General features: G+C 54.0%; 89 protein-coding genes and 4 pseudogenes. 39 read left to right on the forward strand and 54 right to left on the reverse strand.

Features of this window, described 5'->3' with window-relative positions; translation table 11 throughout:
• The 3 genes from cphA (at position 1) to ACR3E7_RS18025 (ending at position 5861) form a co-directional block, all read left to right on the forward strand.
• Positions 1-2802, forward strand: a complete 2802-nt coding sequence (gene cphA, locus ACR3E7_RS18015) for a cyanophycin synthetase (RefSeq protein ID WP_480504826.1) — start codon at positions 1-3, stop codon at positions 2800-2802.
• Positions 2803-2816: 14 nt separating this feature from the next.
• The gene (locus ACR3E7_RS18020; protein WP_480504824.1) at positions 2817-4553 is read left to right on the forward strand and encodes a Mur ligase family protein; all 1737 of its coding nucleotides are present in this window, start codon (positions 2817-2819) and stop codon (positions 4551-4553) included.
• Between the two features lie 486 nt (positions 4554-5039).
• Complete coding sequence (locus ACR3E7_RS18025; RefSeq protein WP_480504822.1) at positions 5040-5861, forward strand: ankyrin repeat domain-containing protein; 822 nt, start codon at positions 5040-5042, stop codon at positions 5859-5861.
• A gap of 471 nt (positions 5862-6332) precedes the next feature.
• On the opposite strand, the gene ACR3E7_RS18030 is transcribed toward ACR3E7_RS18025, so the two are convergent.
• Positions 6333-8792 carry a GcvT family protein gene (locus ACR3E7_RS18030; RefSeq protein WP_480504820.1) on the reverse strand — a complete coding sequence of 820 codons (2460 nt, stop codon included), beginning with the start codon at positions 8790-8792 and terminating at the stop codon, positions 6333-6335.
• A 102-nt stretch (positions 8793-8894) separates the two neighbouring features.
• Between ACR3E7_RS18030 and ACR3E7_RS18035 the strand changes: the two genes are divergently transcribed.
• Complete coding sequence (locus tag ACR3E7_RS18035; protein ID WP_480504818.1) at positions 8895-9521, forward strand: TetR/AcrR family transcriptional regulator; 627 nt, start codon at positions 8895-8897, stop codon at positions 9519-9521.
• Positions 9522-9979: 458 nt separating this feature from the next.
• On the opposite strand, the gene ACR3E7_RS18040 is transcribed toward ACR3E7_RS18035, so the two are convergent.
• The 6 genes from ACR3E7_RS18040 to ACR3E7_RS18065 all read right to left on the reverse strand — a co-directional run bounded on the left by ACR3E7_RS18040 (position 9980) and on the right by ACR3E7_RS18065 (position 16088).
• Positions 9980-11113 (reverse strand): Gfo/Idh/MocA family protein, encoded by a 1134-nt coding sequence (locus ACR3E7_RS18040; protein WP_480504816.1) that lies wholly within the window; start codon positions 11111-11113, stop codon positions 9980-9982.
• A gap of 11 nt (positions 11114-11124) precedes the next feature.
• The gene (locus ACR3E7_RS18045; RefSeq protein WP_480504814.1) at positions 11125-11865 is read right to left on the reverse strand and encodes a sugar phosphate isomerase/epimerase family protein; all 741 of its coding nucleotides are present in this window, start codon (positions 11863-11865) and stop codon (positions 11125-11127) included.
• 52 nt (positions 11866-11917) lie between these two features.
• Complete coding sequence (locus ACR3E7_RS18050; protein ID WP_170602464.1) at positions 11918-12994, reverse strand: ABC transporter ATP-binding protein; 1077 nt, start codon at positions 12992-12994, stop codon at positions 11918-11920.
• Positions 12995-13000: 6 nt separating this feature from the next.
• A complete protein-coding gene (locus tag ACR3E7_RS18055) occupies positions 13001-13906 on the reverse strand; it encodes a carbohydrate ABC transporter permease (protein WP_170602463.1) in 906 nt (301 codons plus the stop codon).
• On the reverse strand, positions 13899-14792 hold the full coding sequence (locus ACR3E7_RS18060; RefSeq protein WP_170498952.1) for a carbohydrate ABC transporter permease: 894 nt from the start codon (positions 14790-14792) through the stop codon (positions 13899-13901). The genes ACR3E7_RS18055 and ACR3E7_RS18060 overlap by 8 nt, the downstream gene beginning before the upstream one ends.
• 69 nt (positions 14793-14861) lie before the next feature.
• Positions 14862-16088 (reverse strand): ABC transporter substrate-binding protein, encoded by a 1227-nt coding sequence (locus ACR3E7_RS18065; protein WP_170602462.1) that lies wholly within the window; start codon positions 16086-16088, stop codon positions 14862-14864.
• A gap of 170 nt (positions 16089-16258) precedes the next feature.
• Between ACR3E7_RS18065 and ACR3E7_RS18070 the strand changes: the two genes are divergently transcribed.
• Positions 16259-17320 carry a LacI family transcriptional regulator gene (locus ACR3E7_RS18070; protein ID WP_170602461.1) on the forward strand — a complete coding sequence of 354 codons (1062 nt, stop codon included), beginning with the start codon at positions 16259-16261 and terminating at the stop codon, positions 17318-17320.
• Positions 17321-17689: 369 nt separating this feature from the next.
• Positions 17690-18109 carry a DUF3010 family protein gene (locus ACR3E7_RS18075; protein WP_170482268.1) on the forward strand — a complete coding sequence of 140 codons (420 nt, stop codon included), beginning with the start codon at positions 17690-17692 and terminating at the stop codon, positions 18107-18109.
• 324 nt (positions 18110-18433) lie between these two features.
• On the opposite strand, the gene ACR3E7_RS18080 is transcribed toward ACR3E7_RS18075, so the two are convergent.
• The 7 genes from ACR3E7_RS18080 to ACR3E7_RS18110 form a co-directional block, all read right to left on the reverse strand.
• On the reverse strand, positions 18434-18733 hold the full coding sequence (locus tag ACR3E7_RS18080; protein WP_171727350.1) for a hypothetical protein: 300 nt from the start codon (positions 18731-18733) through the stop codon (positions 18434-18436).
• 2 nt (positions 18734-18735) lie between these two features.
• Positions 18736-19113, reverse strand: coding sequence for a hypothetical protein (locus ACR3E7_RS18085; protein WP_171727349.1), 378 nt, complete (start codon positions 19111-19113; stop codon positions 18736-18738).
• Positions 19114-19330: 217 nt separating this feature from the next.
• Positions 19331-20422, reverse strand: a complete 1092-nt coding sequence (locus ACR3E7_RS18090) for an AAA family ATPase (RefSeq protein ID WP_171727348.1) — start codon at positions 20420-20422, stop codon at positions 19331-19333.
• The gene (locus tag ACR3E7_RS18095) at positions 20419-21381 is read right to left on the reverse strand and encodes a DNA-primase RepB domain-containing protein (RefSeq protein ID WP_171727347.1); all 963 of its coding nucleotides are present in this window, start codon (positions 21379-21381) and stop codon (positions 20419-20421) included. Before ACR3E7_RS18095 ends, ACR3E7_RS18090 begins: the two co-directional genes overlap by 4 nt.
• 152 nt (positions 21382-21533) lie before the next feature.
• Positions 21534-21821: a helix-turn-helix transcriptional regulator gene (locus ACR3E7_RS18100; protein WP_216598974.1), complete on the reverse strand. Its 288-nt coding sequence runs from the start codon at positions 21819-21821 to the stop codon at positions 21534-21536.
• Positions 21822-21939: 118 nt separating this feature from the next.
• Positions 21940-22539 (reverse strand): hypothetical protein, encoded by a 600-nt coding sequence (locus ACR3E7_RS18105; protein ID WP_171727346.1) that lies wholly within the window; start codon positions 22537-22539, stop codon positions 21940-21942.
• Positions 22467-23678: a tyrosine-type recombinase/integrase gene (locus ACR3E7_RS18110; RefSeq protein WP_171727345.1), complete on the reverse strand. Its 1212-nt coding sequence runs from the start codon at positions 23676-23678 to the stop codon at positions 22467-22469. The genes ACR3E7_RS18105 and ACR3E7_RS18110 overlap by 73 nt, the downstream gene beginning before the upstream one ends.
• 641 nt (positions 23679-24319) lie before the next feature.
• Between ACR3E7_RS18110 and ACR3E7_RS18115 the strand changes: the two genes are divergently transcribed.
• The gene (locus ACR3E7_RS18115; RefSeq protein ID WP_171727344.1) at positions 24320-26524 is read left to right on the forward strand and encodes an adenylate/guanylate cyclase domain-containing protein; all 2205 of its coding nucleotides are present in this window, start codon (positions 24320-24322) and stop codon (positions 26522-26524) included.
• Between the two features lie 19 nt (positions 26525-26543).
• Here the strand turns inward: ACR3E7_RS18115 and ACR3E7_RS18120 are convergent, their stop codons facing one another.
• From ACR3E7_RS18120 to ACR3E7_RS18140, 5 genes are all read right to left on the reverse strand, one after another.
• Positions 26544-27023, reverse strand: coding sequence for a YHS domain-containing (seleno)protein (locus ACR3E7_RS18120; RefSeq protein ID WP_171727343.1), 480 nt, complete (start codon positions 27021-27023; stop codon positions 26544-26546).
• A 17-nt stretch (positions 27024-27040) separates the two neighbouring features.
• Positions 27041-27634, reverse strand: coding sequence for an ankyrin repeat domain-containing protein (locus ACR3E7_RS18125; protein ID WP_171727342.1), 594 nt, complete (start codon positions 27632-27634; stop codon positions 27041-27043).
• Between the two features lie 575 nt (positions 27635-28209).
• Entirely contained in the window at positions 28210-28761 is a 552-nt protein-coding gene (locus ACR3E7_RS18130; RefSeq protein ID WP_480504808.1) for a tyrosine-type recombinase/integrase, read from the reverse strand.
• Positions 28762-28957: 196 nt separating this feature from the next.
• Positions 28958-29875 carry a LysR substrate-binding domain-containing protein gene (locus ACR3E7_RS18135; protein ID WP_480504932.1) on the reverse strand — a complete coding sequence of 306 codons (918 nt, stop codon included), beginning with the start codon at positions 29873-29875 and terminating at the stop codon, positions 28958-28960.
• Complete coding sequence (locus ACR3E7_RS18140; RefSeq protein WP_093962973.1) at positions 29859-30626, reverse strand: helix-turn-helix transcriptional regulator; 768 nt, start codon at positions 30624-30626, stop codon at positions 29859-29861. The genes ACR3E7_RS18135 and ACR3E7_RS18140 overlap by 17 nt, the downstream gene beginning before the upstream one ends.
• A 153-nt stretch (positions 30627-30779) precedes the next feature.
• Here ACR3E7_RS18140 and ACR3E7_RS18145 point away from each other — a divergent pair, with 153 nt between their 5' ends.
• From ACR3E7_RS18145 to ACR3E7_RS18190, 10 genes are all read left to right on the forward strand, one after another.
• Positions 30780-31880 carry an ABC transporter ATP-binding protein gene (locus ACR3E7_RS18145; RefSeq protein WP_237216008.1) on the forward strand — a complete coding sequence of 367 codons (1101 nt, stop codon included), beginning with the start codon at positions 30780-30782 and terminating at the stop codon, positions 31878-31880.
• A 34-nt stretch (positions 31881-31914) separates the two neighbouring features.
• On the forward strand, positions 31915-33078 hold the full coding sequence (locus tag ACR3E7_RS18150; protein WP_480504805.1) for an ABC transporter substrate-binding protein: 1164 nt from the start codon (positions 31915-31917) through the stop codon (positions 33076-33078).
• Between the two features lie 37 nt (positions 33079-33115).
• Positions 33116-33967 (forward strand): ABC transporter permease, encoded by an 852-nt coding sequence (locus ACR3E7_RS18155; protein ID WP_093962199.1) that lies wholly within the window; start codon positions 33116-33118, stop codon positions 33965-33967.
• A gap of 7 nt (positions 33968-33974) precedes the next feature.
• On the forward strand, positions 33975-34796 hold the full coding sequence (locus tag ACR3E7_RS18160; protein WP_170774018.1) for an ABC transporter permease: 822 nt from the start codon (positions 33975-33977) through the stop codon (positions 34794-34796).
• Between the two features lie 18 nt (positions 34797-34814).
• Positions 34815-35573, forward strand: a complete 759-nt coding sequence (locus ACR3E7_RS18165; protein ID WP_170774021.1) for an SDR family NAD(P)-dependent oxidoreductase — start codon at positions 34815-34817, stop codon at positions 35571-35573.
• Positions 35574-35918: 345 nt separating this feature from the next.
• Complete coding sequence (locus ACR3E7_RS18170; RefSeq protein ID WP_480504802.1) at positions 35919-36464, forward strand: hypothetical protein; 546 nt, start codon at positions 35919-35921, stop codon at positions 36462-36464.
• 528 nt (positions 36465-36992) lie between these two features.
• Positions 36993-38582, forward strand: a complete 1590-nt coding sequence (locus tag ACR3E7_RS18175) for an arylsulfatase (RefSeq protein WP_170787790.1) — start codon at positions 36993-36995, stop codon at positions 38580-38582.
• 176 nt (positions 38583-38758) lie between these two features.
• Complete coding sequence (locus ACR3E7_RS18180; protein WP_480504800.1) at positions 38759-38908, forward strand: hypothetical protein; 150 nt, start codon at positions 38759-38761, stop codon at positions 38906-38908.
• A 179-nt stretch (positions 38909-39087) separates the two neighbouring features.
• Positions 39088-40068, forward strand: a complete 981-nt coding sequence (locus tag ACR3E7_RS18185) for a nuclear transport factor 2 family protein (RefSeq protein ID WP_480504798.1) — start codon at positions 39088-39090, stop codon at positions 40066-40068.
• 143 nt (positions 40069-40211) lie between these two features.
• Entirely contained in the window at positions 40212-41165 is a 954-nt protein-coding gene (locus ACR3E7_RS18190) for an ornithine cyclodeaminase family protein (protein ID WP_170825526.1), read from the forward strand.
• A 255-nt stretch (positions 41166-41420) separates the two neighbouring features.
• Here the strand turns inward: ACR3E7_RS18190 and ACR3E7_RS18195 are convergent, their stop codons facing one another.
• The 7 genes from ACR3E7_RS18195 to ACR3E7_RS18225 all read right to left on the reverse strand — a co-directional run bounded on the left by ACR3E7_RS18195 (position 41421) and on the right by ACR3E7_RS18225 (position 47654).
• Positions 41421-42053: a tyrosine-type recombinase/integrase gene (locus ACR3E7_RS18195; protein ID WP_480504796.1), complete on the reverse strand. Its 633-nt coding sequence runs from the start codon at positions 42051-42053 to the stop codon at positions 41421-41423.
• 374 nt (positions 42054-42427) lie between these two features.
• Entirely contained in the window at positions 42428-43333 is a 906-nt protein-coding gene (locus ACR3E7_RS18200; RefSeq protein ID WP_237215996.1) for an HAD-IIA family hydrolase, read from the reverse strand.
• Positions 43330-44145 (reverse strand): phosphonate ABC transporter, permease protein PhnE, encoded by an 816-nt coding sequence (phnE, locus tag ACR3E7_RS18205; RefSeq protein ID WP_170327399.1) that lies wholly within the window; start codon positions 44143-44145, stop codon positions 43330-43332. Before phnE (ACR3E7_RS18205) ends, ACR3E7_RS18200 begins: the two co-directional genes overlap by 4 nt.
• Positions 44145-44960: a phosphonate ABC transporter, permease protein PhnE gene (phnE, locus tag ACR3E7_RS18210; protein ID WP_480504793.1), complete on the reverse strand. Its 816-nt coding sequence runs from the start codon at positions 44958-44960 to the stop codon at positions 44145-44147. The genes phnE (ACR3E7_RS18205) and phnE (ACR3E7_RS18210) overlap by 1 nt, the downstream gene beginning before the upstream one ends.
• Complete coding sequence (phnC, locus tag ACR3E7_RS18215) at positions 44957-45751, reverse strand: phosphonate ABC transporter ATP-binding protein (RefSeq protein ID WP_170353305.1); 795 nt, start codon at positions 45749-45751, stop codon at positions 44957-44959. Before phnC ends, phnE (ACR3E7_RS18210) begins: the two co-directional genes overlap by 4 nt.
• Positions 45752-45811: 60 nt before the next feature.
• Positions 45812-46786 (reverse strand): phosphate/phosphite/phosphonate ABC transporter substrate-binding protein, encoded by a 975-nt coding sequence (phnD, locus tag ACR3E7_RS18220; protein WP_170787718.1) that lies wholly within the window; start codon positions 46784-46786, stop codon positions 45812-45814.
• 58 nt (positions 46787-46844) lie between these two features.
• Complete coding sequence (locus tag ACR3E7_RS18225; RefSeq protein ID WP_170774135.1) at positions 46845-47654, reverse strand: DeoR/GlpR family DNA-binding transcription regulator; 810 nt, start codon at positions 47652-47654, stop codon at positions 46845-46847.
• A 244-nt stretch (positions 47655-47898) separates the two neighbouring features.
• On the opposite strand from ACR3E7_RS18225, the gene ACR3E7_RS18230 reads away from it, so the two are divergent.
• Genes ACR3E7_RS18230 through ACR3E7_RS18250 form a run of 5 tightly spaced genes read left to right on the forward strand, consistent with a single transcriptional unit; the run spans position 47899 to position 53297 of the window.
• Positions 47899-48363 carry an NUDIX hydrolase gene (locus tag ACR3E7_RS18230; RefSeq protein ID WP_480504790.1) on the forward strand — a complete coding sequence of 155 codons (465 nt, stop codon included), beginning with the start codon at positions 47899-47901 and terminating at the stop codon, positions 48361-48363.
• 57 nt (positions 48364-48420) lie between these two features.
• Positions 48421-49446: an ABC transporter substrate-binding protein gene (locus ACR3E7_RS18235; protein ID WP_170774139.1), complete on the forward strand. Its 1026-nt coding sequence runs from the start codon at positions 48421-48423 to the stop codon at positions 49444-49446.
• Positions 49447-51663, forward strand: a complete 2217-nt coding sequence (locus ACR3E7_RS18240; protein WP_480504788.1) for an ABC transporter permease — start codon at positions 49447-49449, stop codon at positions 51661-51663.
• The gene (locus tag ACR3E7_RS18245) at positions 51660-52730 is read left to right on the forward strand and encodes an ABC transporter ATP-binding protein (RefSeq protein WP_170787716.1); all 1071 of its coding nucleotides are present in this window, start codon (positions 51660-51662) and stop codon (positions 52728-52730) included. Before ACR3E7_RS18240 ends, ACR3E7_RS18245 begins: the two co-directional genes overlap by 4 nt.
• Positions 52731-53297, forward strand: a complete 567-nt coding sequence (locus ACR3E7_RS18250; RefSeq protein WP_480504786.1) for a histidine phosphatase family protein — start codon at positions 52731-52733, stop codon at positions 53295-53297. It begins immediately after the preceding gene.
• 3 nt (positions 53298-53300) lie between these two features.
• Here the strand turns inward: ACR3E7_RS18250 and ACR3E7_RS18255 are convergent, their stop codons facing one another.
• From ACR3E7_RS18255 to ACR3E7_RS18295, 9 genes are all read right to left on the reverse strand, one after another.
• Positions 53301-54092, reverse strand: a complete 792-nt coding sequence (locus ACR3E7_RS18255) for an inositol monophosphatase family protein (RefSeq protein WP_170774147.1) — start codon at positions 54090-54092, stop codon at positions 53301-53303.
• 531 nt (positions 54093-54623) lie between these two features.
• On the reverse strand, positions 54624-54995 hold the full coding sequence (locus tag ACR3E7_RS18260) for an HGGxSTG domain-containing protein (protein WP_480506666.1): 372 nt from the start codon (positions 54993-54995) through the stop codon (positions 54624-54626).
• Positions 54996-55222: 227 nt separating this feature from the next.
• Positions 55223-56383, reverse strand: coding sequence for an AAA family ATPase (locus ACR3E7_RS18265; RefSeq protein ID WP_480537281.1), 1161 nt, complete (start codon positions 56381-56383; stop codon positions 55223-55225).
• A 17-nt stretch (positions 56384-56400) separates the two neighbouring features.
• Positions 56401-56790, reverse strand: a complete 390-nt coding sequence (locus ACR3E7_RS18270) for a hypothetical protein (protein WP_480504781.1) — start codon at positions 56788-56790, stop codon at positions 56401-56403.
• Complete coding sequence (locus ACR3E7_RS18275) at positions 56787-57116, reverse strand: hypothetical protein (RefSeq protein ID WP_480504779.1); 330 nt, start codon at positions 57114-57116, stop codon at positions 56787-56789. The genes ACR3E7_RS18270 and ACR3E7_RS18275 overlap by 4 nt, the downstream gene beginning before the upstream one ends.
• Positions 57113-58087: a tyrosine-type recombinase/integrase gene (locus ACR3E7_RS18280; protein ID WP_480506670.1), complete on the reverse strand. Its 975-nt coding sequence runs from the start codon at positions 58085-58087 to the stop codon at positions 57113-57115. Before ACR3E7_RS18280 ends, ACR3E7_RS18275 begins: the two co-directional genes overlap by 4 nt.
• Before the next feature lie 117 nt (positions 58088-58204).
• Positions 58205-58399: a hypothetical protein gene (locus ACR3E7_RS18285; RefSeq protein WP_237216012.1), complete on the reverse strand. Its 195-nt coding sequence runs from the start codon at positions 58397-58399 to the stop codon at positions 58205-58207.
• A gap of 168 nt (positions 58400-58567) precedes the next feature.
• The gene (locus ACR3E7_RS18290; RefSeq protein WP_170787817.1) at positions 58568-59188 is read right to left on the reverse strand and encodes a hypothetical protein; all 621 of its coding nucleotides are present in this window, start codon (positions 59186-59188) and stop codon (positions 58568-58570) included.
• Positions 59189-59746: 558 nt separating this feature from the next.
• Entirely contained in the window at positions 59747-60316 is a 570-nt protein-coding gene (locus tag ACR3E7_RS18295; protein WP_480504777.1) for a TetR/AcrR family transcriptional regulator, read from the reverse strand.
• Positions 60317-60453: 137 nt separating this feature from the next.
• Between ACR3E7_RS18295 and gntH the strand changes: the two genes are divergently transcribed.
• Genes gntH through ACR3E7_RS18310 form a run of 3 tightly spaced genes read left to right on the forward strand, consistent with a single transcriptional unit; the run spans position 60454 to position 64731 of the window.
• A complete protein-coding gene (gntH, locus tag ACR3E7_RS18300) occupies positions 60454-61635 on the forward strand; it encodes a guanitoxin biosynthesis MBL fold metallo-hydrolase GntH (protein WP_480504775.1) in 1182 nt (393 codons plus the stop codon).
• An 8-nt stretch (positions 61636-61643) separates the two neighbouring features.
• Positions 61644-63455, forward strand: coding sequence for a hypothetical protein (locus ACR3E7_RS18305; RefSeq protein WP_480504773.1), 1812 nt, complete (start codon positions 61644-61646; stop codon positions 63453-63455).
• A gap of 52 nt (positions 63456-63507) precedes the next feature.
• Positions 63508-64731, forward strand: coding sequence for a HupE/UreJ family protein (locus ACR3E7_RS18310; protein WP_480719374.1), 1224 nt, complete (start codon positions 63508-63510; stop codon positions 64729-64731).
• A 578-nt stretch (positions 64732-65309) separates the two neighbouring features.
• Here ACR3E7_RS18310 and ACR3E7_RS18315 read toward each other — a convergent pair.
• Positions 65310-66488, reverse strand: a complete 1179-nt coding sequence (locus ACR3E7_RS18315) for a DUF6538 domain-containing protein (protein ID WP_480504769.1) — start codon at positions 66486-66488, stop codon at positions 65310-65312.
• Between the two features lie 663 nt (positions 66489-67151).
• Here ACR3E7_RS18315 and ACR3E7_RS18320 point away from each other — a divergent pair.
• A pseudogene (locus ACR3E7_RS18320) lies at positions 67152-67669 on the forward strand (substrate-binding domain-containing protein).
• A 200-nt stretch (positions 67670-67869) separates the two neighbouring features.
• Here the strand turns inward: ACR3E7_RS18320 and ACR3E7_RS18325 are convergent.
• The 8 genes from ACR3E7_RS18325 to ACR3E7_RS18360 all read right to left on the reverse strand — a co-directional run bounded on the left by ACR3E7_RS18325 (position 67870) and on the right by ACR3E7_RS18360 (position 77271).
• Positions 67870-68496 carry an MBOAT family O-acyltransferase gene (locus ACR3E7_RS18325; protein ID WP_480719431.1) on the reverse strand — a complete coding sequence of 209 codons (627 nt, stop codon included), beginning with the start codon at positions 68494-68496 and terminating at the stop codon, positions 67870-67872.
• 458 nt (positions 68497-68954) lie between these two features.
• Positions 68955-70085, reverse strand: a complete 1131-nt coding sequence (locus tag ACR3E7_RS18330; RefSeq protein WP_480504765.1) for a hypothetical protein — start codon at positions 70083-70085, stop codon at positions 68955-68957.
• Positions 70082-71596 carry an AMP-binding protein gene (locus tag ACR3E7_RS18335; protein ID WP_480504763.1) on the reverse strand — a complete coding sequence of 505 codons (1515 nt, stop codon included), beginning with the start codon at positions 71594-71596 and terminating at the stop codon, positions 70082-70084. The genes ACR3E7_RS18330 and ACR3E7_RS18335 overlap by 4 nt, the downstream gene beginning before the upstream one ends.
• On the reverse strand, positions 71596-71847 hold the full coding sequence (locus tag ACR3E7_RS18340) for an acyl carrier protein (protein WP_480504761.1): 252 nt from the start codon (positions 71845-71847) through the stop codon (positions 71596-71598). Before ACR3E7_RS18340 ends, ACR3E7_RS18335 begins: the two co-directional genes overlap by 1 nt.
• Entirely contained in the window at positions 71837-72442 is a 606-nt protein-coding gene (locus ACR3E7_RS18345; protein ID WP_480504759.1) for a hypothetical protein, read from the reverse strand. Before ACR3E7_RS18345 ends, ACR3E7_RS18340 begins: the two co-directional genes overlap by 11 nt.
• A 472-nt stretch (positions 72443-72914) precedes the next feature.
• On the reverse strand, positions 72915-73973 hold the full coding sequence (locus ACR3E7_RS18350) for a hypothetical protein (protein WP_480504757.1): 1059 nt from the start codon (positions 73971-73973) through the stop codon (positions 72915-72917).
• A 248-nt stretch (positions 73974-74221) separates the two neighbouring features.
• Positions 74222-74341: a DUF6538 domain-containing protein gene (locus ACR3E7_RS18355; protein WP_480504755.1), complete on the reverse strand. Its 120-nt coding sequence runs from the start codon at positions 74339-74341 to the stop codon at positions 74222-74224.
• 1803 nt (positions 74342-76144) lie between these two features.
• Positions 76145-77271 (reverse strand): IS3 family transposase gene (locus tag ACR3E7_RS18360; RefSeq protein WP_170790453.1). Its coding sequence is split into 2 segments (ribosomal slippage): positions 76145-77007 and positions 77007-77271, totalling 1128 coding nucleotides; the frame shifts between segments, so codons are not numbered across the junction.
• A gap of 83 nt (positions 77272-77354) precedes the next feature.
• Here ACR3E7_RS18360 and ACR3E7_RS18365 point away from each other — a divergent pair.
• The 3 genes from ACR3E7_RS18365 (at position 77355) to ACR3E7_RS18375 (ending at position 79207) form a co-directional block, all read left to right on the forward strand.
• Positions 77355-78230, forward strand: a complete 876-nt coding sequence (locus ACR3E7_RS18365) for an AAA family ATPase (RefSeq protein ID WP_480505631.1) — start codon at positions 77355-77357, stop codon at positions 78228-78230.
• A gap of 444 nt (positions 78231-78674) precedes the next feature.
• Positions 78675-79061 (forward strand): hypothetical protein, encoded by a 387-nt coding sequence (locus ACR3E7_RS18370; protein ID WP_480719433.1) that lies wholly within the window; start codon positions 78675-78677, stop codon positions 79059-79061.
• Positions 79058-79207: a hypothetical protein gene (locus ACR3E7_RS18375; protein ID WP_480719435.1), complete on the forward strand. Its 150-nt coding sequence runs from the start codon at positions 79058-79060 to the stop codon at positions 79205-79207. Before ACR3E7_RS18370 ends, ACR3E7_RS18375 begins: the two co-directional genes overlap by 4 nt.
• Before the next feature lie 55 nt (positions 79208-79262).
• Here the strand turns inward: ACR3E7_RS18375 and ACR3E7_RS18380 are convergent, their stop codons facing one another.
• From ACR3E7_RS18380 to ACR3E7_RS18395, 4 genes are all read right to left on the reverse strand, one after another.
• Positions 79263-79961: a hypothetical protein gene (locus ACR3E7_RS18380; RefSeq protein WP_480505483.1), complete on the reverse strand. Its 699-nt coding sequence runs from the start codon at positions 79959-79961 to the stop codon at positions 79263-79265.
• A gap of 551 nt (positions 79962-80512) precedes the next feature.
• Entirely contained in the window at positions 80513-82054 is a 1542-nt protein-coding gene (locus tag ACR3E7_RS18385) for a COG3904 family protein (protein ID WP_480505485.1), read from the reverse strand.
• A 999-nt stretch (positions 82055-83053) separates the two neighbouring features.
• The gene (locus ACR3E7_RS18390; RefSeq protein WP_171126927.1) at positions 83054-83503 is read right to left on the reverse strand and encodes a hypothetical protein; all 450 of its coding nucleotides are present in this window, start codon (positions 83501-83503) and stop codon (positions 83054-83056) included.
• Between the two features lie 8 nt (positions 83504-83511).
• Positions 83512-84465, reverse strand: coding sequence for a hypothetical protein (locus tag ACR3E7_RS18395; RefSeq protein WP_480719437.1), 954 nt, complete (start codon positions 84463-84465; stop codon positions 83512-83514).
• Positions 84466-84972: 507 nt separating this feature from the next.
• Here ACR3E7_RS18395 and ACR3E7_RS18400 point away from each other — a divergent pair.
• The 3 genes and pseudogenes from ACR3E7_RS18400 (at position 84973) to ACR3E7_RS18410 (ending at position 86518) form a co-directional block, all read left to right on the forward strand.
• Positions 84973-85275 carry a hypothetical protein gene (locus ACR3E7_RS18400; protein WP_170436918.1) on the forward strand — a complete coding sequence of 101 codons (303 nt, stop codon included), beginning with the start codon at positions 84973-84975 and terminating at the stop codon, positions 85273-85275.
• A 501-nt stretch (positions 85276-85776) separates the two neighbouring features.
• Positions 85777-86130, forward strand: a pseudogene (locus ACR3E7_RS18405) (class I SAM-dependent methyltransferase); the annotation flags it as partial.
• A 22-nt stretch (positions 86131-86152) separates the two neighbouring features.
• Positions 86153-86518 carry a hypothetical protein gene (locus ACR3E7_RS18410; RefSeq protein WP_480719465.1) on the forward strand — a complete coding sequence of 122 codons (366 nt, stop codon included), beginning with the start codon at positions 86153-86155 and terminating at the stop codon, positions 86516-86518.
• 243 nt (positions 86519-86761) lie between these two features.
• On the opposite strand, the pseudogene ACR3E7_RS18415 reads toward ACR3E7_RS18410, so the two are convergent.
• From ACR3E7_RS18415 to ACR3E7_RS18425, 3 genes and pseudogenes are all read right to left on the reverse strand, one after another.
• A pseudogene (locus ACR3E7_RS18415) lies at positions 86762-87097 on the reverse strand (DUF1214 domain-containing protein); the annotation flags it as partial.
• A 75-nt stretch (positions 87098-87172) separates the two neighbouring features.
• Complete coding sequence (locus tag ACR3E7_RS18420) at positions 87173-88255, reverse strand: DUF1254 domain-containing protein (protein WP_480719439.1); 1083 nt, start codon at positions 88253-88255, stop codon at positions 87173-87175.
• A gap of 34 nt (positions 88256-88289) precedes the next feature.
• Positions 88290-89801 carry a DUF1214 domain-containing protein gene (locus ACR3E7_RS18425; protein WP_480505489.1) on the reverse strand — a complete coding sequence of 504 codons (1512 nt, stop codon included), beginning with the start codon at positions 89799-89801 and terminating at the stop codon, positions 88290-88292.
• Positions 89802-89897: 96 nt separating this feature from the next.
• Here ACR3E7_RS18425 and ACR3E7_RS18430 point away from each other — a divergent pair, with 96 nt between their 5' ends.
• Positions 89898-90920, forward strand: a complete 1023-nt coding sequence (locus ACR3E7_RS18430; RefSeq protein WP_480505491.1) for a helix-turn-helix domain-containing protein — start codon at positions 89898-89900, stop codon at positions 90918-90920.
• A gap of 910 nt (positions 90921-91830) precedes the next feature.
• Positions 91831-92352: a hypothetical protein gene (locus ACR3E7_RS18435; RefSeq protein WP_170660761.1), complete on the forward strand. Its 522-nt coding sequence runs from the start codon at positions 91831-91833 to the stop codon at positions 92350-92352.
• Positions 92353-92961: 609 nt separating this feature from the next.
• Here ACR3E7_RS18435 and ACR3E7_RS18440 read toward each other — a convergent pair.
• The 3 genes from ACR3E7_RS18440 to ACR3E7_RS18450 are packed head-to-tail and all read right to left on the reverse strand — an operon-like array spanning position 92962 to position 93996.
• The gene (locus ACR3E7_RS18440) at positions 92962-93147 is read right to left on the reverse strand and encodes a helix-turn-helix domain-containing protein (protein WP_480719441.1); all 186 of its coding nucleotides are present in this window, start codon (positions 93145-93147) and stop codon (positions 92962-92964) included.
• Positions 93113-93358 carry a hypothetical protein gene (locus ACR3E7_RS18445; protein ID WP_480719442.1) on the reverse strand — a complete coding sequence of 82 codons (246 nt, stop codon included), beginning with the start codon at positions 93356-93358 and terminating at the stop codon, positions 93113-93115. The genes ACR3E7_RS18440 and ACR3E7_RS18445 overlap by 35 nt, the downstream gene beginning before the upstream one ends.
• A complete protein-coding gene (locus ACR3E7_RS18450; RefSeq protein ID WP_480719445.1) occupies positions 93355-93996 on the reverse strand; it encodes a hypothetical protein in 642 nt (213 codons plus the stop codon). Before ACR3E7_RS18450 ends, ACR3E7_RS18445 begins: the two co-directional genes overlap by 4 nt.
• A gap of 191 nt (positions 93997-94187) precedes the next feature.
• Here ACR3E7_RS18450 and ACR3E7_RS18455 point away from each other — a divergent pair, with 191 nt between their 5' ends.
• From ACR3E7_RS18455 to ACR3E7_RS18475, 5 genes and pseudogenes are all read left to right on the forward strand, one after another.
• Entirely contained in the window at positions 94188-94538 is a 351-nt protein-coding gene (locus ACR3E7_RS18455) for a hypothetical protein (RefSeq protein ID WP_480719447.1), read from the forward strand.
• Between the two features lie 23 nt (positions 94539-94561).
• Positions 94562-94696, forward strand: a pseudogene (locus ACR3E7_RS18460) (hypothetical protein); the annotation flags it as partial.
• Positions 94639-95703, forward strand: coding sequence for an amidohydrolase family protein (locus ACR3E7_RS18465; RefSeq protein WP_480719449.1), 1065 nt, complete (start codon positions 94639-94641; stop codon positions 95701-95703). The pseudogene ACR3E7_RS18460 and the gene ACR3E7_RS18465, both read left to right, overlap by 58 nt.
• A gap of 51 nt (positions 95704-95754) precedes the next feature.
• Positions 95755-96276, forward strand: a complete 522-nt coding sequence (locus tag ACR3E7_RS18470; RefSeq protein ID WP_480719451.1) for an amidohydrolase family protein — start codon at positions 95755-95757, stop codon at positions 96274-96276.
• The gene (locus tag ACR3E7_RS18475) at positions 96237-97088 is read left to right on the forward strand and encodes an amidohydrolase family protein (RefSeq protein ID WP_480719460.1); all 852 of its coding nucleotides are present in this window, start codon (positions 96237-96239) and stop codon (positions 97086-97088) included. The genes ACR3E7_RS18470 and ACR3E7_RS18475 overlap by 40 nt, the downstream gene beginning before the upstream one ends.
• The last annotated feature ends 67 nt before the right edge of the window (positions 97089-97155 follow it).

Genomic DNA, 97155 nt, shown 5'->3' on the forward strand with positions numbered 1-97155 from the left:
ATGAAAATAATCTCGACCAATATCTTTGTCGGCCCGAATGTCTGGGCAAGTTTTCCGGTCATTCGCCACGTCATTGATCTGGGCGTTCTGGAAGATTGGCCTTCGGCCAAAATTGGTTCCGAGTTTATTGATGCATTGACCCAGGCCCTTCCCGGTCTGGCGGAACATGGCTGTTCCTACCGCGAACCCGGTGGTTTCATCCGCCGATTGCGCGAAGATGAAGGCACTTGGCTTGGTCATGTTTTGGAACATTGTGCCATCGAAGTGCAGAACGTGGCCGGTTCGGATGTAACCTTTGGCCGCACGCGCGGCACAGGCGAACCCGGCCAATACAACATGGTTTACGAATACCGCCAGCGCGATGTTGGTCTGGACGCAGGCAAGCTTGCAATGCGGCTGCTGATGCATCTATTGCCGCAATCCCTCAAGGAACAGGTGGACTACGACTTCGACCCGGAATTCAACTGGGATGACGAGTTGCGTAGCTTTGTGCTGCGGGCGCAGCGCAAGGAGTTTGGTCCCTCAACCGGCTCATTGGTTAAGGCCGCGCAAGAGCGTGACATCCCTTGGATCAGGCTGAATTCTGGGTCACTGGTTCAGTTCGGGCACGGTAAATACCAGAAACGCATTCAGGCAACCATAACCTCTGAGACCAAGCATATCTCGGTCGAGATTTCCTGCGACAAGGAAGACACCCACAATCTGCTGAACGATCTGGGCCTGCCTGTGCCGCAGCAACGCATGATCTATTCCGCGCGTGAAGCCGTGCGCGCCGCCGCGCGGATCGGGCACCCGGTGGTGGTCAAACCGCTCGATGCCAATCATGGGCGTGGTGTTTCGATCAACCTGAACTCGGATGAAGAGGTCGAGGCAGGCTTTGCCGAAGCCAAGGAACATTCCCGCAGCCGCGCCATTCTGGTGGAAAGCTTCATCACCGGGTTCGATCACCGGATGCTGGTGGTGAACAACAAGCTGGTCGCTGTAGCCAAGCGCGTGCCGGGCCATGTGGTGGGCGATGGCACGCACACGATTGCCGAACTGGTCGATATCGTGAACGAGGATCCGCGCCGTGGCATCGGGCATGAAAAAGTGCTGACCATGCTGGAGATCGACAATCAGGCCAACCGCCTGATGGAAAATGCGGGCGTGACGGAAGAAACTGTGCTGCCTGACGGCGAGGTCTTCTATCTGCGATCAACCGCGAACCTGTCGACTGGCGGCACGGCCATAGATCTGACGGATGTGGTGCACCCTGACAACCGTGACATGGCCGAGCGTGCCATCATGGCCGTCGGGCTGGATGTGGGCGGCGTCGATTTCCTGATCGACGACATCACCAAATCCTACAAGGATATCGGCGGCGCGATTGTCGAGGTGAACGCCGCCCCTGGTTTCCGGATGCACGTGGCACCGTCCGAAGGTCAGCCGCGCGACGTGGCGGGCAAAGTGATCGACATGCTGTTTCCGGCCACCGAGGAAACCCGCATTCCCATCGCGGCAATCACCGGAACCAACGGCAAGACGACCACTTCAAGGATGCTGGGGCACATCATGAAAACCAGCGGCAAGACCGTTGGCATGACCTCGACCGATGGCGTTTATGTTGACGGCAAGCTGAGCGTGAAGGGCGACATGACGGGACCTAAGTCGGCACAGATCGTTCTGCGCGACCCGGCTGTCGATTTTGCGGTGATGGAAACCGCACGCGGCGGACTTGTGCGCTCGGGTCTGGGCTATCAGCGCTCGAACGTAGCGGCCTGCCTGAACGTCTCGGCAGATCATCTGGGTCTTGGCGGCATCAACACGGTTGAGGAACTGGCCGTTGTCAAACGCGTGGTGGTGGAAAGCGCCACCGACACGGCAGTTCTGAATGCCGATGACATCAACTGTTTGAAAATGGCCGACTATGCCGGTGCAGATCAGATCTTTTATGTCACCACCAATCCGGGGCACAGCCTGGTCAAGGAACATATCAAGGCAGGCGGCAAGGCAATTGTGCTTGAAAAGGGCATGAATGGTGACATGCTGACCATTTATGACAACGGTCTTCATATCCCGGTGCTGTGGTCGCATCTGATCCCGGCGGCATTGGAAGGCAAGGCCATTTTCAACGTCCAGAACGCGATGTTCGCCGCCGCGATGGCCTATAGTTTCGGAGTGGATCTGGACAATATCCGCCATGGGCTGCGCACCTTCGACACCAGCTATTTCCAGGCACCCGGGCGGATGAATGTCTATGACGAGCATCCCTTCAAGGTGATCCTCGACTATGGCCACAACCCTGCCGCGCTCAAGGCGATGGCGGCTCTGGCCGATCAGTTGGAGGTCAAGGGCCGAAGGCTGTGCGTTGTTGCGATGCCCGGCGACCGGCGCGATGAGGATATCATCGACGGGGCCGCCGCATTGGCCGGGCATTTTGATCATTTCATCTGCAAGGCAGATGACCGCCGCCGGGGCCGTGGACACGACGAAATACCGCAAATGATGCGGCAGGCCCTGATCGACAACGGCGTCGATGATGCCGCGATCACGATCATCCCGGATGAGGTCGAAGCGGTGACTGCAGCGTTGGAACGGGCCGCACCGGGCGATCTGCTGGTGATTTTCGGTGATGACACAACGCGCTGCTGGAAGCAGATCATCTATTTCAACTCCGATAGCGAAGCGCCGGTCACAGAGGCTGCGCCGGTGGCAAGCCCCATCGACACCTCGTTCGAGGACATGTTCGAAAGCGACCAGAACCTGATCCGGGATGCGCGCGGCGTGCGCCTGGCCCGCGACATCAGCGAAGACGCGGATTAAGCGGGGGTACCGGAATGGACCGGATAGAAGAGCTTGAAAACGCGCTGACAATTGAAAGCGCGTACGCCGATCATGTCCGGGTAGACGATGCCCGACGCTTGACTGGGCCGGGACTGTTGTGGAACCGCCCCGGCGCGGTGATGGATGTGTTTTTCACCGATACCGGCACCGCGCAGGTCACTGCTTTGTGGGAAAAACACGCGCGCCGCGTGCTGGACGCACTTGGCTGGCAGGATCAGGACGTAACCCACCGCAGTTTCACCGGTGGCGTCAATCTGGCGATTTCAGCACCGATGGATCAGCTCTATTCCGCTATCTTCGCGGTGCAAACCGTCTGGCATTTCTGTGCTGCCGAACTGTTGGCATCCGAGCCCGGCGATTTCGATCAGATGGTTGCGGATGTCAAAAGCGTTATGGAGAAAGAAGCCAATCCCGCGCTGATCGCCCTGATTGCGGCAGCAGAAGCGCATGGTGTGGATATCCTGTGCGATGATGACGAAGTGTCGATCGGGCACGGTACTGGCAGTCAGACCTGGCCGGTCGATGCGCTGCCTACCCCCGATGACTTGGACTGGTCGGCTCTGCACAATATCCCGGTGGCCTTCATAACCGGAACCAACGGCAAAACAACCACAACCCGTTTACTTGAGGCGATCGCGCGCGCTTCGGGCAAGGTTGCCGGGCTGACCTCGACCGAATTTGTGCGGGTGGGAGACGACATTCTCGACCGTGGCGATTATTCCGGCCCCGGCGGCGGGCGAATGCTGTTGCGTGACAAAAGGCTGGAGGTCGCCTGTCTGGAAGTCGCGCGCGGAGGAATCCTGCGCCGGGGGCTGCCGACCCGCGCGGCAACGGCAGCGGCGGTCACCAATGTGGCAAACGACCATCTGGGGCAATACGGGGTCAACACGGTGCCGGAACTGGCTCAGGCCAAATTCGCCGTGCATCGCACGCTGGCCGAGGGTGGCGTGCTGGCACTGAATGCCGATGACTTGTATGTCCGCGCAGAAGCGGAAAATACATCCGCAAATATCTGGTGGTTCTCGCTGGATGCGCAGAACAACCTTGTCCGTCAGGCGCGTGATGCGGGCAAGTGCTGCGCCTATGTGCAGGAGGGAGATATCGTCTTTTTCGACGGTGCGGTCGAACAGGTAGTCATTGCAGTTTCCGATGTTCCCCTGACCATGGGCGGCGCTGCGAAATACAATATCCTGAACGCGCTGGCGGCCCTGTGCCTTGCCTTGGCACTGGACTTGCCCGTTCAGGGGGCTCGGGATGGGTTGGCCGGGTTCAAACCCGACGCCAAGGACAACCCCGGACGCTGCAACGAGTTTAGTTACAATAATGCGCGTGTTTTTGTGGATTTTGCGCATAACCCGCATTCGATTTCGGCCGTTTGCGATGCGCTGTCAAGCCTACCGGCGAAACGGCGTTACATTATGCTCAGCCATGCTGGCGATCGGTCGGATCAGGATATTCGGGACGTTACCGCGACGGCGTTAAATTTCCAGCCCGACGTGGTCGTCGCAGCCGAACTGGAAGGGTATTTAAGAGGTCGCGGATTGGGAGAAATCCCGGACCTGATCAAAAAATCCGCCTTAGAACAGGGATATGACGCGCAACAAGTCCTGAGAGCATCTTCGCCCTCTCTAGCTGCCTCGATGATATTGGAAAAGCTGGAACCGGGTGATCTTGCCTTGCTGTTGGTCCTGTCCGAACGCGACGCCGTGCTCGCGATGCTCGACGGATAAACAGAGCCGGGTGCCGGTGTCACGCAGTTGTAGCTAGCACACGGCGATGTAAGCGCGCGCAAATGCAAACAGGCAGGGAAGTATGCACCAAAAATGTTGCACCTTCGACCTGAGACCGATCGGAGGCGGACTACGGTGCAGAACCCGCCAAGTGATCGTTGCGCAGTATCCGGTACTTTGGGCTCAGTGGAGACTTTGAGTGAATTCCACTCAACGACCGCAGTGCGGAAAATGCTGTCGTTCTGTGCGAAGCAGCAGGCCCTCGAAATTGACTCCGAGCCGACATCCACAAATTGACTCAATTGCTGCGGATGCAGCCCGCTTAGCCATCATGCGTTGCGATGGTGGTAATACTTCTTTTGCGAGCGACCACAAAGCTGACGAACTGGCGCGAACGTCGCACAGGAACCCATTTCTTCCGTAGAATTTGGTACAACGACTCAATCTGCTTATGATTGGCTTAAGCCGTTGAATTCGGAGGCGCATATGTTTCGACTAACTATAGTTACTCTGTCGCTGTTCATCTTTCCGTTTGAGAAGGCATTGGCGGAAATCATCCATCTTCACGCCAAACGTGGAAATATTGAGGGCGTTCTCGCGGAGCTAGAAAAGGGTGTGCCGCTCGAACTTCGCAGTACGAACATGACAAGTGCACCGGGCGTTACACCGCTTTTTGTTGCGGCAAAATTCGGCCATACTGAGTTGGTTGAACTTCTTCTTGAGCGAGGTGCCGATCCCACAATTTTTTTCTATCAGGGAAATGATATTTATACGGTTGGAACCGCTCTCCACCATGCGGCCGGGTATGGTCATATCGAAGTAGTAAAAGTGCTCATTGAGGCTGGGGCGGATCCAGCCAGCTATGAACCATATATCTCAACTCCTTTGCATCAGGCGCTGAGAGCGGGGCACATAGAAATCGCCGAGGTGCTCATCGAAGCGGGAGCGCCACAGCGAGTAGAGAGCCAACCGATTGCCGATAAGTTGCAAGGTGCCAATGTTTCAAATGGAGAGTTTCTAGCCAAGGGGTGCGAAGTCTGCCACGGCAAACCTTCGTCGACGGGGATAACAGGTGATAATGGGCCCAACTTTTGGGGAGTATTCGAACGACCCACTGCGTCCGATCCCGAGTTTTCTTATTCAAGTTATTTGCGCGAATTAGGTTTGGTGTGGGATGCAGATACACTGAATAGCTATCTCGCTAGCCCATATCAGTTTGTACCCGGGACGACCAAAGTGATGCTCGGAATTGAAAATGAAAAAGATCGCGTGGATATCATTGCATATCTCGCAACATTGAAAGATTGAGCTGAATTCGGATGGCGACCAGTTTGTCCCGCTTTGCTGGGAGATGACAAAGTGTAGCGAACGTCTGCATTTCACCCACTCCGAAAATTGTTTGCCATGAAGCATCGGTCACATTGGGCTCGAAGCGGACTTGCGGCACCGCAGCGGTTCGAACTGTGGACTGCTCCCGAAAGCAGGCATTGCAATCGTCGAGATGACCGGGCGTTTTCAGCGTCTTCGCCCAATGCGCTGACATTCAGATTTCGGAAGCTGTCGTTGGGACAATCCTGGCTCGCCAACCGCTCAGAGCCCAAAATGAACTTGGTTAGTGGCGAAGCGTTCAGCACTTGTGATGAAAAAAGAATCCGCAAAGCTGATGAAAGCGCTCGCCTAGGTAGTGTTTGTCTGAAAGGCTGCGGAAAACGAAAGCTAGCAAAGCACGCAAAGCGAGGCTTTGTTTGCGCGCTGCAGATCATAGGGTTAGAGAATAACTCAAGACTTGATCTTCTCCATCTTTGGATCAAACAAGGGCTTCAACGAGGCCGTTGCGGGTATGCGTTCCCCCGCCACTTCGACCTCCCACGTTCCCTCACTAATGATGGCCGTTGTGAGGGGCGCGTCCAGCTCAGCGAAGCCAATACCGACAGCCCCGCCAAGCGAGTGGCCATATCCACCAATTTGCAGATGGCCGACCTCGGTTCCGTTCAGATAGAGGCACTCGTTTCCGTAAAGCAGCGGTTCGGGATCTTTCAGCAAGAATTGCAGCATCCTTACCTTTGGCACGCCTTCGGCTTTGATCGCGGCAAGAGCATCGCGACCGATGAAGCCGCCGGGTTTGTCGAGTTTCACGGCAAAGCCAAGGCCTGCGGAGATCGGGTTGTCAGTGTTGTCCACATCGAGGCCAAAATCGCGGTAGGCTTTCTCAAGACGCAGCGAGTTCAGGGTTTGCATGCCCGCATCGCGCAGGCCGAACTCTTTGCCTGCCTCCTTTAGCAGATCATAGACCTGAACGGCGGCGTATGAGGGTACTTGCAGTTCCCAGCCAAGCTCGCCCACGAAAGTCACGCGGAAGGCTTTCACCACCCAATAGCCGACGTCAATGTCCTGACAGGTCATGAAGGGAAAGGCCTCGTTCGACATGTCGGCTGAGGTGACTTTCTCCATCAGCATCCGGGCTTTGGGCCCGTGGATGTTGATCTGGGTGATGGCAGGGGTTAGATCGGTGATGACAACGACCTCGCCCTCCTGGATGTGGCGCTTCATGCGCATCAGGGTATGACCGTGGCTGTTTTCGCCTACGACCACCATGAACTGGTCCTCAGTCAGACGGGTCACGGTCAGGTCGGCCTCAAAACCACCCTGTTCGTTGACCCAAGCCGTGTAGACAAGGCGTCCCGGTTCCACATCAATGTCATTGCACGAGAGGCGGCTCATCAAAGCAAGCGCGTCGGGGCCTTCGACGTTGAACTTGGACATGGTGGACATGTCCATGATGATGACATCCTCGCGGGCGGCGCGGTGTTCTTCAGCGTGCCAGTCAAACCAGTTCTGGCGCTGCCAGCTGTATGTCTCGATCTTTGCCTGCTCTGGCGAGGGGGCAAACCAGTCGGGCATTTCCCAGCCGTGGCCTTCGGCAAACCAGGCGCCGCTTGCTGCCAGCCGGTCATGCAGGACCGAGCGTTTTAGGTCGCGGGCGGTGTGGTAGTTTTCGTTGTGGAAATGCTGGCCGAACATTTTGCCCAAGAGTTCCGGGCCACGGTCGCGGCGAAAGGCCTTGGTCGCCTCGTGCCGGGTGAAGCGGTTGACGTTGATGCCGGTGACGTCGATCTGCGGATGGCCGCTGACGATCCATTCGGCCAGCACCTTGCCGGTGCCCGCACCGTTCAGAATGCCAAGCGAGTTCATCCCGCAGGCCACAAAGCAGTTGCGAAGCTCGGGTGTTTCTCCGACCAAGGGGGCAAGGTCTGGAGTAAAGCTTTCGGGGCCGCAGAAGAGTTTGCGCACACCGACGTTCAGCGCATCGGGAACACGGGAATAGGCCTTTTCCAGATGCGGGCCGACGCGGTCCCAGTCGGGTTCGATTTCGCCAAAGGCAAAGTTCTCGGGGATGCCGTCGAGTTTCCAGGGGGCGGCGCCCGGCTCGAACAGTCCGAGCATGAGGCCGCCGACCTCTTCGCGGTAATAGGTATAGGTCGAAGGATCTTCGAGGACGGGGAGGTCGCGGCTGAGGCCGTCAATGTTCTCGGTAATGAGATAGTAGTGTTCCGCGGCTTGAAGTGGCAGATTGATACCCGCCTTCGCGCCCAATTGGCGGGACCACATGCCGCCGCAGATCACCACGTTTTCGGCTGTGATGGTTTGGCCATCAGCGGTTTTGACGCCGGTGGCAGTGCCGTTTCTGGCCATAATTTCGGAAACAGTCACGCCCTCGAAAATCTTCGCGCCGCCCATGCGCGCGCCTTTGGCAAGCGACATGGTCACGTCGACGGGGTTGGCGCGGCCATCCTCGGGAATGTAGAAACCGGCCAACACGTCGCTGAGGTCGCCGATGGGGAAGAGGTCGGCGGTTTCCTTGGGTGAGATTTCGTAGATGTTGATCCCGTGGCGGCGCATGAAGGGCGCGAGGCGGCGCATCTCGTGCACGCGTTCCTCGTTGTTGGCGATCTGTAGGTAGCCAACTTCTCGGAAGCCGGTCGGCACGCCCGTTTCCTTTTCCAGGTTGGCGTAAAGGTCACGCCCATGCGTATAGATCTCGCATTCAGCTTCGGACGGCAAAAGCCCTGCCACGATAAGCCCTGCCGCGTGCCAAGTTGTACCACTGGTTAGCTGGTCGCGCTCAAGCACCAAGACGTCAGTCATACCCAACTTGGTTAGGTGATAGGCTGTGTTACAGCCAATCGATCCGCCACCGATGATCACGGTTTGCGCGTGCGATGGGAGGGTGCTGGCCATAGTGCGCTCCTACTGAAAGAATCAAATTTGATCAAATCAATGCGTTGACTTTATTGAAAAAGCAAGGGATTGATTGAACGGATGTTCAGTGGATCTAGGTAAATGGCTGTAAAGGTGAAGAAAAAAACTCGCGTTGAGGCGCCGGAAGAACGGCGCAGGCAACTGATCGATGCGACGGTGACTTGCATTGCCAGTCACGGAATATCGGGAACGACACTGCGCAAGGTCAGTGAGACTGCCGGCCTTTCGTTGGGTTTGGTGAACTTTCACTTCGCGAACAAGGACACGCTTTTGCAGTACACCCTTGGCGCGCTAGCGGAAGAGCATCGCAATTTGTGGAAGCAAAGAGTGATGAAGACAGAGTTGACACCTGTCGAGAAAATTTACGCCATTGTGGAGGCGCAATTTCACCCCAAGATTTGCAGCCGAAAAAAATTGGCTGTCTGGTTTGCGTTCTTTGGCGAGGCCCGCCATCGAAAAGTATATCGCGAGATCACTTCGGGCATCGACGCAGAGCGAATGGAAACTTGTCGTACTTTGCTACAACAGATCGCTGAGGAAAGAACACTGTTTGGCCAGCCAGATGAGGTTGCCGCTACGCTCGAAGCCTTGTTCGACGGAACCTGGCTGAACATCCTTATGTACCCTGAAGCATTCACGCGCGCACACGCTGAGCGACAAGTTAAGGATTATCTCGGATTGGTGTTTGCCCAGCAATTTTCGGGCTGAAACCACATCTGCTGGTTGGATCAGGTTATCGGCAGATGTGGCCAAGTCTAGACAAGTGCAAAGTCTGCTTCGTCCGCATGTGAGACATAGAACTGGAGCGTAGCTAATGTCCGGATTGGATTTCGGTCGATTTGCGTGATTTGGACGTCCGCTTTTGGGAAATCGCGCTGCATTGCCGCGAGTATTTTTGCGATCTGGTTGGTGAGGGCGCGCGATGTTTGCTGCATCAGCATCCGGCAGCTAAGTCCGCATAGCAGTCATTCATGACAAGTGCAGCGTATGACCGCTTTGAGCCCGAAGCAGCCCGTTCAAAGTGTCGCGAGAAGCGCACTACGGACAAAGGGCCAAACAAGTAAATCAACACTCAGCAGAAAGCTTCCACAATCGTAGGGACTAGCACCTGATGGTCGGCGCGCGAGAAGCTGCTGACTTTGCGTCTATCGCGCAAATTGTGGTTTTCACCGCATTAGTTTGACTGCTTGTTCGGGGCCAAGCCAAGATGGTTGGTCGCAGGTCGTCGTCATGGATGCCCAGCCGCGATCCTGCGCTGAGGCCAAAATGCTGGTCATGACTTCAACAACATGGGTCGCCATCTCAAGGCTGCACCGGTGTGGACGGTTATCCTGAATAGCCTGAGCCATTTCCGCGAGGCCTGCGCAACGATAGTTGGCACGGTGCACCCCGGATCCATCCGAACCATTTGCTACAGATAATGGATGATTGTTGTCTGGTACCTGTGTGATTTCGCCCTGCGCCTTTGACATCAACACCTCGCCACCAAAAAAATTTGGGTCCGGAATGAACAAAGAGCCGCTGGTGCCGTATAACTCCATATTGTCGTGGCGATGCGCCCAGACGTCCCAACTTGCCCCAAATGTGATCAAAGCGCCGTTTTCGAACTCCAGGAGCGCGTGAACGTTTGTTGGGATCTCGACCGGAACCATTTCACCCAATCGTGGTCCATTGCCGATCTCGCGTTCAGCAAAGCTTGCCGAAGCCATGGCCGTCACGGCTTTAACCGGGCCAATCAACTGCACAAGATTGGAGATGTAGTAAGGGCCGAGGTCGAGGATTGGGCCGCCGCCTGGTTGAAAAAAGAAGTCTGGGTTCGGGTGCCAGGACTCCATTCCATGCGACATGACATGGCATGTGCCGCCGATGATCTCGCCCACCTCGCCGCTGTCGATTGCCGCACGGGCCGCCTGATGGGCACCGCCCAGGAAAGTGTCCGGCGCTGATCCGATCCGCAGATTTCGTTCTTGCGCCATTTTCCGCAGTGTTTCAGCTTCCTCAAGGGTCAACACAAACGGTTTTTCCGAATAGGCGTGCTTGCCATTTTCGAGGATCGACGTTGTGACACTGAAATGCGCGGCTGGGATCGTGAGATTGAGGATGATGTCGATATCGTCGGCTGCCAGCAGACCTTCGACCGTATCCGCGCGGACGCCGAACTCTTGAGCCCGGTCCTGCGCGGTTTCCATGTTCAGGTCCGCGACTGCCCGGATTTCAATATAGTTGAACAAAGGCGCAAGATTCAGATAGGCGGTCGAGATATTGCCGCACCCGATTATTCCGACACCATATACCTGCATCGCGTTCTTCCTCAGAATGATTGAACAGTTGCGAGTGACCGTTGAGCCATCCGCTTGTGATCATTGGGATTATCGTGCTCGATCACGTAACGTCGCACGAGAGCTGCATCCATCGCCCGCTTGATCGCAGGCCAGTCCATCGTGCCATAGCCGACATCTGCCCAGCCGTCTTCGTCCGCGTTTTCTCCTACTGGAGCAATGTCCTTCACGTGCACTGCGACCAGTCGTCCGGAGTATTTTTCAATCCATTGGACCGGGTCCTCGCCGCTGAATTTTACCCAAGCGAGATCAAGTTCGATCTGGATATCCTCGGAGGCCGCGGCAATCAGATCTAGAGGTGTCTGACCGTCGACGGGCACCATTTCGAAGTCGTGGTTGTGCCAGGCAAAGCCAAGACCTGCGTTCAAGACAGGTTTGCTAGCAGAAACAAGACGCTCGCCAAATTCCTTCCATCCCTGCGCCGAGGACGGACGATTTTCGGGTGCCACAAACGGGATGACAATTGTTTGAATGCCGATTTTTTTTGCAACGTCGATCACCCGATCAGGGTCGGTTTCGACCAAATCCAACGCAAAATGTGCCGTCGGCATGATTAGGCCATAGGCGTCGAGCAGGGATTTTGTCTTTTCAACATCATCAAAGTATGGACCGAAACCTTCGACCTCATTGATCCCCAGATCCGCGAGCATGGCAAAGGTTTCCTCCACGTCCCAGTTGCGCGAAGAATAAAGCTGATAGGAGATGGCAGGCATAACTCAATCCTTTGATTGTCTGACTGTTTCAATGATGGCAGACGCTTTTGGCTCACAGCCGCAGTTCGGATTTGGTGTCGAAGAGCGAGGCCTTTGATAGATCGAGCCCGAGCTGCAGTTTTTCGCCCACCGCGATCTTGGCCTGCCCATCCATACGGACGCGGAACGGGCTACCGGCAATTTCGCAGTCGACGAGTGTATCTGATCCTGTAGGCTCGATAAGGCTGACCGAAACATCTGTCTGGAAAGGGGCTTTGCCGACCAGTTCGCCGGTGATGACGTGTTCGGGACGGACCCCCAAAGTCGCAGGACCTGTCGCCGGGCCAGCGGAGAATTCGTACCCCGATAGTGGGATCGAAAGGTCGCCCGTTTCAAAAGCGCCGTTTTTGATGTGGCCTTCCAGAAAGTTCATTGACGGTGATCCAATGAAGTCAGCCACGTATTTGTTTACAGGGCGACTATAGATTTCTTCCGGCGATGCCAGTTGCATGATCTGACCGCCGCGCATAATCGCAATACGATCCGCAAGCGTCATGGCTTCGATTTGGTCGTGGGTTACGTAGATCATCGTATTTCCGAGGTTCTGGTGCAAACGCTTGATCTCGACACGCAGGTCCGCGCGCAGTTTGGCATCCAGATTCGACAGCGGCTCATCGAACAAAAAAACGTCGACGTCCCGCACCAATGCGCGTCCTATGGCAACTCTTTGACGCTGGCCTCCCGACAGAGCGGCCGGTTTGCGTTTAAGCAAGGATTCGATTTGCAGGATCTCTGCGGCACGTTTGATGCGGGCTGCTATTTCGGCTTTAGGCAGTTTGGCGTTTTTCAGACCAAATGACAGGTTTCCCTCGACAGTCATTTGAGGATAGAGCGCGTAGGATTGAAAAACCATGCCGATACCGCGCTCGGAAGGCTCCGCCCACGTCACGTTCTCGTCGTTGATAAACAGCTGACCTGCGGTTACGTCAAGCAGGCCGGCGATACAGTTTAACAGCGTGGATTTTCCGCAACCGGACGAGCCGAGAAGTACTAGAAACTCGCCTTTGCCGATTTCCAGATTGAGGTTTTGCAGCACTTTGACCGAGCCGAACGCCAGATCAAGATTTTTGATTTCAACTGAGTTGCTCATGAGGGTTTACCCTTTGACAGCGCCGGCCGCGATACCGCGGACGAAGAGTTTGCCGGAGACAAAATAGATGGTCAGCGGAACAAGACCTGTAATTATGGTCGCTGCCATATTGACGTTGTATTCCTTCACGCCTTGCGTGGAATTGACGATGTTATTGAGTTGTACCGTCATCGGGTAAGTATCCGGGCCGGTGTAGACTACGCCAAACAGGAAGTCATTCCAGATGCCTGTGACCTGCAGGATCACGGCGACGGTGAAAATGGGCACGGACATCGGCAGCATGATGCGGAAGTAGATGCGCCAGAACCCAGCGCCATCGACGCGAGCGGCTTTGAACAACTCTTCCGGCAACGAGGTAAAGTAGTTGCGGAACAGCAGGGTCAGAATGGGCATGCCAAAGATCGTGTGGACAATGACCAACCCGGTGAGTGATCCATAAAGACCGACTTCTCGCAACATGATGACGATCGGATAGAGCATCACCTGATAGGGAATGAAGGCGCCAAATATCAGGATGGTGAAGAATGCGTTTGCACCTTTGAAACGCCAGTTCGCCAAGGCATACCCGTTCACCGATGCAACGACGATCGAAATTAGGACTGAAGGGATTGTTATTCTGACTGAATTCCAGAAGCCGACCTTCAAGCCTTCACAGTTCAAGCCCGTACAGGCTTCGGACCAAGCCTTGACCCAGGGCTCGAATGTGACTTCGAGCGGCGGGGCAAAAATGTTCCCGACGCGTATTTCCGGCATTCCCTTCAGTGACGTGACAACCATGATGTAGAGGGGCAGCGCGTAGTAGACTGCAGCGACGAGCAAGGTGCCATAGAGTAAGATGTTTCTCCGCGAAAGCATCTTGGTGGGTTTGGGCCCCTGCGGCCCCTCGAGCGTCGTAGACATGACATCAACCATGTTTCTTCCCTCCTCCGAACTCGAGGATGGCCCAAGGGATGACGACAAGGGCCACTGTGAGCAGCATCATGGTCGAGGCGGCGAAGCCCTGACCAAGGTTGCTTGCGCCAAACATCATGTCGTAGACGTATTTGGCGGGAACTTCGGTGGCGATACCGGGGCCGCCGCTGGTTTGCGCGACGATCAAGTCATATAGCTTGACGATGCCGGTTACTGTCAGAACCAATGTCGTTATAAACACCGGGCGCATCATGGGAATGACGATGAACAGATAAGTTTTCCATGCGGGAATGCCGTCCACGCGTGCGGCTTTCCAGACATCCTGATCTATCCCGCGCAATCCGGCGAGCATGAGGACCATAACCAGCCCGCTGCCTTGCCAGAGCCCGGCAATCAGGACACCGAATATGGCGATTTCCGGGTTGTAAAGCGGGTCGAATTCGAAGCTTTGCCACCCCATTCCCCTGACGATGGCTTCGATGCCGAATTCAGGGTTCAGTATCCATTGCCAAACCAACCCTGTGACGACAAAACTCAGGGCATAGGGGTAAAGGATGACGGTGCGGATGGTGTTTTCAAAACGTATTTTCTGATCGATCAGCGCCGCGAGGATGAACCCGATCACGAACACCAGAGCGAGCATACAAAAGCCATAAATTGCAAGATTCTCGATCGCAACCAGCCACTTTTTCGTACCCCAGAGGCGGTCGTATTGATCAAGGCCAACCCACTTCAGCCGCGGCAGCAATCCCGAACTGGTGAAGCTGTAAACCACTGTCCAGGCTGTCCCACCAACGAACACAAACAGAGCAGTAACGATCATGGGGATCGAGGCTATTTTTGCGTTCAGGTTGCGGAACAGTTGGTTTGGGCGTTGCGAAGCCATCTGCTCCCCCTCCCTTCAACTGTTGGTGTCGGATTGCGGGCAAGTGAGCCCGCAATCCACTGTCAGTATTTATTCAGCCCGACCGATGATCTTGACGAATTCTTTCTGCGCATCTTCGGGTGTCATCGACGCATCCGCAAAGAACTCTGTGAACAACGTTTTCAGCTGATCGTTGGTGTCTGGCGTGATCAACTGGTTCACGTCGGGCAGCAGCGCGCCCGCCTTGAGCAAATCGAGGCCTTTCGCCATGCAGTCATTGGCTGCGTCTAGGTTTACGTCACCGCGCACAGGGAGCGACCCCTTCTTGAGGTTGAAGGCCACTTGCGTTTCGGGATCGAGCATCAGTTTGGCTAGCTCGGTTTGCGCGGCGATCTGGGCTTCATCCGAGAGAACAGGGAAATAGAACGCATCTCCGCCTGTTGAAAGACGCGGATTCATGCCCAGCCCAGGAAGGCAACTGTAATCTTCGCCAGCGGTAACGTTTGCGACTGCCATTTCACCCTGCGCCCAGTCCCCCATGATCTGGCCACCGGCTTCGCCTTTGATGACCAGCGCGGTCGCGTCGTTCCAATTCTGAACCGTTGAGTTGGCGGCCATTGAACGCGCATCGGCAGCAGCTTTGAAGACGCTGGCGACTTCGGCACCACCAGCAACATCCGTATTCTTGTCACCGTATACGCTGTTATAAACTTCACTTGGCAAGAGGCTTGCGATCAGAACACTGAACGCACCAGCCTGCTGCCAGCCCTGCTGACCCATGGCCATGGGGATCTTGCCCGCGGCTTCGAGCGCGGAGGCCGAGCTTACGAATTCAGTCCAATTTGTCGGGATGGGAACACCTGCATCTTCGTATGCCTTGTGGCTGACCCAGAGCCACTGCCAGGAGTGAATGTTGACAGGCGCGCAGTAGATGCGGCCATCAACAGTGCAGGAAGCCAGTAGAGAAGGTGGGTTTACCAGATCGGTCCAGCCTTCTGCTTCGGCAATGTCGGTGATGTCACGGAGCAGGCCCGCTTCGATCAGCTCTTCAGCCTGCCTGCCATGATTGAACTGAAACGCGCCCATCGGATCTCCGCCAACAATACGGCTTATCATGACCGGCCTTGCGTTGTCGCCGCCCGCGATGGCTGCATCGACCCAGGTGTTGCCTGTTGCGTTGAACGCGTTCGCGATTTCCTTGACCGCCTCGGCCTCACCGCCCGACGTCCACCAGTGCATCACTTCCAATTCAGTTGCCGACGCGCTTGTCGCCACAACAAGCGCTGTTGCCGAGAGCAGATATTTTATCCGTTTCATGCCATCCTCCCTTACTATAACGTTATAGTAAAAATCTATATCGTTACAGAAATGCCTTGCAAGCAATTTTTTTGACTCGCTATAAATCCATCTGAGTACTGCCGAAGCCGGTCGCGATGGAAGTACACATCTTGCGCAAGTTGCCAACTATTGGTGAACGGAGAGGGTCGATGAAGAAAACGGTGGCCGAAGTCAGTCAATTAAGTACTGAAGAGTTGGTCTCTCAAGTTCTGCCGGGAGAGCGACCGACGCAGAAAACCATTTCGCGCATCAGTGGCTTAGCGGTGGCCACAGTTTCGCGCGCGTTGGGCGATGCACCGGACATAGGACAAGAGACAAAACAGCTTGTTCGCCACGTTGCGGATGCCATCGGCTACGTTCCGAACCGCGCTGGAGTGCGTCTAAGAACCGGACGTACAAATGTTATTTCACTTGTTGTTCCCGCCGAGGGCGACGTCATCAACAACACATCAAGATTGACCAGTTCGATTGCGCAGGAACTGCGTGGCACAAGGTTTCATCTCAACGTGCTGCCTTGGTTCCCCGACGAAGATTCGCTGCGGCCCATCGAGTATATCGTCAAGACACGCTCTGCTGATGCCGTCATCTTCAACATGACCGAACCCGAAGACCGGCGCGTCGAATACCTGCTTAAGCACAACTTCCCTTTTGCAACGCATGGACGGACAAAATGGTGCGAGCGGCACGCCTACTACGACTATGACAACAGCGCTTTCATGCGTGTGGCGATCAATCGTTTGGCTGCAAGAGGTCGGGAAAATATCCATGCGATCCTGCCACCGCTAAATCAGAACTATTCGCAAGATATGAAGCGCGGGCTGGAAGAAGCTTGCAGCAGGTTGGGCTTGAGCTACCGCATCGCTCAAAACGTTGACAGCGATCAGTCCTCGGACCAGCTCCGGCACTGGATAAAACACAGGCTACAGAACTCGCCGGAAGTTGATGCAATCGTCAGTTCGTCGTCTAAAACAGCGATTGCGGCAATCGTTGCGATTGAACAGATGGGGCGCAAGCTCGGCGAGGATATCGACGTGTATTCAAAAGAAGTAATCCCCGTCCTGAAAATGTTCCGTGAGAATATTGTTGTCGAGTTCGAGGATGTCAGTGACGCTGGCCGGTTTCTGGCCAAAGCCGTTTTGCAGTTGTTACTGGAACCCGAGAAAAAGCCCATGCAGCACCTCGAAATTCCCGTTGACCGAATGCGACATTGAGTGAAACCCTCTGTTGCCGCGACGCAGAGCTCCAGAGAAGCACCGCAGTCGCCAAGCGACTGCTTTGTCCGCTGAGCAGAAGTTCGACGTGAGCCGAGTGAATGGCCGCTTTGTTAAGCTAAGCAAGATCAAAACTCACAATTCAGAAATTCCTTTCGGCGCCTACGGAAAACCTCACAGGGAGACTTGGCTGGACTTTTTGGTCTTTCAGCGGTGGCATGACCGCCTTCAACCGTCTTGCCTATGCCAGCATTGCGGATCTGAATGACTAAGCTTGTTGACTGCGATAAGGCGCAAACAGCGGTATAGGTGGCATATATTCTGGTCCGAAAGATGTTAGTGAGGAACTGTCACACAAAGGAACGACATATGAGAGTATGCGGTTGCGAGATATCGGCACAGGAAGTTCGGCTTGCCGTTGTCGACCTGGATGACGAGGGCAAGGTAGAGATGCTCCGACCGAAGACCACAAGGATTGAACTCGAGGATGACACATCCGAGGCAGATCTGCGTTCATTCATGGCCAAGCTTGATGAGTTTGCTCGCGAAAACGAGGTTGGAACATTTGCGATCAAAACGCGCGCAAAGAAAGGCCGTATGGCAGGCGGTGCGGTCTCTTTCAAAATCGAGACTCTGATCCAACTCACAGAAGGATGTCACACTAGGTTCGTCAATCCGGTGGCTTTGTCCAATTTCGCCAAGAAGGAAGTGAAAGAGTATCCCGAGAAGCTGCCGGTCTATTTAAAGAACGCCTTTCTTTCTGGTGCTTATACATTGGCAAAGGGCTGATGTCAGATCTGGGATAGGCGTTCGGGGGTATTGTGGTTTGTTATGCTACCAACCGAAATCCAGAGACTGTCACCCATGTGTCACCCAGGCTTATTGGCGCGCACCCGCACGCTGTCCTTAAGTTATTGATCTTGAATAGAGATCAAAGATGAAACACCGATCGACACGCGCATACGGAGTTTGCGTGTCATTGGAAACACAATGCTTCGAACGTTGGCCACTGGCGTTCTTGATTGGCGCTACCAGGATGCCCCCAGGACCGCCGGAGTCCTGTTTCGCGGGGGTAACGTCGTCAAATTGCCTAGAAGCGCCCCAGCGGCGATCTCAGCGTGTCTGGCGGCGTTTGTGGGGGTACACGAACGCTTGCCAGCATCCATCAACGCGAAGAAAGCAACCGTCTAGCACTGCTTGGTCTCCGAACCAATTGACCACCTGGATCTCTTCTAACTCGCGGTCGAGCTCCTCAAACCGTTCGATACAAGCGGACATGTCCGGACTACGGTCACCGAAAGTGGACAACACACCAACGCCAGTATCTGGGCATATCCTAATGTCGCGCACAAAGCAGTCTAGTTCTGCGTCGTAGGTCTGCATCAGTTCAACTTCTCGGATATGTGGTTTCATGGTCAGTGCCTCCGCCCGACAACAGTTTCGAGTTTCACGCGCAGGTCCGCTCGCTCCTGATCCGATAGCTTAGTGAAGTCATACGCCTGCTGTTCTTGCTTCTGTTCGATCTCAACCGTCTGGCCTTCTTTCCAGCCTGCACGAGTTTTGAGCCAAAAGATGGTCGCTGGCGTTGATCCCTGTTCGATCAAGCGAAACAGACGCCGCACGACCTTGACGTTTGCCAGTTCCAAACCGCTGTCCAATTCTTCTCGGTAGTGCCGCTGTAGCGTTTTCATACCAATACCCAGTGCCTTCGCGATGATCGTTTTGGGCGTGCCACCGGCCACCAGCACCTCCACGATGTGCCGATGTTCGTTGGTCGGTTTATGTGCTGGCATAGCCATTGTCCGCGTGTCCCTGATTTGTGACCACACAGGGGTTTCATGAGGGATGATAAGCGATTGCCAGTCGCTACCAAATAGCGTGCCAGTATTGAAAACCGCCGAAACATGGCATGTTGTGCGCGATCAATGCTCACATTCGCGTATAAATTAGGGGTTTTGAGCATGAATGATTGATGATCAAAACGGGCCCCTACACCGCGTGATTTGATCATCAATCGTCCTTCGGCAGCTTCCAAAGACGAGCGCGTCCCTCATTGGTGAATTTGACCCCTAGCTCTTCACGGGCGCGTCGGAGCGTTATGTCCGTGATGCCAAGCCGCTTTGCCCTTCGCCCAATTTCCTTGCCGTTAACTGGCCCATCGAGAAGCGTGGTTCTGATAAACATTTCGGCCTGGATGCCTTCCTTGGGCTTGCGCCCGGCATCCGCTGCGGTGGGCTCCGCCAGAAGCGATGATCCGTCCATTTTGTTGTCCACGCCCTTCCAAGCGAGCCTAGGTGGCATCCGGTCTTCTCTTTCTTCCATTTCAAACAGAATAGTTTGACCTTCTGGCCCCCAGTTTGAGGCTGCATGTGCAACCGCGCGTAGCTTTGCGTCTGAGGGGTGTTTGGCCAGCAACAAGCCCGACCTGGCCGTGCCGACGATTGCCTTCGAGCCCATACCACGCATCAAAATGTCTTGGCTGTCGGACTTGTTGAGATGCCTGACTGCTAGGATCGCGCAATCATGCGCCGCTGCAATTTCGCTCAGTTGCGTCATGTATCGCGCCATGTCGGTCGCGCTGTTGGAGTTTGCTGCCGCATCCATGTATGTGAAAAGCGGGTCGATGATGACCAAAACGGCGGGGTTGCGCGTAAGCTCTTCGTCCAGGGCATTTAGGCCAGCCTCGTCTAGCGCCAGATACTCCCGCAGGTACCGACATTTCGTCTGATCAGCTCCATTCGCGTTCAGCCTTGGTAAAATAATTTTCGCTGGATCGTCTTCGATCGATAGAAAGAGAACGCCCCCTGTTCGCTCTAGCTTGCCGAATGGTAGATCGCGACCGGTTGTAACGTGCGCTGCCAATGCGGCAGTAAAGCTGGATTTCCCCTGTTTTGGGTCTCCGTCAAGCATCGTTACCGCACCGAGTACAATGTAAGGGTAGACAAGGAAGTTGGCTTCCTCCGGCTCCATATCTGCGAAAGACCCAAACGCTTCGGTGTTTTTGCGAGTCAGCACTCCAGAGTGGCGCTTGGATTTTCGGCTTGTACGTTTTTTGGACCTGCGTTTCGATCGTGGCTTTTTCTCTTGAGGCGTTTTGCTCATCGCTTTGCCTCCAGTTTATGGACAATGCGTGAAACCTCGGTTTCAAGAGCCCGGCGATCCTCACCGTATTTGTCTAAAAAGTAGATGCTGTTCCATATCGCTACATCGATCTCATCGCGCATCGCACCAACCTCATAGAGACCTGCGACCATCGCGTATATTGCGTCGCTCCGGTCAGGGTAGAGAAGCCTGTCATGACCGAGCAGAGAGCGAGGCATTAAGGTAAGCTTCAGATGGTATTTTTTGAGAATTCTCCGACGGTGTTCTTGTCCGCGCGCAATCTTCTTTTTGTAAGTACCGCGACGCCGCTTGCGTACCGTCTTGTTTGATCGCCTCGGTTTTCTCTCAGTTGGGCACTGGTACTCGGGAGGGTCGAGTGCAAACTCAAAAGGGTCAGATGGCGCGTTAATCAAGCGGACCAGGGGGCGATCGTAACGTGGCTTGTGATTGAACGTGTGTGGAACTCGAAGACATTTGGTTACGCTCCACCCGTTTTTGTCAGCTCCAAAATCATACGCTAAGTCTTTGGCGATTTGTTCAATATGATGCACGGGCAAGGGTTCGCCATAGCACCAAATTGCTTGATGACGACCCGGAGAAGTTCGCCATGAAATAGATGGAGGCGGGACAAATCTTTCAAGCGGCGCGTCGTCAACGTCGACACAAGCAAAGCGAGTGCTGCGCGCATTTACCTTTTTTCGTTCGTTTGCTTCGAAGGAATTTGCGCAAAAATATAAGTCGAAGTCTTGACGATCGAACTCCTCGAAGAAAATTACTAGATCTTCGACTTCGACCGGTAGCTGAAAGGCGTGCTCTCTCCAGCGGTCGTTTCCGACTTCTTTTGTTCCGACGAAGACGTAATCGCGATCATAGTGCGTTCGCCATATTGGGACTAGGAACTCTGCCGCGGCGACTTTCCAGTCGCCAGGACGAGCTTGATTATTCATGCGCTTTCGCATGTTATTTCTCCTTAAATTTACTGATGATTTCGCCGGATCTCAGTCCAACATCAGTGATTTCACGTCGTCATAACGATATTTGTCGACGATTAACCACTCAACTCGCTCGCATTGTGAGATGCCATCTAGTGCCACCTTAACGCGCGTGTCGACTAATCTGTGCGCTCGCCCAGCCGACCAGATCGAGTAGATATGCGATCATTGATCCACTGGATGATTTCTGCTTCGACCCAAGCAACGCGGGCGGCGCTTAGTGGAACGCGTTCGGGGAACAATCCGTCTGTCTCAAGACGTCGCAGGTGTTCTTTGCTATATTTAATGCCGAGGTCCCAAAGCTCTTCATAACTCAATAGGGTAGGGTGCGTTTCGCTAACAGAAGCGCGCCTGTTACCTTCGTTTGGCGGGTCAAGCCCGTCGACGTGCATTGGTTCAATGTTCATCTGCAATTCTCCTTTCTGTGTAATGGCTTCATTGCCGTGTAAGGAGAGTTGCAAATCAGATTTGACTATTCAATTCAGTGTATTGGAGATCTCTGCCAGATGCTGGCAGGCCCAAAAATTAGTCTTTCAAAGCAAGGGTGATGAGGTTGTCGAGTTTTTTTCCAGGCATCACATCTCCTCCTGTAATTTCAGAGAATGCAACGTCGACAAATGCGGGTAGATGTCCGATCCATCTCTTAGATTCGGGGTCATATGTGCCACGGGTCGCCTGTAAATCGGGGCAGTGCTGTTTAAAGAATTGGACCAGGTCCCAAACGATGTCGTAGCGCATCTCACCCGTCTGCGGTGCGCCTTCGTTTTGCTGCCTGTGTAGATCGAGGATAAGCGCGTCGAGCTGAAACACCAAGGTGCTGAGTGTTTCACGGGCGCTGGAGCGATCGACATCATCAAGAGGCTCAAAGGAACCCCATGTCGAAAAGTAGGGCGCTTTGTCGTCGCCTAGGTTCTTGAGAAGTTGTTTCGCAGGTTTATCGACTTTGTTCTCAAGCCACCTGATCCGCTTTGAGGGCGCGAGCCTGACCGTAGAAACCGGAAAATCAACCGGGGCACTCGAGATGGTTTCCCGCCATTTGGCGCCGAGCGCGATTAGTTCGCGGCGCAGGGTGTCAACACGCCCTTGCTGTCTTTTGAGGTCAAGTATTGATGCGATCTCTCGCATGCGTTCTTCGCCGAAGAGTTCACCGTCATCGCCCATTTCTCTAATGCCTCGCGTTTTTCGTCGGCATAAGAATAACGGTTATAGACAGCGGCGACACCAGAGATGACACCTGTTTTGTGGTTGAGCACTTTTTCGATGACATGTGGTGCAACGCCAATACGCGCCATGCCCGATGCAGCGGTACGGCGCAGATCGTGAAACCACCAATCACTGAATCCGACTTCGCGATCTAGACGCTCTTTCAAGCGCCCGAACCCAGAGACGGGTGTTGTTCCAGTGGTGGTGAACACAAAGTTGGAACCTGCAAATCGCGGCACATTCTGAAGGATGTCCAGGACTGCGGGAGACAAAGGCACATCATGCGCAATGCCGTTCTTGGCGCGGCCAGCCGGGATGGTCCAAGTCGAAGTTTCGAAATCAATCTCTGACCAGCGCATTTCGCCAACCTCTGCGCGGCGTTGAGCGGTCAGGATGAGAACCTGCACAAGAGGGCCAAAAGGATAGGCGTCTTTGTCAGCAGCGCTCCATACGGCCTCGAGTTCACGGTCGGACAAAACGCGATCACGAGCGACAGGCTTTCGCGGCGTCTTCAAACCGGCAATCGGATTGGCATCGATCATACCGCGATCGACACACCAGTTCATGAGCTTCTTGAACACGGCCATTGCGTTGTTCGCCGATCCTGCCGATGCGCTGGCGACGATACTGTCGAGAACACGCACCGCGTCAGCACGCTTGATCTGGTCGATGGGTACATCGAACAAAGGCTTCCAATGATGCATCAGCAAGCGCTCTTGAGTGCGCCAGCCTCGGTTGCGCGGCTTTGCATAGAGCTCCACGAACTGCGGAACAACATCGCCCAGCGTGTCAGCCTTCGGCTCTGGTTCGAGACCAAGCTGTGCGTTTCGCAGTTGCTCTTGAGCTTTCTGGCGAGCATCAGCGAGTGATAGGGCAGGGTAGGTGCCGATCGTTAGTCGCCGGACACGCCCATCAACGCGAGGTGAGCAGAACCATGTTTTGCGGCCGGCTAGAGACACGCGCAGGCCAAACCCTGACAGCGTCTGGTCGTATACTTCGAGACGCTTGGGACCTGGTGCGGTCACGGTGGCAACGTAGCGGGATGTGAGCTTCTTTTTCATACAAGATACATAATCCGACAGTCACCTAATCTCATGGGTGACAGGTCATATTATCTCATAAAAGCATAAGGTTGTCTTCCGACTAGATGTGGCCGAATGTGGTGCCGTGTGGCTGAATGTGGAGTTTGCAAAATCAGGGCAAAGGGACACCTCGTCGAATAAACAAGCCCCGATTCTCAAAATTTGGAAATCCCTACCGGTGCCTACGAACAAGTCTGTGTGGAGAATTCGCTGGACTTTTTGGCCTTCGAACATTGGAAGCGGACCTTTGCTGCGGGGCTACTGAATGACCGAGTTGCAGACAAAGCCGCCCGATGCTGGCGCAGCGAAAATCAAATCGATTGCTCGACAGTGTCACGGTATCACCCGCGACAGCGCAGCACGATTTCTCGATACCGGACGTTCAAATCATGCATATAGGCCAAAAATTAATCAGGCCGTTCGCTTCGCTCGGATATAATGTCTCAAATGCGGAGCAAGCTGCCTTATGCTGCTGCGGAGACAATTGGCTTGTTGTGCCACCGTACCTTTGAACGACAAGCACCCGCCCAACCAAATATTTTGAGCGAGCGCAGTTTCCGTCACGTTTTTTCAGTGTTACCTTCGCAGTACTGCCCACATTTGGAGGAGAGGGGCAAACCTTGGAACGCAGGCTTGCCGCCATATTCGCCGCAGACGTAGTCGGTTTCAGCCGTATGATGGCCGAGGATGAGGTGGGCACCTTCGAACGTTTGACCACGGTGCGCCAAGACATCCTCACCCGTTTGATAGATGAAAAGAACGGGCGGATCGTCAAGCTTATCGGCGACGGACTGCTGGCCGAATTTGCAAGCGTTGTTGATGCCGTGGAGGCTGCAATCCAGATACAGGAGGCGGTTAAGGACAGAAACGACACCATTGATCCCCACCAGCGTATCGAATTGCGGATCGGTATCAACCTGGGAGATCTGATCATCGATGGCGACGACATTTACGGAGACGGTGTTAACATTGCGGCGCGCCTGGAACCCCTAGCTACGCCCGGAGGCATCTGCATCTCGCGCGAGGTTTACGAACACACGCGCGGCAAAGTCAGTAAGCCATTTGAATCTGCGGGTGTCCACCGGGTCAAAAACATACCTGAGCCTCTCACGGTATTTCGGATGGCGGACCCGAATGGCTCGAAATACACTTCACTGTCTCGCTTCAAAGTTCGAGGCGCTGTCACGGCGGTGGCCGTAATAGCGATTCTTTCGGGTGCCGCTTTTATATTGCGTGATGGCATAGTTGCCCTTTTCGGCGGCGCTGAAAGTGAAATCATCGCGGCAGAGGACGGGCTGCCTTCTCTCGTTGTGTTGCCCTTTGAAAACCTCGGGCTGCCAGACGCGGAACGCTACATCGCAGATGGGCTCACAGACGATCTGATTACAGATTTCTCGAAAGTCGCCGGGCTGATGGTGATCGGCAGCAACACCGCGTTTTCCTATCGGGACCGGACAATCGACAGCAGGGCTATCGGTCGCGAGTTGGGGGTGGGCTATGTTCTCGAAGGCAGCGTGCGCAGAGCGGGAACTCGGCTTTTGGTCAACGCGCGGCTGACAGATGTGAACAGCGGGCAAACAGTATGGGCCGAGCGGTTGGAGCGAGACGAAGCTGATATTTTCTCCATGGAAGCTGGCCTGATAAACGAGATCATTGATCAACTTGGTGTGGATGTGAGTGTGTCCGAAAAGGAGCGGATCGAACGCCTACCTACAACGGATCTGGAAGCATATGACTTCTTTCTCAGAGCCGAAGAAGCCGCTCGCAGCGGCTTTCGGCCCGGGCTGCGCGAAGCGTTGAGCCTCTATTCGGACGCAACCGCAATCGACCCGACTTTTGCCAGGGCATTCGCGGCACAGGCCCGCACCGAGGCATTGATCATGCGCCGTAACTATGACGATGTGCTGCCCTTTCCGGTCGCCCGGAAACGCGCCTACGAACATGCCGGTCGTGCCTTAGAAATTGATCCCGATGCGGCGATGCCTTTTGCCGTATTAAGCGAGTTGCAGACTGTGGATCGAAGGTATGAGGAAGCGATGCGCTCGGCGCAGCTTTCTGTCGAGAAGGCCCCAGGTGAAGCATCTGCCTATCTTGCGCTGAGCTTTGCGCAAACATTCTACGGCCGACATGAAGAGGCGATCGAGAATTTCGAAACGGCTCTGCGTCTCAACCCACTATTGCCGGGCTATGCACGTCAGATCGCAAGCTTGTCCTATATTCTGACGGGGCGTCCCCAACGTGCCGTCGAAATCCTTGAGGAGATAAAAGGCAATTCTCAAGGTATTGAGGACTACTTTAACATCCTCGCGGCCGCCTATGGAGAGGCTGGCCAGACGCAAAAGGCGCAAGCAACTGCAGACGAGGTGGCCGAATTTGCTCCGCATACTTCGGCGCAACTCTACAAGGTCTTGTTTGCGCATTTTCGGAAGCAGGAAGAACTCGATCGGATCATTGATGCAATGTTGACTGCGGGCGTGCAGGAATGGCCCTTCGACTTTCAACCTGGCGCTCGCGAAAAGCTATCTGCCGACGCGGTTACCGCTCTGATCGACGGCAACGTATGGCAGGGAAACTTCGAAGGCCGCGGACCCGGCTTGATGCAGATTTCAGAGAACGGAAGTATGGCCTTGCGCGCATCCACATTGTTTGTCACTGGATCGGCATTTGTGAAAGACGACACATTGTGCTTACAACAACCCGGTCTTTCGCTTGGTCGCCCGGCTTGTGGCATGGTCTACAAAAATGCCGAAGAAGAGGTCGGGGCGAGCGAGCCTTACAGCTACATCAACCCGCATATTCTGTTTCACTTTAGCCCTGGCGAATAACCATCATCCGAGGTGCGCGTCAGTTGGAGTAATCCTTGGCTGCCAGCGGCTTGGTCTTCTCCCAATTCGCATCCGCCTTGGCGATCACCGCTTCCCCTTCTGGGTGGTCAAGCATTTCTGCTCCGGTCGGATCCGATATAAAGTAAAGCTTCCCATCGATGATCCGCCAGGAATTTACTGGGTCGATGTTTTCGGACGCGTTGGCCCCAAGGCCGACACCCAATGTGCAATACCCGCCGTATTGCGGAGCGTATTTGGTTGGGTCAGACTTAAACAGTTCGCGGTTCTCTGCGCTGTTGAAGTGCCATGGCGTGCCAAGCCAATCATATGCGAACTCACTTGATCCCTTTACCGCACGGCTTTCGGTGAAATAGGCAACAGTATCATAACCCTTGATTGCAACATCGCCGAAAGGCCCAGTGTTGATGGGCTCATCCGCCAGCACATTCGTGGTCATGCCTGCAATAAACAGCCCGCTCATCAGAAGTCGAAAGTTCATTTTTTTTTGACCTTACCTCATGTGCCTGCCTCCAAACACAGGCGGTGAAATTCCGGGCCGAAGGCATCTGGCGGGGGGCAAGTGGCTCCTTTCTGCTTCAGCAGCCCAACGATATCATAGTGTTTACGGAACATCGTTCGGATTAGAACCGAAAAGCCATCGTTATCGAGTGTCACAATATCCGCACCGTTGTCGAGCAGTAGCTCGATCATCTCGATATGACCCTCATCGGCCGCCATGAAGATGGGTGACTTTTCGGCCCTGTTGATGCGTCCATTCACGTCTGCGCCTTTGGCGAGAAGCAGCTGCGCTGTCTCAATCTTACCGCCGAAGGCAGCCGCGTGAAGTGGAGTAAAACCGCTGTGGTTACGCGCCATCACGTCAGCCCCTGCTTCGATCAGAGCCGCAGCGGTTTCGGTGTTTCCAGCCAACGCAGCAGCAATCAAGGGCGTAGCCTTGTTCGGCCCCCGCTCATCAACCGAGGTACCGCTTTCCAACAGAGCCTTAACGGTCGCTGTATCACCCTGCTTTGCGGCATCGAATAACTGACCTGCTTGAGCGGGCCCAAGTATAAAGAATGCCGTTGTAAAGATGGCAATAATCCAACGCATGGATCTACCTCCCCTGTTTGAAGTCTACAATGAGCCGCTGTTGCGCGCAACGACGGCTTATTCGCTGCGGTGTTGAAGACGGTTTCGATCGAGTGGGTTTAGTCCATGCAGCGGCCCCAGAGACAACGAGTGTTTTGTCCGCGATGGAGACGTAGGCCTCCGAATTTCGCCGCAGCCAGCATGAATGTCCGGTCTTTAATCTGCGCGGCGACGCTCCGGTTAACGAGAAGTAATGCCGCAGCGGCGAGGTCTACTGGTCGAGAAGGTCTGCTTTGGCTCGAAGCAACCATTAGCTACGGATTGCACAAATGTCCGCTTAGGGTGGGACAACACGCTTGGGTAGCGTATGGGTGACACAAACCTCCGTTGTTGAGTGTGGCGGCGTGTGGTCGGATGTGGCGGTTTGCACGTCAGAAACGCAACCAAGCCAAGAAGTTAATGTTGCTGGATGAGGCGGCTTGTGGCGGGATGTGGGTCAAACCAGACTGATTGAAAATCCTCGTGTCGGTGGTTCGATTCCGCCCCCGGGCACCATTCAAGATCTTGATTTTTTTCAATATTCAATTTTGAACCTTTCAGGGTTTGACAGTTTTCTTGAAGGGTTTGACAACTCTTGATCTGCGTTCGTTCTCCTTTTCTAGTGCTTCCATCGTGATCCGGTTGCGGTCCGCGAGGTTGGCGGACCGGGAATAGTGACGGGCCATAGATGGGGTCTTTTGCCCCAGCAGGTCCGCAATCTGGCGTTCCTCAAGCCCTGCCTCGCGCAGTGTCGTGGCCACGGTATGCCGCAGCCCCTTGAGTGTCAGGCCAGGTTGCACAACGCCCTCAGCTTCCAGCTTTTTCTTGAAGCGGTACCAGACCGTCGAAAAGCCGTTGTAGGTCCAAGGCTTTCTGTTTGATGAGGCAAGGATGGTCACGGCGTCGTGCTTGGGCGCAGCATCCAGAGCCGCCTGCAGCGTCGGACCGATTGGAACGGCAACTTCCTGGCCCGTCTTGCCCCTGACGCCCCAAATCGTGTCGCCGTCTATCTGGCGACGGGTCAGCTTGAGCGCATCGGACGGATCAAGGCCGGTATTCATAATCAGCGCCACCGCCACTCGAACGTGCGGGGCGGCTCGATCCAGCACAACTGCGCGTTCCTCCACCGTCCAAGGCCGGTTGGCATAGGGCCGATTTTTCGGGCGCGGCTTTTCGCCGTTTTTGATTGTTAATCCGAGATCGATCTCGGGGGTTATTCCAAATGCTCAAGTATTGGTTTCAAACTTTGAAGATCGAAAAAGTACGGCTTACTGGTAGCGAACATCGGCGTTTGCCGCCCTACAGTCAGTGATGGAGTTTACCTACCTTGAATGGGGCTAAGCTCTCTTGGAACTGCTCGATGAACTCTAGCGTCACCAATGACGGTTGCTTCAAAATCGGACGCACAAGGGAAAGCGTATGTGACAAGAGCGGTTTGAACGGTCGGTATCTCAACCCGTTGTCTGCGTATTGGACGGCGTCCAATTCGCTGACCACGGAAATCCCAACACCCTTTACAGCTAATTCGCAAGCCGCCGCGAACTGCCAGACTTCGATGTGGGAATTGAGTTTGACGTTGGCGCTTTGAAACGCTTTTGAAAGTTTCCCAAAAAAGTCGCTGTCGCGCCTTGTGTGAATAATCTTGGCATTCGCAAGATCCGTAGGTGACACCTCGGAGAGTTCTTCCAATTCATGTCCGGTAGGAAACACGCAAACTGTACGGACATCGATGTCTCTGCTTTCGACGGCCGGATGCCCGTTAAAACTATCTGTGATTCCGAAATCATATTGCTCACCGATCATCCACTCGAGAATGCGTTCCGGTCTGTCTGGTTCGATCGTCATTGTTACACCTGGCCGATGTTCTAAAAACTCGGCGATGACGTTGGGAAGGTGACTGGTGGCGAACCCAGGCAAACATGCAATGCGGATGTGTCCCGCTTTGCGCTTCGTTATGTCCTGACTGACATCCGAGATTTGCTTCATCGATTCCAAAACACGCTCTACGCTGGGTTGCAGATAACGCACTTCCTGCGAAGGCACTAAGCGACCTTCACGGCGATCAAAAAGTTGAAAGCCAAGCGATTTTTCCAGATCAGAAAGCAGTCGGCTGACCGCAGGCTGGCTTATCCCCAGATCCGTAGCTGCAGCAGTGACCGACCCATTTGTAGAAACTGCCATGAGCGCTTCCAATTGGCGGATCCTTTTAAAGTGCCTTTTCAATGAACTTTGAAAAAAGCTCACCCTGCGAATTGATCCTAAGTTTCGCGTAAATGTTGCGTCTGTGGATGCGGACTGTGCCTGGAGAGATGCCGAGAATTGTGCCAACAGCTTCTGCCGAATGGCCCTTCAATGTGAACTCAACGACTTCTCGTTCTCGTGGCGTCAGAACGCCATCGCCAAATGCCTGGAATGCTAGATCAACGCGACGACTAACGCCATTCGCTGCGGCGCCGCGGGCCATCGTTGGAAAGTCACTCCAATGTTTGCAACAGGCTGCCCGAACGAGCGGCCATAGAGCGTGCAAATGCCGAATTTCCTTGGCGGAAAAAGGCTTCTCTGCTCGCATGAGCGAGACCACAACCATCCCAGCGCCTGGGATATCGATAAAGTAGCCAATCTCCTCTGCTAACCCAGTCCTTTTGTAATAGCTGCGATAGTATTCGCCCTGATAGAACCTGTCCGGTGCGATATCGCGCATGCGGTACAGACCCGGTGTTATTGGTTTTGTCGCGGCCAAAAAAAATGGATCAAGTACGTAGGGCCCGGCTTGGTAATCCTCAACAAAAATACGCCGTTTGCTTTTGGGGAAATCGTCGTGAAGGTCTATTGGTGCTTCGGTTCCGACATGGCCAAACACCACCGTAAAATCAAATGGTGCGACCTGCCGTAAGCCATCTGCCAAAGCACATGGAAATTCTGGGGTTCCGATCTTCTCCACGACCCTGCCGGCCTCTTCCATCCAATCGTACACACGCCACTCCAGATTTTCGAAAAGCACCTCTATACCCCAATTGTGGTATATACAGTTATTCCGAGTTATTGTTACTTTTTCCTTGTTTGAGTGGTATGCCAACAAATGCCAAAAAATCAAGCAAAAGGAAAACGGCAGTATATGAGCTTTGACATGAGCGTTACCATGCAGACGATTGCGGAACTCCGAGGAGTGACCAAGACCTTCGGGAATGTGGTCGCCGCCAAAGACCTGAATCTTTCCATTGGGAAAGGAGAGTTCCTGTCGTTCTTAGGCCCATCTGGTTGCGGCAAAACCACTGCGCTTAGAATGTTGGCAGGTTTCGAGAAGCCAACCGAAGGTCAGGTGTTGCTCGATGGAGAAGTCGTCAACGACTTAGATGCGCACCATCGCCCGGTCAACATGGTGTTTCAGCACTATGCTCTTTTCCCTCACCTAAGCGTGTTCGACAACATCGCGTACGGCCTGCGCCAACAACGACCACGCGTAGACAAACAAACAATCGCGACAAAGGTTGAGCAAGCGCTGGAAACTGTCCGTCTTGGTGGGTTTGGCCCACGTCGCATCTGGGAGATGTCTGGTGGTCAGCAGCAACGCGTCGCTTTGGCGCGTGCGATCGTAAACGAGCCCAAGCTTTTGCTGCTTGATGAACCAATGGCTGCTCTGGATCGAAAGCTTCGAAAAGAAATGCAGTTTGAACTGCAGAACCTGCAACGACAACTGGGAATAACTTTTGTCCTCGTCACGCACGACCAAGAAGAAGCGCTTTCAATGTCTGACCGAATTTGTGTGATGGAAGGCGGCAGTATTGTGCAGGTTGGCAGCCCACGCGAACTCTACGACATGCCCCGCAGCCGATACGTGGCTGGATTTGTAGGTACCTCAAATTTCTTCGATGCAACTGTGACTGACTCAGCAGCCGACCAAATCACTGTGCGTTTAGCGAGTGGCCAAAAGGTGCACGGAACTCCGGAAATTCCAATAGATGCAGGGCAGGAAGTGTGCGTTAGTATCCGTCCTGAACAGATCACGCTGACCCGCGCGCTACCCACAGCTGAAATCGCTCTGCCAGTTACCATTCAAAATCGGATCTTCCTTGGGGAGCACACAGAATACCTTGCGCGCAACGAAGCACTGGGTGATTTCCACGTACTTGTGCCAAGGCAAGCGGAATTGAACGAGGGGACGTTCAATGCAGGAGAGCAGGCCTTTGTTTCATGGGGCGAAGGCGCACTGCTGATCCTGGAAAAATAACAAATCCCGCAATCCAACAACAGAGAGGTTCACAATGACCAAGGATAATGGGACTATTTCCAAGCAAAAGTTCATGGAAGAGCTTCGCCGGTACCAAAAGGGTTCGGTTACACGGCGACATTTCTTAGGCGTGACAGGTCTTGGGGTGGCAACGGCCGTTCTGGGCACGGCCATTCCTGGGTTGCGTCCACGCCCGGCATTTGCTGCCGGGGACATTGGCGACCGAGTGATCCTCGCCACATGGCCGAACTACCATGATGAGATGAACTTCGAAGCCTTCACGGAAGCCACTGGCGCCCATGTTCAGGTCAATGTTTTTGGCTCGAACGAAGAGATGTTGGCAAAACTACAGGCTGGAGGGTCTGGCTGGGACGTTTTCGTTCCAACCAACTACACGATCACTACGTATGTGGGTGAAGATCTGATCATCCCGCTCGATACGTCCAAATTGCCAAACTACGACGCAGGTTCATTCGAACAGCGCTTTTCCGATGCCGGTTCTGTCGATGGCCAGCTTTACGCGGTGCCAAAAAACTGGGGCACGACTGGCTTTGCAGTGAACACCAGCAAGCTTGACGGCGCTCCGACTCCAACCACATGGAAAGAGTTCTGGGACCTTACTATGGAAGGTTACTCAGGCCGGACAATGGTGCATGATTACCAACTCACCACTATCGGTAATGCCCTGAAATACTTCGGCTACTCCTTCAACTCGGTCGATGAGAAGGAACTGGCGGATGCCGAGAAATTGTTGCTGGATGCCAAACCGCATCTGTTTGCAATCTCGTCGGATTATCAGCCACCGATGCGTAACGGTGACGCCTGGATGACGATGTGCTGGACAGGTGACGGCAAGCAGATGAATGTCGACATGCCTGAAATCGCCTACGTTCTGGGAACTGAGGGCGGTGAACTCTGGTCCGACTACTACGCTATTCCTAAGGGCGCACCCCATATGGATGCCGCTTATGCCTTGATCGACTTCCTGCTGAACCCGGAAGTTAATGCGAAAGAAGTCCTCGCTCACGGCTATCCATCGGCTGATGCTCGCACCAATGCGTTGCTGCCGAAGGAATTGCTGGAAGATCCGATCCTTTATCCGGCAGCTGACCTTCTGAATGCACTCGAGTTCGGCGCGGCGGCTACACTAACCGATCCAAACCGTGCCGAGTTGCTCGCCCGCTTCAAGTCGGCCTAAGCGGCAAGGCCGCAATATCGGAAAAGACGAGGACAATATGACCGAACGAGGCAGAAAAGCACTGTTGCTGGCACCGGCAGGAATATGGCTTTTGGTAATGCTTGCCCTTCCACTACTGGTCGTCTTCGTCTTTTCCTTTGGCGAACGGGGTGCCGCCGGAGGCTACGTTCCAGCGTTCACGTTGGAACAATATGCCAACCTTCCTGCGCGCTGGACGGCGTTTAAGAACACTTTGATCCTTGCACCTCTGGGGACTATCGCTGCGTTGGTAATTGCCTACCCGCTCGCCTACTTTCTTGCGGTGCGTTGTTCACCAAAGTGGAGAACTTCGCTGTTGATCCTAGTGATCGTGCCGTTCTGGACATCGATCCTGATCCGGTCATACGCTTGGATTTTCATCCTTGGGGGGCGTGGCTTGCCCGCTTTACTGGAGTCGATCGGCATAGATGATATCCGCCTGATAAATACGCCGTTCGCTGTGCTTGTCGGTATTGTCTATGGGTATCTACCTTTGATGGTTTTCCCGATTTTTGTAAGTTTGGACAAACTGGATAAACGCCTTCTGGAAGCATCGGCTGATCTCGGATCTACCCCATGGCGTACGTTCCGTCAGGTGACACTTCCTTTGTCGGTACCTGGTATCGCAACTGGCTGCATGCTGGTCTTCATCTTGCTGATGGGCGAATTTCTGATCCCAGCGATCTTGGGCGGCGGAAAGGTCTTTTTCGTCGGAAATGCGTTAGTGGACCTGTTCCTGCAGTCTCGGAACTGGGCGTATGGATCGGCGGTCGCAATGACCTTGGTTGTCGTAATGCTTGTCACTGTCTCAATTTACATGAAATTCATCTCGCGCCTGGGTGGCCAGCGCGAAGATGTCTCGCTGATGTGAGGATCCGATGCGCTTATACGCAATTTGCGTCTACCTTTTTCTATATATTCCAATCGGCATCATCGCGCTTTTCAGCTTCAATGCCGGGCGACACGCAAGCCAGTTCATGGGTTTCTCGACCCAATGGTATGGCAAGGCGCTCAACAACCCATTTGTTATGGACGCGCTCGAGACCAGTCTGCTTGCGGCATTCATAACTGCTTGCCTTGCATCAACTCTCGGAACCATGGCGGCCATCGCTTTACAAGGGGTTAAGGGATGGCTCCGAACTTTGTTCGATGGGATGATTTACGTTGCGATAATGATACCCGGTATCGTCATCGGTATCGCGACACTCATTGCCCTAGTTACCGTATTCGGCTGGCTAAACCCGCTTCTCGCGAGCCTATGGCCCGATGGAGCAAATCCCCCGCAACTTTCCATGGGGATGCCCACGCTTGTCGCCGCACACACCATGTTCACAATGGCGCTGGTCATAATCATCGTACGTGCAAGGCTATCGGGTATGGACCGTGCCCTGATGGAAGCTTCGGCGGACCTCTTTGCGACGCCCTGGGGCACCTTTCGGCAGGTGACACTGCCGTTGATAGCACCGGCAATTTTGGCGGGCTTCCTGCTCAGCTTCACTTTCTCATTTGATGATTTCATCATCGCGTTTTTCGTAGCTGGCTCAGAAACAACCCTGCCAATCTACATATTCTCATCCATCCGGCGTGGCGTAACGCCCGAGATCAATGCCATCGGCACTATGGTTATGGGCGCGTCGCTCTTGTTGCTCGTTGCAGCACAACTGCTTTTGCGCCAAGGCGCCTCAAAATCGAATAGTTAAATAAAGGAGCCTAGTGACATGCGGCTTGCAGGTAAAGTCGCGCTCGTGACGGGCGCGGGATCAGGAATTGGTCGGGCGGGTTCAATGGCGATGGCACAAGAGGGTGCGCATGTAATGGTAACGGATCGCGATGCAACACTTGCTGAAGCCACAGTGGCCGCGATCGTTGCGCAGGGAAATCAAGCATCTGCCATACAGCTTGATGTAACCGATGACGATGCCCTTACCAAAACCATAGACGAAGCAGTAAAAAACTTCGGTCGGCTCGACGTGTTGCACTCTCATGCTGGGTTGCAGATCGAAGGAACGCTGGAAGAAGTAGAACCAGATGGAATGGATGCTTCTTGGGCATTGAATGTCCGCGCTCACTTCATTGCCGCGCGTGCGGCCGTCCCCCATATGAAATCACAAGGTGGAGGCAGCGTGATCGTCACGGCCTCCAATTCTGGGGTTCAATACGACCGGGGTATGATTGCATATGCGACTACAAAGCACGCAGCTGTTGCGATGGTCCGGCAGATGGCAGCCGACTACGCTGTCCACGCAATCCGTTTTAATGCCCTTTGTCCAGGATTTGTAGACACCCCTTTCAATGCAGGCTTCGAAAAGCAGATGGGTGGCCGTGCCAAACTGGAAAGCTACATCGAGCAGGCGATCCCTATGAGTCGGTGGGCGACAGTTGAAGAGATTGGCCACGGGATCGTCTATTTAGCTTCAGATGAATCCGCTTTTATGACGGGGCAGGCCTTGGTTATCGATGGCGGTGAATGCATTTAGTGATGGGTTAGACCGCTGAAGAGAATGTCTATCGCCGCACTTCATTTTTTGCGAGCGCGTTTAAGTTCGCTTTGGGCTCGAAGCGGTCGCTCGTAGAGTTTGGGCGAATTTCTGCTCTGCGGACCAAACAGACGTCGCCACCGTCGAATAAGCGTTCTCCGCTCAATCACTCTAAAATGCGTGTGTGCTATCCGGCGGAAATCTGATGCTCGAGCACTTCAGTCTTCGGTGACACTGACCGACAAACATCATTGAAACTGCGTAGCGGTGTGGCAACGTTTGGCAATCCTGCAAAACTGTGTGCTGAATTGCAGACTTCCACCATGAATCCCGTTAGGAGAAGACATGCTAACTAAACTTCTTGTTTCTGCATTTTTCTTGATTATGCCTGCGTTCAGTTTTGCTCAAACAGCTGAGCGCAGCGTGACCATCGAAGCCGATGCGACAGTTAAGTCGGTTGACCCGGACACTCGGCTTATAGTGCTGCAAAACTCAGAGACAGGCGAAGAAGAGACCATTGTTGCAGGAGCGGAAGTCGTAAACTTCGACCAAATTGAAGAAGGCGACAAGGTCAAAGCGGTTTACACACTGGGGGTAGCTGCAAATATGGCATTCCCTGGCGAGGTCGACAGTATGGTTGAATTGGAAGGCCGGGCGGCAGAGGGATCAACACCGGGCGTAGCCGCTGGAACGATGGTCACGTTAATTCTGACTTTTGTTTCCTTCGACGCCGCGAATTCAATCGCTACTGTGACGGACAGCAGCGGCACAGAACAAATGATCGAGGTTGAAACAGAAGTTGGCCGTGAGTTTGTTGAGCAACTTAGCCCGGGAGACAGAGTAGCTGTAAGATTCACGGAAGGTCTTACTGTGGGAATTGTCGAAGAATAGGTGTCCACAGCGCGGCTTCATCAGGCGTATCTTGTGATTGTTATATCGCCACCCATGAAACAACTCGTCCCACCGCTTCCGGCGCCCCAAAGCTCTTAGCATTATTGGTTCAATCTGGGCGTCGAAGGGCGGCGAAAATCAGCCTTCCCAAAAGGGGATGAGGCATAGGTCATACATTGGTCTCTGCCTACTTACCGACAAGCCGACCTTGGCTCGTGGTTCAGCAATGGTCGCTTTGGGCTTGACGTGGATATTCATAGGATTCCGTTCAATGTCTGCTAAGCGGACACACTTGCCCAAAGCGCAAGTAATAGATCCGATTATTCTTTTGCGCAGCCTCAAGACCGGGCGCCGCGCGCTCTGGCGCGCGCCGGAGCTGCGCTTCCTCCGCTGAACCCGTTCTGAGGTCACGCACCGGAATCTGCTCTTGCGGCAAATTGCGAGTTACGTATTTGCGGGCGGCTGGTAGTGTTTATCGTGCGCGTTTTCCATTTAAGGGTAAACCAATCGATAACGGAGGTAACAATTATGAAGCCACGCAAGCTACTGGCCCTTCTTGTCGCAGTGACAGCTGCACTTGGCCTGTCTTCCGTCGCGGCTATCGCGCAGTCGGCGGACAAACCGAACATCCTCGTCATATGGGGCGACGATGTCGGTGTCGCGAACATCTCGGCCTATACACGCGGCCTGATGGGCTACCAGACCCCAAACATCGACCGTGTCGCGAATGAGGGCATGATGTTCACCGACTATTACGGGGAGCAGTCCTGCACCGCCGGCCGGTCGTCCTACATCATGGGGCAGTCTGTATTCCGCACCGGACTTTCCAAGGTCGGCTTGCCAGGCGCCGAGCTTGGCATGCGCGAGGAAGACCCGACCATCGCCGGCCTCCTCAAGGCAGAGGGGTACGTGACGGGCCAGTTCGGCAAGAACCACCTTGGCGACCGGGACGAGCATCTGCCGACAAACCATGGCTTTGACGAGTTTTTTGGCAATCTCTACCATCTGAACGCTGAGGAAGAGCCTGAGAACTCGGATTATCCGGGCGACGCGGTTCTTGAGAACGGCCAGACGTTCCGCGAAGCTTTTGGCCCGCGCGGTGTGATCAAGTCGACGGCAGACGGCGAAATCGGAGATACTGGGCCGCTCACCAAGAAGCGGATGGAAACTGTTGACGAGGAGACCATTGCAGCGGCCATTGACTTCATCAAGCGCGCGCATGATCAGGGCCAGCCCTTCTACGTCTGGTGGAGCGGCACGCGAATGCACTTCCGCACGCATCTCAAGGACGGGATGCTGGAGCAAGCCAGCGAAATCGCCGGCCGCCGCCTCGACGAATACAGCGCAGCCATGATCGAGCATGACATGCATGTCGGAAAACTATTGGACTTATTGGACGAACTCGGCATCACGGACAACACGATCGTTCACTACTCGACCGATAACGGCCCGCACTACAACACGTGGCCGGATGCCGCCGCGACCCCGTTCTTCGGCGAGAAGAATACCAACTGGGAAGGCGGCTGGCGGGTGCCCTCGATGGTGCGCTGGCCCGGCAAGATTGCAGCAGGCTCGATCACCAACGAGATCGTGCACCACATGGACTGGCTGCCCACCTTCCTGGCCGCCGCGGGACGCCCCAACATCAAGGAAGAGTTGAAAGAAGGCGGTGTGCAGGCAATAGGTCGCGAATATAAGGTGCATCTTGATGGCTACGACATCTTGCCGCTTCTGACAGGGCAGACCGACAAAAGCGATCGTCGGGAGATCTTCTACTTCTCGGACGACGGCGACCTGACGGCGCTGCGTTACGGCGACTGGAAGTTCATCTTCATGGAACAGGAACGCTACACCACGCTTCGCGCTTGGCAGGAGCCCTTCACCCCCCTGCGTGTGCCGCTGATCTTCAACCTGCGGCGCGATCCGTTCGAGCGGTCCTACCGGACGTCGAACAGCTACTATGACTGGATGATTGACCGCGTGTTCTTCTTGGTGCCTGCGCAGCAATACGTGGCAAACTTCCTGGCCACCTTCCAGGAATTCCCGCCACGCCAGAAGGCGGCGAGCTTCTCGCTCGATCAGGTGATCGAACAGATGACCTCCGTAGTCGGCGACTGACCGAACCGAACCGGAACGTTTCTTGCCGGCGCCCCGCAAGGGCGCCGGTTATCAGACGGAACCGGTTGAGACTGAAGAGAGCGCAGAGGTTCATCCTGCCGAAAAAGAATACGTGAAATCATGGCAATCTCGCGCTGGACACCGATATTTACTGGGCCTCGCTGACGACGTCAGCGATGTCACAGGTGCCTGAATATGCGGGTTTGGACCAATGCGTCGCCGGTCACACCGAGATCGCCGAAGCCAATCAACTGGTTGAAAAACATATTGCTCGCAGTTTCTGCTTTGGGCTCAAAGCAGCTATTCGCAACACTCGGCTTGAATGACTGCTACGCGGACAAAGCTGACTATGTCTTTATGGCCGCCCCGGCTTGGCCTAAACTAACAGGACCTCAGAAATGGAGATCTCGGAAAGGTTATGCCATGACACGCTTCAAAAGGAACTGGACGTGCGAAGGTCATATTTTTCGAAGCAGTTTTCTGGCCGTCGACGCGACGTTCCGACATGAGAGATACGATCAGCCCCTCACCAGAACTGGCCGCTATAGTGGCACGATGGATCAACGCCTACGGTCGGGGCGATGGGGAGACGGTGGCAAATCTTTTTTCTGATGACGCTGCCCTGTCATACTTTGGCTCAGCACACGGCGAAGCCTGGAAGGGCGATGCGCTGCGTCGCGGTATGGAGCAATACATCGGTGAGGTTCCACGGTTCAAGTGGCACCCAAAAGACCTGAGAGGATTTGAATGCGGATCACTCGGTTGGGTCGAATGGGAAGCAAGCATTGAGGGTATTGAAACAGGACAGATCGCGCACCTACGCTCTACGGTCATTCTGAAACTCGACAAAGGATCCTGGAAGATTGTGCACGTTCACAATTCCCTACCGGTCAACAACGTAGAGGGATTTGGGTATGAGGCCAGAGGCTTTGAGGAACTGCTTGATGCCGCCCTCTCTACACCCCACGAACTCGGCCAAAGTGGTATAGCGACCATCATGTTCACCGATATCGCGGACAGCATAAAAATCGCTGAGGCTATAGGCGATACGCTTTGGAGCGACGCCCTCGGAAGACATCTGCGACTTGTCGAAACGCAGATCGTCGGGAGTGGTGGACGTACGGTGAAATCACTGGGAGACGGGGTGATGTCGTCTTTTGCTTCCGCAAGGGCAGCATTGCTGGCAGCTCAAAATATTCAACAGGCGAACGCGGCGGAAACAAACGAGCCAAAGTTGCGGGTTCGCATCGGCTTGCATACCGGCGAAGTGATAACTTCTGATGCTGATCACTTCGGGACCGTTGTCAACAAAGCAGCACGTATAGCCGCCCTGGCAGCACCAAGTGACATCCGCGTCTCGGATGCCACACGGATCATGGTGGGCGGATCACAGGAGTTTCAGTTTGCCGAGCAAATGACTGTTCCGCTTAAAGGTCTCGAAGGAGAGCATACAATTTTCAAACTCAACTGGCTTGAGACAACTTGAGACCGTAGGCATGAAAACAGAAATCCCAATGCAACGAATAATGTACTCGAGTGAGGTCCCAATCTAGACACCCAAAGCTTATGTTAACATGCAATTTGATAGCCTAATCGGGAAGCCGGTTTGCAAAGCGGAGCGGCGCCAACATGACTTCTGAAAGCAAAATAACTTATCTTTCTGACGAAGACTTGGAAGGTTTAGGGATCCAACCTTCGGAAGTTGCCGACGCGATTGAATCTGCGCTGATAGCCAAGGCAAGTAAGCAGCTTCATACGTCCCCTAAGACAGCCATTTTGCCCGGGGATGGACGGTACGCAATGTCGACCTTGGCAGTAGGAGATGATGGGTTCATCGTGACCAAACAGGTAACGGTGTGTCCGAACAATCCGGCAAAAGGGCTCCCTGCGATTAACGGCGCTATCATGGTAATGGACGGGCAAACCGGGGTTCTCCGGGCAGTCTTAGGGGCAAATTGGGTAACGGCTGTTAGAACAGCGGCGCTGTCAGTCGTCGCCGCGCGTCGACTTGCTGATCCCAATGCTGAGACAGTGGCTTTTGTTGGGGCCGGCGTGCAAGCTCACTCCCATTTGCTTGCGTTCTCCGAAGTTTTCCCCTTGAAAAGCATTCGTGTGTTCGGACGTGGCAAAGCGAATGTCGACAAGCTTTGTCGCCGGGCTCGGGACATGGACCTCGAGGCCCAAACAGCCACCAGTGCCAAGGACGCCTTGCGTGATGCCGATCTGGTAGTGACATCAATAACTTTGGACTATTCCATCGAACCTTTTCTGGATGCCCGATGGCTAAAGCCGACTGCCTTCGCCGCCATTACAGATGCCTGCATTCCGTGGCTTCCAGAGGGTATGACCGCTTTCAAAACTGTTATTGTTGACGACCGAAAACAGGAATCTGAAAGCGACAAACCAATGCTGCCATATCAGCGGGTAACAGGGGACTTGACGGAAATTGTCTCGGGAGCAGTCGATACCACTTTAAGCGAGAAACCGGCTGCATTCGCTTTCAGAGGGATTTCTTTGGGAGATTACGCAACAGCGGTACTCGCAGTTCGTCGGGCCGCCGAGGTACGAGCTCGGCAAAAGTAGGAATCTTTCGGCTTTGGGCTCGAAGAGGACGTTCGCCGCACTTTACAGGAGTGACTGCTTACTTCGCACAAGCAGTCACATGGGAGTGATGACGCCCCAGCTACTGACCTGAGCCCGGCGATCCGGGCGGGAGCTTCAACTCAATCGACAACGATGGTGACGCTCGTCTCGGCTCAGAAGCCCAGTGGATGGTCAACACTCATGCGACAATCGCCAGTCACGAAAAGCGGGCGACTCTTGCCGCCCGCTCAATCTTCACACGTCGATCTTTTCTGCGATACTCAGCGCGTCTTCTAATTCAACGCCAAGATATCGAACTGTGCTGTCAACCTTGGTGTGGCCAAGCAAAAGCTGCACCGCGCGTAGATTGCCTGTTTTCCGGTAGATCAGTGCCGCTTTTGTGCGTCTCAGCGAATGCGTGCCGTAAACGCTCGGCTCCAAACCAATCGCCGACACCCAATCGAGGACCAGACGCGCGTACTGTCGTGTCGATATATGCGGCCTTTCGTGGAAGCGGCTTGGGAAAAGGAAAGTGCGTCCAAGCATCTCCGGGCGACATATCCAGGTCCAGACGGACTGGCGGGTATTTTCCGAGACCTCGAATTGGACCGGCCGTTTTGTTTTGCTCTGGACAACTGTCACGCGTTCGCGGACACGATCACCAGTAACAAGATCGGCTACGTTCAATCGAACGAGATCGCAGCCTCGCAGCTTGCTATCGATCGCAAGATTAAAGAGTGCCAAATCCCTGAGATTGTCCGAGAGTTCAAGCCGGGCGCGGATGGCCCAGACCTGCTTCGCGAGAAGCGGGCGTTTCTGGCCTATAAGGCGACCTTTGTTCCACGGCGGGCGCTTCGGTGTGATGGCAGGAAGTTGAATAATGGACATCGATTGTCCTCCATCCTTCCCTCCCTCTCCAGGCACCGACACCATGTCGACCAACTGACTCTATCAAGGAGCAAAATGGCAGGTGTCATCAGCTTACCCGACGTTCGTGAGCAGCGCAGCGTATGACCGTTTCGAGCCCTCAGTGAACGATGCGGCGCGATCAACCGACGACGGCTATGCGCAGAAAGCGGGCTTTGCATAGTTCGGAATGCGGCCCAAGCCGGACATGAGTTTAGAGTTAAATTGTTGCGGAGGGTTTTCCAAAGCTGCCGTTCACACGCGGAGCTTCGTTCACATGGTCGGGATCTGCGCAACGCTGATTCACCCGACGTTCGAGTTAACAGAAAGACGTGTCCAAGCGGAACGCCCTAATATCAAGGTCGGTTTACAACAAAGCTTGGCACTATCCCTGCCTTCATGATCGCTGCTTCAACATCATGCCCTGCGAAGAAACCGAATCCAGAGATGAGCGCGGAAGCTATGCCTGCATTTCGTGCACCTAGAATGTCGGTGTGCAGGCTGTCGCCAACCATCAGAACCCGGGACTTGTCGATGTGCCCCAGACGATTGAATGCAAGATTATAGATGTTGGCGAAAGGTTTTCCAAAGAACTGAGGGGTGACGCCTGTCCGGTCTGCTAGCCGGTGCGCGTAAAGACCGGGTTCTTTGGAGAAACCATACTCGCGCGGAGCGACAATGTCAGGATTGCCGACCAATACCGGGCGGGGACGTTGCAGCAAAGCGGCCTCTAACATGGCTTGTCGCGCTTCATTCCAAACAGCTGACCCAATCATCAAAAATCCGTCGACGGTTTCGTAGGGCTTCGGGTCATCCTCCAGGTAGGATAGCTTCAACTCCTCCAGATCGCGAAGGCCGGCACTTGGAGTTGCCATCAATCCCCAATGCAACTCATTTTGGCCGTTTAGCTCAGACAACAACGTGGCCCGACTGGTGATCACGTCTTGTGGCGCGAAGTTGTAGCCAAGCCCATAGTATTTCTCCATAAGAGTTGTGTGGGGAAACCCTGCAGCATTCGATACGACCAGAACACGTTTGCCGGCGGCTGTCAGCGACCTGACCCGATCTGGTGTTTCTGGGATTGCCGTATCACCAATATTGAGAACCCCGAAGGCATCGAGGAGGAACACGTCAAACTCGTGAGCTATGTCCTCTAGCGTGTCCGCCTGACGATAGCTCACTTCAGTTGATCTGGGTTGCGGAAGGCGATGTCTTACAGCCTCGTAGGCGTCAAAAGCCTCTTGCGCAGAGAAACCGGTCAAATGATGGCCCCTCTTACTTTCGCCGAAACCCATTCGCTGATCATAACCGCGACCAGAATTACAATCAGGATCAGACTAACTTGCGGCCAAGCCAGTACGTTGAGCGAGGCCGACAATTGCAACCCGATACCCCCGGCTCCAACCAGCCCGAGCACCGTGGATTCGCGGATGTTGATATCCCAACGGAAGACGGCAATGCCCGCGAAAGCGGGTAGGATTTGCGGTACGATCCCATAGGCCATGACCTGCCAGCGTGAAGCACCGGTTGCCGTGATTGCTTCGACCTGCGTGTGATCAATTTCCTCGATCGCTTCGTAAAGAAGTTTTGCGCAAAACCCGATTGAACGAATGGCGATTGCTATGACACCAGCAAATACGCCGGGACCAATAATCGCGATCAAAAGAAGCGCCCAGATCAACGAGTTTATAGAGCGGGTCGAGACAATGACCAACAAGGCAATCGGACGGATGAACAAGGCCGATGGTGTGGTGTTGCGGGCCGCCAAAAAGGCAACTGGCACTGCCATGCACAGTGCAATTATGGTCCCCAAGGTAGCAATGTTTAGCGTGTCCCAAATCGGGCGACCTAACTGGGTGATGTAATCCCATTTAGGAGGCGTTGCACGGGTCCAAATATCGTTGGCGATGCGGGGCGCATCCCAGACGAAAAACCAAGTCGTCGATTCCGAGATCAGCTGCCAGCAGTAAACAAAGATTGCCACGCCCAGCAACCAACCGAACCAACGGACCAAGCTCTGACCCGTTGTCCGGCGACGCCAGATTTGCGCATCGTCGCGTTCAAGTATCGGCATTACTGAACCCTCGCTCGAATAATTCCCGAAAGGTATTCAAGTGCCATCACGATGCCGATGATAAGAATGAGAATGGCTGCCGCAGTGTCGTATTCATAGCGGTCGAATGCGGTGTTCAAAGTTGCACCAATTCCACCAGCCCCCACGAGCCCGAGGATCGCGCTTTCTCTGAAATTGATGTCGATCCGATACATGGAAAGGCCCACAAGTCGCGGCATAACCTGGGGCTGAACTCCATAGTTGATCCATTGTGGCCAACGCGCTCCAGAGGCCTTAATCGCCTCGGCCTGAACCTTGTCCATGGCTTCGATATCTTCGGCCAGAAGTTTTGAGAGAAATCCGATTGTGGCGAAAGAAAGCGTCAGAAATCCGGCCAGCGGGCCAAAGCCAAAGATAGCCACAAGCAAAATGGCAACGATAATCTCTTGCAATGCCCGACTTATCGCGACAATGCCTCGGCAAATCATGTAGATTGGCAATGGCGCGATGTTGCGGGCAGCCCCCAACCCAATCGGGATCGAAATCAGGATGCCCACGACCGACGCGGCCACGGTCATCACGATACTTTCCAGAAGGCCGCTCCAAATATCGGTCCACCGTGAAATGAAGTCTGGGCTGGTGAACGCAAGCACAAACGCCCAACCCCGATCCAACCCTTCATAGACACGACCCCAATCAACTTCGATGGTCATGAACGCCGCGATCAGGTAGGCGAAAAAGCCAAGGAGCAATGTCCAGCGGAGTAATGGATTTTTGACAAAGGCAGGCTTACGCCAGCCTTTTCCCAGCATGTCGTCTAACTCTCGATGGCTCATTCTGCAGCCTCGACATCGTCATCTTCGTCAACTTTTTCGATGGTTGCTTCCCAGTCTTCTTCCCCATAAATCTCGGTCAGCTTCTCAGGGGTAAGGCCTGTAGGAAGCCCATCATACACAATTTCGCCGAATCGGAGTCCTACGACACGGGGAACAAACATCTGAGCGAGCGCCACGTCATGGATATTGATAATGGCTGCCAATCCGCGTTCCTGACATAACTCGGTGATGAGACGCATAATTTGACGGCTGGTCTTTGGGTCCAGCGATGCAGTTGGTTCATCGACCAACAGCAGCTTTGGGTTCTGTATCAGTGCCCGGCAGATGCCGACCCTTTGGCGCTGACCGCCAGAGAGTTCGTCCGCCCGTTTATCCGCCATGTGCAACAGCCCCACCCGATCGAGTAGCCGGAAGGCTTCGTCCACATCCGACTGAGGATAGCGCCGTAGAAAGCTGCGCCAGAACCCCACATAACCCAGCCTGCCGGACAATACATTTTCCATCACTGTCAGGCGTTCGACCAAGGCATATTCCTGAAAGATCATGCCCATTTCGCGGCGTGCCTTCCGTAATGCCCCCGATCCGAGTTTGGTCAGGTCCACATCATCCAAAAGGACACCGCCGCTTGTAGGTTCAACCAACCGGTTGACACAGCGGATCATCGTCGATTTGCCCGCGCCCGAGGGCCCAATCAACGCAAGAACCTGTCCTTTTGGAACCTCAAGATCGATTGCCTTCAGCGCCTGATCCCCGGTCTTGTATGTTTTCGTCAGCTTTTGAAGACGCAGCATGAAATGCCCCAGATTAGGGTGAACGGCGGGCCCATTCAGGCCCGCCGGATTAGTGAAAGGTTATTGGCAGGCGTAGGAAACGCCATTTGCTGCGTCGATTTTACGAATGACTTCCCAGAATTCCTGATAAGTCATCTCCAGGAATTGGCCTTCGTTTGATTTTGAGAACTCAGCTTCAAGTGTCGTCCCCTCCCAATCGAAATTGAAGAAGGCATTGCGGATCTTTTCCTGCAGCTCGGGTGTCAGGTTGTAGACGGTGCCAAACCCAGTGGTCGGGAAAGTCTGCGACTTATAAATCGTAATGACATCATCCTCATTGATCACGTCACGAGAGATCATCCGCGATTTAACCGAGTTCGCGATTGAGGCCGCTAAGTAGTCTTTGTTGGCAACACCTAAGATCGAGTTGTCATGTTTGCCCGAATAGACGGGCTCAAAATCGCGTTCGGGCAGAAGATCAAAGTCGCTTTTCAGGATCGCAGAAGGAGCCTTGAATCCCGAGTTCGATGTGGGGGATGTAAAAGCCAGTTGCTTTCCCTTGATATCTTCAACCTTTTCGATGCCAGAACCCGGATAGGTGATGATTTCCATCTCGTAACCAAAATTTCCGTCCTTCGAAGCCATGATTGTGAACGGGCGGAACCCTGCGCAGTTTACCGCAAGTGGGTTGGAACCGGTGTTGAATCCCGCAATATGCAGGCGCCCTGAGCGCATCGCCTCGATCTGAGCTGCGTTGTTCTGGACTGGGAAAAAGACAACGTCCTTGCCCGTTTCTGCTTTCAAATGGTCGAGAAAGTCTGACCACGCAGTTTTGTATACGGCGGGGTCTTCAACCGGCGTGTAAGCAAAGATCAAGGTGTCTGGATCTATTTGCTCGGAAGGATCTGTAGGGATATCCGCGATCAAATCCCCGTCGGCATCACAAAAACGCTCATCCAAGTCACCGCGTGGACAATCCTGCGCCGACGCTATTCCACTCATCGACATGAGTGCGATTGCAGATGCCCCAAGCAATAGTTTGATATCGATCTTCATGGTTTCCTCCCAGTCATGTGCGGTGCTTTTTGTCCGCTGTGAATCAATCATTTTATGTTTACTCGGCGACGAGAACGTCGACCTCTACGCCCTCAAAAGCGTTGCGCAATTCTCCTGTTGGTTTTTTGTCGGTGACAATGGAATCCAAGTCGTTAAGGTCTCCTACTTGAGACAAGCCTTTCCGGCCGAATTTCCCGGAATCAACAAGAAGGTGCCGTTTCTCGGCACGCGTCAGCATCACCCTCTTTACTTCCGCAAAGCCCCGCACTGTTTCTGAAGGACCTTCTGTCGACAACCCAGAGGCACCGATCATGCACCTGTCGACGTTGAAACGGGAAAGAAATTCCAGCGTCTCGGTTCCGATAGTTGCAGACTCAGTTGCCAGATATTCCCCCGGGCATAACAGGACTTGTGCGGCCCCATGGCCAAGGGTCATAGCTATGGGAATGGAATTGGTGATTACCGTGCAGGGAGTACCAATGTAAGCCAGTACACGTGCCATTTCGATTGTGGTCGAGCCGGAATCGATCATGACGGTTTCACCGCTCTGGATCAGTTCTGCCGCAATTGCACCTATCCGTTCGCGTTCCTCAACTTGATCGTTTGTTCGTTCATCCAAACCCGGATAGTGCCCTTGCGCAGCGGCTGATGCCCCCCCGTGTGCGCGCGCTATCAAGCCGTCGTTCGACAGAGCATCGAAATCTCTACGTACCGTTTCGTTGGAGACGTTGAACCGCTGTGCCAGTTCGTTGATGCGAACGTGCGGGCGCAGCTTCAGCTCCAACAATATCTGTTGGCGCCGGTCGGACTTCTTTACCCGGCTCTGGTTCTTTTCAGACATTTTGCCGCGCGTTTTTGTTTTGGACATCCGACGACCCGACTAGGCTTCTCAACCTACTTTTGTGGGCTTTCGGTCATATTGCAATATTTTTTGTTGCATAACCCTCAGAAGGTTGTGAGAATTCGAGCGAACACAAGTAATTCGAAGCGCAAAGCGAAGATGCACAGGTTGATCAAATTCAGAATACGAGCCAAGGCAAAGCGTTAACCGGCCAACCTGCCAATCAGACAGCTTCCTTTTGGTTCTTGATCGTGTGGCATTGAGGGGTGGCATGGGCGACAGCGAAACGGCAGATCAGATTGCGGCGCTTCCGATGCGCTGGGATAAGACTGGCAAATTGCGCGTTCTTATGGTCACTTCGCGGGATACCGGCCGGTGGGTTATCCCAAAAGGATGGCTAATGGACGGCAAAAAACCATGGCATGCCGCAGAAATAGAAGCTCAAGAAGAAGCAGGCGCAGTCGGCACCATATCGAAACGGCCAATCGGTCATTTTTTCTATGATAAACGATGCGAGGGGCGAAGCAGCGTTCGCTGCCGCGTTACCCTTTATCCTCTGGTCGTCGAAAAGTTGAAGCGACGCTGGAAGGAAGAAGGTGAACGAACGCGTCATTGGTTCTCACCGGCAAAGGCCGCAAAGTTAGTTCAAGAAAGAGACCTGTCAGATTTGCTGCATAATCTAGCGGACGATCCAGAAGTCAAAATTGTCATAAAGAAACTTCGAAAGGCTGCATGAGGAAGGGCATGAAAGAACCGGGAAACCCGGACGCACTAAGCTCAAAGGGAGGAAAAAATGAGGAAATTGACATCCACTGCGGTTGGATCGGTGATTGCGCTGGCTGCGTCACTGTCGGCGGCACAGGCCGATAAGCTGACACTCTATTGTTCGGCGCAAGAAGATTGGTGCCAACTCATGGCGCGAAGCTTTGAAGACGCGACGGGCATCGACGTCAACATGACCCGGAAGTCATCAGGTGAAACTTTTGCACAAATCCGCGCCGAAAGCTCGAACCCGAAAGGAGACGTTTGGTGGGGCGGTACCGGTGATCCGCATTTGCAGGCCGCCGAAGAAGGCTTGACGATGGAATACATGTCGCCAGTGCGCGACCAGCTTCACGATTGGGCGATATCCCAAGCAGAAAGCGCGGGCAACAAGACGATCGGCATCTATTCAGGCGCACTCGGTTATGGCTATAATGCCGATCTCATCGCTGCCAATAACCTACCCGAACCAGCCTGCTGGAAAGACCTGCTGAAGCCCGAATACAAGGGCCACGTTCAGATGGCGAACCCGAACTCATCAGGTACGGCCTATACCACGCTTGCGTCGATGGTGCAGATCTTTGGCGAAGATGAAGGCTTTGAGTTCATGAAAGGTCTGCATTCGAACATCAACCAATATACCAAGTCTGGTTCTGCGCCGATCAAGGCCGCCGGTCGTGGTGAGAACACCATTGGTATAGTCTTCATGCATGACGCTGTGAAGCAGGCCGTTTCAGGATTCCCGATTAAGGTCGTCGCACCGTGCGAGGGCACAGGATACGAAATTGGCTCGATGTCGATTATTGAAGGAGCCCGCAACGAAGAAGAAGCGAAAAAGTTCTATGACTGGGCACTGTCACCCGAGGCCCAGAACCTTGCTCTTCAGGTCAACGCGTTTCAGGTACCTTCGAATAAGAGCGCGGAAACTTCGGATAGCGCGCCAGACATGAGTCAGATCAAGCTGATTGACTATGACTTCAAAAAGTATGGTTCGTCAGACGAACGGAAGCGTCTGTTGCAGAAATGGGACGAAGAGGTTTCGACTCTGCCGCAGTAAATGACTGACCGGACTTCAAAAACGACCCATCCGGTCCTGATCTTCTGGATCACGGCCGGGTGGGTCGGATTCTGCCTGTTGCCTTGGTATATGGTCGACGGTGGCCTTTGGTCGTTCGAGTGGCTTTTGGACGGCTACCCATTCGATGAGGATTGTGCCCCCGCTGCGTTTCTGATTGGACAGGGTGAAAAACTATGGCTCGCTCCGCTCCTGATCGCACTCGCCCTGCCGCTTCTGGTGTTGAAGCGCCCCAAATCTGATCCACTTTACGCCAGAATACTGATCCTGTCAGGGGCGCTTGGCTTCGGCTGGCTGATCGCTCAGGGGTTCAGCATTGGCATCAGAGGCTTCAACTTCAATTGGTTGCAGGCGATGTTTGGCGAACTCGGCGACCGTCAGTTCGGAATGGGCTACGGTGCGATGATATGTGCCTCAAGTTTTCTGTTCCTGCTTACTCAGGGGATCGCGGCAAGGGGCGCCATTAACGGTGACGTCTTTGTCGTAAGCGCCATCGGTGGCGTTATTACAATTGTCACCGCTTTTGTCTTTTTTCCCATCGCGAAGATGCTATTCGCTGCCTTCATCACCGAAGAAGGCGCGTACTCCATCGCGGTATTCTTCTCGAAGTTTTTCGATGATCGACTGTGGGGTTTGGGGTGTTTTCATGGCGCGCGCTGTGGCGCCGCCTGGAATTCACTGTTCCTAGCCATCTTAGTCGGCGTCATCACCACGGTCCTGGGGCTTTGCTTTGCACTGGTCGTGACGCGCTCAGGCTTTCGCCATAAACGCGCGCTGCGGGCTCTGACCGTTCTGCCAATAATCACTCCGCCATTCGTGATCGGCCTGGCGCTGATCTTGCTTTTTGGCCTTTCTGGGTCGGTCACCCGGTTCTTTGCCGAGCTTCTCGGCACCCAGCCGACACGCTGGCTTTATGGAATGCCAGGCATCCTGATCGCGCAGACACTCGCGTTTACGCCAATCGCGTTTCTTGTTCTGATCGGTGTGGTTGAAGGCGTCTCTCCGTCGATGGAAGAAGCGGCCCAAACCCTCCGCGCCAGTAGATGGCAGACATTCAAGACGGTTTCATTGCCCCTGATGCGGCCCGGTCTTGCGAATGCATTTCTTCTGGGCTTCATCGAAAGCATGGCCGATTTCGGAAATCCGCTTGTATTGGGCGGCAATTTCGACGTGCTTTCGACCGAAATATTCTTTGCCATCGTTGGCGCTCAATACGATCAAGGCAGAGCCGCAGTTCTGGCCATGGTGCTGCTGTTCTTTACTCTTTCCGCCTTTTATGCGCAGCGTGTCTGGCTGGGGAAGAAAAGCTACACAACCGTCACCGGCAAAGGGGATGCCGGCGTTCATCCTCTGATGCCAACTGGCCTTTCAGTTCCGGTACTACTCATCGCTCTGGGCTGGGCGCTGTTCACAATTGTTGTTTATGCGATGATCATTTACGGCAGTGTCGTCGAGTTGTGGGGTGTCGATAACTCGCTAACTATCAAACACTATGTCACCGCATTCTCCGCACGTTTCGAAGAAGATAGCATTCGCTGGACCGGAGCCGCTTGGGACAGTTTCTGGACCACCATAACGATCGCGGCCATTGCTGCCCCATTGACTGCCGCCGTAGGTCTGGTGACCGCTTATCTGCTGACCAGGCAAAGTTTTGCAGGCAAGAACGCTTTCGAATTTGGAACAATGTTATCCTTCGCTATCCCCGGAACAGTGATAGGCGTCAGCTACATCCTAGCCTTCAACGTTCCGCCAATTGAAATCACGGGTACTGGTGTCATTCTCGTTGTCAGCTTTATCTTCCGTAATATGCCGGTTGGCGTTCGTGCGGGGATCGCGAGCATGTCGCAGCTTGACCGCAGCCTTGATGAATCGTCGCTGACCCTTGGTGCAAACTCGTGGCAGACGTTCCGAAACGTCATCCTGCCGCTATTGCGCCCTGCGATACTTGCTGCGCTTGTTTACAGTTTTGTCCGTGCCATGACCGCGATCTCGGCTGTCATCTTTCTGGTCAGCGCAGAATATGACATGGCGACCAGCTACATTATCGGTCGGGTCGAGAATAATGACTATGGCCTTGCGATCGCCTATTCGACGACGCTGATTTTTGTGATGCTCGCGGCGGTCGGTTTACTGCAACTACTCGTTGGCCGGGTCCAGATTGGTCGACGCACGCAACACGGAACGGAGGCATCGCGATGACCGACGCCAAAATCGGTTCCAAGGCCGCCCCGGTGCGCTTTGAGAACGTGTCGAAAGTATTCGGTAAAGACGTCGTCGCCGTCGACAACATCAACCTGCATGTCGATGCAGGAAAACTCGTCACACTGCTTGGTCCGTCAGGCTGTGGGAAAACAACGACTCTGCGCATGATTGCCGGGTTGGAAATGGCAAGCTCGGGCAAGATCCTAATTGGTGATCAGGACGTGACCAACTTGCCTGCCACCGACCGCGACGTATCCATGGTTTTCCAGTCATACGCGCTTTTCCCTCACATGAGCGTGCTGGAAAACGTGATGTATGGCCTCACATTCTCAGGCTTTGCAAAGGACGAAGCCCGCAGCCGCGCTATGCATGGATTGGAACTGGTTGGCCTGCAGGGGTTCGACAACCGTCTTCCCTCGGAACTGTCAGGGGGCCAACAACAGCGTGTTGCCGTCGCCCGCGCGCTGGTTCTTGAGCCTCAGGTTCTGTTGTTCGACGAGCCGTTGTCCAATCTCGATGCCAAGCTTCGCCGTCAGGTGCGAGAGGATATTCGGGCAATCCAGCAAGATCTTGGTTTGACAGTTGTTTACGTGACCCACGATCAGGAGGAGGCACTGGCAGTCTCTGATGAGATTGTCGTCATGCGCAACGCAGCGATCGCCCAAATGGGCACACCACGCCAGCTTTACGATGCCCCGAACGATCGTTTTGTCGCCGATTTCATAGGTGAGGCAAACCTATTGGATTGCCAAATCGTCGATATCAATGGCGACGTGGCAACGATAGAAATAGAAGGCTACCGACATACGCTGCCACGTCGCGGTTTGTCCGAAGGAAACGCAACCATTGCAGTGCGGCCCTCGCGTTTGGTTATCGGCTCAGACCAAGGCATAACAGCCAAGGTGGCGAAGGCGACCTATGTTGGCGTTCGAATGGAATATACGCTGATCGGTACATTCGGTCAGGTTTTTGCCGTACATGACGACGTCGATGCGCCGCTTGATCCCGGCGCCGAAATCAAAATGGGTTTTGCTGACAAAGGGCCCGTTCTTCTGCCGGATTAAATGCCGAAACTCATTATCATCACTCACCCCGAGGTCTCTATCGATCCGGCCGTCCCGATAACTGAGTGGGGCTTGAATGCTGTGGGCCGCAAGCGGGCTACTGAATTTGCATCCAGTGGAATCTTGTCCGCCGTCACTCAGATATGGACCAGCGACGAGCGGAAGGCCCGTGAAACAGGCGAGATTCTTGCTGCACCACGAAAGCTATCAGTGAAATGCAACTTGGATCTTGGTGAGAATGACCGCAGCGCAACCGGTTACTTGCCGCTGAAAGATTTCGAAGCCGCGGCAGATGCTTTCTTTGCTCAGCCGGAAAGTAGCTATCGCGGTTGGGAACCAGCGATCGAAGCACAGATACGCATTCTTCGGACAGTCACTAAGATTATCCGGTCGCATAATGCCGGGGATCTTGCAATTGTAACGCACGGAGCAGTGGGCACACTGCTTTGGTGCGCACTCTCGAATTGTTCGATAGACCGCAAGCACGACCAACCCTCACAAGGCCATTTCTGGCAGGCAGATTTAGCTACGCTCAAGCCTGTTTCATGTTGGGTCTCTTTGACGTAGGAGCTAAGCGTTCCAAGCGTTCTCTGCGATCTCACGCAACGTCTCGAACACATCTGGTGTCCCCACGATCACGCGCCCGCCGTCTCGGATCATCTCATCGGCGTCCTGATCCTCGACAACGCCACCCGCTTCCGAGACCAGCAATTGCCCAGCCAGACAATCCCATGCATTCATGTGCTCCTCCACGTAACCCAAAAGGCGCCCGGCAGCGACGTAAGCCAATGAAAGCGCTCCGCTGGCGTTTCTGTGAAACATCGCCCCGTGCTCGATCAGATCCTCGATAACAGGTAAGACATGATGGCTCTCAATCCGGTTCGAGTATCCCACAGCCACTGTTCCATCTTGCAACGGCACTCCTAACGCGACGCTTATCGGTGATCCGTTAAGTGTCGCACTTTCTCCGCGAGTTGCGACAAAAGTTTCATCCAAGTTTGGATCGTGGATCACACCAATTTCCGTTTGGCCCTCGGTGACTCCAGCCAGAACAATGGTCCATGCAGGAATACCGTTCACGAAATTCGTGGTCCCATCAATTGGATCAATAACCCAGTCAAAGCCACTCTCTCCCGCTACCGCGCCATGCTCTTCACCGTATACGCCATCGTTGGGCCACGCCTCCGCTATCCTTTGACGAATGAAAGTCTCGACGTTCTTGTCCGCCTCGCTCACCCAGTCCTGAGCGCCTTTTTGATCAACTATAAGATTGACCCGATCTGCAAAGAACTTTTTGGCAAGTAGCCCAGCCTCCTCGCAGACTTCGGTGGCAAAGTCTCTGCGTCCTGAAAGTCGAGACATAGGTGCTCCTTTTTCGGTGGGAGTGTTTCCCAACAACACTGTAGGCCAAGCGAAGACTAGGCAACCACATAGTCTTCTCGCTTGCTTCAGGTGCCAATATTGGCTCTATAAACCTTGAGTTACTAGAGTCTACAATCTTCTCCGCGATGAATCTCCCGATCGATAGTTCTCTAATTTCTGTTTGGATTGGATGTAGAACCGACTTGCGTTGGCGCAGCTAAGATCCTGAGACACCTACCCTTTGAATGTCGGCTTACTTGCCGGCGTTCAATTTGGTCTGTGCGCGCAACAAAGTTCGGCTCTCTATTCGAACCGCAGATCTGAAATGTCCGCTTCTCTAATTGGGCGTTTGGGTCAAGCTCGTTTTCTTTCATTGTATCGGATCACTGTCGCTCATCCGGGTCACGCTTCTCTTCGCAGTCTGGGTGATGCCTCGTGGGGCATCGCCATTGTGAGCGATGTTGTGGAATCTGATGGGTGCGGATTGCGTGCTCCACCGGCAGTGCAACGGAGGTATTGCACCGCCTCCCTTTAGTCATCCTCTGTTTCAACTTTGGCTCTAGCTTTTCGCTTCCCCTTTGGGCCGGTGCTGAGGCCGCCATGCAACCTGCAACGCCGTTTTCCAGGTACTACCCGGGCTTGGCATTGGCCACCGGCTCGGGTCCTAGCGCCGCATGTTGGGCGCTCTGTCTTAGGCAAGGGTTCCCTGGCATCATTCAAGCCCAGCTCAGCCATCCGTTTGCAATTTACGCCGTGGCACTGTGAGCAATCCCTACGATAGTCTGGATGCTTGTGCGCCTCTGCTGGGCATGGTCGCCAACGTGACCGAATTTCACGCCAATCAATGGGATCGCTTTGAAAGAGCGAGCGTAACTCAACTTCTAGCTTTGTCGGTCGCCCCATCAAAAACCCCAACAATTGTTAACATACTCGGCAAACCCCATGATGCGCGTAGTGTTTGGTGTTCGGTTCTCACAAATATCATTGAGTACTGCACCGTATCTCGCTCAATGGAGGTGCCGCACGCCACACCACCGCCCGCCCCCTTTAGGGGGGCGGTGGTGTGGCGACTGTTTTCTGCATGTTTGCCACACCCCACCACACTTCCGCTTTCGGGGTGGGTGTCGCACTTATGTGTTTGCCCATTCACCTACCTCCAAACACGGGCGTTCCATACGTTTTGCATCCAACAATTTGACCTTCTTCAAGGCACCAGATTTCAACCATGCCTCGATCATTTTTTTGATGCGTATGCGGTCTGAACAGGCATCAAGTGCCAAGACTTCCGCAATAGTCAGGCCTGCCCAGTCCTCACGAGCCTGGTCTGAATACCGTAGTCCTTTTCCATCCAGAGCTTTCTGCACAGCAAGAAGGTCGGCCAATGAAATTCCATCAAAGGTACCGGGCCAATTCCAGACTTCGACTACGCCTACGCTGTCACCGTTTGACAAGTGGACTGAAGCTAAGCGCCGCCAGACACGACCAGCAGTGGGGGCAAGGTTTGCCTTGTCGCGGGTCACTGCAAAGTAGGTAGACGGGTCCTCTTTCACACCCGCTTCAGCCTTCATGCTCTCTGTCATCTTGTTAAGCACCCGACCGGAACGCGCCGCTGCCAAAAGCGCGGTTGCACCTCGCCCACTTTCGGTTGTTGCTTCTTCACCGTTGGTTTTGCGAGTGTGGTGCACAAGTTCGATTGCACAATTGCAACGGTCTGCCAGCCGCGCCCATTCCTTTGCCACAAGGTCGATTGCGCCGTTGTCGTTCTCGCCCACCTGATGCGACGACACGAACGGGTCGATAATCAGAACATCGATTTCGCGCGCTTCGATCTCTTGGGCTAAGGCCTCCATTTCCGGCTTGACGATCTGGACGCCTTCACGAGTTTGAATGGCGGTACTGAGTTCGCGTTCCCGGCCCGTGTCCACAAATAGACGCCCTGAGATTTCCTCGGAGGCGACGTTGTGATGTTGCATGGCCGCGATGATGCGCCGGTTCATCTCGTCTCGGGTGTCTTCCAGGTTGTATATCCAGACATTTAGGTCTGATGCGGTCCAATCACCCAGTAGGTCGCGGCCGGAGGCCATTGCCAGCCCTTCGCAGATCGTCAAAGACGATTTCCCGACGCCGCCGGGTGCGACCGTCACCGATATCTGTTTGCGGATCAGGTGTTGCCTGTAGAGCCAAGGACGGGGCGGAATAGTGGAAGGGTCGCGCCAGACGAACTCTGTAGGCAAACGATCCGACCGTTCATTGGGAAACTCGGCGCCGTGTGCATCCAGTTTCAACGCCATGTCAGCAAAATCACGCATCACGCCGCTTGCCTCCTTTGCACATGTTCAAGGAATGCTGCCTGCCGCGCGGGTTTCATGCGCTTAAAGCTGGCAAGGCAATAAGCGTATAGTTCTTCCGGGTCGGCATAATCCGCCCAGAACGCTGCCTCATCCATGAAGTTAAAGAACGGGGCAGGGGGCCGTCCCGCACCAGTGCCTAGCGACGCCTCAGCCGCATTTACCGCGTCGTCACGGTCCAGAGCCTTGAGAGCCACGAATGCCAGGGCCACGCGCTGCCGCGCATCCAGACGTGCTCGCAGGATTACCGTAAGGCCGAACCATGCGTCAGTGCCATCCAGCCAAGCGGCGTATCCGATCGAGCGGCAAACACGTTTGATATTGTCGGGGATTTGCGTCGAAATATTCACAGCAGCACCCCCCAATGCATTGCCAATATGGGGAAAGCCGCGATATGTTCACTGTAAGAACAGACGCCTTCCATAACGTCTTTAACCCCGGTTGCGATTGCCGTCGCGCCGGGGTTTTCGTTTGTCAGTTCGGCTTCAGCCGGTTTGACACTTTCGCGGTAAGTCTTTGATGTTTCGTCGGGGGTTTGACGCACCCCGGTTTTGTAAGTGTTTGATTTGCTAGAATTAGCGCCGGATTGAAAATCCTCGTGTCGGTGGTTCGATTCCGCCCCCGGGCACCATTCAAGCGATTGATTTTTATCAATATTCAATTTTGAGCCTTTCATGGTTTGACAGTTTTTTTGAAGGGTTTGACAACTCTCGATCTGCGTTCGTTCTCCTTTTCTAGTGCTTCCATCGTGATCCGGTTGCGGTCCGCGAGGTTGGCGGACCGGGAATAGTGACGGGCCATAGATGGGGTCTTTTGCCCCAGCAGGTCCGCAATCTGGCGTTCCTCAAGCCCTGCCTCGCGCAGTGTCGTGGCCACGGTATGCCGCAGCCCCTTGAGTGTCAGGCCAGGTTGCACAACGCCCTCAGCTTCCAGCTTTTTCTTGAAGCGGTACCAGACCGTCGAAAAGCCGTTGTAGGTCCAAGGCTTTCTGTTTGATGAGGCAAGGATGGTCACGGCGTCGTGCTTGGGCGCAGCATCCAGAGCCGCCTGCAGCGTCGGACCGATTGGAACGGCAACTTCCTGGCCCGTCTTGCCCCTGACGCCCCAAATCGTGTCGCCGTCTATCTGGCGACGGGTCAGCTTGAGCGCATCGGACGGATCAAGGCCGGTATTCATAATCAGCGCCACCGCCACTCGAACGTGCGGGGCGGCTCGATCCAGCACAACTGCGCGTTCCTCCACCGTCCAAGGCCGGTTGGCATAGGGCCGATTTTTCGGGCGCGGCTTGGGAATGACACCTGCCGCATAATCCCGGTCGATCAGACCGCGCGGAATGGCGTAGCGAAAAACTTGACTCAGGAAGGTGCGGACCATGTTTGCTCGCCGCCAGCCAATCTTGTCCGCCGCTTTGTCATGGATGCCCGAAACGAGGGGCGTCGTGATTGCGGAAACAGGCGTGTCCCGGATTGGGTACAGGAAGTCAGCGCACTTGCGATAGTCGCGCTTGGTGGCGTCCGACAGATTGCCATAGTGTTCAGTCTGGAAATAGGCATTGACCAGCCCGCCAAGGGTTCCTGGCTTAAGAGCTTGCGCCTTCCTCGCCTCGGCAATGGCAGCAATGCGGGCGCATTCCGCAAAAAAACTCAGCCGATCCTAATGGAGTCTTTTCCAGGTCGATCTTGTGACCCGTGGCGCGATGATAGCAGCGCGGTTTCCCGTGCCGATCATCGAATATCTTGAAACCTCTAACCCTGACACGTGTCATTACAATTTGCCAAGAATGACGTCCTGCGTTGCCATCTCGGCTCCTTCCTTCATTGCATCAATCCAATTGTCCAGATCGCGCTTGTCCCAAAGAACTGTGCCGGGCCGCATTTCAATTGGCTGGACGGGGCACGTTGTTTTAAAGAGCTTTGGAGGTAGCCCAGTATAAACCGCCGCCTCAGACTGTTTCAGCATGCGTTTTTCATTAACGTTGATAGTGAGACTAGCGTTAGCCACTGCTAGTGCCTCCCAAGACGCTCGTTGGTCCATGACGTTGACCAGGAGGTCCGATTGGGGTCAATTTACCCCGAGGATCAATTGACGCTGTTATTTCCGGTTGGTTTTTTTTGATTGCGTGAGGCATCACTCAGTCCCAAACTCTGATGCAATAGCCTCTATCTCTCCAAGCGAGATCTGGCGCATGACATGCATGCCTTCCATTTCAAACAATCCGGCAGGCCCTGAATTTGACCACACGGTCGGGTCGTCTTCGAATTCGTTTATTTTCATTTCGGAAAGATGTACCGCTGTAAAATATATTTCTAATCCGGCGTTTTTGAAAATCACATAAGCTGGTTTCTCATGGACGTTAAATTCTAATCCATTGAGTAATATGTCAGATTCAGAATTGGACCGATGCGACAACACGAAATCAAATAAGTAGACAAGGAAGTCTTCCGCAGTGTTTTCTCGCTTGAAATCGAGACGCTGAATGACCTTTGCAGATTCTATATGCTCGAACTCATCATTCCGGAATTGTCGGTAAATCTCAAAAGTATCGACTATACGGTTTGGCGGAGCGCCTGTCATTAGCGCAAGCGTAAGCCTCGCTGCATCACGCGTTGTCATATCCGGTGCGTTCACGCCACGAGCTCCTGTCGTCAGAAAGCCTGCTTCACGGAGCTTCCTTGCAACAAAGTGAACTGTCGCTTGATCGATACCAAGCGCATTCGATATGACTTTTATCAGATGACCAGACTTCATAGTCTAAATGTGCATTACGCACTTAGGCTATGTCAATACACCTTTTGCCCGTCGTCAGAGTATTTTGGAGAACACAGGCTGTATCGTAGCGGAGGCTCTAGTTCGGTTTCTGTTGAAGTTTAGGTGGCAGCGGCTTGGCTCTGCAACTGCCGTTATCGGATTGTCTGCGTCTTGATCTCCTCTCTTACCTTCAGGATTTTCGCACCGCGGCCATGATAGACGTCCACTGGTGTCAGAATCACGAGGCTCTCGTGGTAGCGATGGTTGTTGAGTGAGCGACGAAGGCACCGATCTGTCATTCGGGGCCGCCGGGTTTGTAATAGTTTTCCAATAGCACTGGGTTTTCATGGTCTTCTATACGACTGCTTTGGGGTCGGTGCGGTCGTTCGCTGCGATCTGTCTGAGTGACCGCTCTGCGGACTGAAGCGGACCTTGATGGTCACAGACTGAACGTCGGCTTCTGGCATTGTTGCGTGATCTGTTTCTACAGGGCAATTAAAAATTGTCTGTCCGTTTCGAGCAAACTTACAATGCCGGGCAACTTTCTTGTTCTATCTTCTACTTTCCGACAAGAATTGCATGTTCCCGCTCTATAACCTTTTCCCAATCGCCTTGCGCTTTCAGACCTGTCGAAGAGTCTCCCATTAGCGAAGTAACCATCAATCTTCCACGCGCTTTCGCTTCTTCTTTCGAAAACCCGGCCTGTTCAAACATCCACGCGGCGAACTGGAATCGTTTGCCGATTGTTCTTTGATACGCCTCTCTTACATTCTCATCGGTATTCGCCCACACTGAGACAGCGTGATCTGGCAAGGCGGCGTCCTCTTCTATGACCTTTTTCATAAGAAGAAGAATGCGGTCTTCCGGGGGACCGCCAAATGTCTTTGCCTGTGCGATCACTTTGTCAGTCAGTTCCTGCTCCCAATATCTGAGAACCTCATCCAAAAGCTCTCGGACGTTCTTGAAATGCCAGTAAAAGCTACCGCTTGTCAGGTTCAGTCGCTTTGCCATTGGCACGACTTTTATCGCGGAAACGCCACCCTCGTTGAGGACTTTGTAGGCCAGCAATATCCAGTCTTCCTTGGTCGCGGCGTTTTTTGGTGAGTTTCGAGTGATAGATTCTGACATTCAGATTATAGCATTCTTTATTTGACATAGAGCAGTCTATGGATTTACCGTAGAGATGTCTATGGTTAACGAGAGGTTCACGGTTACGTGTTCTCTTACGAGGCGTCGCTTTGAAGGGGGGATCAATGAATAACTTAATGAAAACCGCAGCCGGCACATTGATGGCCTTAGGTATGACACTGGCTGGCACAGCCACGGCGCAAAACGCCTTGCCGACAGGTCGGAGTGCCAGTGCAATCGAAAACGGTGTTTATCCCGCGTCTTACTTTCCTAACACTGAAATCCTCGGCGAGGATGAGATGCGTATCACGGCATTGGGGACGGGGATGCCAAACCAAACCAAGGCAGCCGTTTCGATTTCGTTTTATGTGGAACTTGGGAATGGGGACGTCTTTCTGTTTGACGTAGGAACTGGCGCAACCGGAAACCTGTTCTCGCTGCGACCGGACTTCGCAAAGATCGACAAGGTCTTCTTCAGCCATTTGCATGTTGATCACGTTGGAGACTTCATGGGCCTCCACGTCGGAGGTTGGCTTTCAGGCAGATATACCCCGCTCCGCATCTTCGGCCCGTCCGGATCAGAAGATGAACTGGGCACCAAAGCCTATGTTGAGGGCATGTCCAAAGCTTACGCCTGGGACTTGGCCACGCGAACGGGCGCGCTGCCGGATGACGGCGCCAAGCTCGAAGTCACTGAATTCGATTACATGCAGGAAAACGAGATCGTTTATCAGGAGAACGACGTCACGATCCGTTCTTGGCCTGCGATCCACAGTCTAGATGGTTCGGTAAGCTACTCTCTAGAATGGAATGGGCTGAAATACGTCTTTGGTGGCGATACATACCCGAACAAATGGTATGTAGAATATGCCAAAGGGGCGGACCTCGCTTCTCACGAGGCGTTTCTACCTCCGGATGCGCTAGCCCCTTATTTTGGCTGGGATATGAAACAGGCGACTTATGTAGCTACGCGCGTTCATACGGAACCTGCGGCTTTCGGCAAAGTTATGTCCGCTGTCGAGCCACGCATGGCCCTAGGGTATCATTCTGTTCTTTCGCCCGAAAACTATCAGGCAATCCTGGAAGGTGTCCGTTCGACTTACGATGGGCCTCTGACGCTCGCACGAGATCTACAGGTGATCAACGTGACCAAGGACCAGATCGTTGTTCGGGAAGCGAGTGTTGATGACTATGCGTTGCCACCCGCTGTGAGCGACGAGTACATCAATGCCCCGCGTTCAAAAGAAAAAGAGCCGTCTGACAAAGTCAATGCGGGAAAATGGGAGGGTTACACGCCACCGCCAATGCCGGATAATTAACCTTCAGGGTGAACAAAATTCCGATTTGGCAGTACCTGTACCGACTATTCCTGATGCTGGGCCTGGTGGCCTCAGGTGCACAGGCCGTTTCGGCGGATGTCGTTCTGACAAACGGTTCAGAAGTTGCCCCCAATATTGCTGTCCTTCATGTCAAAGAGGATGGGGTCTACGTCGACCTTGAGATCTATGTCGAAGATATTCCGTTTTTTGCGGATATGTTGCCAATAGGATGGTCATCAGATTTCGTCGGGGGTGAGCCGGAGGCTGAACAAGATACCAATCAAGGTTATGCGCAAGCCGAAAGCCGGGCGCTTTCGATTGTTGCAGGCGACGAACGGGTCCTAAACGCTGATATCAGAAAGGTGGAATACCGAACGCGCATAGACCGGGCCGCGCCGCTTGCAGGTCAGCGCGATCCATTCTCGGGGCAAGTTGTTCCCAGCCCGCCAAAAGATCCGCGCGTTTTATTCGCGGAAGTGTTCTTTCCGTTTCAAAACTTAGTTCCCAAGGAGCTGACTATAGTGCCGCCATCGCGGCTTGGTGAACCACTGGCGACTATCGGGATGCAGGTTTTTGACCGTGAGGTTCCGGTCACGGATTTCAGCTTCTTGTCAAAGCCAGCAGAGTTAAAGATTCACTGGCCTGATCCGTGGGATAGCCGCTTTTCTGCTGAAAGCCTGAATCGAAAAGCGCAGGACGGGACATCCACCTTTCTTTACATCGAACCTCGTGAAGTTCGTCATGAAACACTGATCCGCTTGCGTGAACTAGCGCCTTGGATTGATGAAACCACGGAAGTGGGTCAAATGCTTTCGCCACAGCGCAGCGCCTTGATCGTAAACGAAGCGGCGTCCTTCCTGGCGTCTCGTAACCCGGTGACAATTGATGGCAAATTAGTGCAACCGTCAAACGCTACAGCAAAACTCCTGGAGCTAACATCGCAGGGTTATCAGGTTGTCGAGCCTGGAAAGGAAGTGTCTGTGAACAATGCGTTTATCGGAGCTATCCTGTCGTTCTCATCGGCAGACCTTCCCGATCAGGTGACGGTCACATGGGATATGTTTGACGAGGAAATTTCCCGCGTTGCGACCATTTCAAACGATATCGCCGGGCCATTCTTTGGAGCTGTGAAACCGGCAGATCCTCAATTTCACTGGCAGAACCACTTGCTCCAATACGAAAGAGCATCTGTTACTCAGATTCCAGTTGAGCAGAAGACACGGCAGAACCCGGCAATGGCTTTGATCTCCGGTATGATCAGTGCCGCATCAATTGGTTTTTTCCTTCTGCGCAAGGGCAAAGTTGCAAAGCGCGTCAGTTGCGTAACCATGATTGCCGCAACATCGGCAACCGTCGCATTTTCGGGATATTTGTCGGAGGTACCGTGGAATAAGCCCGAGCCCCCTAAGCCGCAGGTTGCGGAAGATATACTGCGCTCAATGGTCGAGAACTTGAGCACGGTGACTCTGGAAGTTTCGCCGGCCGCAAGAAAGTCAGAGCTGGCACATATTGTGACGGAAGCGTCTCTGAGTGACATCGCAACAGAGGTTGAACGTGGTCTCGCGATCCGAACGCCAGGAGGCAGTCTTGCAACGGTTACTGATATCAGCGACCTGAAATTGGAGCGCATTAACCCGACCCTCAAGCCGGGAGGATTTAGTGCCCTGACCAAATGGACAGTGAAAGCACAAGGCGGTCATTGGGGGCACGCCCATATGCGCGCCGTTACGTTTCGGGTGCTGGCGGAGGTCATACCTGAGTCAGGCCATTGGAAGCTGGATGGATTAACTGTAATCGAGGCTCGCGATCCAAATGCATAAGTATTTAAGATCACAGGTTTTTGCTTTTGGTGCTCTGTTTGTCGGAGTGCTCTTGTCACTGACGCTATCAGCCTCGGCGCATTTTTTGCTTAACCTCAACGTTCGAATTTCGCATGTCGAGCATTTCGAAGACGGCCTACGTATCTACATGCGCACGCCTATGCCTTATCTGGTTGCAGATAAGGTCGGTGATCAGAATGGTGATGCCTTGCCGGATGCTGCACCATTCACGACCAATGCCATGAGCGACGGTCAGTTGGTCCACTTTGTCGACTTGCAGGCTGCCATGCGCGATCCCAATGGGCTAGGGCAACTCGCAGAAGGTGGATTACATCTGTTGGTCGACAATCGGCGCCTAAGAGGAACAGTTGAGACCATTCGCTTGCATCGCGTTGGAAATGAGCCCGGATTCGCAACTTTGGCCGAAGCTCAGAAGGCCGTGGAAACCGAAACGGCCCTCCAGCCACCGCTTTTTGTTGGTGACACAATTGTCGATCTCGTCCTGTATTATGACACTATCGGCCCGGTGCAATCGTACAGCATTGCCAACGTGCTGGACCCCGATTTGCCGGATCAGGACCAAACGGCCAACCTCATTCTCGACTACGCGTCAGACACACCTCAGATTTTCCGATCTCGGGGTCTGATGACTGAACCATTGCTGATTCAGAAGAAGGGGTATGGAGGATTCCTGAGTTTCGTCTGGGAAGGCATACGACATATCCTCGAAGGGTTGGATCATGTTTTGTTTGTTGTGTGTTTGGTCATTGGGGCGCAGACACTCAGGGCGCTATTGCTGCGTGCAACCGGTTTTACCTTTGGGCATAGCGTAACGCTGTCGCTGGGGTTTTTCGGGTTTGTACCATCGGGCGCGTGGTTTGTTCCTGCCGTCGAAACCGGGATCGCGCTTTCTATCATTTTTGCAGCCGTCGCGGCGTTTGTGAGTTTTAAGGACAATGCGCGCTCTGAAGCCACGATGGTGCTTCTGACAACGCTGATTGGCCTCTTGCACGGGCTTGGGTTTAGCTTTGTGTTGCACAATATCTTGCAGATCACATCTCCAAACATCTGGCAAAGCCTGCTTGCTTTCAATCTTGGCGTCGAGCTTGGCCAAGTTGCCATTATTCTTGCACTCTGGCCTGCCTTGATAATGTGTCGGCGCGTGAACTCCAGTTTGTGGATGTCCCTAAGAGTGGGCTTAGCCGGTGGATGTGCGGCTATCGCTTCCTATTGGACCTTTCAGCGAGTTGCCGAAGTTTATTCCGCGTTGGCTTAAAGTCATTGCGATGGCGCGTGCCGCGATGGTCACCTGGGAGAAAAGCGGACATTCGGCTGTTCCGCAGCATAAGACAGATTGGGCTCCGAACAGTCGTTCGCTGCAGCTTCTATGAATGGCCGCTTACGTTCGAATGACGTGGCTGGGTAGCGTATGGGTGACACACACCGGTGTGGTTGGGTGTGGCGCGTTGTGGCAGCATGTGGCGGCTTGCACGCCTTAGTTCCAACCAAGCCAAGAAGTTAATGTGGCTGGATGAGGCGGCTTGTGGCGGTATGTGGATTAAACCAGACTGATTGAAAATCCTCGTGTCGGTGGTTCGATTCCGCCCCCGGAACCGCATTGATCCTCAGGTCGCTGAGGGACTCTCACAGCAGCCGTAGACCATTCCGTAGACCATATGGTGCCTGTTGACAGCGACACAGCCCGTCGCATACCCCTTGTTTTGCTGGAGAGACCGGCTGAAGAAGTGCCTGTAACGGGAGAAGAACTACCGCCCCCGGGCACCACTTCTTAAGGTAAACCCTTGGTTTTACTCCAGCTTTTAACAGCAAGTTGGAGCCGTAGACCATGTCAGCTCAGGTTACCTGTTTCATCCACTTTCTGAGAACCTCAAGCGGGTAACCTGTCCCGTAGGAATGGCCTACACCATCTGTACGCCAACCTCCGATCTGATCGACCACGTCTGCTGGACACTCTACGGCTCTCAGACGATCCCGCATTGAGTGCCTGAAACCGTGCATGGTGTATCCCGCTGGGACAAGTTCCTTCATCCACTTGTTCAAGGCGGCACTAGCCGCATTTGCATTTGTGGTATCGGACCTGTTGTATCTTGGGAATGCGAACTGAGACGAGCCAGCTTCTTTGAGTATGCGCTGCGCTGCCCATCTAGCGTTTCCTTCAAGTGGTACATCACGTTCACTGTCCTGCGTCTTCAAACGACGCCATGGATGGTGGCGGACGCGAACTGAGAGAGAACCATCGTCCGCACACATGAAGCCCTCTTTTCCCAGCCCAGCAGCCTCTGCGAGCCGCATGCCTGTGTCTGAAACCAAAGCCACCAACCAGCGCAAGTCGCCATCAAGTTCCCTGCATTTCGCCTGAACGGTCACTATCGCTTCTCTAGGCAATGGGTTGCGGCCAGAGACTCCAGCGGAGCGGTCGTAGTAAACTCCAGAGAAAGGGTTGTGCAGCGAAAGCCCCTGCTCACTCGCTGCGAAGTTGGTAACGGCTCTGACTGTACCGAAAATCCTTGTGAGGCTGCTACCCGCGAGACCACGCGCGATGAGTGCGTCGCGGAACTTGTTCGCGTCCGCTTTGGTATAGACTTCGAGGTGTTTGTCGCCACAGGCATCAATCACGTAGCCACAAGCTCTCTGAGCGCCCCGGTGAAACGTCAAGGGGCGTCCTTGGCCCTTCTGTGTAAGATAAATCTCGACTGCCTCAGACAACAGTACAGAGGCAGCAGAAGTCTCGTTCAGAACAACCGGTGTTACGGCGGAGTTGGCTGCGCCAAGACGCAACATGTGCTTTCCAGGCAGTTCTGTATCCTGCGACCTCAGATGAAACCAATACTCATCCAGTTGATCAGCCGCTCTTCTTGCTCTCGTCGCCGCTACGTTTGCCGAGTGAGTTCGCAAAGAAAATGCGATCCGAGAAGACGAGTAGTAGTGACAAAGCTCCTTGGGGATGCGGCGACTGAAGTAAAAAACACCCTCTTTCACGAAGGTGTACTTGGGTGAAATGGTCTCTGACATGGTCTACGGCTCCAACTTGCTGTTAAAAGCTGGAGTAAAGCCAAGGGTTTAGCTTAAGAAGTGGTGCCCGGGGGCGTACCCACATCGACTGCCTGTAGGCCACTGTGTGAGTCTCTGCGGGCCTCTCCGCGCCCCCTCTGTGTTCATCTCAGAATTGGCTGGTTGGTCACCCCGGGAGGGGGATGAGTCAATCACCACGACCCGTAAAAGGCGCAGAGATTTTTTTGCCGGGAAATACAGTGGGTGCTACAGGGTCAGTCTGAGTAGAGACCACGTTGCGTCTCGCGGAAGGCCTGAGAGACAGCTGCTAGGCCTCTCTTAGCGTTAATTCCGCAACTCTCTCAAACATCTGAAACAAAAGATAATTCAATTTCACCCCACCTATGAATACAACAAAACGCTAGGCTTTTCACCCGACATGAGACTGATGAGATGACCGCTGACGAAACCAGAACCAAAACAGCGAAGCCAAAGGCACGTAAGAGCTGCAAGCACTGCAAACGGCGATACACGCCTTACAGAAAGGCCTCCCAATACTGCTCCGACAGCTGTCGAGTTCTCGCATATATGAAGATCTGGAGCGTCGGAAGATTCCCTTTGGTCGCGTGGTCGTTTTTGCCTGACGCACAGGTGCCCTCTATCGGCTTTGACAACCGCGCGGCGATGACTGAACTCGCGGATCATGTGATCGGCCTAGGCCACAGGCGACTTGGCATGATTTCCGGCATCAGTGCAGGAAATGATCGCGCCCGGCTGAGGATCGAAGGCGTCGAGGACGCGATCAGGAAAAACGACCTGTCCCCATCGGACCTCACAATCATCGAAACCTCGTACGAGATCGAAAACGGCGCCGAGGCTTTTGCGCAACTGATTTCACAGACCACTCCGCCGACAGCGATCCTGTGCGGCAACGATGTTTTGGCGGTAGGCGCGCTGCATCGTGCGCGGGAAATGGGCTTAAAGGTACCCGACGATATATCAATAACCGGGTTTGACGATATCGAACTGGCGCGGATTGCTACCCCGCGTTGACGACCGTGCATGTACCGCATCGGGAAATGGGTCGCCGCGCCGCACTGGCGCTGATTGGTATGCTGGAAAGCCAGACGGATGGCACTGGTATGCCTCTGGCTACGCATATCGTTGAGCGTGACTCGCTTGGCCCGCCACCCTGCACTTAGGTGGTTCGCGCCGCCGATGTGTAAAGGTCGCTCTTAACCAGATGGGGTTCGGTTCGGACTTACCCGCGTGTACAAACTCAAGCAGCCAACGCGCAACTAGAAGCCAACATAGGGCGCTTCGGCGGCGTCAAAATTTCCGTAGGCGATCCATAAGACCAAGATCGCCAGACAGGCCGCAATGTAAATGGCACGTTTCATTGTCATGACCCCGACCACACCGCATGAGCAATCGACGAAAGGAATACAACATAGGCCAGAGAAACAACCCGAATGACGAGTGGCGGAACATTCAACCTTTTCGCCGTCGGCAGCACATAGGCCAAAGCAAGCCCATGACCAAGCCCCCAAACCAGAAAGTTGGCCGAGAAATTGTGCCATAGTCCCATGAAGACAAAAGCACAGACCAAGCCCAGTTTCGAGTTACCCGTGGTAACAACCAGCGGCAGGTAAATGTACTGCATAACGAAACCCGCCATAGAACGATGCCATCTTTTCCAGTAATCGCCCAGGTCGCTTGCCAAATGAGGTTTGTTGAAGTTCTCAGGAACTGTGAACCCGAGAACAAGAGCCGTCCCTTCCGCCATCCGAGAGTATCCATAAAATGACGAAAACAGGAAGCCGAAGGCAACAAGCGGCAAAATGAGAAACTTGAAGTAGCCAAGCACGAGCGCGCTACCGCTCCCGTGCAATTGGCTGATCTGACCTTCGGAATACTGAACGGCCAAGCCAAAGAAGCCGGCTATCGCGAACAGGTAAACAAAACCTTCGAAGATGCGATAAAGGCCCTCCGCGTAGCGGGGCTCTTTTCGGTCTTTCAATGTGCCCATTGCATCCAGACCACTGAAAATCGGCCCCGAAGGAATGGATGCAAAGAAGAACGTGGCGAGCGCGAGCGCGGGCAGATACTCGGACAGGCTGACGCTTTTTTATAGCCTGCGCAGTGGTCATCATCTGACGCACGATGAAAAACGCGCTTCCGAGCCAAAGAATTGGTGCCTCTTGCAGCAGGTTCAACACGTCCGGGAAAAAGAGCAGAACCAGTATAAGGTAAGGAAGCCGCGCGCTGGCACGGGCGTTGTTCAATAACCGGCATAGGCAGAAAATACAGGTGCTGAAGGCAATTGCGGCCAAGGCGAGCAATAGCGCACCAGGATGCACGACAAACATCAGAAGGCACCCCGGTGCGATGCTCCAGAACATTCTGTTTGTTGAGCTAAAGCGTGCGTTTAGCGTTGCGTGGGAAAGCCCCAGAACCACGAGTATGAACAGCACATACGAAACCGGATCAATCATCTGCGACCTCGGATTCAAGGGCGCGCGCAATGCGTCCGGTCATGATAGCGGTTGCAAGCAAGCTCGCGGGATACTTCTCAAGATGCGCGTCGTCATACCAAAACGTGCTGATGTCAGGACCAATTTGACCGTACAAGTCGAAAACCCGGGTTCCTTCCGGCAAAACTGTTTCCAAGCCCGAGATATCGCTCGGGTCTATGCTGTAGCCGTACAGAGGCAGCGGAACGACAAGGACCTCTGAGCCCCGCGCAGTGACCGCCTCTACCATCTTTTTGAAATAGGCGCGTTCTCCCTGCCGATAGTTTTGCTCGATATCGTAGGGATAGACCTGAACATTATCCGAAGCAGTCTGCCAATCCTTCAACGCACGGCCCTGCGACGACCGGATCAACTCCGCTTCCAACTCTGACACGAGGTCAGAATATCCAAGGTCTGTTTCATGATCGCCATATGTGAAAGAGAAATCTTCTGGCCAATTTGGCTCACGCGTTATGTCCAACTGATCGCAATCATCAAATGTCCAACCCTCAAAGGGGGCCTTGGCAAACTGGTATGCAAGTGCGCCAGCTCTAAGCATCACACCGCGCAAACGAAACTGCCACAGCGTGACAGGGCTTTCGACCTCGGTGAACGGCATGGCAACGGCAGGCTGGGACAACAGTTGTCCAAATGTCATCAGATTGAGGTCCCGACCGAACAGATAGTGTTCTGTCGCCTGGTTGCCCGCAATGCGGGCCAAATGGTTCACGGTGCGCTGCGTCATGAAGGACGCCTCAAGAACAACCAGCTTTGGCGCACCGCGCGATTGCAGATAGGTTTCCAGCAATGCGTCAGAGATACGAAGTGTCATATTCCCCATCGCCAGACGCTCGACAGTTGGCGCGCCGGAGAGTTCGCGGCGCAACAGCCTTTGGATCACCAGCGGATCCAACGCCACACCAGAGCGACTGCTGCCGACAATCAAAACATCTGCCGCAGGCGCGGCATCACGCGCAAGCAACAGGTTGCACCGCGACAGAACAGTGGCCGGCCCGCCACGATTTTGGTCTAGGAAGAACAGCCCACCCAACAACGCCAGAAAGGCGGCAAGCGCCACTGCTGACTTAACGAACAAAGCTTTCACTGCGGATTTTCCAGCATGGCCTGCAGAGCAACTCGGTCGAGTTTTCCATGCGGGGTCGTCGGTAGCGACTCCATCGGCAAAACACGTTTCGGGATCATGTAATTCGGCAGGTTGAGGTCTGCGGTCTTCACGTCCTGTTGTGTTTGTGTGCCCTCAATGAAAAGAACCAGTTCGTTTGGTTGCTGCTTGGGATGCGCCACAACCGCCAACGCGTCGGTTTCGAGTGCCCGTCGCAAATGCCACTCGACTTCCATCAACTCGACCCGATGGCCACCGATCTTCACTTGGTGGTCAAGTCGACCCAGGTGGAAAATCCGGTTATCCCGCCAAAGCACCTTGTCGCCAGTTTTGTAGTACCGGGTCGATTGCGCGTCATAAACGAATGGTTTGGCAATCTTCGGGTCGGTATATCCAGCGAAACACTGATCGGTGCAAAGCAACAGCTCCCCGGAACACTCGGGGGTGCTGCCCTCCAAGGGTACAATTTCGTCCCCGTCCAGAATGGCGACCGAGCACCCCGGAATGGGTCGCCCGATAGACACAACATCAATTTCACTTAGGTCCTTTGCACCGGTCCAAAGCTGGGCGGTGACGGCAACGGTGCATTCGGTCGGCCCATAGGTGTTCCATAGTTCAGATTGTGGCGTCGCTGATTGCCAATCGCGGGCAATCTGTGTGCTCAAAGGCTCACCATTGAAAATTGATATGCGAATGCTTTGCAATGCGCTTGGATCAAACGTCGGAAGCGAGAGCGCAACCCGGGCAAGGGTTGGCACGGATATCCAAACGGAAATGGCATTCTTGGAGACGAACTGAGCCGGGTTGAACAGATCAATCTGCCGGGCAGGACACAGTGTTGCCCCGCTGAGCAGCGCCGGGAAAATCTCTTGGATGCTGACATCGAACGACAACTCGCAGACCTGCGAACAGATGCTTTCGTCTGGATAGGTAACGGTGGCCATCATGTTGTCGATAAAAGCAACTAGATTATCATAAGAAATCGGCACCCCTTTGGGTTTGCCGGTGGAGCCCGACGTGTACAGAATATATGCTGCACCCTCGATGATCGGCCGTGCAGACCAAGGCCGCGCATCCGCGCCACCGATTTCACCTTTGTCACTCAACACCAATATCTGGTGAGATTCGAAGCCCAATCCTGTCGCTCGCTCAACCGTCGAAGGATGGCAGATCACATATTCAATTCCCGCCGAGTCGATGATCGTTTCCAAACGCCCGTTGGGATAGCCGAGGTTCAGTGGAACAAAGGCCCGCCCTTCTCCTATTGCGGCCCACATTGCTGCATAGGCGTCAGACGATCGTTCCAGCAAAAACCCGATTGGCGACACGCCCAGTGGATCACGTTCAGCCAAAAGTTCGCGAAACCCAAAGACCATGTTTCCAAGGTCATGATAGGTGGTTTCTTTGCCAGGTTCTCGAACGGCCACGGCAGCCGAATTGGCCTCCGCCACCGACTGCATTTTTTGCAGCAAAAGCTCCCGGCTACCGGACATCAAGCCGCCTCTTGTTGCAAATATGCAGCCAGCGCGGAAACCGACGTATAGTGTATCGCCTCATCGAAATCGGGTTCGATGTTGAACGCTTCATTGATAGCCAGGAAAACTTTCATGAAGCTCATGGAATCCCATTCTGCGATGGTTTCCATTGTGTCTTCCGGGCGGACGGCAAGATCACTCCGGCCGCTCTCGCCACGCAGCACATCCTCAACGACAGTTATGACCTTGGTCAGAACATCATCTGCCATAAATTTTCTCCTCAAGTGGAAGCGCCATTTTGGTATAAAGCGCCTGCTCGTCGGCACTCCATTCGGACGCGGGGCCAACTTGGTAGGCACTCCGCTGATTTGTTTTTTTGGCCGACATTTCAACGCACCTGCTGAGATTGGCATCCGACAGCAAACCCAGAGCGTCCAGAAACTGCTCCCAGAAAAACGAAGGCTTTTCGGCAAGATCTTCGAAAAGCAACTTACTGCGTCCCGCACCACCGCCTGCAAAGGCGTAGAGGTGCGTGTTGACCGTCGTCCAAAGCCAGATGTTGCGTTGAATGCCGCTCCAGTCGTCCCAATGCGCGGCGTATTCGCTGCCCTTTGACGGCTTCAGCCGACCAACCGAGATAAACTTTTCCCTGTCCGTCAACGGCTTGCTACGGTCTGGCCAACCGGCGGGCTGATCATCCTCGCCTGAAACGATTGTGGCCGACCTGACAAAGCCTTCGCATCGTCTGAAAATAGCGATGATTTTTGCATCCGGGTGCAGTTTCGCAAGGGACTCAAGAAACGGGGTATTATTAAAGGCTACGTCGACCAGATGGGATGCACGCCCTGCCGCCTCGGTCAACACGGGCGCAGACCTCAACTCACCCGCTGTCTTGAAAGCGTACTCGGCGTCCCCCCACGCCTTTCTATTGTGAAAGTTGATTAGGGGCAACATTGGCGAATGCGCGGCATCCAGCAGATGGCCTTCATGCAACCCGGTCACATCGGGCAGCGCGTTAAGTGTCTTGGCCACAAACATCGTGGCCGTTCTGCCCGTGCTTGCGCAAAACGCAAACGAGCAGCCAGACGCCACCTCAAGCCGATGATTCAAATTGTCCACTGCCGCGACCTTTTAGAACGATGCCTCATACATTCTTGTTTTATTCGACACTCGCGACTTAGATAGCACGACGACGACATTTCCGTCCATTGGTTGAGAACACTCTGCGCGGCCGGATAAACCGCCAAAGAGCGCGATCTTGACCCCCGCCGTTGCCCTTCGCCCAACACCTTACGACCAGCATCCACAACCAGCCGTATCGGCAACAGACCCAGCTTCACGCGCCCGAATTGATGTCCAAGGTTTTTTGAAGCTTCGGCTTACGCAGTTTCCAGATTTTGCTGTCCACCATGTAGTGGTGAAAGTTGACGATTTGATAGAGCACGATTGTCGCCGATAGCCCGGCGAAGAACAGCCAGTCGATGGTGCGCAGAACGCCCCAATAGATAACGCCGGTTATCGCAATACAGGTCAGCATATAAAGCCACATCCGACCGTTTTGCGAGATGTAGGACAAGAACTTTGCGTTCGGGTCGATACCATTGCTGAAACGTTTGTTGTTATACATCCAGACAAACAGAATGTACTGGGCGTTGTGCCAGATGTTGATCATCAGCCAGCCTAGCGTAATGTCGCTGGTGGCCACGTAGGCAAGCCAGAAAATCGTGAAATGGCTGAACACGTACATCGTGTGAACGGTGGCAAGACGCCCTTCGCGCCAAGCGATAATGCGCTGCAACAGCCAGTACGCCAGAAGACCAACGGCAACATATCCACTGACGACGGCAACCAATGGTGGCACCGGGAACGACCAAAGTTCCATTCCGATAAAGGTCGGTTGCTGCTCTGCGGAACGGCTCAGGATGCCAAAGACGGGGATCGAGTAGAAGATAGCCTGATCAAGCCAACCGTCTTCATACCGCGCGTCACGATCCTTGCCGCGATATGCCCGTGAAATCCCCCAGCTCTGACGGATGTAGTGGTACCATTGCCAATAGAAATAAATCGTTACGATCACCCAAAGCCCGAATACCCAGGCGACCGCCAATGTCGCTACGACCACAAGCGGAAGCAATCCGATCATCAGGAACTTGTGCTCCTGAAAGCTTTCCTTGTCAAAACAGATCCGGGTGAACGTCGATATCACGTGGTGATATCCCAAAAACCACAAGTCGATTACCAAAATTGGATAAAAAAGGCTGGGTTCGATCATGATAACCAGACCAGTCACACACGACAAAGCAAGAAGCCCAAAGATGAACATTGTGTCAAAACGGGCATTTCGGATCCATGGAAGATCCCAATACGTCTGAGTGGGGCTTGTCGCATCAGTCATTTCTGCTCTCCCAGTCTTCTTGCCTGTGCTCTTTGCGCCATTCTAACGATAAAAATGGCAAGTTATAGGCAAGTGTCTGTCATTTGCTGCTCAAATATCAAACAGCAACATGCTTGTTGCCGGAAAATCACGACAAGTATTGTGAGGAATTCCTTTCCGCCCATGAGTTCGACGGAATTCTCAGGAAATCAACGTGGACACTCGTCGAGTTGTTGTGCGGTTTTCGTCGCTCTTGAAGCTGAAACCGTTCATGAACGCGTCCTGAGAGAAAAAGATATCTTTCTGGCTGAGTAGTGCCTCGGAAGGCTTCGTGGGACACGCCATTCGAAAAAATAGATGCTGTTCTTGTTGAACGAAAAGGGGACCAATTTGTCCTACGCCATGTCCTGCACCCGCGCAGTTGCTCCAAGTTAACCGAGGACAATCAATAGGTTCGTATGAGAACGTGGTGCCGGGGGCGTAGTCTTCGCCATCAAGTTCGGCTCTGTCGCGCCGCTCGCTTTCGAGGTCATGCTATACTTGAGGAATAGGACCCAAGATGTCTGCTCTACGTAGTCCAGCTCGTTTGCGATGCCTTCTTCCGCGCGAAGGTCCCGCTCGATCTTGTTGAACGCGTTCTCGTACATGTCTTCCTGCTCATTTTGTTGTCGGCAGAGTTTCACCTGAGGGTGTAAAGATCAACCGCATTCAAATCGGTTCGCGACGGCATTATTACCAAGCGGCAAGCCATCTGAAACGCAGTCTCAAAAAAGGTCGGCAGAGGGACAGAGACCTGCATGGTATCCAACTAGCAATGGTGCCTGGCACGGCTTCCCCCGCCGTGGCAGCGAGGGTCGCATTACTACGCGGCGACCGCGTCACCAATCGAAACACCCCAATTTGCTGTCACAAACCGAGAGGCCTCTTGAGGTAACGTTGGATATGCTCTGGATCCTCGGTAGTTGTAGACCTTACTCCCTTCCTTAGCTTTCAGGAGATACAAGTTGGTCAGAATTTCTTTGACACTGTTGTCGCCATTTCGCGCTCGGTCAATCAGACCTTCTAGGTAGGCTGGGCGGTCTGCAGGAGGCATACCGTAGTAGGTTTTGCAAAGGATCATATGGAGGTTGAACAGTTCGTCCTCTCGACGGCGCTTCGTTGGTGAAGTTGTACGGTTCTCGGGAACGCCTCCTCGTGATGAGGCTTTGCGACAAGTCGCGTCGCAGAACTTTGCTGATGAGCGTTGCGCACAGAAAGACGCCCCGCACTGTTGGCAGGTTTTGGATATCATTGGATGTCCTTTGGAAGTTAGCGTGACGCCACTATAGAGAGAGGACCTGAGGGTTAAGACGCAGGCCTTTTCACGACGTCACTAATGATTAGGGAGTTCATCTGGGTACAATGATCAGGCAATTACCTGATGTTCAGACCAGATGTGGTAGACCAAAGATGAGGTTGTAGGAGGTGGACCCACCACCAACTATGACAATTCAACATAGCGAAATTTCATGATCGAGAGACACCCTGAGAGGTGTGTCTCAGGTATTGTTCGATGTGGAAGACTAGTGTGTCTTTTTTCGACGATGTTGCGACGACCACCTTCTCTATTGTTGCTGAATGGGTATCTGTCATCTTCGTTTGCTACTTTTGACCAGTAGGTTTTGCAGAATTGCGTTGTAGCAGTGTCCGCTTTCGCGTGGTCTCGATCTTTGGGTAAGGTCTACTCTTGTTGGGACCTTGCTTAGTCTTAGAATGCGTTGTCGTCACATTCGCTTCATCAGTCTTGGAAGCTGGTCGGCAACCTTCGAGCTTCTGTCTTTTGTCCTCACCGTGGTCGTTGATACCATGACAAGTGATCACGATTTTCTTTGCCGCTTTCTGGTCTGCGTAACGCTTCTTAGCTGTTATTCTTCTTTTTTGGTCTCTTTCTTTGCGGTCTTGCCACTTAGCTTCTATGAGAACTCTGAGTTCATCATCGGAGAGATGTCGAAGGTGATCCTGTTTGCGATGCCAACGTAGAGAGTTTTGCATTCGCTCTTCGTATCTGACCGATGCGTCAATGGCTTCAGTTTTGCGCTTATTGTGCGCGAGAACTCGACAGCTGTCGGAGCAGTATTGGGAGGTCTTTCTGTAAGGCGTGTATCGCCGTTTGCAGTGCTGGATGGCCTGATTTGACTGGTCCGACTTGATTGTTAGTGCATGACTGGCCTCGGGTCCATCTGGACGATGGTTTCAGGAGCTGGTGGCCGATAGCCGAGAGCGCTGTGGGGCCGCTTAGTGTTGTAGTGTTTCCGCCAGCCTTCGATGATAATCTGAGCCTCCCTCAGCGAGTAGAAGATCTCTCGGTTCAGAAGTTCATCGCGGAACCTGGCATTGAAGCTCTCCACATAGCCGTTCTCCCAAGGGCTGCCCGGTTCGATGAAGGCCGTCCTGGCTCCCACGGCTTCGATCCATGCTCGGACGTCTTTGGCAACGAACTCGGGGCCATTGTCGCTGCGCACAAATGCCGGCGGCCCTCTCAGGATGAAGAGATCGGTGAGAGCGTCGATCACGTCGGTCGAGTTTAGCTTCCGCTTCACTGTGATTGACAGGCATTCCCGGCTGAACTCATCGAGGATGTTCAAGGTACGGAACGCCTTGCCGTCGTCAGTGCGGCAATGCACGAAGTCGTAGCTCCAGACATGGTTGCGGTGCTCAGGCTTCAGGCGGATGCATGATCCGTCGTTCAGCCAGAGACGGCTCTTCTTTGGTTGCTTGCGTGGCACCTTCAGCCCCTCCCGCTTCCATAGCCGCTCAACACGGCCGACGCTGACCTGCCAGCCCGCATCTCTCAGCAGAACGGCGACGCGGCGGTAACCGTAGCTGCCGTATTGCCGGGCCAGTTCAATCATGTCCGCGACAAGCCGGTCTTCGTTTTCCCGGCCTCGGGGAGAGTACCTTTGCGTCGATCGATGCTGCCCCAGCACCCGGCAGATCCTGCGTTCTGAAACCTTCATCCTACTTCGGATCAGGTCGATGCAGGCACGCCGGCGGGCGGGGCTCAGAAGTTTCCCCGGGCTGCTTCCTTAAGGATTAGCTTGTCCAGGGTCAGATCCGACACGGCTTTCCGAAGCCGTTCATTCTCTTTCTGGAGCCGTTTGAGTTCCTTAAGTTGGTCGGTTCCCATACCGCCATACTGCTTGCGCCATCGGTAATAGGTCTGCTCGGTAATGCGCACTTCGCGGATCGCATCCACGCGCTGCATACCCTGGCCGACAAGCACATCAACCTGCCGTAACTTCTGAACTATCTCCTCGGGCTTGTGCCGCTTGTTTGCCATTCTCTGTCCTCCGTTCACTATACATAACGGTGGACCTAGTCAGATGAGGCATTCCAACGTCTGGACGTGATTTGCACCTGTGTTTGGCACGGATGGGCCGTGATGGGCCAGAAGGGGTACCGGGTATGGTAGACGCTCTTGTGGGCGTGATGCTGGACGCGAAGGTAGACGTGCTGGTTCTGGACCCTTTGGGCGCTATTCACAATCTGCCTGAGAACGACAATAACTCAGCCAATACGCTGATGGGGGCGCTACGCCAGATCGCGGACCGTACCGGCGCGGCAATCGTTCTGGTTCACCACGTTGGCAAAGCAGCTGGCGCAGATATGGGCGCGGCTGGGGCAAGTGCGGCGCGCGGCGCATCCGCCATCGTAGACGGCGCACGCGTTGTCCGCCAGCTGGTCCGCATGACTGACAAAGAAGCCCGCCAGTTTGGTATTGCCGACGATGAACGACACCAATACGTCCGCGTAGAGAACGGCAAGGCCAACCTCGCGCCCGCTGCGAAAGCGCGCTGGCGGCGTCTGGTCTCCGTGAAGTTGCACAACGGTACGTCCGAGTATCCGGCTGGGGACACTGTTGCGGTAGTAGAAGATTGGACACCGCCCGGCCCGACGGTCGGGACACCCAGCGACCTTCACCGCGTCCAAGCGGCCATTGACAGCAGCCCGGCTGCACCCCGCGCGAATTCCCAAGCGCGTAATTGGGTTGGGTGGCTGGTTGCCGAAGTCCTGGGGATTGACGCAGGGGACTACGGGACGAAAGCCGCCGACCGAACCCCGGAACAGGCACGGGGCTACCAAGTCGTTTCGGACATAATCGACGGTTGGCTGGCTGACGGCGGTTTGCGTCGTGAAACTGAACGCGACCGGGAAAAGGGGCGGAACATGGAAGTGATCCGCTCAGGCACCCCCGCCGTTTTGAACGAAACGCAATGTGCCGGGGGCGACGACAAATGACACAGCCCGTCCCCTGCCAGTCTCATTTCCTACGCGCGCACAGACCTGTCGCCGTGCATCTGGCAGGGGGCTTCCCCCACCTCCCCCACCTTGGGTGGGGTTCCGTGGGGAAGCTGGGAAAAACCGTAGCTGGGCAGGGGGTGTGCCCCCTAAAAGGGGCACCCCCCACCCCACTTGGTTTCCTAAGGGGGGCGGTGGTGGTGGGGAAAGTAAAACGCCTTGTTTTCTTGGGTTTCGTCCCCCTGCCGGAAGTGGGGAAAAATTACATGATCTGACCATCACCCTAGCTGAACGAAAAGGTCGTTCGGGCAGGGGAATGCAGCGATAAGCGTGCGGATAACGCTGCCCCGCAGGAGCGATAAATCAGAAAGTGCGCGCGTAGCGCACCCTCAGACGACGTTCCGGTCTGTGGAAGTGGAAACGAGATACGAAAAGGGACAAGATATGTCTCAGACCCCCGCAGCGTCTAGCGCACGAAATAAGCAGGCCCGTTCCTGCGAACTCCTAACTTACTGCGGCGAGTTGCCGTGTGAAATTCCCGCCAAAACAACAGCACCGGCCAACTATGCTTGGTTGTCCCCCCAACTTGCTCAAAAAATCGACTTTGACGCCGAACGAAATTGGTTGGAGAAAAACACAAAATTTGCCGCCCACTTGCTTTGCCTGCCCGTGCGATGGCGCGGCTTCATCGCAGACTGCCATGTGGCTGTCTTTCGCGTCGCTGACCCCAAGAAAAAGGGTAAGTGGCGTGTAGGAGTTGTGGAGTTTGACAAAGGCGAACCCGCGTCTTTTCACCCCACTGCTATCGGCTGGCCAGATAAAAAGGTATGAAAAGCGCCCGCTGGGTGAACGCCTGCGCTTTGGACTTGCTTTGGTGCGAAGCTGAAATCCATCCGCAAGTCGGCGTTCTCTTGAAAAAGATGGTGATCCCCGAACGCTGCACACTGACCGAAGAACTCAGCGTTGACTTCGCCTAGTTGAGTTTCACCCAGCCGACGCACAGCGGCGCAGTCAGCGCCGCTGGCACTCTTGCTAAATCTGCGCCCCCGCAGCAACCAACGCCAGCCAGCGTTTGCACACCTCTGCGTCCGTAGGTCGGGCCAGATAGTCCCGTAGCGTCCGAAGCACCGCCAATTGTTTCGCTTGATCTGTGATCCCCGCCATTATGGGTTCCAACAGACCAGCGTTTTCCCGATAGACCTGAGCCAGCACGGCAAGTTCATCCTCACTGGCGGGTTGCGTCCGGGGACGGCCAGCACGTCCGAAGCCTTTCCCGCGCCGGGCCTTCGGGGCCTTAGGTTTGTCCGGCAGGGTTCGCTTGGACGCGCTGCCCCGCTCTGAGGCATCGACATGCCACGTCCGGGGCTTCGTATCCGGTTTTGAGTCACGTCCGCCAGCATCGGACGGACGTGGCCCCGCATCTGCGACTCGCCGGGGCATGTCCTGCGCTAGCGCTTTGTGCCAAGCCGCCCCGTTCTGCCGGTCAATTTGTGTCCGCCGGTAGTGCCACCGAAGCCAGTCAACCGCCGCTGGCGGCAACGTCGCTGCGTCCAGATCGCCCAGCGCGTCGCGAAATGCGTATTCGTGTTCGCCCAGGTCAATCGTGCTACCTGGCAACCACGGGTTTTTCTTCCACTGATCACCTAGCCGATTGGCAGCGCGGCGGGCTTCGGCGCGGTTCCATTCCTCGGCAGACACGCTGCCCGTTTCAAACCGGCGTTTCTGGCGCACACGGTAGGCCCTCGCGGCGTGAGGTCCGCAATGGCTAAGGCACCGGCCCTGCTTGCTTTCCTTGATTGCGGGGTTGGGGCAAGCGGCCCCTGTTTTCAGTCGCGCGCCGCAAGTCCGCGCTCCGGGGCTACCCATTCGGTAGGGCTCGCCTCGTTCGTGAAACAGGCTTTCGTGTTCTTGCGATGCAAATTTCATGGCTGATGACGATTACTGCTATGCCGCTCATGGGATGTGTTATTTTATAACAAGACTGACGCCATGACACTAAAATACTTGTAATATTTGGCGGTGCAGTTGATCCAAACGAACTCTTGAAGACGGAAGCTTCATCGTTGTCCGCTTTGTGCTGTATTGCGGTCGCTAGCAAAACTTAGGCGAACTTCTGCATCGAGTCCAAAGCGGACGGCTCTCGTTCAACAGTCTTTCCCATTGCGACGCTTGCCAAGAAGAAGACGCGCCGCACAAAAATGCCATTTGCAATGGTTTGTGTTGCTACCAGTTTCTAAGGTGCAGAAACGGTTATCGTAAGCTCAACGCGAAACAGCCATTGGTTAGCCCGGGGCTGCAGCGATGAAGCTAAATTCAAAGGTTTCATCCCGGCCATCTAGGACCAAGCATCGGGAGATTTTGGGTTGGCCGCCGCCTTCAAGCGTAACCTTGGTTCCTTTGGCCTCTCCCGAGATCGCGTAGCTAAGGTCGCCGCAGCTTGTTGTAGGATGATGTACCGTACCGTTCAGCACGCCGTTTTTCAATTTTCCTTCAAACAAGAGATCGCCCGACTGAACCACGCTATCAGCAAGGGGATCTCCAGGGGCAAAGTACCAGATCCAGCGGTTGTTGCCCTGACTTTCCCAGGCCATCAACGATCCTTCGTATTCCCAAAGCGAAACTTTGTTCCCACCAAAGCGGGGCGCCCACGCGACCTGTTGCTTTTTGACAGTCCGCTTCTCGGGAGTCGGGCTCGAAAGGGTCGCCAGCCGGGTTTCTGCTGAATGCAGCGCAAGGGCGTGTGCTCCGGCATCCGTCGCAAAAGACTCGCCCTCTTCGTCATAGGCAATGGATAAGCCCGGTTCGCCCGAATAATCTGGATGAAAGATACCGAAACTGACATAGCCTTCCGTATCAAGTGAGGCCTCGCAACTCTCGCCGGTGTGAGGATCCATTTCGAAAACTAAACGTATCCTATGCTCTTCGAAAAACGCTTCGCCAATGGGGTAGTTGTGATCATCGCCGAAATGAAGTTCATATGGATTACGTGCGGAACGGGCCTCTGTCCAATACCAATGATTTACGCATCCTTGATAGGCGGTCTTGTAGTTCATTTCTGGTCGAGCTAGCGGATAGACATCGATACCCCAGCGGCCAGCATCGTCAACGGTTTCGATGTAGCGCATCTCCGAAGCCGGTGTGTTGAGCATCGTTTCAATCAATGTGGCATCCATCCAGGTCTCTCTTCCTGAGTAAGCCTCACCCTCTTCGTTTTCACCGACATTCAGAATTCGCAGGAGATCCGCGATCACGTTAACTGATATAGTGAAGGCGTGGTTCACCTGGGCCTTGTTGTAGTCTCCATCTTTAACCACCAGCGCTGGAGCGTGGAAGCCGAGCTGGGCTGTGGGGTGCATCGAACGCGCCGGAATTGGATCTGTTTCCGAAAACTCGCGGGTTCCGGACATGAAGATCAACGCGCATGCCGATGCACAATGGGCGCCCGCTTCGAGACGCGTCACGACAAGAGGAGAGATGCTGCTTTCAGTCCGGGGCCGATCGCGGCGAATTTCTTCGGCAATGGCGAGGCCCTCGGTCATGGACCCGCCCGGACTGTTAAGGCACAACGTTACGATGGGCCATTGCTCTTCCGTGTGTCGATCAATATCGGCAAGTAAGGATCGAAACCTGTCCGCATCACCTGCTTCGATAGGACCGTCCAAACGCATGTTGCATTGGGTGAAAGGAACCCCGGGCTCTAGGTTTCTTTCGATTTGACTGCTGGTGATGCTGATCTCGGCAGCATGCGCGTCCGGAGAAATTGCGAAGACCGCAAGATTTGACACAAGCAAAAAAATGGACACGTGAGAGAAAAGATTTGCCATATGTGGTCCCGCTGTTGTTCATGGGCGCTCGACGTACTCAGAAGCAGAAAAGCCTGAACTGATTTCCTCACACCCTCCGACAGAAGGCTCAGGTTGTTTCACAGGGTCAAGAAAATACTGAAGAAATGTTGGAATATCTTTAAGTTAACTGAGGTTCTACTCAGTGAATGCTTCAATTGAGATCTAAGACAAAGTTGTAAAAGGTCGAGCTGGCAAAGCTCTTTGTGGCTGACTCTCTTTCGAGCGGTGGGCAAAGCGGGTCACCCCTTGATTTCATGCTGTCTTAGCGATGAAATCGTCCAGCAGTCACCGGTTTCCTCGCCAAAGTACTGTCGTCGGATGGGACCCCAAACAAGATCGTGATGAACAAAAGTGGCGCAAAGGCGGGAAGCATACGAGAAGTGAATAGGATTCTGAAGCGGTCTAATCTGTATCGTCGTCAACCTCTGGATAGTGTTTCTCAGAAATCTCCTCCGTAGTTTGGCTTCTTCCGATGCGCTCCGCGCCGTCCCGCTCTTAGCCCCCTGATCGAGAGGCTTTAATTTTTTCGCCACCCGTTGAACTCACACTCTTGATACATCTCTTGCATCTGAGCGGCTAAAGCGTTGATCCGAGCATCAAGCTCCTGTATCTGCCGTGCGTGATTTTCATCCCCCATCACGCCTTTGCAAGCTTTGACTGCACCAGCTTCTATTACTGGCACAAGTTCAATGAACTTGTGGAATCTGTATCGGTCACAACTGTGGAGTGGTAGGATACCACTTGTGTGGATTGCGTTCCGAAAGAGTTCTCTCATTGAGGCAATTTAATACGTCCTCAGGGATGTCCTCTGAGGCGTGAGCCTTGGCGTACTGTTCATAGTTATAGATTGCGATGCATCCCAACATCGCCAGAAGAGAACCCTTAATAACTTTAACTGCCTTCGATATATTTTTCATCGTTTAGTTTCCTTAGTGCACTCTGCGCTGCCCTGCTATTGATCGGAACCATTCAGTGGGACTATGGACAGAATATCCGACCCCAAAACTCGCTTATGCGTTTCTGTTCGAAAGACAAGTGCGCAACCTCAACGAGATTTAGGCGCTTTTCGCCGGTGTTCGACAAATGTCCAAAAAGCGTGAGTTCAATCATCACATCGTCTTCGTAATACTGGAAGACTTCCGTTTCGCCGAACACCTGAACCGGGTCGGAACTGATGAACACATACTCACCCGACAGGGGTATGACGACACTCTCGATATAGAAGTCGGCCTCGGGCGCAATATCCAGAATTTCTCCATTCTCTCTATGACCATCCCACTGGACCTCACAGAGCACAGTATCAGCGTCGATCCTCAGAACATGAGGCTCTCGGTCTCGAATGAATGCCTCTGGAGGCCAAGCCTCTTCAGCCTGGGCAGAAGCGCCAATTGAACAGATCAGGGCGCACAACCTCACAATACTTTTCATCTTTTGCCTCAGCAGTGCTCAAAGAAATTTATGATGCAGTCTTTAGCCATTTGCTCGGCTTCTTTGACCTCTTGATATGACAAGGCAGATGCCATCTCATTAAGTAGTCTCACTCTATCCGGATTGTCCTCGCCAAACCGAAGAGAGATGATCATCCACATCAAACCTTTCTGAATATCTCTCTCAACTCCCTTCCCGTTGGCATACATCAAACCAAGAAGTGACTGAGAGTTCGTATCCCCATGTCGCGCGCCAAGAGAGAGCCACTCATGCGCCATAGCATCGTTTTGCTCAATTGTGTCCGTTCCGCTATAAGCACTGGATCCAACGTGGAAAATTGAATTAACCTCGCCGGCGCTGGCAGCCTCTTCATACCAATAAAGGGCCTGTTCAATATCAGGAGTAAAGCCTTCAACTCTGGGTTTCTCGAGTACAGAGGCATAAGCATACATTGCCGGAATGTAGCCCTCTTCCGCCAAGACTTCGAAATAGCGTACTGAAGTAGGGTCCTCACCCAAATGCATTCCAAAGGCGTCTTCCCATCTCTCTTCAAGTTCCGCCCAGCCGCGGATCATATCCGCCACTTCATCGCTCACGTCAGCATTGGCCAAGCCGTACACTTCGGGATTTGTGTTGCCATTAACAATATCGAGTACAGAATATCCGAAATTATCCTCACTGAGCACACTGGCGCCTTCAGCAAGAAACATAGCAACTACTTCCTTCATTGGGCCACCGGCTCGACCCATGTGCCAATGTAACGGAGTTTGTCCACGTTTCTTGTCACGGGCGTGCACGTCGCCACCGGCAAAAGGTGTGGATGTGAAGATGATTGCATCCTCATCGTCCGGGTCCAGCGCGGCCCAGATCAACGGCGTTCTTCCGTCTTCCATATGCCCGTTGGCATGCTCGCCATCTGCGACAAGAGGGATGACATCAAGCCCGGAGTCGAGACTGAACATAAAGTCTCGGGAGCAGAGTCTGTCGCACTCGGGTGTTTGTGAATGCGCAATACCGGCAAGCATAACAAGGATAGAGGAAAGGATCGTTCTTCGCATTCTTGGGCCTTTGGAAAGCTAATCTGAGTTGCGATCATCTTTAGTGACCATAACAGCTCACCCAACAACAAATTCTATTTCTTGAGTGTGATTGCTCTTAAAGTTATTGAAAAGACACACTTGTTCCTGTCATTTGCTCCATGCCGGCTCGCCGAGTAAGTTCCTACTGCTTTTCACGAGCACGGTTGGCGGGCGAAGTTTCAGGGCCGAAAAAGTAATACAACTTGCTGAAGAAAATGCTGGTATTTTGCAAGACCTCGATGTCGCACAGCTTGTGCTTCAACAACGTGTAGGAAGGAAGTTCCGATCGTCCTTGACCGACTGAAAGCGTTCCTGGCAAAGCCACGGAAGCCTGATGCCAAAGAACCGTTGTCGTTAAACGTTATTCTGACGGAAACACACGGTAGACTTTTGGAACTGTCGTTCGCTGAAAGTTCACCGGAGCGGCAGAACGAAGTCGCGTTCTTGCTTGAATTTATGCTCAGCGAGTTGAGCTTGACCCAACCAGAAGCCTTAATCGAACCAAAGAATTTGGCCCATGAATTCATATCAGCAATGATCGACAAACGCGAAGATGATGCAGCTAATCTTGAAAACGCAATTCTTCACTTGGTGCGCGGTGCTGGTCGCAGTGAGGAACAAGTATCGAGGGTCATGATGTTCATGGTTGCTCCAAACAGAGCCAACGATCTCAGCCGGTCTCCTGTCGGATAACCATCCACCTTCTGAGTTTTGCATAAACTGTTGCCGGAAATGCGCAGGAGATCAGAAACCTCATCAGTATTCATTTCGACTTTGCTAGTGTTGCCAGGCTGAATGCCAAAGACAGCCTAGGCGCGTTCAATGCGCGACCTCGAGAGTTGCGCAGCTCGCCCAATGACCATTTGTGAATGCAACTTTAAGCCCCGATAAACAGGATGCTTCATTACTACGGCGGCTATTGAAGTGGTGTCTCAGTTTCGAACCGATGTCAGCTTCGTCCGCAATGCAGTCGTTCAAGCCGAGTGCAGCGAATAGCTGCTTCGAGCCCATTTTGACGGATGCTGCACGGCGCATGAATGTCCGGATTAAGCGACAAGCCTGAACACTACACAATTAAAGGCGGTTTGACCTGAGAAACGGGACGCGCATACGCTGTCGTCGACAAAAAAGCGACAAAGGTTTTTCATGACATTTCAATTGGCAGGTAACGGACCCAAAATTTACGAAGAAGTCATGGTGCCCCTTTGGTTTGGCCGGTGGGCTGAAGCGCTTGTTGAACAGGCTTCACTAGGTTCTTCGGAACGTGTCTTAGATGTTGCTTGCGGAACAGGTGTGACGACCCGACTGGCGAAGTCAAAGGTTGGAACTAGCGGCCAAGTCGATGGTTTGGACATCAACGCGCCAATGCTCACCAAGGCACAAGAATTAGCTGTTGATCTCGATATTCGATGGATTGAGAGCGATGTATGCGGGAGCGGACTGCCTTCAGGGTCTTACGATGTCATTCTTTCGCAGCATGGCTACCATTACTTTCCGGAAAAGCCCAAAGCTCTAAGCGAGTTCTTGCGGCTTCTGGTTCCAGGTGGGCGCCTGGCCTTCTCAATCTGGGATGGGCATAGCGCTTACACTGAAGCCCTATGCTCTGCTGTTGCCCACCACATCTCCCCGAGATTGCAGAAAAGCAAAGGGCTCAACGGCAGACGCCAACAGCGAAAAATTAAAACAGCAGGTCGCGGATCAAGGGTTTTCGGATGTGGCCGTTCACCGGCAAGAACTGATGATCGATGTTCCGCTTGCGCCCGAATTTGTGCCCATGCATCTGGCGTCTATGCCAATTGCAGGCGCGTTTCTCGCACTCGGAGAAGAGGCGCAAAATGCCTTGATCCAGGAGGTCGCGGAAAAGCTCGACGCATATGTTGTAGGAGATAGACTTGTCTATCCTGACGCGGTGAATGTTGTAACAGGACGAAAATAGCATCCCCGCGTCGCTAATTCCTGTGTGAAGCCACAACCCAGTTAGGTTGATATCCAATCGCAAACTTGCTGCGTCTGGCGCTGAAAGCAGACGTTGGCGGAGTTGTGGCGAAAGTACGCTTTGTCCGCACAGCAGACATTCATGCTTTGGACAGCGAATGTCTTCTTCGAGCCCGAAGCGGACACCGAAAAAATGTCAGACGACGCCAAAAAGTAGCGTCGCCCGATAGTCGCGGTTGTCGCTTTATTCTACCAGTTCCAGATCACCGGGACGCCAGGTCTTGTCGAACCAAGGCTCGAGCGGGCCGTAGAGGCGCATCATCACGTTGAAGCTTTGCCCGGGCATGGTTTGCGCCCAGTTGTTCTCCCAACCTTCTGGGGCTTCTGGACCAAAATAGATGCTGGTACTCCCATCCTCATTAGGTTTTATCCCCGGTCTATTAGAGTCGATACCACCGGATTGCTGGTCAGTTTCAAGGATTGACCGAGTCTGTCCGCTATACAACATAAACGACGCAAAGTTTTTGGCGGGAACCGGCGCCGGTAGCGTTACCTTATAGGTTTTGAGAGCCGTCAAGGTACTGTCCGTTGCTGTCTCGCGCTGTCATCGCATAGACAGACCCCGTCCCGACCGGTGGCGAGGTCATCGCAGGCGTTATGCCCGTTGCCATATAGAAAAGTACGACCGATCATCGAGGATGCGCGCGCCGTCCTCAAGAAAAAGATAGCTCTGGCGTTGGAACGGTGAGTTCCATTGCCGGTCGTCATAAAAGAACACTCCTGGATCGCGCGAGGCATACGTGATCGCTCGCGCCGTGGCGTTTGCGATTGCTGCTGCCTCCTTGAAAATGGCCTGCATACGGGCATCGGGTTCGAAGGGCTCGTCCTTCTTGATCCCTATGGAAGCAAACGTTCCTACAATTTCCGGACTGAACGCACCAATTGGATTGTTTTCGAGTGCGACGTGGATCTCTTCAAAGAAGTCTTCGTTGTTCGCGTGAACAGTGTTGTGTTGAACACCGGAGATATTCAGGAAAGTTTCCGCGGGAGGATTGTCCGCTTCACTAAGCGGATAGATATTCAGACCCGCCTTGATCTCGGCAACAGGGCCAGCCGTATCTCCGTCTGCGTCTGGCGAGCGTCTTAGCAACAACCAGTGCTCATATGTCTTTGTGCGTAGTTCGAAGTAGCCCTCGGGCACCGGCGTTTCATCGTCGTTGTGCAAAAGTAGATACTTGCCACCTTCTCCCTTATCCGCGCCAAGCGCCCCGATATCCGTCACATAGTCAAACGCGGCGTCATCAAGCAACCCAAGCAGGCCTGCCGGAACCTCAATCACCATCGGGCCATCCGAGATATCGACATTCGAACCAATGTAGATTGTGGTTGTATTGGGCGTCAGCCAGATGGACCGCGCGTCCAGCAGGTCTTCTGCAATCACGACGTCATTGGGACTGACGCCCAAGTCTTCGTATCCCTGAAACATAGCTCGAAGCGAAGCGATCTTCATGCCATCCAGGAAAGCCGTCGTTGCTCTGATCAGATCAAGGTTGTCGAAGACTTTCTCCACCGTCTCAGGTGATGGCATACCATCGAAGAATTCCAGATCACCAAGCGTCTGGGTCTCGACCTTGTCTGGTGTAAGAACATTCTCAGGAACGTCGGCTTTGAATTCTTGGGCTGAAGAATGCGATGCGAGTACCAGGGCAGTCAGCACAGCTAACGACTTTGTTTTCATTGTTCGCTCCATTGGGAATTACTGTTTGTTTTGATCAGTTTACTTTTTCTAGATCGCCCAGCATCCAGCCACTCTCCAGCCATCCTTCTTGCGGCCCATATAGACGAAACAAAAGGAAGTACGGCTCTGTGGTTGGTATCCAGTTGCTTTCCATGCCTTCCGGTGCTTCTGGTCCAAAAAAGATGTCGTAAGAACCGTCTTCATTAGCCTGCATCGCATCAGTGTCGCGCTCGGACAAACCGACAGGATCAACGTTCCGAATGAAGCTCTTGGTCTCCATCGAATAAACAATCACGGACCAGAAATCGTCGGCAGGTGTATCCGCTGGGACGTTCAGTTTATAGGTCTGATTGTGATCGTACATTTCCCCGTCGCTGTCGCGCAGGCCTGTCAGATAAAATGTACCTCCGCCCAGTTGTTTCGGCAGGTATGTAATCCAGAAATAACTGCCGCCCGCACGCGCATCCACAAGGACTTCGGTCTCAGTCTCATAGGGGAAACCAGCCTCGGGTTGACCATCCGCGAAATCCCAAATCAACCACTGGCTCCTCATCTCGCCGCTATCGTCGACCCAAAGTGGGATCATGGCTTTCCCGGGCGTCACAAAGTAGTTCTGCATCGAGGCGTACGCGAGCAACAATCCCTCGTTCATTGCCTGCATTTGAAATTCACTTGGTTCGAAAGGCTTTCCCTTCTCGATCCCGAGATCTTTCAGAAAATTCACCATAACCTTGTCTTGTGGACGGATCGGGTTGTTTTGAACGTAATCGTTCAGGTCCTGAAAGAATGTCTCGTTGTAGTATGGAAGCGAGTCGTACGGCACTTCTGACGCTTCGAGATAGTTGTTGGGTGGCGGATTGTCGGCCTCGGACAGGTAGTACACTTTGATCGTCTGAGCGTACTCGGCCGCATCGGCGTCCGTTCCGCCATTCGTCAGTTTTGGCCGGAACGAAAAACCATATTCGTAGGTATCTGTTTCAAAGGGAAGGTATCCCGCCTCAGTTAATTCCTCCAGGGACATATCCCCCTCGTAGCCTGGGGGTAGCATGAGGTACTTGCCGCCGGCACCTTCGTCGAAACCATCGGGACCAACGTCCACGATAGGAACATCCCAAGCATTCACGATTGTACCGAAGTAGTTCACCTTTTCGGTGGCAGCGGGCACTTCAATGACAAGGGGACCGGGTTCCGAGGTCATTGAAGCCCAAGCATAGGCCGTAACATCGTTAGCCGTAAGAAACCCATGTTTGGAATCGAACGGCTTATTGAGATAAATGATGTCGTTGTAGTCGCCACCGAGGTCGCGGCGAATGCCCTTCAGAAAATCGATCATACCAGCGGCGGGCATTCCCCAGATTGCAGTCTGAGTGGCGCGCTGCACCATGATCTTGTAATCAATGTCCTCGACTTCGGCTGATCGTGCAAGGATGTCACCCGTGTCATTGAAAGACTGGGAAAGAACTGGCGAGGAAGAAATACCCACAATAAGCGCCACGCCAAAAAGACGCGTCGACAAACCGCTGTGTGATGGCCCAAGTATTTTCATGGCGCAATGCTCCCTGCTGTTTGTGGAAAGCTTGCACATCCGTTCAGCCGATGCGTATCATTTCACGACACGCGGGCGAACAAGCGGGTTGACGGATTGAACCTACCACCGATGATTTCGGCCAAGGCCTTGGGCGCGATGCCCCAGTTTGTGCTTGAGGCCGCTGGGGAAAGACGCCTGTTGCGTGCTTTTGACTCTGCCGATCTTCCTGTTCACTTCATTGAGGAAAGAGGCGGTTACATCTCGGAGCATGCCTTGGCGACCTTTGTGCACGAAGCCGCACGATCCTCGGGACAACAAAACATCGGATTGTTGTGGTCACCGTATCTCACTGTCGCTGACTACGGCGCCTGGGGAAGTTACGTTCTTTCTGCTCCAACGCTGGGGGCAGCGCTAATACGAGCTTCTGCCGTCATGCCATTTCATTCGTCCACGGATCGCGCGTGGCTTGAAACTTCGGGCACTAGCGTGCGCTACTGTTATCGTTTTGGACTTCGCTCGCATTTCGCGTATCCGGACATCGGTTTCTCGGCCGTTGGGGTTTTTCTGAGCATATTCCGCGCGTATTTAGGAAACGACTGGAAGCCATCGGCCGTGCTCTTGGACTTCCCGAAAGTTCCTGGGTTTGTCGAGGCAGAAGACACTTACGCTTGTCCTGTAATCTGGAACGCCACCCGCCTTGGGGTTGAGTTTGAAGCTTCGGCTTTGAGCTCCGAAGCCGCGCCCAAAAAACTTAGCGGAGGCTCGACAACTGTCGGAGATATTTCACGCGAACGATTGGGCGGCCCACCTCAAACACTTAGAGGACAAGTCGAGGAAGTGGTTTGGCAACAACTTCATCGGGAGGAAATGTCGATTGATGCCACCGCGCGTTCGCTCGATCTTGGCGTTCGCACACTACAACGGAAGTTAGCAAGCGAAGGGGTTCGTTTTCGCGAAATCGTCAACGATATCAGGGTAGCAAGGGCCGAGGAACTCCTCATAGATACGCGTGAGACAGTCTCCAGTATCTCCTCCATGCTAGGATATGAAACCGCAAATAATTTCAGCCGCGCATTTAAGAAGGTAACGGGATTGGCACCCTCTGACTATCGCCAAAGGAATTCCGGTCATACTTGAATGGTCGTCTGCAAAAGCAAGCCGCTGGCGTCTGCATTGCTCACAAATTAAAGTTCAGGTTGGATGCGACGAGTAACCGCGTCCAACCCGAGTAGGGCGGGAAGCTAACCTAGTTCGATCACTTTATACGTTTTCTTTTAGGATCAAGAAACAAAGTGAACTGGAACAATGACAAAGTTGCAGACTATTTGCTTGTAGAGGTGATTCTATCTGTTGCCCCGCGTCGATTACCCTGGGATAGGATCAACGCGGGGCTGTAGGAAAGTGCTAGGTAATCAAATGACGCCCGCACTCACTACGGAAACATTCTGATATTTCGATGCTTGCTCTATTTATGTATCCAATTTGGATATTTGATGATCCAACTTCTTAAAAGTCGGAGCATGCAATGCGCACACCCCTCGAGATGGAGAGCTTTGGTCGCGAGTTAACCGAGCACCTTCTTAGAATTGTTTGGTTGCTTATGTTGGTTGATACTTTTTGGAGCTATTCCAAACAATTACTCAAAAAGCATCCACGAGATGGAAAATACTTCTGTAAATGCAGCGACGAGCTTTTGTAGTTCTGTTTTGGGTGCAGCCCCTAGTCATTTCCAGACACGAACCAATGGAATTGGCGAAAAAACCCACGGTCGTTCATGGGATGGGAGACGACCGTGGGTATCAGTTAGGGGTATGATAGGTACGAAGCCATCATGAGTTTGGATCAAAACTCCCACAAAAGATTTGTATTTTGAAAGAGGAGCTTGCGAGTTGTTCAGGCTATAGGTGTTCACCGACGTTCCGCAGTGCTTTTCGAGCAGTTGTTTGCAAACGACGCTTTCACTCGTTGAAATGAATTCACATCGAAATATTTGCTTTTGTTGCGTCGTAGGTAGCTACGCGACGCATCATCTAATTGGGAGGAATACATGAAATATGCTGCCATTTTTGCCGCCGTGGCAATCTCCGCTTATGCAACTGTTGCCGCTGCCAAAGACCCAGTTCCGGCAAGTAGCGACAACTTCGAGATTTACAGTGAGGTTGAAGGCTGGACGGTTTATGCTGACAACGACTCTGGTACATGCCTGATAGAAAAAGTCTTCGAGAGCGGGAACGTCATGCAAATGGGTCTAACCAAAAACCAAAAACACGGTTACTTGGGAGTATTCACGCAAGCTGACATAGACATCAAAAACCGTCAAAAAATAGAAATAGCAATTGACGACTTCGTGTATGAAGGTCGCGCAAAAGGCATAAAAAGCAAGAAGCTAGCGGATGACTACTCTGGTGGCTATATCGTTGTAAAGGACGCAAACATGGCGACTGCCGTGGCCGAAGGACAGACTTTGATCGCATTTCCAAAGAAGTCCGCAAATTTCATTGTGGACCTAACCGGTACAAAGAAGGCTATGGAAGAAGGGCGTAAATGCAACCTTGCACTTGCAAGCTAACTTAGGCCGTTGCTCAACCTCAAAAAAGTTGAGTCGCCTTTTCGTCAAACCCTTTGTGGCCCCGCAGTTTGCGGGGTCATTTATTCGTCATTTTTTGTCTCTTCGCCTCAAGCATCAAGGTTTTGGTTAGCCCGCCGAAACTGGTGCGGGCGTTGTCTAGAAAGCAACGAATTTTGGTTTATCCGAGTGAGTGGCCAGATCGAGTGCGATATTCAAACGAGGCAACGCGGTCTGTTATTTCCCGTGTCTGCTTTGACCGAAACTCTGCCGTTCAGCAGATTTCAAAGAACGTCCAGCGCCGTTCAATGCAGACGTTCAGGCGAAATTTCTCGGAATGACCACCAACAATGACTGCTATCCGTTCCTAAGCCGTCATCTGACTTAACGACTCAGATGACTGACTTGAGCCCGAAGGCGACTTAGAAATTAAGTGCAGCATTTGTCGCTAAGGGCGGCAAACGGAAGTTCGCTGCGGATAGCACGGAGGTCTCCTTTCCCATCGATTGCTCCCGGCGAAGGGCTCGCCGGTTCATGCATCTCTTCGGCATTACCTTGGGCGACCGAGGTCCCAAGAGATTTCGGTAGCTGAAAAGTCGCAGCGGGGTCAGGCTAATCTGCAGGCGCACCGGCAATTTGGGCCTCTTGTGCCTCCTTCTTGCGCCAATCTTTCGGGGACATGCCGAAGTTCCGCGTGAAAGCACGGGTCAGGGCCGATGTTTCGGATAAGCCGACCAATTGGGCAATCTCTTTGATCGAGTGATCAGACCCGGTGAGCAACTCCGAGGCCCGTTCCATCCGGTCTGTTGATCACCTTGGAAGCCGTTGTCCCGTAGGAGGACAAGCGCTTGTTGAGCACCTTGGTGGTGATGCTGCACATCCGGGCGGCCTCGCTCACCGTCAGCGCCGGATCGGACAGCCTTGATCGCACGAGAATTTCGAAGCCTTCGAGGTAGTCCAGGGGCACATCGACCTGAACCGGTTCTTCGATATCATTGTCGTGGTTCACGAGGAGTTCGGGGTTGATTGGAAGCGACAGCCAGGCCGCCGGAAAGCGGATGGAGAATCCCCTGTTGTTGCACTTGATGCCCCGCACGCCATGAAACTGCTCCGGCAGCAGGGTCGGATCGCAGAGGCGCAGAACAACCTGGGTTGGATCCCCGTCGAGAACACGGTGCAGCAGGAGATCCGGATCCCGACGAGAAAGGCGTCCGAATGGCCCGGCGACACCTCGGGTTCGAAATTGCGACTGGTGGTGAAGTAGGCGTGTTCCTCCTCGATCACGAGCCGGAAGGACACCGCGTTGCTTTCCTTCGAGACGATCTGGGTGAACCGGGTGAAGAAATCGCCAAGGGTCACCGACTGGCCGAGGAGCGCCCCACGCGGCAGGAACTTCAACAGGTCTGTCTGTTGTCCCGCCAAGGCGCAGATATCCGGCCGGGTGATGTCGGCGATGGAGGCCAGCGCCGCATAGACCGTGTCATGCGGGATGAACTCGGCCGGGTTCAGGACCTGTTCCTCGCTCAATCCATGCAGCCCGAGCGCAAAGGCCGGATCCGCATCGAGCCGCCGCATCATCGCTACGACGGGGCCGAGGACCGTAGCACGTACGAGGGACAAACCGTCCTTTTGTTCTCCTTGCGGCATCCACATCACCCTTTCGCTCTCCGACACGCTACGGGCGCGGGCGCCTGACGGCCAAGCAGAAATTGGCTGAAATTGACCGGATCGGGTCAGAAAAATGCACCACGGGATCAGCGGGTCAAAAGAATCTCGGGGCACATGTGCATAGTGGGAGGATCGGTCCGCAGGAAGACCGACCCCTGGGAGGACACCGAATGACAACACTCAACCTGAAGGCGTTGCTGCCGGCCATGTCAATGGCAATTGCGCTCACGACGCCTGCCATTGCGCAGGATATCCCCAACATTCCATCAGAGGTCACGCTGTTCAAGAACGTGATGGTCTTCGACGGGGTGAATGACGGCTTGAAAGATGTCGACGTGCTCGTCGTCAAGAACAAGATTCACAAGATTGCAGAGGACATTCCCGATCCGGCACGTGGGAAGTCGAAGTTCGAACGGGCGGAAGCAAGCGCCTGCCCGATCCTGTTGGCGGTATCGACGGCTATTCTTTCACCATCCAGACCGAACGCGGTATCGAGACCAAAGAGGTCGAGGTCAATGTGATCGACGGCGGCGGACGCACCTTGATGCCGGGACTGATCGACAGCCATGTGCATGTGAATATGTACAAGGATGGCACGATCCCGGGCCTTCAGGACACGACATGGGAGGAGATCGGCGCACGTTCTGCGGCCTTTGCGCAGGAAATGCTGGCGATGGGCTTCACAACCGTGCGCGACATGTGCGGTGCACATGGTGGACTTCGTGCGGTAATCGACGAGGTTCGCTTCCCGGCCCGCGGATATACTCGTCCGGCGCCTGCCTCAGCCAGACCGGTGGTCATGGCGACTGGGGGATCGCCGGGCAACGCAAGAACGAAAGCAATCTTGAACGGCTGGAGATCACGCGGCTTGTCGACGGCCCTGCCGAAGTGCTCCACGGCGCGCGGCGGAACTTTGCGCTTGGGGCCAACTACCTCAAGATCATGGTCAGTGGTGGTGTGACCTCCATCAAGGACCCGATCTACCAGTCCGCCTTTACAGACGAAGAAATCGCCGCTGCCGTCGAGGTGGCCGGGGACATGGATTCCTATGTCGCCATGCATGTCTTCATGGATAGCGACCTGTCGCGCGCGCTCGATCTCGGGGTCAAAGTGGTGGATCACGGCCTGACCATAACGGAACCGACGATGCAGAAGCTGGTAGAGAAGGAAGCGTTCTTCTCGCCCAACCTGACCGCGTTGGCGCCCGAGGCGCTTGAGCATCCGATGCACCAGGACCCGACCTTCCCGCCGACGGCGAAGTTCCTCTGGTTGCGGAAAAACAGCGAGCAGTTGTTTGATCTGGTGCGGAAGTACAAGCCGAAGATGGTGTTCGATTCCGACTACGTGCTGCTGACCGGTGTGCCGTACCGGCAGTCGATGGACTTCACCAAGGCTTTCATGGCGCGTGAGTTCGGCAACCTCTGGGCCTTGCAGATGATGACCTCGAATGGCGGCGAACTGGCCGCACTGACGGGACGCGGAAACCCCTATCCCGAAGGCAAGCTCGGCGTGATCGAGGAAGGTGCCTATGCCGATATCCTCATCGTTGACGGAAACCCGCTCGAAGACATCACTGCCATCGGCGCTGTCGATACATGGTTCGATGCCGAGCCACGCGGGCAGGACGTGCCGAGCATTCGCGTCATCATGAAGGACGGCAAGTTCTACAAGAACACGTTGAACTGAACTTTCGGCGGGGCGCTGGCCCCGCCGTCAACATTGCGGAAGGGCAAACTTATGAAGCATCTTTTCAAGTCCACATTACTGGCGGGCGTGGTGTCGCTCGCTGCCGGCATGTCCTCTGCGCAGGACGAAGCGCTGCCGCAGACCCTGTTCACCAATGTCCATGTTTTTGACGGCGTGAACGAGGCGCGGATCGAAAACGCCAGCGTTCTGGTCGAAGGCAACCTGATCAAGGAAATTTCGACGGACGGGATCGAAGCGCCCAACGCAACCATGATTGACGGCGGCGGGCGCACGCTCATGCCGGGGATGCATGACCAGCACGTGCATTTGCTGGTGTTCAACCCGCTCAGTGACGGGTTGCGCCAGAACATCACGCCCTTCCATCTTGGTGGCGTTGCAACGATCCGGTCCGAGCGCATCCTGATGAACGGGTTCACGACGGTTCGTGACCTCGGCGGACCGGCAAAGTCCATCGCGCGGATCATCGATACCGGTATGTTCCCGGCCCGAGGATCTATTCCTCGGAGGCCTTCATCACGCAGACATCGGGCCATGCCGATTTCCGCAAGCTGAACGACCGGCATCCAACCCTGTCGGGGCAAGGCCCATCGCATTGGGTCGACACGGACATGAGCTTCATCGCGGATGGCCCGGAGCAGATCCGCATGGCGGTGCGCGAGAACCTGCGCCGCGGCGCAACCCAGATCAAGATCATGGTCAGCGGTGGTGTGACCTCGGAATTCGACCCTCTGCATTCACTGCAATATCAAGACGACGAAATCCAGATGGCGGTGAAAACGGCCGAGCAATGGGGCACCTACGTGACCTGCCACGTGTTCACCGAACAGGCGATCCGCAACTGTATCGACAACGGGGCAAAAACCGTCGAGCACATCCCGTTTCTGACTGCCGAAGTGGCCGAAGAGATGGTCGACAAACAAGTCATGTTCGCAACTGCGGTAGCACCGGTCTACTCGGTTTCAACCGAGCAGGCAGAGGCGTTTTATACGCCAGCCTCGTTCGCCAAATGGAAGAGCGTCCGTGACGCCGCCGCCAACATGATCGAGGTGATCCAGACGACACCGGGCATGATCGACCTCTACACGCTAGGCACCGATCTCATCAACAACTGGGACCAGACACTTGAGCAGGACAAGAAAATGAACGACGAGTTCAAATACCTGCACGAGGCCAAGTTCAAACCCTTTGACATTCTGCGGATGGCCACATCGAACGGCGCCCGCATGAACCGGCTTACGGGCCTGAACAACCCGTACCAGGATGGCCCGCTCGGCGTGGTCGAGGAAGGCGCGCGGATCTCCTGCTGGTCGATGGCAACCCGCTCGAAGACATCCTGCTTCTGGCCGATCCTGATCCCAACCTGAAGGTCATCATGAAGGACGGCGTGATCTACAAGACACGCTGGACTGAGGTGAGCACAGGGCGGTCTCC

Source organism: Ruegeria sp. BK1, assembly GCF_056535645.1.

Bases quoted from the DNA above. Each gene is read 5' to 3' on its own strand.
- ACR3E7_RS18125 (WP_171727342.1), bottom strand. From the start codon at position 27,634: ATGCGTTGGATTATTGCCATCTTTACAACGGCATTCTTTATACTTGGG.
- ACR3E7_RS18050 (WP_170602464.1), bottom strand. From the start codon at position 12,994: ATGAGCAACTCAGTTGAAATCAAAAATCTTGATCTGGCGTTCGGCTCG.
- ACR3E7_RS18250 (WP_480504786.1), top strand. From the start codon at position 52,731: ATGCCGAAACTCATTATCATCACTCACCCCGAGGTCTCTATCGATCCG.
- ACR3E7_RS18165 (WP_170774021.1), top strand. From the start codon at position 34,815: ATGCGGCTTGCAGGTAAAGTCGCGCTCGTGACGGGCGCGGGATCAGGA.
- ACR3E7_RS18035 (WP_480504818.1), top strand. From the start codon at position 8,895: ATGGCTGTAAAGGTGAAGAAAAAAACTCGCGTTGAGGCGCCGGAAGAA.
- ACR3E7_RS18290 (WP_170787817.1), bottom strand. From the start codon at position 59,188: ATGAAGTCTGGTCATCTGATAAAAGTCATATCGAATGCGCTTGGTATC.
- ACR3E7_RS18180 (WP_480504800.1), top strand. From the start codon at position 38,759: ATGTCACAGGTGCCTGAATATGCGGGTTTGGACCAATGCGTCGCCGGT.
- ACR3E7_RS18025 (WP_480504822.1), top strand. From the start codon at position 5,040: ATGTTTCGACTAACTATAGTTACTCTGTCGCTGTTCATCTTTCCGTTT.
- ACR3E7_RS18275 (WP_480504779.1), bottom strand. From the start codon at position 57,116: ATGAAAGGCTCAAAATTGAATATTGATAAAAATCAATCGCTTGAATGG.
- ACR3E7_RS18145 (WP_237216008.1), top strand. From the start codon at position 30,780: ATGAGCGTTACCATGCAGACGATTGCGGAACTCCGAGGAGTGACCAAG.
- ACR3E7_RS18375 (WP_480719435.1), top strand. From the start codon at position 79,058: ATGAAAAGCGCCCGCTGGGTGAACGCCTGCGCTTTGGACTTGCTTTGG.
- ACR3E7_RS18285 (WP_237216012.1), bottom strand. From the start codon at position 58,399: ATGCTGAAACAGTCTGAGGCGGCGGTTTATACTGGGCTACCTCCAAAG.
- ACR3E7_RS18245 (WP_170787716.1), top strand. From the start codon at position 51,660: ATGACCGACGCCAAAATCGGTTCCAAGGCCGCCCCGGTGCGCTTTGAG.
- phnE (WP_170327399.1), bottom strand. From the start codon at position 44,145: ATGCCGATACTTGAACGCGACGATGCGCAAATCTGGCGTCGCCGGACA.
- ACR3E7_RS18075 (WP_170482268.1), top strand. From the start codon at position 17,690: ATGAGAGTATGCGGTTGCGAGATATCGGCACAGGAAGTTCGGCTTGCC.
- ACR3E7_RS18190 (WP_170825526.1), top strand. From the start codon at position 40,212: ATGACTTCTGAAAGCAAAATAACTTATCTTTCTGACGAAGACTTGGAA.
- ACR3E7_RS18440 (WP_480719441.1), bottom strand. From the start codon at position 93,147: ATGGAACGGGCCTCGGAGTTGCTCACCGGGTCTGATCACTCGATCAAA.
- ACR3E7_RS18325 (WP_480719431.1), bottom strand. From the start codon at position 68,496: ATGGGCACATTGAAAGACCGAAAAGAGCCCCGCTACGCGGAGGGCCTT.
- phnE (WP_480504793.1), bottom strand. From the start codon at position 44,960: ATGAGCCATCGAGAGTTAGACGACATGCTGGGAAAAGGCTGGCGTAAG.
- ACR3E7_RS18090 (WP_171727348.1), bottom strand. From the start codon at position 20,422: ATGAGCAAAACGCCTCAAGAGAAAAAGCCACGATCGAAACGCAGGTCC.
- ACR3E7_RS18070 (WP_170602461.1), top strand. From the start codon at position 16,259: ATGAAGAAAACGGTGGCCGAAGTCAGTCAATTAAGTACTGAAGAGTTG.
- ACR3E7_RS18395 (WP_480719437.1), bottom strand. From the start codon at position 84,465: ATGTTCAGTCTCGACTCCGGGCTTGATGTCATCCCTCTTGTCGCAGAT.
- phnC (WP_170353305.1), bottom strand. From the start codon at position 45,751: ATGCTGCGTCTTCAAAAGCTGACGAAAACATACAAGACCGGGGATCAG.
- ACR3E7_RS18120 (WP_171727343.1), bottom strand. From the start codon at position 27,023: ATGAACTTTCGACTTCTGATGAGCGGGCTGTTTATTGCAGGCATGACC.
- ACR3E7_RS18240 (WP_480504788.1), top strand. From the start codon at position 49,447: ATGACTGACCGGACTTCAAAAACGACCCATCCGGTCCTGATCTTCTGG.
- ACR3E7_RS18150 (WP_480504805.1), top strand. From the start codon at position 31,915: ATGACCAAGGATAATGGGACTATTTCCAAGCAAAAGTTCATGGAAGAG.
- ACR3E7_RS18410 (WP_480719465.1), top strand. From the start codon at position 86,153: ATGGGCATAGCGCTTACACTGAAGCCCTATGCTCTGCTGTTGCCCACC.
- ACR3E7_RS18435 (WP_170660761.1), top strand. From the start codon at position 91,831: ATGAAATATGCTGCCATTTTTGCCGCCGTGGCAATCTCCGCTTATGCA.
- gntH (WP_480504775.1), top strand. From the start codon at position 60,454: ATGAAAACCGCAGCCGGCACATTGATGGCCTTAGGTATGACACTGGCT.
- ACR3E7_RS18315 (WP_480504769.1), bottom strand. From the start codon at position 66,488: ATGTCAGAGACCATTTCACCCAAGTACACCTTCGTGAAAGAGGGTGTT.
- cphA (WP_480504826.1), top strand. From the start codon at position 1: ATGAAAATAATCTCGACCAATATCTTTGTCGGCCCGAATGTCTGGGCA.
- ACR3E7_RS18020 (WP_480504824.1), top strand. From the start codon at position 2,817: ATGGACCGGATAGAAGAGCTTGAAAACGCGCTGACAATTGAAAGCGCG.
- ACR3E7_RS18350 (WP_480504757.1), bottom strand. From the start codon at position 73,973: ATGACTGATGCGACAAGCCCCACTCAGACGTATTGGGATCTTCCATGG.
- ACR3E7_RS18455 (WP_480719447.1), top strand. From the start codon at position 94,188: ATGACAACACTCAACCTGAAGGCGTTGCTGCCGGCCATGTCAATGGCA.
- ACR3E7_RS18085 (WP_171727349.1), bottom strand. From the start codon at position 19,113: ATGCCAGCACATAAACCGACCAACGAACATCGGCACATCGTGGAGGTG.
- ACR3E7_RS18110 (WP_171727345.1), bottom strand. From the start codon at position 23,678: ATGAAAAAGAAGCTCACATCCCGCTACGTTGCCACCGTGACCGCACCA.
- ACR3E7_RS18295 (WP_480504777.1), bottom strand. From the start codon at position 60,316: ATGTCAGAATCTATCACTCGAAACTCACCAAAAAACGCCGCGACCAAG.
- ACR3E7_RS18155 (WP_093962199.1), top strand. From the start codon at position 33,116: ATGACCGAACGAGGCAGAAAAGCACTGTTGCTGGCACCGGCAGGAATA.
- ACR3E7_RS18230 (WP_480504790.1), top strand. From the start codon at position 47,899: ATGGGCGACAGCGAAACGGCAGATCAGATTGCGGCGCTTCCGATGCGC.
- ACR3E7_RS18045 (WP_480504814.1), bottom strand. From the start codon at position 11,865: ATGCCTGCCATCTCCTATCAGCTTTATTCTTCGCGCAACTGGGACGTG.
- ACR3E7_RS18255 (WP_170774147.1), bottom strand. From the start codon at position 54,092: ATGTCTCGACTTTCAGGACGCAGAGACTTTGCCACCGAAGTCTGCGAG.
- ACR3E7_RS18225 (WP_170774135.1), bottom strand. From the start codon at position 47,654: ATGTCCAAAACAAAAACGCGCGGCAAAATGTCTGAAAAGAACCAGAGC.
- ACR3E7_RS18030 (WP_480504820.1), bottom strand. From the start codon at position 8,792: ATGGCCAGCACCCTCCCATCGCACGCGCAAACCGTGATCATCGGTGGC.
- phnD (WP_170787718.1), bottom strand. From the start codon at position 46,786: ATGAAGATCGATATCAAACTATTGCTTGGGGCATCTGCAATCGCACTC.
- ACR3E7_RS18340 (WP_480504761.1), bottom strand. From the start codon at position 71,847: ATGGCAGATGATGTTCTGACCAAGGTCATAACTGTCGTTGAGGATGTG.
- ACR3E7_RS18185 (WP_480504798.1), top strand. From the start codon at position 39,088: ATGAGAGATACGATCAGCCCCTCACCAGAACTGGCCGCTATAGTGGCA.
- ACR3E7_RS18170 (WP_480504802.1), top strand. From the start codon at position 35,919: ATGCTAACTAAACTTCTTGTTTCTGCATTTTTCTTGATTATGCCTGCG.
- ACR3E7_RS18370 (WP_480719433.1), top strand. From the start codon at position 78,675: ATGTCTCAGACCCCCGCAGCGTCTAGCGCACGAAATAAGCAGGCCCGT.
- ACR3E7_RS18095 (WP_171727347.1), bottom strand. From the start codon at position 21,381: ATGCGAAAGCGCATGAATAATCAAGCTCGTCCTGGCGACTGGAAAGTC.
- ACR3E7_RS18470 (WP_480719451.1), top strand. From the start codon at position 95,755: ATGAAGCATCTTTTCAAGTCCACATTACTGGCGGGCGTGGTGTCGCTC.
- ACR3E7_RS18265 (WP_480537281.1), bottom strand. From the start codon at position 56,383: ATGGCGTTGAAACTGGATGCACACGGCGCCGAGTTTCCCAATGAACGG.
- ACR3E7_RS18260 (WP_480506666.1), bottom strand. From the start codon at position 54,995: ATGGGGCGACCGACAAAGCTAGAAGTTGAGTTACGCTCGCTCTTTCAA.
- ACR3E7_RS18390 (WP_171126927.1), bottom strand. From the start codon at position 83,503: ATGAAAAGTATTGTGAGGTTGTGCGCCCTGATCTGTTCAATTGGCGCT.
- ACR3E7_RS18195 (WP_480504796.1), bottom strand. From the start codon at position 42,053: ATGTCCATTATTCAACTTCCTGCCATCACACCGAAGCGCCCGCCGTGG.
- ACR3E7_RS18465 (WP_480719449.1), top strand. From the start codon at position 94,639: ATGGGAGGAGATCGGCGCACGTTCTGCGGCCTTTGCGCAGGAAATGCT.
- ACR3E7_RS18450 (WP_480719445.1), bottom strand. From the start codon at position 93,996: ATGCCGCAAGGAGAACAAAAGGACGGTTTGTCCCTCGTACGTGCTACG.
- ACR3E7_RS18105 (WP_171727346.1), bottom strand. From the start codon at position 22,539: ATGCGAGAGATCGCATCAATACTTGACCTCAAAAGACAGCAAGGGCGT.
- ACR3E7_RS18160 (WP_170774018.1), top strand. From the start codon at position 33,975: ATGCGCTTATACGCAATTTGCGTCTACCTTTTTCTATATATTCCAATC.
- ACR3E7_RS18385 (WP_480505485.1), bottom strand. From the start codon at position 82,054: ATGGCAAATCTTTTCTCTCACGTGTCCATTTTTTTGCTTGTGTCAAAT.
- ACR3E7_RS18080 (WP_171727350.1), bottom strand. From the start codon at position 18,733: ATGAAACCACATATCCGAGAAGTTGAACTGATGCAGACCTACGACGCA.
- ACR3E7_RS18065 (WP_170602462.1), bottom strand. From the start codon at position 16,088: ATGAAACGGATAAAATATCTGCTCTCGGCAACAGCGCTTGTTGTGGCG.
- ACR3E7_RS18235 (WP_170774139.1), top strand. From the start codon at position 48,421: ATGAGGAAATTGACATCCACTGCGGTTGGATCGGTGATTGCGCTGGCT.
- ACR3E7_RS18335 (WP_480504763.1), bottom strand. From the start codon at position 71,596: ATGTCCGGTAGCCGGGAGCTTTTGCTGCAAAAAATGCAGTCGGTGGCG.
- ACR3E7_RS18040 (WP_480504816.1), bottom strand. From the start codon at position 11,113: ATGCAGGTATATGGTGTCGGAATAATCGGGTGCGGCAATATCTCGACC.
- ACR3E7_RS18425 (WP_480505489.1), bottom strand. From the start codon at position 89,801: ATGAAAATACTTGGGCCATCACACAGCGGTTTGTCGACGCGTCTTTTT.
- ACR3E7_RS18420 (WP_480719439.1), bottom strand. From the start codon at position 88,255: ATGAAAACAAAGTCGTTAGCTGTGCTGACTGCCCTGGTACTCGCATCG.
- ACR3E7_RS18060 (WP_170498952.1), bottom strand. From the start codon at position 14,792: ATGGCTTCGCAACGCCCAAACCAACTGTTCCGCAACCTGAACGCAAAA.
- ACR3E7_RS18175 (WP_170787790.1), top strand. From the start codon at position 36,993: ATGAAGCCACGCAAGCTACTGGCCCTTCTTGTCGCAGTGACAGCTGCA.
- ACR3E7_RS18055 (WP_170602463.1), bottom strand. From the start codon at position 13,906: ATGGTTGATGTCATGTCTACGACGCTCGAGGGGCCGCAGGGGCCCAAA.
- ACR3E7_RS18100 (WP_216598974.1), bottom strand. From the start codon at position 21,821: ATGAACATTGAACCAATGCACGTCGACGGGCTTGACCCGCCAAACGAA.